At 60.0% G+C, this 112,406-nt stretch carries 113 protein-coding genes and 3 tRNA genes (2 of these 116 only partly in view); 64 read left to right on the top strand and 52 right to left on the bottom strand.

The genetic code is table 11. The features are described 5' to 3' along the window. The 32 genes from HKK53_RS14365 to recX all read left to right on the top strand — a co-directional run. On the top strand, positions 1–40 hold the 3' portion of the coding sequence (locus HKK53_RS14365; protein ID WP_169371367.1) for a phage tail protein. The gene continues 1,127 nt to the left of window position 1, outside the view; only the last 40 of its 1,167 coding nucleotides appear in the window; the start codon falls outside the window, past its left edge; it ends in the stop codon at positions 38–40. Next, positions 40–546: a phage major tail tube protein gene (locus tag HKK53_RS14360; RefSeq protein ID WP_169371366.1), complete on the top strand. Its 507-nt coding sequence runs from the start codon at positions 40–42 to the stop codon at positions 544–546. The genes HKK53_RS14365 and HKK53_RS14360 overlap by 1 nt, the downstream gene beginning before the upstream one ends. Positions 547–729: 183 nt before the next feature. Continuing rightward, entirely contained in the window at positions 730–1,311 is a 582-nt protein-coding gene (locus HKK53_RS14355; RefSeq protein WP_169371365.1) for a phage tail assembly protein, read from the top strand. 128 nt (positions 1,312–1,439) lie between these two features. After that, positions 1,440–3,584, top strand: a complete 2,145-nt coding sequence (locus tag HKK53_RS14350) for a phage tail tape measure protein (protein WP_169371364.1) — start codon at positions 1,440–1,442, stop codon at positions 3,582–3,584. Then, on the top strand, positions 3,584–3,967 hold the full coding sequence (locus HKK53_RS14345; protein ID WP_123511955.1) for a phage tail protein: 384 nt from the start codon (positions 3,584–3,586) through the stop codon (positions 3,965–3,967). Before HKK53_RS14350 ends, HKK53_RS14345 begins: the two co-directional genes overlap by 1 nt. After that, a complete protein-coding gene (locus tag HKK53_RS14340; RefSeq protein WP_169371363.1) occupies positions 3,960–4,172 on the top strand; it encodes a tail protein X in 213 nt (70 codons plus the stop codon). The genes HKK53_RS14345 and HKK53_RS14340 overlap by 8 nt, the downstream gene beginning before the upstream one ends. A gap of 9 nt (positions 4,173–4,181) precedes the next feature. Beyond that, a complete protein-coding gene (locus HKK53_RS14335; protein WP_123511959.1) occupies positions 4,182–5,210 on the top strand; it encodes a phage late control D family protein in 1,029 nt (342 codons plus the stop codon). Between the two features lie 160 nt (positions 5,211–5,370). After that, positions 5,371–5,955 carry a phage tail terminator protein gene (locus HKK53_RS14330; RefSeq protein ID WP_169371362.1) on the top strand — a complete coding sequence of 195 codons (585 nt, stop codon included), beginning with the start codon at positions 5,371–5,373 and terminating at the stop codon, positions 5,953–5,955. Next, positions 5,952–6,134: a DUF2635 domain-containing protein gene (locus tag HKK53_RS14325; protein ID WP_007907211.1), complete on the top strand. Its 183-nt coding sequence runs from the start codon at positions 5,952–5,954 to the stop codon at positions 6,132–6,134. The genes HKK53_RS14330 and HKK53_RS14325 overlap by 4 nt, the downstream gene beginning before the upstream one ends. Beyond that, positions 6,134–7,630 (top strand): phage tail sheath subtilisin-like domain-containing protein, encoded by a 1,497-nt coding sequence (locus HKK53_RS14320; protein ID WP_169371361.1) that lies wholly within the window; start codon positions 6,134–6,136, stop codon positions 7,628–7,630. Before HKK53_RS14325 ends, HKK53_RS14320 begins: the two co-directional genes overlap by 1 nt. A 78-nt stretch (positions 7,631–7,708) precedes the next feature. Continuing rightward, complete coding sequence (locus tag HKK53_RS14315; protein WP_123511965.1) at positions 7,709–8,056, top strand: phage tail tube protein; 348 nt, start codon at positions 7,709–7,711, stop codon at positions 8,054–8,056. Then, the gene (locus HKK53_RS14310; RefSeq protein ID WP_054047093.1) at positions 8,053–8,349 is read left to right on the top strand and encodes a phage tail assembly protein; all 297 of its coding nucleotides are present in this window, start codon (positions 8,053–8,055) and stop codon (positions 8,347–8,349) included. The genes HKK53_RS14315 and HKK53_RS14310 overlap by 4 nt, the downstream gene beginning before the upstream one ends. A gap of 130 nt (positions 8,350–8,479) precedes the next feature. Further along, positions 8,480–10,165 (top strand): phage tail protein, encoded by a 1,686-nt coding sequence (locus HKK53_RS14305; protein WP_169371360.1) that lies wholly within the window; start codon positions 8,480–8,482, stop codon positions 10,163–10,165. Next, the gene (locus HKK53_RS14300) at positions 10,152–11,390 is read left to right on the top strand and encodes a DNA circularization protein (RefSeq protein WP_169371359.1); all 1,239 of its coding nucleotides are present in this window, start codon (positions 10,152–10,154) and stop codon (positions 11,388–11,390) included. Before HKK53_RS14305 ends, HKK53_RS14300 begins: the two co-directional genes overlap by 14 nt. A 3-nt stretch (positions 11,391–11,393) precedes the next feature. Continuing rightward, entirely contained in the window at positions 11,394–12,437 is a 1,044-nt protein-coding gene (locus HKK53_RS14295; protein WP_169371358.1) for a phage baseplate assembly protein, read from the top strand. A 39-nt stretch (positions 12,438–12,476) separates the two neighbouring features. Then, positions 12,477–12,986, top strand: a complete 510-nt coding sequence (locus HKK53_RS14290; RefSeq protein ID WP_169371357.1) for a phage baseplate assembly protein V — start codon at positions 12,477–12,479, stop codon at positions 12,984–12,986. Further along, positions 12,986–13,384 carry a phage GP46 family protein gene (locus HKK53_RS14285; RefSeq protein WP_123719829.1) on the top strand — a complete coding sequence of 133 codons (399 nt, stop codon included), beginning with the start codon at positions 12,986–12,988 and terminating at the stop codon, positions 13,382–13,384. The genes HKK53_RS14290 and HKK53_RS14285 overlap by 1 nt, the downstream gene beginning before the upstream one ends. After that, on the top strand, positions 13,374–14,417 hold the full coding sequence (locus HKK53_RS14280) for a baseplate J/gp47 family protein (RefSeq protein WP_169371356.1): 1,044 nt from the start codon (positions 13,374–13,376) through the stop codon (positions 14,415–14,417). The genes HKK53_RS14285 and HKK53_RS14280 overlap by 11 nt, the downstream gene beginning before the upstream one ends. Beyond that, a complete protein-coding gene (locus HKK53_RS14275; RefSeq protein WP_169371355.1) occupies positions 14,405–15,004 on the top strand; it encodes a YmfQ family protein in 600 nt (199 codons plus the stop codon). The genes HKK53_RS14280 and HKK53_RS14275 overlap by 13 nt, the downstream gene beginning before the upstream one ends. 11 nt (positions 15,005–15,015) lie before the next feature. Next, positions 15,016–15,870, top strand: a complete 855-nt coding sequence (locus HKK53_RS32445) for a glycine-rich domain-containing protein (RefSeq protein WP_178117454.1) — start codon at positions 15,016–15,018, stop codon at positions 15,868–15,870. Positions 15,871–15,874: 4 nt separating this feature from the next. Continuing rightward, positions 15,875–16,525, top strand: coding sequence for a hypothetical protein (locus HKK53_RS14265; RefSeq protein WP_178117453.1), 651 nt, complete (start codon positions 15,875–15,877; stop codon positions 16,523–16,525). Between the two features lie 124 nt (positions 16,526–16,649). Next, entirely contained in the window at positions 16,650–17,729 is a 1,080-nt protein-coding gene (locus tag HKK53_RS14260; protein ID WP_169371354.1) for a phage tail protein, read from the top strand. A 7-nt stretch (positions 17,730–17,736) separates the two neighbouring features. Then, positions 17,737–18,303: a tail fiber assembly protein gene (locus HKK53_RS14255; protein WP_169371353.1), complete on the top strand. Its 567-nt coding sequence runs from the start codon at positions 17,737–17,739 to the stop codon at positions 18,301–18,303. A 33-nt stretch (positions 18,304–18,336) separates the two neighbouring features. Continuing rightward, positions 18,337–19,263 (top strand): glycine-rich domain-containing protein, encoded by a 927-nt coding sequence (locus tag HKK53_RS14250; RefSeq protein ID WP_169371352.1) that lies wholly within the window; start codon positions 18,337–18,339, stop codon positions 19,261–19,263. Beyond that, positions 19,263–19,745: a phage tail assembly chaperone gene (locus HKK53_RS14245; protein WP_169371351.1), complete on the top strand. Its 483-nt coding sequence runs from the start codon at positions 19,263–19,265 to the stop codon at positions 19,743–19,745. The genes HKK53_RS14250 and HKK53_RS14245 overlap by 1 nt, the downstream gene beginning before the upstream one ends. A 17-nt stretch (positions 19,746–19,762) precedes the next feature. Beyond that, positions 19,763–20,500, top strand: a complete 738-nt coding sequence (locus HKK53_RS14240; RefSeq protein ID WP_169371350.1) for a gp53-like domain-containing protein — start codon at positions 19,763–19,765, stop codon at positions 20,498–20,500. Positions 20,501–20,502: 2 nt separating this feature from the next. Further along, on the top strand, positions 20,503–20,934 hold the full coding sequence (locus HKK53_RS14235; protein ID WP_169371349.1) for a hypothetical protein: 432 nt from the start codon (positions 20,503–20,505) through the stop codon (positions 20,932–20,934). 33 nt (positions 20,935–20,967) lie between these two features. Next, positions 20,968–21,531, top strand: coding sequence for a glycoside hydrolase family 19 protein (locus HKK53_RS14230; RefSeq protein ID WP_169371348.1), 564 nt, complete (start codon positions 20,968–20,970; stop codon positions 21,529–21,531). Beyond that, positions 21,513–22,031, top strand: coding sequence for a lysis system i-spanin subunit Rz (locus HKK53_RS14225; RefSeq protein ID WP_169371347.1), 519 nt, complete (start codon positions 21,513–21,515; stop codon positions 22,029–22,031). The genes HKK53_RS14230 and HKK53_RS14225 overlap by 19 nt, the downstream gene beginning before the upstream one ends. Positions 22,032–22,110: 79 nt before the next feature. Next, positions 22,111–22,611 (top strand): CinA family protein, encoded by a 501-nt coding sequence (locus tag HKK53_RS14220; protein WP_169371346.1) that lies wholly within the window; start codon positions 22,111–22,113, stop codon positions 22,609–22,611. Between the two features lie 83 nt (positions 22,612–22,694). Then, on the top strand, positions 22,695–23,747 hold the full coding sequence (gene recA / locus HKK53_RS14215) for a recombinase RecA (RefSeq protein ID WP_007907270.1): 1,053 nt from the start codon (positions 22,695–22,697) through the stop codon (positions 23,745–23,747). 8 nt (positions 23,748–23,755) lie between these two features. Beyond that, a complete protein-coding gene (gene recX / locus HKK53_RS14210) occupies positions 23,756–24,223 on the top strand; it encodes a recombination regulator RecX (protein ID WP_169371345.1) in 468 nt (155 codons plus the stop codon). 50 nt (positions 24,224–24,273) lie between these two features. Here recX and HKK53_RS14205 read toward each other — a convergent pair whose 3' ends face one another. Then, positions 24,274–25,392, bottom strand: coding sequence for a TIGR00730 family Rossman fold protein (locus HKK53_RS14205; RefSeq protein WP_169371344.1), 1,119 nt, complete (start codon positions 25,390–25,392; stop codon positions 24,274–24,276). Between the two features lie 349 nt (positions 25,393–25,741). Between HKK53_RS14205 and HKK53_RS14200 the strand changes: the two genes are divergently transcribed. Next, on the top strand, positions 25,742–25,936 hold the full coding sequence (locus HKK53_RS14200) for a hypothetical protein (protein ID WP_054047053.1): 195 nt from the start codon (positions 25,742–25,744) through the stop codon (positions 25,934–25,936). Here HKK53_RS14200 and HKK53_RS14195 read toward each other — a convergent pair whose 3' ends face one another. Continuing rightward, the gene (locus tag HKK53_RS14195; RefSeq protein WP_169371343.1) at positions 25,937–26,362 is read right to left on the bottom strand and encodes a PA3611 family quorum-sensing-regulated virulence factor; all 426 of its coding nucleotides are present in this window, start codon (positions 26,360–26,362) and stop codon (positions 25,937–25,939) included. Between the two features lie 190 nt (positions 26,363–26,552). Here HKK53_RS14195 and HKK53_RS14190 point away from each other — a divergent pair, with 190 nt between their 5' ends. The 3 genes from HKK53_RS14190 (at position 26,553) to HKK53_RS14180 (ending at position 28,597) form a co-directional block, all read left to right on the top strand. Continuing rightward, entirely contained in the window at positions 26,553–27,311 is a 759-nt protein-coding gene (locus HKK53_RS14190; protein WP_169371342.1) for a tRNA-uridine aminocarboxypropyltransferase, read from the top strand. 197 nt (positions 27,312–27,508) lie between these two features. Further along, entirely contained in the window at positions 27,509–28,159 is a 651-nt protein-coding gene (gene erdR, locus HKK53_RS14185) for a response regulator transcription factor ErdR (protein ID WP_010462704.1), read from the top strand. A gap of 75 nt (positions 28,160–28,234) precedes the next feature. Then, positions 28,235–28,597 (top strand): diacylglycerol kinase, encoded by a 363-nt coding sequence (locus tag HKK53_RS14180; RefSeq protein ID WP_007947182.1) that lies wholly within the window; start codon positions 28,235–28,237, stop codon positions 28,595–28,597. On the opposite strand, the gene HKK53_RS14175 is transcribed toward HKK53_RS14180, so the two are convergent. Further along, positions 28,594–29,520 carry a LysR family transcriptional regulator gene (locus HKK53_RS14175; protein ID WP_169371341.1) on the bottom strand — a complete coding sequence of 309 codons (927 nt, stop codon included), beginning with the start codon at positions 29,518–29,520 and terminating at the stop codon, positions 28,594–28,596. The genes HKK53_RS14180 and HKK53_RS14175 overlap by 4 nt on opposite strands. Positions 29,521–29,658: 138 nt before the next feature. Here HKK53_RS14175 and fpr point away from each other — a divergent pair, with 138 nt between their 5' ends. Next, positions 29,659–30,438: a ferredoxin-NADP reductase gene (gene fpr, locus HKK53_RS14170; RefSeq protein WP_003443014.1), complete on the top strand. Its 780-nt coding sequence runs from the start codon at positions 29,659–29,661 to the stop codon at positions 30,436–30,438. A gap of 111 nt (positions 30,439–30,549) precedes the next feature. On the opposite strand, the gene tsaA is transcribed toward fpr, so the two are convergent. The 6 genes from tsaA to rimO all read right to left on the bottom strand — a co-directional run bounded on the left by tsaA (position 30,550) and on the right by rimO (position 35,617). Continuing rightward, positions 30,550–31,248 (bottom strand): tRNA (N6-threonylcarbamoyladenosine(37)-N6)-methyltransferase TrmO, encoded by a 699-nt coding sequence (gene tsaA, locus HKK53_RS14165; RefSeq protein ID WP_169371340.1) that lies wholly within the window; start codon positions 31,246–31,248, stop codon positions 30,550–30,552. Between the two features lie 169 nt (positions 31,249–31,417). Next, entirely contained in the window at positions 31,418–32,188 is a 771-nt protein-coding gene (locus tag HKK53_RS14160; protein WP_169371339.1) for an SDR family oxidoreductase, read from the bottom strand. Positions 32,189–32,356: 168 nt separating this feature from the next. After that, positions 32,357–32,827, bottom strand: coding sequence for a DUF1456 family protein (locus tag HKK53_RS14155; RefSeq protein WP_054615966.1), 471 nt, complete (start codon positions 32,825–32,827; stop codon positions 32,357–32,359). Between the two features lie 74 nt (positions 32,828–32,901). Then, positions 32,902–33,612, bottom strand: a complete 711-nt coding sequence (locus HKK53_RS14150; RefSeq protein WP_169371338.1) for an rRNA pseudouridine synthase — start codon at positions 33,610–33,612, stop codon at positions 32,902–32,904. 81 nt (positions 33,613–33,693) lie between these two features. Continuing rightward, the gene (locus tag HKK53_RS14145) at positions 33,694–34,167 is read right to left on the bottom strand and encodes a GNAT family N-acetyltransferase (RefSeq protein WP_169371337.1); all 474 of its coding nucleotides are present in this window, start codon (positions 34,165–34,167) and stop codon (positions 33,694–33,696) included. A gap of 112 nt (positions 34,168–34,279) precedes the next feature. After that, positions 34,280–35,617 carry a 30S ribosomal protein S12 methylthiotransferase RimO gene (rimO, locus tag HKK53_RS14140; RefSeq protein ID WP_123512023.1) on the bottom strand — a complete coding sequence of 446 codons (1,338 nt, stop codon included), beginning with the start codon at positions 35,615–35,617 and terminating at the stop codon, positions 34,280–34,282. A gap of 289 nt (positions 35,618–35,906) precedes the next feature. On the opposite strand from rimO, the gene HKK53_RS14135 reads away from it, so the two are divergent. Continuing rightward, a complete protein-coding gene (locus tag HKK53_RS14135) occupies positions 35,907–37,808 on the top strand; it encodes a potassium transporter Kup (RefSeq protein ID WP_169371336.1) in 1,902 nt (633 codons plus the stop codon). Positions 37,809–38,053: 245 nt separating this feature from the next. Here the strand turns inward: HKK53_RS14135 and HKK53_RS14130 are convergent, their stop codons facing one another. The 5 genes from HKK53_RS14130 to HKK53_RS14110 all read right to left on the bottom strand — a co-directional run bounded on the left by HKK53_RS14130 (position 38,054) and on the right by HKK53_RS14110 (position 42,964). Beyond that, the gene (locus tag HKK53_RS14130; protein WP_169371335.1) at positions 38,054–39,352 is read right to left on the bottom strand and encodes a virulence factor family protein; all 1,299 of its coding nucleotides are present in this window, start codon (positions 39,350–39,352) and stop codon (positions 38,054–38,056) included. Next, positions 39,352–41,994 carry a bifunctional lysylphosphatidylglycerol flippase/synthetase MprF gene (gene mprF / locus HKK53_RS14125; RefSeq protein ID WP_169371334.1) on the bottom strand — a complete coding sequence of 881 codons (2,643 nt, stop codon included), beginning with the start codon at positions 41,992–41,994 and terminating at the stop codon, positions 39,352–39,354. The genes HKK53_RS14130 and mprF overlap by 1 nt, the downstream gene beginning before the upstream one ends. Before the next feature lie 277 nt (positions 41,995–42,271). After that, a tRNA-Met gene (locus tag HKK53_RS14120) sits at positions 42,272–42,348 on the bottom strand. 230 nt (positions 42,349–42,578) lie between these two features. Beyond that, a tRNA-Met gene (locus HKK53_RS14115) sits at positions 42,579–42,655 on the bottom strand. A gap of 232 nt (positions 42,656–42,887) precedes the next feature. Then, positions 42,888–42,964 (bottom strand) — tRNA-Met (locus HKK53_RS14110). Between the two features lie 300 nt (positions 42,965–43,264). Here HKK53_RS14110 and dinB point away from each other — a divergent pair. Further along, on the top strand, positions 43,265–44,326 hold the full coding sequence (gene dinB, locus HKK53_RS14105) for a DNA polymerase IV (RefSeq protein ID WP_169371333.1): 1,062 nt from the start codon (positions 43,265–43,267) through the stop codon (positions 44,324–44,326). Positions 44,327–44,432: 106 nt separating this feature from the next. Here dinB and HKK53_RS14100 read toward each other — a convergent pair whose 3' ends face one another. The 4 genes from HKK53_RS14100 to HKK53_RS14085 all read right to left on the bottom strand — a co-directional run bounded on the left by HKK53_RS14100 (position 44,433) and on the right by HKK53_RS14085 (position 49,206). Then, on the bottom strand, positions 44,433–45,386 hold the full coding sequence (locus HKK53_RS14100; RefSeq protein ID WP_169371332.1) for a hypothetical protein: 954 nt from the start codon (positions 45,384–45,386) through the stop codon (positions 44,433–44,435). A 17-nt stretch (positions 45,387–45,403) separates the two neighbouring features. Further along, the gene (locus HKK53_RS14095; RefSeq protein ID WP_169371331.1) at positions 45,404–47,119 is read right to left on the bottom strand and encodes a proline--tRNA ligase; all 1,716 of its coding nucleotides are present in this window, start codon (positions 47,117–47,119) and stop codon (positions 45,404–45,406) included. A 130-nt stretch (positions 47,120–47,249) separates the two neighbouring features. Further along, a complete protein-coding gene (locus HKK53_RS14090) occupies positions 47,250–48,809 on the bottom strand; it encodes an AmpG family muropeptide MFS transporter (protein ID WP_169371330.1) in 1,560 nt (519 codons plus the stop codon). Between the two features lie 43 nt (positions 48,810–48,852). After that, positions 48,853–49,206 carry an MGMT family protein gene (locus HKK53_RS14085; RefSeq protein WP_169371329.1) on the bottom strand — a complete coding sequence of 118 codons (354 nt, stop codon included), beginning with the start codon at positions 49,204–49,206 and terminating at the stop codon, positions 48,853–48,855. A gap of 164 nt (positions 49,207–49,370) precedes the next feature. On the opposite strand from HKK53_RS14085, the gene HKK53_RS14080 reads away from it, so the two are divergent. After that, positions 49,371–50,378, top strand: coding sequence for a DUF481 domain-containing protein (locus HKK53_RS14080; RefSeq protein ID WP_169371328.1), 1,008 nt, complete (start codon positions 49,371–49,373; stop codon positions 50,376–50,378). A gap of 65 nt (positions 50,379–50,443) precedes the next feature. Here HKK53_RS14080 and HKK53_RS14075 read toward each other — a convergent pair whose 3' ends face one another. Together HKK53_RS14075 and HKK53_RS14070 are read right to left on the bottom strand one after the other, a co-directional pair. Continuing rightward, positions 50,444–51,901, bottom strand: coding sequence for a toxin-antitoxin system YwqK family antitoxin (locus HKK53_RS14075; protein WP_169371327.1), 1,458 nt, complete (start codon positions 51,899–51,901; stop codon positions 50,444–50,446). A gap of 131 nt (positions 51,902–52,032) precedes the next feature. Continuing rightward, on the bottom strand, positions 52,033–52,242 hold the full coding sequence (locus HKK53_RS14070) for a cold-shock protein (protein WP_002554837.1): 210 nt from the start codon (positions 52,240–52,242) through the stop codon (positions 52,033–52,035). Positions 52,243–52,597: 355 nt separating this feature from the next. Here HKK53_RS14070 and dcd point away from each other — a divergent pair, with 355 nt between their 5' ends. Together dcd and HKK53_RS14060 are read left to right on the top strand one after the other, a co-directional pair. After that, entirely contained in the window at positions 52,598–53,164 is a 567-nt protein-coding gene (gene dcd / locus HKK53_RS14065; RefSeq protein WP_054047011.1) for a dCTP deaminase, read from the top strand. Between the two features lie 106 nt (positions 53,165–53,270). Continuing rightward, entirely contained in the window at positions 53,271–53,480 is a 210-nt protein-coding gene (locus HKK53_RS14060) for a hypothetical protein (RefSeq protein ID WP_109628267.1), read from the top strand. Positions 53,481–53,531: 51 nt separating this feature from the next. On the opposite strand, the gene pdeM is transcribed toward HKK53_RS14060, so the two are convergent. From pdeM to HKK53_RS14005, 11 genes are all read right to left on the bottom strand, one after another. Further along, the gene (gene pdeM / locus HKK53_RS14055; RefSeq protein WP_169371326.1) at positions 53,532–54,188 is read right to left on the bottom strand and encodes a ligase-associated DNA damage response endonuclease PdeM; all 657 of its coding nucleotides are present in this window, start codon (positions 54,186–54,188) and stop codon (positions 53,532–53,534) included. Continuing rightward, a complete protein-coding gene (locus HKK53_RS14050; protein ID WP_169371325.1) occupies positions 54,188–56,674 on the bottom strand; it encodes a ligase-associated DNA damage response DEXH box helicase in 2,487 nt (828 codons plus the stop codon). The genes pdeM and HKK53_RS14050 overlap by 1 nt, the downstream gene beginning before the upstream one ends. A 157-nt stretch (positions 56,675–56,831) precedes the next feature. Continuing rightward, a complete protein-coding gene (locus HKK53_RS14045) occupies positions 56,832–57,596 on the bottom strand; it encodes an ABC transporter ATP-binding protein (RefSeq protein ID WP_169371324.1) in 765 nt (254 codons plus the stop codon). Between the two features lie 13 nt (positions 57,597–57,609). Then, positions 57,610–58,728: a succinylglutamate desuccinylase/aspartoacylase family protein gene (locus HKK53_RS14040; RefSeq protein WP_169371323.1), complete on the bottom strand. Its 1,119-nt coding sequence runs from the start codon at positions 58,726–58,728 to the stop codon at positions 57,610–57,612. Between the two features lie 12 nt (positions 58,729–58,740). After that, the gene (locus HKK53_RS14035; protein ID WP_123512057.1) at positions 58,741–59,451 is read right to left on the bottom strand and encodes an ABC transporter permease; all 711 of its coding nucleotides are present in this window, start codon (positions 59,449–59,451) and stop codon (positions 58,741–58,743) included. Continuing rightward, complete coding sequence (locus HKK53_RS14030) at positions 59,448–60,176, bottom strand: ABC transporter permease (protein ID WP_169371322.1); 729 nt, start codon at positions 60,174–60,176, stop codon at positions 59,448–59,450. Before HKK53_RS14030 ends, HKK53_RS14035 begins: the two co-directional genes overlap by 4 nt. A 56-nt stretch (positions 60,177–60,232) precedes the next feature. Then, positions 60,233–61,015 (bottom strand): transporter substrate-binding domain-containing protein, encoded by a 783-nt coding sequence (locus tag HKK53_RS14025; protein ID WP_169371321.1) that lies wholly within the window; start codon positions 61,013–61,015, stop codon positions 60,233–60,235. Positions 61,016–61,324: 309 nt separating this feature from the next. Further along, positions 61,325–63,013 (bottom strand): ATP-dependent DNA ligase, encoded by a 1,689-nt coding sequence (locus tag HKK53_RS14020; protein ID WP_169371320.1) that lies wholly within the window; start codon positions 63,011–63,013, stop codon positions 61,325–61,327. After that, positions 63,010–64,044, bottom strand: a complete 1,035-nt coding sequence (locus HKK53_RS14015) for a ligase-associated DNA damage response exonuclease (protein WP_169371319.1) — start codon at positions 64,042–64,044, stop codon at positions 63,010–63,012. Before HKK53_RS14015 ends, HKK53_RS14020 begins: the two co-directional genes overlap by 4 nt. Positions 64,045–64,255: 211 nt before the next feature. Further along, entirely contained in the window at positions 64,256–66,706 is a 2,451-nt protein-coding gene (locus HKK53_RS14010; protein ID WP_169371318.1) for a penicillin acylase family protein, read from the bottom strand. Positions 66,707–66,924: 218 nt separating this feature from the next. Beyond that, entirely contained in the window at positions 66,925–67,569 is a 645-nt protein-coding gene (locus HKK53_RS14005) for a glutathione binding-like protein (RefSeq protein ID WP_169371317.1), read from the bottom strand. Between the two features lie 145 nt (positions 67,570–67,714). Between HKK53_RS14005 and HKK53_RS14000 the strand changes: the two genes are divergently transcribed. Beyond that, positions 67,715–68,263: a cysteine hydrolase family protein gene (locus tag HKK53_RS14000; RefSeq protein ID WP_169374242.1), complete on the top strand. Its 549-nt coding sequence runs from the start codon at positions 67,715–67,717 to the stop codon at positions 68,261–68,263. A gap of 97 nt (positions 68,264–68,360) precedes the next feature. Here HKK53_RS14000 and HKK53_RS13995 read toward each other — a convergent pair whose 3' ends face one another. The 4 genes from HKK53_RS13995 to HKK53_RS13980 all read right to left on the bottom strand — a co-directional run bounded on the left by HKK53_RS13995 (position 68,361) and on the right by HKK53_RS13980 (position 70,179). Then, on the bottom strand, positions 68,361–68,576 hold the full coding sequence (locus HKK53_RS13995) for an SEC-C metal-binding domain-containing protein (protein WP_054046981.1): 216 nt from the start codon (positions 68,574–68,576) through the stop codon (positions 68,361–68,363). Between the two features lie 5 nt (positions 68,577–68,581). Then, positions 68,582–69,067, bottom strand: coding sequence for an LEA type 2 family protein (locus tag HKK53_RS13990; RefSeq protein WP_169371316.1), 486 nt, complete (start codon positions 69,065–69,067; stop codon positions 68,582–68,584). A 133-nt stretch (positions 69,068–69,200) separates the two neighbouring features. Next, complete coding sequence (locus tag HKK53_RS13985; RefSeq protein ID WP_169371315.1) at positions 69,201–69,677, bottom strand: YchJ family protein; 477 nt, start codon at positions 69,675–69,677, stop codon at positions 69,201–69,203. Between the two features lie 4 nt (positions 69,678–69,681). After that, complete coding sequence (locus tag HKK53_RS13980; RefSeq protein ID WP_169371314.1) at positions 69,682–70,179, bottom strand: DUF6231 family protein; 498 nt, start codon at positions 70,177–70,179, stop codon at positions 69,682–69,684. A 190-nt stretch (positions 70,180–70,369) separates the two neighbouring features. Here HKK53_RS13980 and HKK53_RS13975 point away from each other — a divergent pair, with 190 nt between their 5' ends. The 4 genes from HKK53_RS13975 (at position 70,370) to HKK53_RS13960 (ending at position 73,061) form a co-directional block, all read left to right on the top strand. After that, the gene (locus tag HKK53_RS13975; RefSeq protein ID WP_169371313.1) at positions 70,370–71,065 is read left to right on the top strand and encodes an OmpA family protein; all 696 of its coding nucleotides are present in this window, start codon (positions 70,370–70,372) and stop codon (positions 71,063–71,065) included. Positions 71,066–71,158: 93 nt separating this feature from the next. Beyond that, a complete protein-coding gene (locus HKK53_RS13970; RefSeq protein ID WP_169371312.1) occupies positions 71,159–71,881 on the top strand; it encodes an OmpA family protein in 723 nt (240 codons plus the stop codon). A gap of 150 nt (positions 71,882–72,031) precedes the next feature. Then, positions 72,032–72,310, top strand: a complete 279-nt coding sequence (locus tag HKK53_RS13965; protein WP_169371311.1) for a DUF1145 domain-containing protein — start codon at positions 72,032–72,034, stop codon at positions 72,308–72,310. Further along, the gene (locus HKK53_RS13960) at positions 72,303–73,061 is read left to right on the top strand and encodes a collagen-like triple helix repeat-containing protein (protein WP_169371310.1); all 759 of its coding nucleotides are present in this window, start codon (positions 72,303–72,305) and stop codon (positions 73,059–73,061) included. Before HKK53_RS13965 ends, HKK53_RS13960 begins: the two co-directional genes overlap by 8 nt. A gap of 143 nt (positions 73,062–73,204) precedes the next feature. On the opposite strand, the gene HKK53_RS13955 is transcribed toward HKK53_RS13960, so the two are convergent. Further along, positions 73,205–73,669: a CopD family protein gene (locus HKK53_RS13955; protein WP_169371309.1), complete on the bottom strand. Its 465-nt coding sequence runs from the start codon at positions 73,667–73,669 to the stop codon at positions 73,205–73,207. Positions 73,670–73,768: 99 nt separating this feature from the next. Between HKK53_RS13955 and dinG the strand changes: the two genes are divergently transcribed. The 5 genes from dinG (at position 73,769) to pdxH (ending at position 81,815) form a co-directional block, all read left to right on the top strand. Further along, the gene (dinG, locus tag HKK53_RS13950) at positions 73,769–75,913 is read left to right on the top strand and encodes an ATP-dependent DNA helicase DinG (RefSeq protein WP_169371308.1); all 2,145 of its coding nucleotides are present in this window, start codon (positions 73,769–73,771) and stop codon (positions 75,911–75,913) included. Between the two features lie 95 nt (positions 75,914–76,008). After that, positions 76,009–78,498 (top strand): beta-agarase, encoded by a 2,490-nt coding sequence (locus HKK53_RS13945; protein ID WP_169371307.1) that lies wholly within the window; start codon positions 76,009–76,011, stop codon positions 78,496–78,498. Positions 78,499–78,773: 275 nt separating this feature from the next. Continuing rightward, positions 78,774–79,919, top strand: coding sequence for a serine hydrolase domain-containing protein (locus tag HKK53_RS13940; protein ID WP_169371306.1), 1,146 nt, complete (start codon positions 78,774–78,776; stop codon positions 79,917–79,919). 112 nt (positions 79,920–80,031) lie between these two features. Then, positions 80,032–81,144: an OmpA family protein gene (locus HKK53_RS13935; protein WP_169371305.1), complete on the top strand. Its 1,113-nt coding sequence runs from the start codon at positions 80,032–80,034 to the stop codon at positions 81,142–81,144. A gap of 23 nt (positions 81,145–81,167) precedes the next feature. Further along, positions 81,168–81,815, top strand: a complete 648-nt coding sequence (gene pdxH, locus HKK53_RS13930; RefSeq protein ID WP_169371304.1) for a pyridoxamine 5'-phosphate oxidase — start codon at positions 81,168–81,170, stop codon at positions 81,813–81,815. Positions 81,816–81,820: 5 nt separating this feature from the next. On the opposite strand, the gene HKK53_RS13925 is transcribed toward pdxH, so the two are convergent. Next, positions 81,821–82,057: a hypothetical protein gene (locus HKK53_RS13925; RefSeq protein ID WP_169371303.1), complete on the bottom strand. Its 237-nt coding sequence runs from the start codon at positions 82,055–82,057 to the stop codon at positions 81,821–81,823. Positions 82,058–82,224: 167 nt separating this feature from the next. Here HKK53_RS13925 and HKK53_RS13920 point away from each other — a divergent pair, with 167 nt between their 5' ends. Then, entirely contained in the window at positions 82,225–82,689 is a 465-nt protein-coding gene (locus HKK53_RS13920; RefSeq protein WP_133837333.1) for a glycine zipper 2TM domain-containing protein, read from the top strand. A gap of 107 nt (positions 82,690–82,796) precedes the next feature. Here the strand turns inward: HKK53_RS13920 and HKK53_RS13915 are convergent, their stop codons facing one another. From HKK53_RS13915 to nhaA, 3 genes are all read right to left on the bottom strand, one after another. Then, positions 82,797–83,027: a DUF7683 domain-containing protein gene (locus HKK53_RS13915; protein WP_169371302.1), complete on the bottom strand. Its 231-nt coding sequence runs from the start codon at positions 83,025–83,027 to the stop codon at positions 82,797–82,799. Next, positions 83,024–84,199, bottom strand: coding sequence for a colicin E3/pyocin S6 family cytotoxin (locus HKK53_RS13910; RefSeq protein ID WP_169371301.1), 1,176 nt, complete (start codon positions 84,197–84,199; stop codon positions 83,024–83,026). The genes HKK53_RS13915 and HKK53_RS13910 overlap by 4 nt, the downstream gene beginning before the upstream one ends. A 121-nt stretch (positions 84,200–84,320) precedes the next feature. Then, positions 84,321–85,508 (bottom strand): Na+/H+ antiporter NhaA, encoded by a 1,188-nt coding sequence (gene nhaA / locus HKK53_RS13905; RefSeq protein WP_169371300.1) that lies wholly within the window; start codon positions 85,506–85,508, stop codon positions 84,321–84,323. 250 nt (positions 85,509–85,758) lie between these two features. Between nhaA and HKK53_RS13900 the strand changes: the two genes are divergently transcribed. Next, complete coding sequence (locus HKK53_RS13900; RefSeq protein ID WP_169371299.1) at positions 85,759–86,853, top strand: PLP-dependent cysteine synthase family protein; 1,095 nt, start codon at positions 85,759–85,761, stop codon at positions 86,851–86,853. Positions 86,854–86,979: 126 nt separating this feature from the next. Here the strand turns inward: HKK53_RS13900 and HKK53_RS13895 are convergent, their stop codons facing one another. The 3 genes from HKK53_RS13895 to HKK53_RS13885 all read right to left on the bottom strand — a co-directional run bounded on the left by HKK53_RS13895 (position 86,980) and on the right by HKK53_RS13885 (position 90,024). Continuing rightward, a complete protein-coding gene (locus HKK53_RS13895) occupies positions 86,980–88,593 on the bottom strand; it encodes an NAD(P)/FAD-dependent oxidoreductase (protein ID WP_169371298.1) in 1,614 nt (537 codons plus the stop codon). A 94-nt stretch (positions 88,594–88,687) separates the two neighbouring features. Next, positions 88,688–89,341, bottom strand: a complete 654-nt coding sequence (locus HKK53_RS13890) for a COG3650 family protein (RefSeq protein WP_169371297.1) — start codon at positions 89,339–89,341, stop codon at positions 88,688–88,690. A gap of 83 nt (positions 89,342–89,424) precedes the next feature. Then, the gene (locus HKK53_RS13885; RefSeq protein WP_169371296.1) at positions 89,425–90,024 is read right to left on the bottom strand and encodes a short chain dehydrogenase; all 600 of its coding nucleotides are present in this window, start codon (positions 90,022–90,024) and stop codon (positions 89,425–89,427) included. Positions 90,025–90,129: 105 nt separating this feature from the next. On the opposite strand from HKK53_RS13885, the gene HKK53_RS13880 reads away from it, so the two are divergent. The 7 genes from HKK53_RS13880 (at position 90,130) to acpP (ending at position 96,573) form a co-directional block, all read left to right on the top strand. After that, on the top strand, positions 90,130–91,044 hold the full coding sequence (locus HKK53_RS13880; protein WP_169371295.1) for a LysR family transcriptional regulator: 915 nt from the start codon (positions 90,130–90,132) through the stop codon (positions 91,042–91,044). 169 nt (positions 91,045–91,213) lie between these two features. Beyond that, positions 91,214–92,521, top strand: a complete 1,308-nt coding sequence (locus HKK53_RS13875) for an MFS transporter (protein WP_169371294.1) — start codon at positions 91,214–91,216, stop codon at positions 92,519–92,521. A gap of 228 nt (positions 92,522–92,749) precedes the next feature. Then, positions 92,750–92,989, top strand: a complete 240-nt coding sequence (locus tag HKK53_RS13870; protein ID WP_169371293.1) for an acyl carrier protein — start codon at positions 92,750–92,752, stop codon at positions 92,987–92,989. A gap of 175 nt (positions 92,990–93,164) precedes the next feature. Next, positions 93,165–94,562, top strand: a complete 1,398-nt coding sequence (locus HKK53_RS13865; RefSeq protein ID WP_169371292.1) for a DUF2599 domain-containing protein — start codon at positions 93,165–93,167, stop codon at positions 94,560–94,562. Between the two features lie 34 nt (positions 94,563–94,596). Beyond that, positions 94,597–95,835 (top strand): DUF2599 domain-containing protein, encoded by a 1,239-nt coding sequence (locus HKK53_RS13860; protein WP_169371291.1) that lies wholly within the window; start codon positions 94,597–94,599, stop codon positions 95,833–95,835. Positions 95,836–96,070: 235 nt separating this feature from the next. Further along, entirely contained in the window at positions 96,071–96,346 is a 276-nt protein-coding gene (locus HKK53_RS13855; protein WP_169371290.1) for a hypothetical protein, read from the top strand. After that, positions 96,334–96,573: an acyl carrier protein gene (gene acpP / locus HKK53_RS13850; RefSeq protein WP_169371289.1), complete on the top strand. Its 240-nt coding sequence runs from the start codon at positions 96,334–96,336 to the stop codon at positions 96,571–96,573. Before HKK53_RS13855 ends, acpP begins: the two co-directional genes overlap by 13 nt. A gap of 60 nt (positions 96,574–96,633) precedes the next feature. Here acpP and HKK53_RS13845 read toward each other — a convergent pair whose 3' ends face one another. From HKK53_RS13845 to HKK53_RS13825, 5 genes are all read right to left on the bottom strand, one after another. Next, entirely contained in the window at positions 96,634–97,335 is a 702-nt protein-coding gene (locus tag HKK53_RS13845) for an ABC transporter ATP-binding protein (protein WP_059407957.1), read from the bottom strand. Beyond that, positions 97,336–98,103, bottom strand: a complete 768-nt coding sequence (gene livG, locus HKK53_RS13840) for a high-affinity branched-chain amino acid ABC transporter ATP-binding protein LivG (protein WP_169371288.1) — start codon at positions 98,101–98,103, stop codon at positions 97,336–97,338. It abuts the gene before it with no gap. Then, positions 98,100–99,356, bottom strand: a complete 1,257-nt coding sequence (locus tag HKK53_RS13835; protein WP_169371287.1) for a high-affinity branched-chain amino acid ABC transporter permease LivM — start codon at positions 99,354–99,356, stop codon at positions 98,100–98,102. The genes livG and HKK53_RS13835 overlap by 4 nt, the downstream gene beginning before the upstream one ends. Then, positions 99,353–100,276 (bottom strand): high-affinity branched-chain amino acid ABC transporter permease LivH, encoded by a 924-nt coding sequence (gene livH, locus HKK53_RS13830; protein ID WP_169371286.1) that lies wholly within the window; start codon positions 100,274–100,276, stop codon positions 99,353–99,355. Before livH ends, HKK53_RS13835 begins: the two co-directional genes overlap by 4 nt. 232 nt (positions 100,277–100,508) lie before the next feature. Then, complete coding sequence (locus tag HKK53_RS13825) at positions 100,509–101,636, bottom strand: branched-chain amino acid ABC transporter substrate-binding protein (protein WP_169371285.1); 1,128 nt, start codon at positions 101,634–101,636, stop codon at positions 100,509–100,511. A gap of 339 nt (positions 101,637–101,975) precedes the next feature. On the opposite strand from HKK53_RS13825, the gene HKK53_RS13820 reads away from it, so the two are divergent. Further along, on the top strand, positions 101,976–102,281 hold the full coding sequence (locus tag HKK53_RS13820) for a DUF2288 domain-containing protein (RefSeq protein ID WP_133837346.1): 306 nt from the start codon (positions 101,976–101,978) through the stop codon (positions 102,279–102,281). Between the two features lie 352 nt (positions 102,282–102,633). Here HKK53_RS13820 and HKK53_RS13815 read toward each other — a convergent pair whose 3' ends face one another. Then, positions 102,634–104,829 carry a hypothetical protein gene (locus tag HKK53_RS13815; RefSeq protein ID WP_169371284.1) on the bottom strand — a complete coding sequence of 732 codons (2,196 nt, stop codon included), beginning with the start codon at positions 104,827–104,829 and terminating at the stop codon, positions 102,634–102,636. 196 nt (positions 104,830–105,025) lie between these two features. On the opposite strand from HKK53_RS13815, the gene HKK53_RS13810 reads away from it, so the two are divergent. After that, positions 105,026–105,922, top strand: a complete 897-nt coding sequence (locus HKK53_RS13810; RefSeq protein ID WP_169371283.1) for an NAD(P)-dependent oxidoreductase — start codon at positions 105,026–105,028, stop codon at positions 105,920–105,922. Here the strand turns inward: HKK53_RS13810 and HKK53_RS13805 are convergent. Further along, positions 105,813–108,095 (bottom strand): putative bifunctional diguanylate cyclase/phosphodiesterase, encoded by a 2,283-nt coding sequence (locus HKK53_RS13805; protein WP_169374241.1) that lies wholly within the window; start codon positions 108,093–108,095, stop codon positions 105,813–105,815. The genes HKK53_RS13810 and HKK53_RS13805 overlap by 110 nt on opposite strands. Before the next feature lie 149 nt (positions 108,096–108,244). Next, positions 108,245–108,610, bottom strand: coding sequence for a YkgJ family cysteine cluster protein (locus tag HKK53_RS13800; RefSeq protein WP_169371282.1), 366 nt, complete (start codon positions 108,608–108,610; stop codon positions 108,245–108,247). A gap of 361 nt (positions 108,611–108,971) precedes the next feature. Between HKK53_RS13800 and HKK53_RS13795 the strand changes: the two genes are divergently transcribed. Next, positions 108,972–110,318: a spinster family MFS transporter gene (locus HKK53_RS13795; RefSeq protein WP_169371281.1), complete on the top strand. Its 1,347-nt coding sequence runs from the start codon at positions 108,972–108,974 to the stop codon at positions 110,316–110,318. Positions 110,319–110,408: 90 nt separating this feature from the next. Here HKK53_RS13795 and rapA read toward each other — a convergent pair whose 3' ends face one another. Then, positions 110,409–112,406, bottom strand: the 3' portion of a protein-coding gene (rapA, locus tag HKK53_RS13790) for an RNA polymerase-associated protein RapA (RefSeq protein ID WP_169371280.1). The gene runs 849 nt beyond the window's last position; 1,998 of the gene's 2,847 nt are visible here — the last part of the coding sequence; its start codon lies beyond the right edge, outside the window — the gene reads right to left on this strand; it ends in the stop codon at positions 110,409–110,411.

Raw genomic sequence — 112,406 nt, 5'->3', positions numbered from 1 at the left:
CGATGAAATCATCGAGCAGTTCCTGGAGGATGTTCTCTAATGTTTACCAACCGCGTAAGACAGGCCATCGCGGCCACCCTGCAAGGCCTGCCGTTGTCGGCGACTGTGGAGAGTTTCGAGCCGCCGAAGATCGATTTCGCAATGGAAACGATGACGGGTGGGCGCTTTATCGGCGAGGACATGGTCAAAAGCGCATCCGTGCTGACGGCCAAGCTGGCCCTGCAAGGCATGGGCCCGGAAGTCATGCTGGCCCTGGGTGTAAAACTGGGTGACGACATCCTGCTGAACGTGCGCGAAGCCGGTCAGGATCAGGACGGCAATACCTGGTTCACCTACCACACCATTGGCGGCAAGCTGAAGTCCTTGGGCGAGTCGGTGGTCAAGATGGCTGATAAGCCGATTACCACGCTTGAATTCACCTGCCGTACTTACAACCGTCTCGAAAACGGCATCCCGGTGATCGACATCGACGTGCGCACCCAGAAGTTCATGCTCAATGGCGTCGACATCCTCGGTGACGCCCGCCGCGCCGTGTTGATGCCGTAAACACTATCCCTGTGGGAGCGAGCTTGCTCGCGATGAGGCCGGCAGATCCAACACTGTGTTGCGTGACCCTCCGCCATCGCGAGCAAGCTCGCTCCCACAAGGGGCTTTGCAATCCCTTTGATCTGCATTCACCAATCGGCATTTACGCAACACCTCCCCATGATCCACCAAGGAATTCATTTCATGTCCTGGACGCCTCCTGTTCACGTCTTGCTGTCGCCGATCACCGCCGACACTCAGGCGCAGATCGAGCAGATTCAGCTCAAACCCTTGTTCTACGCCGCGCAAAAAGAGGCCCTGGCCCATGCCGGTGATGATGAGGACGATCAGTTTTTCGAACTGGCGAAATTGGCCACCGGGCTGTCGGTCAAGGAACTCGACCAACTCAAACGCCCGGACTACGTGAGCATCGCCCAGTACGTGCACGAAATGTCGACCCGCCCGGCTTCTTACTTTCTGGAACAGGAAGGGCAGGGCGATCCATCGGCAGAACCCGATCAAGTACAACTGCTGCAACCGCTCAACGCCGGGGGCCGCAGCATGACTGCGCTGACCCTGGAAATGCCGGTGCTGCGCGCCACCAAGGCGATGAAGAAACTGAAAACCGCCAAGGAACGCGCCGAGTTCATCACCGCCCATTGCACCGGGCTGATGATCCCCGATCTGGACCTGCTGACCGTGCCCGACTGGACACAGCTTCAGATACGCATCGACGATTTTTTAAACAAACCGGCGGACTTCTTTCGGAGCGCGACATCGAAGTAATCCTCGATGTGGTGCCGCTCATTTACCCGGTAAGTGAGGCGGAAATTCTGGAATGGGACGCCGGCAAGGCATTGCGCCGCTACGACATCGCGATCACTCGCCTTGGCGTGAAACAGGAGTAGAGCGGGATGGCAGAGAGTGATTATTCGCTGCACGGTGCGGACATCAATCGCATCGAGCTGCCGCAACTGGGCAGCGCATCTGAAACGCCGGAGCTTGTCGGTTTCGAAGACCCGCTGTCGGGGCTGAACCAGGCTCTGACCACGGCCAGCCTCGATATCCGTCTGTTGGTGGCGGAGCAGGGAAAGCTTCGCGAAACCCTGGCGTCGTTGACCGGTGCACTGTCGACGCAGCAGTCGTTGCTCAAGGCGAATGCATCGGCGCCAGCGCCAGCCAGTGAGGCAAAATCAAAGCTCAAGGCTGAGGTTGACCAGCGAGCACCGCCAGAGGATTTGAGGCCTGCAATCGCGGCACAATCCGCCTTGGTCGACCTGAATCAAAAATTGCATCTGGACCCGGATGAGCTTCAGGAACTGGGCAATGACACCCAGAAGATAGCGGGTGAAAAACGTACCGCCCCCAGCGGCGCAACAGGTGTGCAGCTGTTGCAGGTCCAACAGGCGGCGGTTGATGCACGGGTTCTCAAAGACGTCGAACCGCAGGACAGGAGACAGACGCTGAGGGATCTTGCACGCGACAGCGCCATCATGGCCTCGGCGTTCAAGATCGATATCAAGGAAGCCGGAGCGCTGATGACCGGCTTGCGCACTACGTTGCACCTGGATCGAGAGAAAAGTCTTGAGTTAGGCAACGCGGCCAACCGCCTTGGCGCCAGTCCCGATTTGAAAGCGACGGCGGCAGACATCGGTTCGGTCGTACTGCGCGGCGGCGAGACAGGTCTGGCCGCCGGTATGGCGCCCGAGCAAACGGCGGCGATCGCAGCGGCCCTGCTGAGCGCTTCCGTGGGCAAAGAAGAAGCTGGCGCCTCGTTGAAAACCCTTGGTACTGCGCTCGGTAAAGGTGACAACGCCACGCCAGAGCAGCGAGCTGCCTGGGTGCAACTTGATATCGAACCCGCAGCCCTCGCCAGCAGAATGCGCAAGGATGCACCGGGGGCGATCAGCGATGTGCTGGCGGCTTTGAAGAGCAAGCCGGCCGAGCAACAGACCTTGTTGATCAAGACGCTGTTTGAGGGCGACGAGGGCATCGGCAAGTTGCTGAAGTCGCCTCAGGATCTGAAGACCGCATTGTCTGTGGCGTCCGACAAGGGTGACGGTGACAAGGACTCGATGGCGCAAACCGCCGAAGCTCGAGGGAATACCTCGCAAGCACGCTGGAATGGGTTGGATGCGAGTTGGACACGTCTTGTTACCGGGGTTGGTAACGCAATTGCTCCAGTGACTGACCTCGCGATGCTGAGCGCCGACATGGCGGTCAGTGGTGTGAGTTCGTTGGTTGAAACGTTGCCGGAAGTCACCGCCGCCGTGACCTTGCTCGGTGTTGCGGCCGCCAGTCCGCTTCGTGGCCCCATCCTGAACAAACTGGCGTCGACTGTGTCCACCACCGCCACAGAACTTTTCAAACCGGACGCTGCTATTCAGCCGCCGGGACGTGATGAAAGCGGTGGCCAGGACAAGAAAAAAGTCAGCGACGGTACGCAGGAGAAGGGTGGTAACCCGAAACAGCCGGGAGCCGCTGACGCCAAACCTCCGCGTCCTACGCTACGTAACCGACTGGTTACTTCCAATGCCAGGGCCAAGACTTTCACAGGTCGGCTAGGCGGGCCGCTGGCACTGGCCTACGCGGGTTACAACGGCGTCAAGGCACTGATGGCCGGCGATTACAAAGGGGCTGCAGGCGCTGTCGGTTCGGGTATTGGCGGAGCGGCCGGAGGTTATGCCGGCGCGGCTACCGGCGCGATGATCGGCAGCTTCGTACCGGTCCTGGGCACTGCGCTTGGCGCTGTGGTGGGTGGCCTGGTCGGTTCCTACTTCGGCGGCAAGGGCGGCGAAGCACTGGGTGAGTCCATTTACACCGGGGCTGATCGCCTCCTGTCACCGGACCAGGTCAGCAAAGACCTGACTAACGCCCAAACCAACAATCAGCAAAACACGGTGAACGCCAACATCTACATCAACGGCCTCGATTCACCCAATACCAACGAATTGGCCAACCTGGTCGTGCAACACCTTTCCAACCAGTTCGCAATGATGACAACGACCAATCAACTCGCCGTGCGACGTGACACGGCCCTGACCGATGGGGTGGCTTGATGAGGCAGCAAATGGCACTCGGTACGTTCATTTTTGGCTTGTCGAGCAACTTTGCCTACGACGGTCTGGTGCGCAAGTCGGACGGTGGCTGGGTGAAGGTGGATATTTTGACCAGCAAGCCCAAATCCAGCCAGACCGGTCAAGGCCTGCAAACCCTGACGATCACTGGCAAGGCAATGTACGCGGTGGCCATGGATCGGCTCGACGAATTGCGTGCCCTGCAGGCGCTGCGCATACCTTTGCCGTTGGTCGATGGCATTGGGCGCAACTGGGGTTTGTGGCGCATCGATGATGTGTTGGAAACCCAAAGCTGCGTGATTGATGACGGCACGGCGATGTTGATCACTTGGTCGATTACCTTGGGGGAATACGTCAATGCGTAAGGTACGAACCATCGCCGGTGACTCGGTGAATCTGTTGCTCTACCGCGAAACCGAGCGCTGTGACGACGGGGCTGAAGAAGCGCTGTGGCGCCTCAATCCGATACTGGCCGAGCAAGGCCCTGTACTGCCAGCAGGCGTCTGGGTGGTGCTGCCGGAGCTTGAAACCAGGCCCGCAGCGAAAACGCCGGCAACGGCTTGGGATTAAGGAGGCTGCATGGCAATCGGGTTTACGCCAGCGATAAAAATCTACGGGGCCAACGCGACCCTGATCAATCAGCGTCTGATCAGTTGGGAGCACATCGATACCGCCGGTATTGAGTCCGATCAACTGACGTTGGTGCTCGATCTGGAAGGTCTTGAAGGGCTGCCGAGCCTGGGTGGCAAAATCGGTTTGTGCGTGGGTTATCTGGAATCCGGGCTGGTGGATAAAGGCCAGTTTGTGGTGGCCCGGCGTACGCCGACACTGTTTCCGTTTCGCGTGTCGCTGGTGGCGACCGCCGCGCCGTTCAGTGCGGCGGACGAGAGCGGATTTCAGCAGCGCCGTTCGGCCAGTCATGGCCCGACGACCCTCGGTGCGTTGTTTCGCCAACTGACGGCCAAATACGGTTTTTCGCCGAGGGTGGATCCGTCAGTGTCGCTGATAAAGATCGCGCATATCGACCAGTCGAATGAAACCGACATGGGCTTCATCTCGCGCTTGGCGACCAAGTATGGCGCCATCGCCAAACCCTTTAATGAGCTGTATGTGCTAGCGCGGCCGGGCCAGCTCAAATCGTTGTCGGGCAAGGTATTGGCGGACGTAAGACTGTCGGTTACGCACAACAATCGCCCCGGCGACCATGCGTTCATCACCGCGACCCTTGATGATTCCGCCAAGGCCAAAACCCAGGGCTGCCAGATCAGTTGGTGGGACGCTGCAGCCGGTTTGCTGCAGATGGTTGAAACCGGGCTCGCGCCGTTCAAGACCCTGCGCCTGAATTGCCAGAACGCAGAAGAAGCGCAGGCGATTGGCGAAGGTGAAGTGCGCAAAATGGGCCGTGAAAAGCTCAAGGTGAAAATCAGCTGTCCGGGCAATCCAGACTTCTCGGCTGAAGGGCTGGTCCTGCTGGACGACACTTGGCCGGACTTTATGCGTGGGCGCTGGTCGATCGACAAAGTCACCGCCAGCGGCGACCGCACCAGCAGCTATCGCTGCATGATCGACGCGACGTGCATCGATCCCGGAGCTGAAGCCATCGTCTGATCAAACCCCACACCAATTCACAGAACCCTGTGGGAGCGAGCCTGCTCGCGAAGACGCCAGCACATTCACCAACAATGCCGCCTGACCCACCGCTTTCGCGAGCAAGCCTGCTCCCACAGTTATCTACCTGGCAATTTCAATAAAACCCTGGAGCGCCCTCATGAAGATCACTCCGATCCTCACGCAACTGCGTGCCCAATGCCCAACCCTTGCCAATCGCATCGCGGCCGGCATCGACCTCACCACCCTGCAAGCCAACACCCCACTCACAACCCCTTGCGCCTACATCGTCCCCCTCGCCGATGTCGCCAGCAAAAGCCTCGCGCAGAACCTGGCGCTGCAACCCATCCGCGACCGCTTCGAAGTGACCCTGGTGCTCGACACCACAGACGCTACAAAAGCGCTGGATCTGTTGCACGACCTGCGCGCCGAACTGTGGCGCGCGCTGGTGGGTTTCAAGCCCGGCACGGACTACGACGCCATCGAATACGACGGCGGTGAATTGCTTTCCATCAACGCCAGCCGCGCGTTGTATCGCCTGCGCTTTTTCGCCGAATTTCAGCTCGGCCGCAATCTGCCCAATCAACCGGCAGAGAGTTGGCACGAGCGTGAACTGGACGGTCTGTCGTCCTTTACCGGGGTCACGGTGCGGGTCGATGCCATCGACCCGGCCGATCCCAATCTGAAACGCCCAGGCCCCGACGGGCGCCTGGAACTGACTTTCTCTGGAGATGTAACCCCATGAGCAAACGCATCACCGTGCTGCCGGCCCCAGGCCGTGTCGTGCCGGACCCGGAAGCGGGCGATCTGTTGCCCCTCGAGGGCCGTGAAGTGCCGGATAACGCCTGGTGGCGTCGACGTCTGGCCGATGGCGATATCACTACCAAAGCCGTGAAAGCGGCCAAACCACAGGGAGCCAAATAATGGCGATCGGATTCAGTAACATCCCCGCGGACATTCGTGTTCCGCTGTTCTACGCCGAGATGGACAACTCGGCCGCCAATAGCGCGTCGTCGGCCATGCGCCGGTTGATCGTCGCTCAGGTCAACGACAACATCGCTCCGGCCGACGTCGGCAAACTGGTGCTGGTGTCCAGCGTCGCGCTGGCCAAAAGCATCGGCGGCCAAGGCTCGATGCTCGCCTCGATGTACGAAACCTGGCGCAAGACCGACCCGATCGGCGAGATCTGGTGCCTGCCGCTGCACAACACCACTGGCAGCATCGCCAAAGGTGTGGTGACCCTGACGGGCGCAGCGACCCAGAGCGGCGTGCTTAACCTGTACGTCGGCGGTGTTCGTGTTCAAGCGTCCGTCGTCAGCGGTTTCACGGCGGCCCAAGCGGCCAGCGCACTGGCGCTGAAAATCAACGCTTCTGCCGATCTGCCGGTGTCCGCGGTTGCGGCCGAAGGCGTCGTGACCCTGAGCGCCAAATGGACCGGCGACAGCGGCAACGACATCAGCCTGCAATTCAATCGCCTGGGCAAGAGCAACGGCGAAGAGACCCCGGCCGGCCTGACCTCGGCTGTGACCGCCATGACTGGCGGCGTCGGTGTACCGGATCAAGTGGCTGCCGTTGCGGCATTGGGTGATGAACCGTTCGAGTTCATCTGCATGCCGTTCTCGGACCTGAGCACCCTCAACACCTGGCAAGCCGTCATGGATGACAGCACCGGTCGTTGGTCGTGGGCCAAGCAATTGTTCGGTCACGTCTACAGCGCCAAGCGCGGCACCATCGGCACGTTGGTTGCCGCTGGCCAGGCGCGCAACGATCAGCACATGACCATCCAGGCGCTGGAACCGGGTGTGCCGCAACCGTTCTGGGTCCAGGCCGCTGCACTGGCCGCGCGCACTTCGGTGTTCATCTCGGCTGACGCCAGCCGCCCGACCCAAAGCGGCAGCCTGCCTGGTCTCGACCCGGCGCCGGCCAGCGAACGCTTCACCCTGACCGAGCGTCAGTCGCTGCTTAACTACGGTATCGCCACCGCGTACTACGAAGGCGGTTACGTGCGCATTCAGCGTTCGATCACCACCTATCAAAAGAACGCTTATGGTCAGGCTGACAACTCCTACCTGGACAGCGAAACCATGCACCAGTCGGCGTTCATCGTGCGTCGCCTGCAAAGCGTGATCACCAGCAAGTACGGTCGCCACAAGTTGGCCTCCGACGGCACCCGTTTCGGCGCCGGCCAGCCGATCGTCACCCCGAGCACCATTCGCGGTGAGCTGATTGCCCAGTACGCCAAGCTCGAACTGGAAGGCCACGTGGAAAACGCCGAGCTGTTCGCCGAGCACCTGATCGTCGAGCGCGACGTGCAGGACCCGAGCCGAGTCAACGTGCTGTTCCCGCCGGATTACATCAACGGCCTGCGTGTGTTCGCACTGCTCAACCAATTCCGTCTGCAGTACGACGACGCCGCTTAAAAGCCTGCTCCTTGAATGTAAGGAACGTGTGATTTCAGCCCACTTTGCGTGGGCTTTTTATTTGAAGGGAGAAACACCATGGGTCAACTGATTGCGGGCACCTGCTACGTCAAAGTGGACGGCGCTCAACTGACCATCAATGGCGGCTGCGAAGCACCACTGATGTCCACCAAACGCGAAACCGTCGTGCCGGGTTTCTACAAGGAAACCGACATCGCACCGTCGTTCAAAGTGACGGCGCTGCACACCCCGGACTTCCCGCTCAAGCAACTGGTGGCGGGCGTGGACATGACCGTCACCTGCGAATTCAGCAACGGCAAAGTCTATGTGCTGGCCGGCGCTTACCTGGTCGATGAGCCGGCGTCCAAGGGGGACGACGCCTCGATCTCGCTGGTCTTCAACGGTGTGAAGGGGACCTGGCAATGAGCGGCGCCGTGAAGCTTCAGGTTGCGATCGAAGCCCACGGCGAGCCTCTGACCGAACTCAACCTGCGCCGTCCGACGGTGCAGGAAGTGCGGGCGATCAAGGCGCTGCCGTACAAGATCGACAAAAGCGAAGAAGTGAGCCTGGACATGGACGTCGCGGCCAAATACATCGCGGTGTGCGCCGGCATTCCACCGTCGTCGGTCAACCAGTTGGACCTGGCTGACCTCAACGCGCTGAGCTGGGCCGTCGCGAGTTTTTTCATGAGTGCGGCGTCGGAGCCATCACCGACCTGATCGCAGTCGCCTATGACCTGGCCTGGTTCTGGAAGGTTGACCCCGAACAGATGATGGCCAGGCCACTGGATGTGCTCCGCGAATCCCTGGAGCACGCGCAACGGATCAATGCGATGCAGCAGGTGCAGTGATGGCAGATGAAGACACGATAAAAAAATCGGTGCTGTTGACCGGCATCGACGACCTGTCCCCCAAGCTCAAAGCCCTTGTTTCAAAGGTCGACAGCTTTAAACAGAATCTTGAACAGGCCGGCCTCGGCAAACTGGATATCAGCGGCCTGTTCAAGGGCGGTAGCGTGATCACGCCGTTCGTGGACGGGATCAAGGCGTCCGATGCGTTCAAGGGGAAATTGGCCGAGGTCAGTGAGGCTGCCAAAGGCGTTGATTTGCCGAGCGCGCCGGTAACCGCGACGCAAACCATGAACGTGTTCAGTCAGTCAATGAGCACGGTTTCCTCCGCGATTGATGCGGCGTTGTTGCCGGCGGTCGCGACCCTGGTGGTCGGCCTTGAACCAATGCTTAACAGCGTGGGAACACTGCTCAATGACAACCCGAAACTGGTTGAAGGGCTGGCGGCCGGTGCCATCGCGTTCTCGGCGATTCAAACCGCAGTAACGGGCGCAACCCAGGTGTTTGACGTGATGAGTCTGGTGATGAAGGCCAACCCCATCATGCTGATCGCCACGGGCATTGCCTTGGCCGCCGGGTTAATCGTAGCCAACTGGAAACCGATCTCGACGTTTTTTGCCGGGCTCTGGCAAAAGATTGCGCCTGTAGTGATGCCGATGGTCGAGTTCTTCAAGACGATGTTCAGCTTCACGCCCATCGGGCAGTTGATCAGCAATTGGGGGCCCGTTACCGCGTTCTTCTCCTCGCTGTGGAAAGGCATCGAGGCTGTAGCGGGGCCCGCGATCGAGCTTTATAAACTCTGGTTTGCCTGGCAACCCCAAGGGCTGATCCTCAGTAATTGGGGGCCAATCAGCTCGATCATTGGGGCGATTTTCGGGCGCCTGAAAGACAACGTGACCTCGGCGTTTACCTTCATCAAGGCGTGCTTCGACTGGACGCCGCAGGGCATGATTCTGAATAACTGGGGGCCGATAACAGGGCTGTTTGCCGCCATTTTTGACTTGCTGGTCGCACTGGTCGTGCCGGTGAAAGATGCGCTTCGCACTCTGTTCAACGACTACTTGCCGATGGATAAGATTGCGGAGCTCTGGGGCGGTGTTCCTGAGTTCTTTGCCGGGATGGAGGAGAGCATTCGGGAGAAGATGGTGGCGCTGGCGGCTGTCTTCGGCATCCCGTTTACTGGTTCGCCCCTGGACCTTTTCACGCAGAACTGGTCACCATTGACCAGCGTCGTCAGCGAATGGGCGGACAAGATTCAGACCCTTATGGCGCCGATCAGGGAGATGTTTGGCGGTAGCTTCGGTGGCTTTATCACTAAGGTGACCGGCAAGATCGAAGGCCTGGCTAATGACCAGAAAAAGACCAACGCCGAAGGCAAAGGTGAATTTGCGCCCGCGTTCTTTGGGGCCAGCACCGAGCCGTCCGCAAACGCATTGGCGGTGCCCGACAATTCGCCGCAAAAACCTTCAATGCAAGCCGGCTCCCTGACGCAAAACTCCAGCGCGCTGATCCAGCAAACCGCTGCCAACAACCGCACGCAACTCGAAGGCGGCCTGACCGTACGCTTCGAAAATGCGCCGGCCGGACTGCGCACCGATCAGCCGCAAACCAATCAACCGGCGCTGGCGCTCAACTCGCGCATCGGCTACCGCTCACTTTCCCTGGGAGGCTCCAATGAGCTGGCGTGACCGTTTATTGCCGGCGTCCTTTCGAGGTGTCGGTTTCTGGGTCGATCAGGCGAAAACCCCGGTCGGCAAAAAGGGTCAGTTGCACGAGTATCCGCAGCGCGACTTGCCGTTTTACGAGAACCTTGGCCAGCAGGCAAAGATTCACGATCTGACGGCGTTTATCGTCGGTGCCGATTGTCTGGAGCAGCGCGACAAGCTGCTCAAGGCGTTGGAGCAGGGCAGTGGTGAACTGGTCCATCCGTGGCTGGGACGTTTGCAGGTCAAGGTCGGCGAATGCGACATGACCCACACCCGCCAGGACGGCGGGCTGGTGACCTTTGCGCTGAAGTTTTACCCCGATGAACCGCTGCCGTTTCCGACGGCGACGGTCAGTACGCAGAAAGTGTTGCTGGTGTCGGCGGACAGTTTTTTAGGTTCGGCGGTGGCACGCTTCGAAGACGCGATGACCTTGATCAAGGCCGCGCGGATCGGCATTGCCGACCTGCGCAACAGCATCAAGGACATCTACGGCGTCATCCAGCAACAGTTGCAGCCGCTGATTGATCAATACAAGCAGATCAGTGAGCTGGTGAAAGCGGTCAAGGAATTGCCCAAGGAAGTGGCGGCTGAATTCAAGGGCTTGATCGGCGACATCAAGGAGCTCAAGGACTTTGCCCGTGACGGTTATCGTGGCGTGATTGCCAACGTCTCCCAGCAGGTCGAAGCCATCCGCAAGGCTGACGCGCCGAAGATCACCACCGGCAAGGACACCACCGCCGCGGCCCAGGCCCTGGCCAATCTGGTGCAGGACACGTTGCTGGTGCAGGCCGCCCAATGGGTCGCCGCGATGCCAGTGGCCTCCAAGGTGGTCAAGCTCGGGTCCACGCCGTCGCTGGAGCAACAAGCCGAACAACCGGTGCAGCGTCAAGCCGTGCCGGTGGCCGATGATGTGCTGGCGTTGCGCGCAGCCCTCAATGAGGCGATCCAGCAAGCGTCGAACAAGGCGGATCCAGCGCACTATCAGGCCATGACCGACCTGCGGCATAAGCTCAATGCGCATCTCACGGCCGTTGCATCGTCGGGTGTCCGGCTGGTCAGCAAGTCGTTCCAGGAGAGTTTTCCGGCCTTGGTCGTCGCCTACAAACAGTTGGGCGATGCGACGCGGGTGGAGGAAGTGATCCAGCGCAACGGCGTGGTCCATCCGGGTTTCACCCCGCCGAATGACCTGAAACTCTCGGGGGAGTAAGCCATGAGTGAACTGGATAACAAGGTCACCATGACCGTTGACGGCCTCGAATATGGTGGCTGGAAAAGCGTGCAGATCACGGCCGATCTGGAGCGTCAGTTCCGCACCTTCAAACTCGATATCACCTGGCAATGGCCAGGGCAAACTCTGGTGCGACGGATTCAACCCGGCGCGCCATGCGAAGTGCGGATCGGCAACGACCTGGTGCTGACCGGGTATGTGTTCAAGGCGCCGATCAGTTATGACGGGCGACAAATCAGCCTGAGCGTCGAAGGCAGTTCGAAAACCCAGGACCTGGTGGATTGTGCGGCGACCAATCGTCCTAACCAATGGCATCAGCAATCATTGCTGAGCATCGTTGAGGCGCTGGCGTCGTCGTATTCGATCTACGTGGCCAGTGAAATTGCGGAAACCGCCCGGCTCGGCAGTCACACCATCGTGCCGGGGGAAACGGTGTTCCAGTCCATCGACCGCTTGCTCACGTTATTCCGGGTGTTTTCCACCGATGATGCCCAGGGCCGGGTGGTCCTGGCCCGACCGGGCAGCGGTGGGCGCGCCAGCGATGTGCTGGAACTGGGCAAGAACATTCTCTCGGCCAACGCGCCGATGGATTACAGCCAGGTGTTCTCCGAATACCGGGTCATTGGCCAGCAGAAAGGCAATGACCAGAAGAGCGGGGCGGCGGTCAGCGAGGTCGAGGCGGTGTCCGCCGATCTGGGCTTCAAGCGCAAGCGGGTTACGGTGATCAATGAAGGCGCGCAGATTACCTCCGAGCTGGCGCTGCAAAGGGCCAACTGGGAAGCCGCCACCCGCGTCGGCAAAGCCTTGACCACCACTTACCAGGTGCAAGGCTGGCGCCAGGCCAATGGCGATTTGTGGCGCCACAACACGCTGGTCAAGGTCAAGGACCCGGTGCTGGAAGTGGACGGCGACATGCTGATTTCCAAAGTCACTTACTCGCTTTCGGCGCAGGGCTCCGTCACCACCTTGCAAGTCGCGCCGCCGCATACCTTCGACGCCAATCCGACGCCGCCCAAGAAGACCTGAGGCGGCGCGCTCACACGCCCGATCTTTGAAGGAAACCCAATGAGCCTACTGACACGCCTCCTGGCGCGCGGCACTGTCGTGCTCGCCAACTCGGCCACCAAGCTGCAATCGCTGCAAATGCGCCTCACCGCCGGTGAAGTGAACGACGACATGGAACACTTCGAACCCTACGGCTTCACCAGCAATCCGCTGGCCGGCGCCGAAGGTATCGCCACATTTCTGGGCGGTGACCGCTCCCACGCCATCGTCCTGGTGGTCGCCGACCGCCGCTATCGCCTTAAGGCGTTGGCCCAGGGCGAAGTGGCGATCTACACCGACGAAGGCGACAAGATCCACTTCAAGCGCGGTCGGATCATCGATATCCAGACCGCGACACTGAACATCCGCGCCAGCAGCGCCGTGAACATCGACACCCCGACCCTGACCCAGACCGGCAAGATCGTCTCCCAGGGCGACCAGGTCGCGGGCGGCATCAGCCAGATCAAACACGTGCACGTCGGCGTGCAGGCGGGCAGTGGCCAGACCGGTGTGCCGGCGGGAGGCCAGTGATGCTCATCAGCCAGAACCTCCACGCCGCGCTGACCCGTTCGGTGCTGATCAGCCTGTTCACCTGGCGCCGTGCCGCCGATGACGATGCCCTCGATGATGAGGAACGCTTCGGCTGGTGGGGCGACACCTTTCCCACCGTCGCCGACGACCGCATCGGCTCGCGGCTGTGGCTGCTGCGTCGGGTCAAGCTGACCCGGCAAACGCAAATGGACGCTGAGTTCTATGCCCGCGAAGCCCTGCAATGGCTGATCGACGACGGCCATTGCAGCGCCATCGACATCATCAGCGAACGCCTCGACGCCCAGCGCCTGAACCTGCGCACGGTCCTGACCCTGGCCGATGGCGAGCGCCTGGACATCAACCCTGATAACAGTTGGCAGGTGATCTATGCCGTTTGAAACCCCTTCGCTGCCGGTGCTGATCAAACGCACCCAAAGCGACCTGGCCAGCGATTCGCTGCGCCAGTCCGATGCGCAAGTGCTGGCCCGTACCCTCGGTGGCGCCGCCTATGGTTTGTATGGCTACCTCGACTGGATCGCCGAGCAGATCCTCCCGGACAAGGCCGACGAATCGACCCTGGAACGCATCGCCGCCCTGCGTCTGAACCAGCCGCGAAAAGCCGCGCAAGCCGCCAGCGGCAGCGTCAGCTTTACCGCCAGCGCGGGTGCCGTGCTGGATGTCGATACGCTGCTGCAATCGAGCGACGGTCGCACCTACAAAGTGACCGCGTCGCGCACCACCAGCAATGGCCTCAACAGCACCACCATCGCCGCGCTCGACGCCGGCAGCCTGGGCAATGCCGATGCCGGCATGACGCTGATCCCGGTCCAACCGATCCTGGGCATTGTCGGCAACAGCTTCACGGTGCTGGCGCCGGGGCTGATCGGCGGGGTTGCCCGGGAAAGCCTGGAATCCCTGCGCTCCCGGGTGATCAGTTCCTACCGCATCATCCCCCACGGCGGCTCGACGCAAGACTATGAAACCTGGGCGCTTGAATGCCCTGGTGTGACCCGGGCCTGGTGTCGCAGCCCCTACGAGAAGCTGGGCATCGTTAACGTGTACATCATGCGTGACGACGATCCGCAACCGGTGCCGAATGCTGCGCAACTGGCCGCTGTCCAGGCCTACATCGAACCGTTGCGACCAGTCACGGCTGAGATGCATGTGCTGCCGCCCGTTCAAGTGCCGGTCACCTACAAATTGACCCTGACCCCCGACACCACCGCTGTGCGCGCTGCGGTCGAAGCGCAATTGCGTGATTTGCATAACCGCGAAGCCGGTCTCGGCGACACCTTGCTGATCAGCCATATCCGCGAAGCGATCAGCAGCGCCACGGGCGAAAGTGACCACACGTTGTCCGCGCCCACCGTCAATGTCGACGCCGACATTAACCAACTGCTGACGTTCGGAGGCTGCATATGGGGGGGCTGAGAACCGCCGCGCAATACCACGCGCAACTGCGCAGCCTACTACCGAGCGGCCCGGCCTGGGACCCCGAGCGAGTACCGGAACTGGAAGAGGTGCTGGACGGCATCGCCCAGGAACTGGCCCGCCTCGACGCCCGCGCCGCCGACCTGCTCAACGAAATGGACCCGGCCGGCGTCAGCGAATTGGTGCCGGATTGGGAGCGGGTGATGAACCTGCCCGACCCATGCCTGGGCGCCACGCCGTTGTTCGACGACCGACGTCTGGCCGTGCGCCGCCGGCTGTTGGCAGTGGGCAGCCAGGCCATCAGTTACTACGTGGAAATCGCCCGCACCCAAGGTTATCCGAACGCCACCATCACCGAACTCGAAGCCCCGCGAATGGGCCGCTCACGGTTTGGCGCGGCGCACTTCGGCACCTGGCAGGCGCAGTTCATGTGGACGCTGAACACCGGCGGCCGCTTGCTGCTGGGACGGCGCTTTGGGGCGAGTTATTGGGGTGAGCGGTTTGGCATGAACCCGGGCTCGGCCCTGGAATGCCTGATCCATCGCAGCGCCCCGGCGCACACCAAGGTGCATATCAATTATGACTAGGGAGTAGAGGGATGGATTATCCGAAAAGTGTGCCCAGCGCTGGGTTGGTCAATGGGAAGTTTGTGGATGAGAACCCGTTGATGGGCACGCCGGGGTCGTTGATTCCGGCGAGCTGGGGCAATGGGGTCACGAGTGAAATTCTTGAAGTGATTACCGCTGCCGGCCTGACACCGAGTGAGTCCAATCTGACTCAGCTTTTGGGAGCAATTCGTAGTGTCAGTCGCTCGTCTGCGGGGCTCGGCATCCAGCGCTTCACTGCAAATGGCAGTTTCACTGTCCCCGCAGGTGTTACGAAGATTTGGCTCAGCGGTTGTGCCGGCGGTGGCGGTGGAGGTGCTTGTCCTGGCGGCACCAGCGCCATTGCTTCAGGAGGTGGCGGCGGTGGTGCCGGTCAACCGATCATCAAACTATTGGTAGCGGTGACGCCTGGTCAGGTGATCCCTATCGTCATCGGCGCTGCGGGAATGGGAGCAACCGCTGGAGTGGCGGCAACGGCGGGCGGCAATACGCTCGTGGGGGCATCAGGGGCTCTGCTTGTGTTGTCCGGCGGCAGTGCAGGCATTGTAGGTGTCAACGCCTCCGGGTTTGTTCCGGGCCCCACTGGAGGGCAGGGCTTTCCTGCCGGCGGTGATGCGACAGACACCGTCGCCAATGTAGCCGCCGGGTACGGGGGATTTGGGGCAAGTGGACCTTTCGGCTCTGGCGGAAGTTCTGCCCGTTCCGGCACGAGTTCAGGGTATGCCGGCAAACCGGCGTATGGTTTCGGCGCTGGCGGCGGTGGTGCGGGAGGCTACTACATTTCGGGTGCAGGCCTGGCCCAGCCAGGTGGTCAGGGAACGCCCGGCCTTATGATCGTCGAATGGTGAAAACATGACAAAACAAGTGCTTTATTGCCGTCACTCAGGTGTGGTCATTGAATGGCAAGACACCGAATTGTTCGCCTATGCAGCGCCCGCGACTGATGCGGCCGTTTTGCAAATTACCGCTGAGCAATGGGTCAGGAAGGAGTTACCGCACCTGGTTTTCAAGGGCGAGCTGACGAACGTCGTAGTACCGCAGCCCTCCCCAAGGCATTGCTGGGACGGTAGTCAGTGGGTATTGGATCTCGCCGATGCGCTGGCGTTGAATGATCTGAACGTTGATCAGCTTTGTGCTCGGGTGGACGAGGCGGCTGACAATGCTCGTCAGATGATCGCTGGCGACCCGCTGCGTGCGATGGAGTACGCCCAAGCCGCCGCTGACGCCCGGGCTTTTATGGAAGAGGGCTATCCGAAAAAAGAAGTACCGCTGTCGGTAGCGGCGTGGGTTGTAAAAGGCCGGACCGCCAAACAGGCTGCCGATCAGATTGTCGCCAAGGCCGCTCAATTCAACGAAAGCCTGCTGACACTTCGAACCCTTCGATTGAAGGCTAAAGCGCAAATCAAAGCTCATATCGCCAAAGGCAAAACAGATCTGGCTAACCAAGTTAGCGAAGAAGCCATTGCGGCGATCCGTAACGTGGTGGGCGAGTTGGTTAGCTAGTTCATTTGAAGTACCCGCTATATCCAACGCCCACTCACCCGTGGGCATTTTTTTTATTCGAACATGAGCTATGTGGCCGTTGTGCCAATGGTCTTGCAGGGCTTTTATTACAGGGAGCAGAACGATGGATTATCCAAAAAGCATCCCCAGTATCGGACTGGTGAATGGGCGGTTTGTCGATGAAGACCCAGTGGCCGGTACGCCTGGATCGTTGATTCCGGCGGTGTGGGGAAATTCGGTTACGCAAGAGATTTTGAGTGTGGTTGCTGGCGCTGGAATGGCGCCATCGGAGGGAGACAACGGCCAGTTGCTGAAGGCGATCCAGGCGATTATTGGTGTGACCAGCCCGATGCGTTCGGTGATTACCCGGCTGGCGGCATCGAAGATGCTGGCGCCAGAAGAGCTCGGTTTGGTGTTGATTGATGCAAGTCCCACTGCCGCCATCGTTACCCTGCCAGCGGCCAACACCGGTTTGGGGGTTCGTGATGTGATCGTGCGACGGGTGGATAACACGGGTCATCGGTTGGTCGTTCGCTGTTCGGAAACCGATTCCATCAAGTTTCACACCCATCTGAGTGCTGGTGGCTATCCGTTTTTGGTGTTGATGGGTGCGGGCGATTGGTGGCACCTGCGCAGTGATGCCTCGGGTAACTGGTGGCCTGTTGGGCGGTATGACGGTACGGCGCTGGGACGGGCAGTTTTTGAGACCTCTACGACGGTGATGCCGGGTGGATATGGTGCGCTCAATGGATCGCTGCTCAATCGTACCGAGTGGCCGTGGCTTTGGGATCACGCTCAACAATCAGACATGTTGCGCTCCGAAGCCGACCGGGGTGGCGCGTGGACAACAGGAGATGGTTCGACGACCTTCCGAACGCCCGAAGCCCGAGGCGAGTTTCTCCGTTTACTTGCCGAGGGACGTGATGTCGATCCGGGGCGCACGCCGGGATCGTGGCAAAAGGGCTCCTTGGTGCAAGGCGATAACGGTGCCGGTGACAATATTCTGTTTGCATCGCATATCAATACCCAAAGAACGTTGTTGGGGCTTGATGGGGCTGTTTATACCGACTACTCGGGGGCAAGCGTCAGATACATCGCATCGCCACCTCCTGTTATGCAACTGCCCGAGTCCGAGTTGATCAACCACGGTGGCGTTACACGTCCTCGCAACATCGCCTATCCCGGCCGTATCAAACTTATCTGAGGTGTCCATGTTTAATTATTTGATTGATAGCGCGGGCGCCTTGTTGGGGCCGGTAGAGTTTTTCGTTACGCCAGGAATCGGTATTCAGCTGCCCAGTAACGCTGTTGAACTTTCCTATGAATTGCCGACCCCGGAACAGGGTCGGACATGGGCGTTGGTCAACAATGTTCCGCGGGAAGTGATTGACCGACGCGGCCTGGTTTATCGCAAAGAGGGTGGTGCGCAGCAGATCTGGAGTGAGCTTGGAGAGTTGCCGGAAAGTTTTACGGCTGAGCCATGGCCGGGTGATTACTACGTTTGGGCGGATAACGCCTGGAAACTTGACGAGGCGGCTCGGTTGTCCGATCTCAAAAATAAAGTCTTGGCCAAGCGCGATGTTTTGCTGCGCGAAGCTGTTCTGCGTATTGCGCCACTTCAATACGCCGAAGACATCGGTGACGCCGCGCATGATGAGCAACTGGCATTGATGGAGTGGAAGCTCTACAGCGTTGAACTCAATCGCATGGAACAACAAGTAGGTTTTCCAAGCGAAATCAATTGGCCGGTCGTTCCTGGTTCCTCCGCGAAACAGTAGACATTCGGTATCGCCTGGTACGGAGAAGCAAAAGTGGATTATCCAAAAAGCATTCCCAGTGTTGGCCTGGTCAACGGCTGGTTTGTTGATGAAAACCCTATCGTCGGTACTCCGGGGTCGCTGATTCCCGCGGTCTGGGGCAACAGCGTTACGCAAGAGATTTTGAGCGTGATCAAGGCGGCCGGGCTAACCCCCGACGAGGCGAAGACCGACCAATTGGCGATGGCCATTGGCGCCTTGGTCGACTTCACCAAAATGAAAAACACTCCGACCACTTTAAGTGGGTATGGGATCACCGATGCAACGGGGCGGCTACTGGCGGTAAAGCAGTTCGAGACGGTAGGCATTACTTTTTATCGTCCCAATCCCAAGGCCAAACGGATTCGCGTGCGGTTGGTTGGTGCTGGTGGTTCCGGAGGTGGTTGCGCGCCTGTCGCGGCGAATTATCAGGCTTTGGGCAGTGGCGGTGGTTCGGGCGCGTATGCCGAGAGCCTCTATGACGTAACGCCGGAAATACTGGCTGGGGTGCCTGTTTCGCTGGGTGCTGGTGGCAGTGCCCGCAACACGACTGGCCTGGCGGGGGGCGGTGCTTCCTTCGGGTCTTACATGAGTGTTGCGGGAGGTTCGGGCGGAGAAGTCCAGTTATTTTCGGTGACAGCAACTTCGTCTGCTTTTATCCAGGGGGGTAATGGTGGGCAAGCTGTCACGGGAGGGAACCTTTCCAGCGCTCGTGGCATAGCCGGACGCTACGGGATGAGTAATGCAAACTGGGGCACTCGCTCTGGTGAGGGTGCCGCTAGCCCATTCGATGGCGGAGGCCCCGCATCAGGTGTGAACGGCAATGGGTATCCAGGAGTGCGAGGATCGGGTGGTGGCGGTTCCTGTTCCAGCAGTACTTCTGCTTCCATTCTCGGCGGGGCTGGCGGTAATGCCTTTTGTGAAATATGGGAGTACGAGTAATGGCTATTTATGCTCGGGTAGAAGACGGCGTTGCGGTTGAACTGATTGATACCGGCGATTATGCGATCACCCAACTCTTTGCACCGTCTTTTATAACGTCAATGGTTCGTGTGCCTGACGGTGTTGTCGTTGAATTGGGGGCGCCGATTGGCAGTGGCAGTCAGACAACTGCGCCTCTACCAAAAGTGGAGAGTGCGCCAGCTATCGACACACTCAATGACATCACTGACGAATCTGTTGGTTTGGTACGTGAATGGCGCCAATCCATTCTTTCGAACAGCCAATGGCTGCTGAACCGGCATCGCGATGAGCAGGAACTTGGTCGTGTGACGAGTCTCACTGCGAAAGAGTACCTGGAGCTGCTGGAGTACCGACAAGCGCTGCGCGATTGGCCGGCCTGCGCAAATTATCCAACAGCTGTATCCCGGCCACAGGCTCCAGACTGTTTGGCAGACGCTTTTGACGCGGATTCCAACTATTAACTGAAAGGACATGGACGATGGATTATCCCAAAAGCGTACCCAGCGCGGGTTTGGTCAATGGAAAGTTCGCAGATGAAAACCCACTGACCGGTGTGCCAGGATCTTTGATTCCGGCCAGTTGGGGCAACGGCGTTACTCAGGAGATTCTGGGGGTTATCAACAGTGCGGGCTCTTCCGCGGATGAAAGTGATAACGGTCAATTGAACGCGGCGATCAATACACTGATTACCAAAAAGCAAAATGAAAGTCTGGCGACTCAAGAAGAAGCCGAGTCAGGTGTCAATGCAACTAAGTTGATGACACCACTGCGGGTGTTTCAAGCGATTGCAAAGAAGGTGCTACAGGCGACAGAGTCCATTGTAGGCACTGCAAAAATTGCCTCTCAGGCCGAAGTCAATGCGGGTGTTAGTGATGCGTCTATCGTGACACCGAAAAAACTCAGACTTGGGTTTATGGTCAGGCTGGGAATTTCTGGCTACATCGTTTTTCCTTCCTGGATGGGCGGGTTGATCCTTCAATGGATCAGCGGCACCGCGAGTCAGGCCGCCAATAGCGGTTATGGCGACATCAACTATTGGCCATTGGCGTTTCCCAATGCGTTGTTTCTTGCGGTCGTCACTCATGAGGGCACGGCGTCAGGAACGTCTATGACGTGGAACAACGCGTCAGTGAGTCGGCTTTCAGGTCTTAACGTGCGTTGCCCGGATTGGCCCTCCGGCTCCATTGCCGCCCGTGTTATCGGAATAGGGTACTGAATATGTATTATTTTTCTCCGACTACTTCTGGTTTTTATCATTCAGAATTGCACGGTGCCAATATCCCTTCGGATGCCTTTGGAATCAGTGATGGTGAATATTGCGCACTGGTGTCAAATGCTCCCAAAGGAACGGTTCTTTCCTTAAACAGCAACGGACGTCCGGAACGGTTTGTAATGGCCGTACAAACCAATGAATCCATTGAAAGGGTCTGGCGAAACAAGACGCTTGAGCTGACTCAATGGTTGGTCGTCCGCGATGGTGAAGAGTTGGAAATGGGCGAAGGCACCACACTGAGTTCTGTGGAGTTCAAAGAGTTGCTGGTTTATCGGCAAAGTCTCCGGGAATGGCCTTCAGCAGAAAATTTCCCTGAAGTGGACTATCGCCCTGTCGAACCGCAATGGCTTGAAGATGCACTTCTGAAAAGTCACTAACCCTCCTTTAACGCTAAGAGTGGATAGATGGAAATGTCTGTCACGAATGACCAACTAATAAGCATCATGCCCAACGCCCGCTCCCAAGCGGGCGTTTTCATTTCCCCCCTCAACACCGCCATGACCCGCCGCAACATCAACACCCCCAAACGCATCGCCGCGTTCCTCGCGCAAGTTGGCCATGAATCGGGCCAATTGCAGTACGTGCGCGAACTGGGCAACAACCAATACCTGAGCAAATACGACACCGGCACTCTGGCCCTGCGTTTGGGTAACACGCCAGAAGCCGATGGCGACGGCCAGAAGTACCGAGGCCGGGGCTTGATTCAGATCACCGGTCACACCAACTACCAACAATGCAGCCTCGGTCTGTTCGGCGATGAACGTCTGTTGTCTCTGCCCGAACTGCTGGAACAACCGCAATGGGCTGCTGAATCGGCCGCGTGGTTCTGGGAGCTGAACGGTCTGAATGAATTGGCCGACCGCGACCAGTTCAACACCATCACTCGCCGGATCAACGGCGGCTTGAACGGCCTCGAGGATCGTTTGCAACTCTGGGCGCGGGCGAGGGCGGTGCTATGTCAGCCTTCGGCCTGATCCCCTGGCGGGTGATGGGCGTCGTTGTGCTGGCCGGGTTTGCGGCAGTGCTGGCCTGGCAGGTTCAGGATTGGCGCTATGGCGGGCAACTGGCGGAACAGGCCCGGTTGCAGGGCGAGACGCAGAATCAGCTGACCCTGACCGCCGCCACGCAACAACAGGCCGAGCAAGACAAGCGCCTGGCCCTGGAGCAACGGTTGTCGGCCAGTGAACAAACCCATTATCGAGCGCTAAGCGATGCCCAACGTGATCAAGGTCGCCTGCGCGATCGTCTTGCCACTGCTGATGTGCGCCTGTCAGTCCTCCTCGATGCCCATGACGTTGCCGCCACCTGTGCAATGCCAGCCGCCGCCGGCACCGGCGGCGTGGATCATGGCGCCCCAAGAGCCCGACTTGACCCGGCGCATGCTCAACGAATTATCGCCATCACCGACGCCGGTGATCGCGGATTGATTGCCTTGCAGGCTTGTCAGGCCTATATCAAGGCCATCGTTCGCTAACATTTTGATCGGTTCTGTATCTTGCAAGCGCGATGTGCTCGTGTACGGTGGTTCCATTCAGCCCGATCAGGAGAGGACCGTGAAAGAAATCACCCAACTGGCCGCTGAACTTGGCAGGCGCTTGCAAGTTCTCAATGCCCACGTCACCACCGCCGAGTCCTGCACCGGCGGCGGGATCGCCGAGGCGATCACCCGCATTCCCGGGAGTTCGGCGTGGTTCGAGGCCGGTTACGTGACGTACTCCAACCGCCAGAAAACCGTGCAACTGAATGTGCCCGAGGGGTTGTTCGAGACGGTGGGGGCGGTCAGTCGCGAAGTGGTCGAGGCCATGGTTCGTGGCGCGCAGGACAAAAGCCACGCGCAGTTTGCCGTCGCGGTCAGCGGAGTGGCAGGTCCGGACGGCGGTTCTGCGAGCAAACCGGTGGGCACCGTCTGGCTGGCCTGGGGCGTCGGGGAGGCCTTGTTCAGTGAGGTTCAGCACTTCCCCGGCAACCGCGACGAGGTCCGCCGACAAACGGTCAAGGCCGCGCTAGAGGGGCTGCTGCGCCATGCCGCTGGAGAAATCTCAAATCAGGGGTAGGCGATCCTTAATCGCTGTGGAATAATACTGGCTACTTATACAGGTGTTGGCCGTCAGGCCTTATTGATTACGTGAGGACTTTAATGGACGACAACAAGAAGAAAGCCTTGGCTGCGGCCCTGGGTCAGATCGAACGTCAATTCGGCAAGGGTGCCGTAATGCGTATGGGCGATCAGGACCGTCAGGCGATCCCGGCTATCTCTACTGGCTCTCTGGGTCTGGACATCGCGCTCGGCATTGGCGGCCTGCCAAAAGGCCGTATCGTTGAAATCTACGGTCCTGAATCCTCCGGTAAAACCACGCTGACATTGTCCGTGATCGCCCAGGCTCAAAAAGCTGGCGCGACCTGCGCATTCGTCGACGCCGAACACGCCCTCGACCCTGAATACGCCGGTAAACTGGGCGTCAACGTCGACGACCTGCTGGTTTCCCAGCCGGACACCGGCGAGCAGGCCCTGGAAATCACCGACATGCTGGTGCGTTCCAACGCGGTTGACGTGATCATCGTCGACTCCGTCGCCGCTCTGGTGCCGAAGGCCGAGATCGAAGGCGAAATGGGTGACATGCACGTAGGCCTGCAAGCCCGTCTGATGTCCCAGGCGCTGCGTAAAATCACCGGTAACATCAAGAACGCCAATTGCCTGGTTATCTTCATCAACCAGATCCGTATGAAAATCGGCGTGATGTTCGGCAGCCCGGAAACCACCACCGGTGGTAACGCGCTGAAGTTCTACGCTTCGGTTCGTCTGGACATCCGTCGTACTGGCGCGGTGAAAGAAGGTGATGAGGTTGTCGGTAGCGAAACCCGCGTCAAGGTTGTGAAGAACAAGGTCGCTTCGCCGTTCCGTCAGGCCGAGTTCCAGATTCTTTACGGCAAAGGCATCTACCTCAACGGCGAGATGATCGACCTGGGTGTGCTGCACGGTTTCGTCGAGAAGTCCGGCGCCTGGTATGCCTATGAAGGCACCAAGATCGGTCAGGGCAAGGCCAACTCGGCCAAGTTCCTGGCAGACAATCCGGAAATCGCCGCGAAGCTCGAGAAGCAACTGCGTGACAAGCTGCTGACTCCGGCGCCGGACGTCAAAGCATCGCCAGTCAAAGAGACTGCTGATGATCTGGCTGACGCGGATATCTGATTGATCCGATGACCGCCGTACTCGATACACTCGTCGCGGTGCGGCGAACCGCCATGGACCTGCTCGCGCGACGCGAGCACGGTCGAGTCGAGCTGACGCGTAAACTGCGTCAGCGCGGCGCTCTCCCTGAAATGATTGACACTGCACTCGACCGATTGACGGAAGAGGGCTTGCTGTCCGAATCCCGTTACCTCGAAAGCTTCGTTTCCTACCGTGCCCGTTCCGGTTACGGCCCTTTGCGCATTCGCGAAGAGTTGAGCCAGCGCGGCCTGCAACGTCCCGACATCGAACTCGCCTTACGCGAGAGTGGTATCAACTGGCAGGAACAACTGGAAGACACCTGGCGCCGCAAGTTTGCCGGGCATCTACCGATAGACATGCGCGAACGTGCCAAACAAGGGCGCTTCCTGGCTTATCGGGGGTTTTCCATGGAGATGATCAACCGCTTGTTCAGCGGTCGAGGGATGGATGATTAAATAAAAACGGCCCGCTATTTCGATAGCGGGCCGTTTTTTTTGCCTGTTGTTTACGTCACCTTGGACGGTTCCCGCGTGCGCTGTTGCGCCTGGGGTTTGGGCTGTGCCCAGTTTTCCGGCAGGTTGATGAAGTCCACCAGCTCCCGCAAACGCCCATGATCACGGGCATTGAAGGTGAAGGCCAGTCGCGCCAGATGGCTGAACTGCGGCTCATCATGCTCCTCGCCGTTATACACATGCTGATGGAAGTGGTCGCTCAGGCACAGGTCGGCGAAAGCCGTCTGCATGTGTTCGAGCGCGCCGTCGCTGAGCGGGTAATTCATGCGAATCACAAACTGATGCTTGAGCCAGCGGCTGGAGTGGAAATTGCTGTAGAACTGGTTGATCTGCGCCACCGCCTCTTCGGCGCTGTAGACCAGGCTCACCAGCTTCATGTCGGTGGGCAGGATGTAACGGTTTTCCTCCAGTTGATGGTGGATGAAGTCCAGCGCGCCCTGCCAGAACGTGCCGCCCGGCGTATCCAGCAGCACCACCGGCACCAATGGGCTTTTGCCGGTCTGGATCAGTGTCAGCACTTCCAGCGCTTCGTCCAGCGTACCGAAACCGCCCGGACAGAGGACCAGCGCGTCGGCTTCCTTGACGAAGAACAGCTTGCGGGTAAAGAAGAAGTGGAAGGACAGCAGGTTGCTGGTGCCCTGGACGGTAGGGTTGGCATGCTGCTCGAAGGGCAGGGTGATATTGAACCCCAGGCTGTGTTCCAGGCCCGCGCCTTCGTGGGCGGCGGCCATGATGCCGCCGCCGGCACCGGTAATGACCATCAGGTCCGAGCGCGCCAATGCGGCGCCGAGTTCCCGGGCCATGCCATACAGCGGATGTTCGATCGGCGTACGGGCTGAGCCGAACACAGTGACTTTGCGCCGGCCCTTGAACTGCTCCAGCACACGGAACGCGTGCTCCAGTTCGCGCAGGGCCTGCAGGGTGATCTTGGCGTTCCAGCGGTTGTGATCTTCTTGGGCCATGCGCAGCACGGTCAGGATCATGTCGCGGTAAATCGGGATGTTGGGGCTGTTGGGTGAAACCAGGTTGAGTTGCTCTTCGACCTTGCTGGTGAGGTCGTGGCCGCTTTCTTCAAAATGACGGCTGAGGAGGTCATTCGGTTGGTAAGGCATTCAACTTCTCCTTGCATGCAGGCTGTGTTTTTTCCAGCGAGTGAAAAAAACCTTCGCAACAACAAACGCATAACGGGCCGCTCCTTTTCGGCCTGACAGTCAATGTGAATACGCTAAATCTAGTACCTCTGGATCAATTGCGCTGGCTTGATCATTGCGCCGCAAAGTCTTTCCTGGCAACCGCTTATTAATGATTTGCAAGGTGGTTTCACCGCTCGTCTGAACGCAGGCCCGCTGGCTGTGGCTCTGATTTACTAAGTTACAGGCGTGACACGACAACTTTGCGTCAAAGGCAGTACGCGAAGTTCATGCGGTTCAGGGATGTGAGTGGGCAGGGAGGCGGGAAATCATGGCCAGATTGATTCTGGAGATCGATGCGCAACTGTATCGATTATTGAAATCGTCAGCCGAGACCAATCATTTGAGTCTTGAAGAGGAGTGCTGCCGGCGTCTGGGCGGTGGCGAGCGCCGTTCGCGTTATTTGCAGGCCCTGCTGGCAGAACTGCGCGCCGAGGATGAACAGCGGCGCGCCAATTCCCGATGATTACTTCTTCTTGGCCGGGGCCGCTTTCGGGCAGTCCGATTCCTGATAACTGGCGGAACCGACCGAGCGGTTAGTCTTCACTTCAGTGAAGTCGTAACGCATGACGGCGCCCTTGGCCATCAGCTTGCGGAACGATGGGTTGGTGCAGACCGAGGCACCCAGCTGGAAATACACGGCTTTCGGATCGGCACGCATCTTGTCGGCGTGGCTGCTTTGCACGCTCAAGTGGTTGATCAGGGTATTGCCTTCGACGGTGTAGCCCTGATCAAGAATGTCCTCGTTGATCGCCCGTGGTGTGCCGACGCTGCTTTGTACGGCGACGTTGCGCAGCTCTCTGTTGAGGTTCTGCTCACTCAAGGAAGCAGCCTGAGCGCTGAAGGACGACGCCAATAGAACGGCAGCGGTGGGAACGATAAGGCGCAGCATGAAACTCTCCTGGTTCAGTGACTGGTTGGTTCGACCCGTCACGTGACTGTGCGTTCAGTGGCGGCGAATTATAGGGGAGCGGGCCCGGACGGTACAGGCTTGCGCCGACCGCTCTGATAAACTGCCGGCACTTTCTGCCTTGCCGAGTGGTTTTTGTGTCGATTTTCTCTATCTGTCGGCGTTGCCTGCGATGAACCTTGAAACCCCACGCTTTGCGGCGAACGCCGTGGCCCGCTTGCGCGACGAGCGCGAAGAGGAAGGCATCAAGCCGATCCAGGCCCGTGGCTGGCGGGCAACCCGTTGCCGTGCCTGCCGAGTGATCGAGAGCCATTGCCTGTGTGCCTGGCGCCCGCAGGTCGAGACGCGTTCCGGCGTGTGCCTGATCATGACCAACAAGGAAGTGTTCAAGCCGAGCAATACCGGTTGGCTGATCGCCGATGTGGTTCGCGATAACCATGCGTTTATCTGGTCGCGCACGGAAACCGATCAAAAACTGCTGGACCTGCTGGCCGACCCGCAATGGCAGCCGTACCTGGTGTTTCCGGGCGAGTATGTCGAGCCTGAGCGCGTGACCAACACCGTCGACATCGAGAGCAGCAAGCGGCCGCTGTTCATTCTGTTGGACGCCACGTGGACCGAAGCCCGGAAGATTTTCCGCAAAAGCCCTTATTTTGACCGGTTGCCAATCCTCAGCCTGCTCCCGGAGAAACTCTCCCGCTACCGTTTGCGCCGCTCGACCCGCAGCGAGCACCTGTGTACCGCTGAAGTAGCAGCGCTGTGCCTGGACCTGGCGGGTGATACCGACGCGGCCTCGGCACTGGACGCTTACTTCGATGTGTTCAGCCAGCATTACCTGGACGCCAAACATCAATTGGATATGAATGTTGAAACGCCGGCCCACGCCGAGTTGATGCCTTTCGTGCAGAACACGGTTCCGGTCATCGGCTGATTGTCGCCCATACTGCAAAGAACTGTACCGGCCAAGCACCTTGACCACCCCGGCTTCGCTGGGCATGCTTGGCGCCGATTGGGGCGCGGCCAGAGTTTGAAACGCCGTTTGATCATGTAGTTGGCGTTGAACGTGCCCTGTTGGTGCAGCTCCGTGGCTGTGCCTTGAGTTGTTTGAAAAACAGGATCATTTGAAAAATGGCCACATACGAAATCCTGATAGCCGATGACCACCCTCTCTTTCGAAGTGCATTACACCAAGCGTTGACCTTGGGCCTGGGCCCGGACGTCCGTCTGGTGGAAGTGGCGAGCATTGCCGAACTGGAAACCCGCCTCGACGAAAAATCCGACTGGGACCTGGTGCTGCTGGACCTGAACATGCCGGGGGCCTACGGATTTTCCGGGCTGGTGCTGTTGCGCGGTCAGTACCCACAGATTCCGGTGGTGATGGTCTCGGCCCAGGAAGAAGCCTCGATCATGGTCAAGTCCCGTGAATTCGGCGCCAGCGGTTTCATTCCCAAGTCGAGCGACCTGAGCGTCATTCAAAAAGCCGTGCGTGCGGTGCTTGATGGTGACGTCTTCTGGCCGCCCCAGGCGTTCGAAGCGGTCAGCGTGTCCGCGGAAGCCAAGGCTGCCAGCGAGGGGCTTGCGAGCTTGACGCCCCAGCAGTTCCGGGTGCTGACTATGGTCTGTGAAGGGTTGCTGAACAAGCAGATCGCCTATGAGCTGAGCGTGTCCGAAGCGACGATCAAGGCGCATGTGACGGCGATCTTCCGCAAGCTGAACGTGCGGACTCGAACCCAGGCGGCGTTGCTCTTGCAACAACTTGAGTCAATTTCCAGCCATTAAAGCGTTACGTATTCACGCTTTTTTGACTTTATTTACTCTAGCTTTCCCATTCCCTTTTGGTCAGTTGCCTACCCTATGTCACCTTTTAAAGGCCAAACCGGCCTAAAACGCATCCTCAACGCCTCCGGCTACTCGCTGGATGGCCTGCGCGCAGCCTTTACCGGTGAAGCGGCGTTTCGGCAACTGGTGTTGCTCAACGTCATTCTGATTCCGATTTCGTTCTTCCTGAACGTCAGCCGGGTCGAGCAGGCGCTGCTGATTGCCGTTTGCCTGCTGGCCTTGATCGTCGAGTTGCTTAATTCGGCGGTAGAAGCGGCCATTGACCGCATTTCCCTTGAGCTGCACCCATTGTCCAAGAACGCCAAGGACATGGGCAGCGCTGCACAGTTCGTGGCGTTGACCATGATTGCGCTGGTGTGGGCGGTGATTCTGCTTTAAGCGATGGTGGGCAGCACGATCTCGTCGCTGCGCTGAACCCCGGCGGTGAAGGCGCGGCACAGGTCGAGGAATTCGCGCATCGCCGGTGTCTGAAATTTCTGTTTGTGCCAGATGAAATAGAACTGCCGCGCCAGATCCAGATCCGGTGTCTCCACCGCCACCAGGCTGCCGCGGCGGAACGCATCACGCAGTGCCAGCCGTGAAATACAGCCAATCCCCAAGCCTGACTCTACCGCGCGTTTGATCGCTTCGGTGTGTTCCAGCTCCAGGCGAATGTTCAGCGCGCTGCGATGATGACGCATGGCCTGGTCGAAGGTCAGCCGCGTGCCAGAGCCCTGTTCACGCAAAATCCACGCCTCTTGGCTCAGCTCTTCCATGCTCGCGATGCCACGTTTGGCCAGCGGATGCTGGGGCGCGCAGAACACCACCAGTTCATCCTCGACCCAACTCTGCACTTCGATGTCCGGGTGGCTGCAGTCGCCTTCGATCAGACCCAGATCAATTTCATAGTGAGCGACTTGTTGCACGATGTTGGCTGTGTTCTGTACGTGCAGCTTCACTTGGCTTTCCGGGTGGCGCTGCATGAAGCTGCCGATCAGCAGCGTCGCCAGGTAATTGCCGATGGTCAGGGTCGCGCCGACGGCCAGGGAGCCGAAACCGGACTTGCCATTGAGCAGGTCCTCGATTTCCTTGGACTGATCGAGCAGCGCCACCGCCTGGGGCAACAGTTGTTTGCCGAGGGCGTTGAGGCTCAGCCGTTTGCCGGCGCGGTCGAACAGCTGACAGCTGGACTGGCGCTCTAGCTCGGTGATCGAGGTGCTGGCCGCCGATTGCGAGAGGTTGAGCAGACCCGCAGCACGGGATACGCTTTCCTGCTGAGCGACGGCGACGAAGACTTGAAGTTGACGTAGAGTAAATCGCATATCTATATAACCGATAACCCTTATCTTAATAATCCAGTTAACAGATATTGTGGCTGCCATTAGAATGCGATGCAATTGCGCACATCGGTTCATTTTTCACGCAGCCGGCGCAGACCAATCTCCAGGAGTCCCACGTACATGAGCAACATGAACCACGAGCGTGTCCTCAGTGTTCACCACTGGAACGACACTCTGTTCAGCTTCAAGTGCACCCGTGATCCGGGCCTGCGCTTCGAGAACGGTCAGTTCGTGATGATCGGCCTGCAACAGCCCAATGGCCGCCCGCTTATGCGCGCTTACTCGATTGCCAGCCCGAACTGGGAAGAGCATCTCGAGTTCTTCAGCATCAAGGTGCCTGATGGCCCGCTGACTTCCCAGTTGCAGCATCTGAAGGAAGGCGACGAGATCATCATCAGCAAGAAGCCTACCGGCACGCTGGTGCTGGATGACTTGAAGCCTGGAAAACATTTGTACCTGCTCAGCACCGGTACCGGTCTGGCGCCCTTCATGAGCGTCATTCAGGACCCGGAAACCTACGAGCGTTTCGAAAAAGTGATCCTGTGCCACGGCGTGCGTTACGTCAACGAAGTCGCCTACCGCGAATTCATCACCGAGCACCTGCCGCAGAACGAGTTCTTCGGCGAGGCCCTGCGTGACAAGTTGATCTACTACCCGACCGTGACCCGCGAGCCGTTCGAGAACGAAGGTCGCCTGACCGACCTGATGCGCAGCGGCAAGCTGTTCAGCGACATCGGCCTGCCACCGATCAACCCGCAAGACGACCGCGCCATGCTGTGCGGCAGCCCGAGCATGCTCGACGAGACCAGCGAAGTGTTGAACAGCTTCGGCCTGAAAGTTTCGCCGCGGATGCGCGAGCCGGGTGATTACCTGATCGAGCGTGCGTTCGTCGAGAAGTAAGCGTTTGTCAGGGTGACGCAGAGCGTCACTGGATGCATTCCCACGCAGAGCGTGGGAACGATCAGCCCGCGTTGCCTGTAAAGGCAGCGCGGGCTTTTTCGTTTCTGGTATTCAGACGTTCGCGGGGATGACTTCAAGGACTCGGATCACACCCGCCTCGGGATAGTGCCAACGCACGTCCAGGTCCCAGAACTGCGCACCGTATTCCCGTTCAGGTGTAGGAACCTGGTACGCCGGACGTGGGTCTTGTGCCAGGCACTGCTCGATCAATTCCACCAACGGCTCTTCGAGGCGCTGAGCATGGTCGTGAGCCTGTTGCAACGCTGAGTCCGTCCACTGCACGGGAATCAACTGCGGCGCGGCGCTAGCGATGCTGTTGGAGGCGCTGTCGATGATGTCGGCGTAAGGCACGTAGGGTTTGATGTCGAGAATCGGCGTGCCGTCCAGCAGGTCGATGCCGGATATCCACAGGCGATTGGCTTCAACCTTGTCTAGCTTCACCACGGATTGGCCGATGCCATTGGGCCGATGGGTCGCACGAGTGGCGAACACGCCCATGGATTTGTTACCGCCCAGACGAGGAGGGCGGACTTTCAGGCGTGGCTTTTCTTCCAGGGCCTGGTGAAACAGGAACAGCAGCCAGACGTGGCTGATCTGCTCCAGTCCCTGCACCGCATCGCCCTGATCGAACGGCGCCACCAGCTCCAGCACACCGCGAGCGGCCGGGGCCAGTTGCGGTTGGCGCGGGATGGCGAATTTCTCCTTGAAGCAGGAGCGCACGAAGCCGATGGGGGAAACGCTGTAGGTCATGGTATTGGGGTCGAAGCGGGATCAGGGCGGGCATGATAACCCACCCCATGATCGTTCCCACGCTCTGCGTGGGAATGCCTCAAATGACGCTCTGCGTCCGCTTTTGGGACGCGGAGCGTCCCGGGCTGCATTCCCACGCGGAGCGTGGGAACGATCATGGGGAGGCGATCTAGAGGCTGAACCCACCATCCAGCGGAATGATGTTTCCCGTCATATACGCCCCGGCCGTACTCGCCAGACTGATCGCCAGCGCCGCCATCTCTTCCTCCCGGCCCCAGCGCTTCATCGGAATCAGCGCCGTATCCTCCGCCAGCGCCTGCTCATCGTTACCAATGTGCTGGGTCATCTTGCTCGGGAAGCGCCCCGGCGCGATCACGTTGACGTTGATGTGCTGGCTCACCAGTTCTCGTGCGAGGATCCGCGACAATTGATGCAGGGCCGCCTTGCTCGGGCCGTAGGCATACGCCTGCTCGCCAAAGGACGAAATCCCCGCCACCGAACCGATGTTGATGATTCGCGCGGGATTGGCTTCGGAACCTGCTTTGCGCAACAGCGGCAAAAACTGCTGGATGCAGTTGAACACCGACGTCACGTTCAACTGCATGACCTTCTCCCAACCCTTGACCGGATAGCTTTCCAGCGGCGCGCCCCAGGTGGTGCCGGCGTTGTTCACCAGGATATCCAGGTGATCGATCTGTTCAGCCAGACGCGTCGCCAATTGCAGCACGCCTTCTTCGGTGGCCAGATTCGCCGCGATCCCGTGGCAGCGCCCGATGTCACTCAGCTCTTCGGCGGTTTGCAGGCAGGCCTCGGCATCCCGGGCGCAGACGTACACGGTCGCGCCGGCCTCGACATAAGCCTTGGCGATCATTTTGCCGATACCACGGGTGCCACCGGTCACCAGGGCGGTGCGGCCTTGCAGGGAAAAGTACGGGTGCATGGCGAATCCTGAGAGCTGAGGGTCAATACACCCTAGTCGTCAGCCGCCGGGAGCGGAGCCACTATTTTTGCGAGGAATGAAGCTCTATTTGTAGGAGCAAAGCTTGCTCGCGATGGCGATTTCGAAAACGCCATCGCGAGCTAGCTTTGTTCCTACGGGGCGATGGACTTACTGCGGACGAACGCGCAGGGTCAGGCCCTTGAGGAAGTTGCGCAGCAACTGGTCGCCACAGGTGCGGTAGTTGGTGTGGCCGAACTTGCGGAACAGCGCGCTCAGCTCAGGCTTGGACACCGGGAACTCGGAAGCCTTGAGGATGGCGTGCATGTCGTCTTCTTTCAGTTCGAAGGCCACGCGCAGTTTCTTCAGGATGATGTTGTTGGTCACCGGGGTTTCGATCGGCTGCGGCGGACGGCTTTCGTCCTTGCCGCGCTTGAAGATCACCAGGCCATCGAGGAAGTGCGCCATGACTTCGTCCGGGCAGCGCACGAAGCCTTCTTCGTCTTCCTCTTTCTTGTCGAGGTAGGTCAGCAGGTCTTCCATGGACACGTCCATGCCGCCGGTCTTGATGATCTCGATGACTTTCTTGTCGCTGATGTCGAGCATGTAGCGCACGCTGCGCAGTACGTCGTTATGAATCATGGTGTGCAATCCTGATATCGGCAGTGGGCGCCGCATAAGCAGCGGCGCCGAAATGTAGGGCGGCGTGAAAAGTCTTAGAACTTCTCTTTGCCGGACAGGTAGCGCCATTGCCCCAGCGGCACTTTGCCGATGGACACGCCGCCGATGCGAATGCGGCGGATGGCGACGACCTTCAGGCCCACGGCCTGGCAGAACAGGGCGATCACGCCCGGTTGTGGGTTCTTCATCGCAAAGCGCAGACGGTTTTCGTTCTGCCAGCTGGCTTTGACCGCCGGCAGTTCCTTACCCTTGTAAGTCAGGCCATGGTTCAGGCGGTTGAGGCCGTGAGCGACCATGTCGCCTTCAACCTCGACCACATACTCCTGCTCGATCTTGGCGGAGTCGGCCGTCAGCTTGCGCAGGATCTTCCAGTCCTGGGTGAACACCAGCAGACCGCTGGCGTTGGCCTGCAGGTCGGTGCTGGCGGTCAGGCGCAGGAAGTGGCCCTTGAGCGGGCGTTTGCTGAAGCGGTGTTCTTCGCTCAGGGTCTCGGCGCTGATGCTCGCCATCGCGGTGTCTGCGTCCATGCCTACGGGCACGTTGAACAGAATGGTCACCGGCTCTGGCGCGGTGGCCTTGGCCTCCGGGTCGAGCTCGACTTTCTGGTTCTCGACCTTGAACTGCGGCTCGTCGATGACTTCGCCGTCCACGGTGACCCAGCCGCCCTCGATGAACAGCTCAGCCTCCCGACGGGAACAGCCGACGAGTTCGATGAGGCGTTTGGAGAGACGAATCGGGTCAGTCATGACAGGGCCGTAACAAAAAGGGGTGGGCATTGTACCTGCTGGACGCCGGTTAATCGCGGGTCCATTTACGCCATGTGGCTTTTAGCCGCGTCGAGCGCGCTGATTCGCCTGTTTCATGCGCATGTGCAGCAGCGGATAAGGCTGACCCATGCCGTCATGCTCGGAACGACCGATCACCTCGAACCCCTGTTTGAAGTAAAACCCCAGCGCCTGCGGGTTCTGTTCGTTGACGTCCAGCTCATCGGCGTGCAGGTGTTCCAGGGCATAGCGCAGCAACTGTTTGCCCAGGCCCTGGCCGCGATGGGCCGGGTCGATAAAGAGCATTTCGATCTTGCCCGCCGCCACGCCGGCAAATCCGGTAATGCGCTGGCGCGGGTCTTTGGTGCAGATCAGCATCACCGCGTCGAGGTAGCGGGTCAGCACCAGGTTCTTTAGCAGGTCGATGTAGCTGTCCGGCAGAAAGTCATGGGTGGCGCGCACCGAAGCCTCCCAGACCCGGGTGAGTTCTTCGTAATCACTCTGTTTCGGTGTGTGGATGACTGAATGGTGGCGCATGCCCGCCTGCCTCTCATGGGGTGAATGATGCGAATCCGTTCTCCACAAAACGATAGACGTAAAAAAGCCCCGCATCTCGTCAAGAGAGCGGGGCTTTTCGTATTTTTTGCGTTTAGATCTGTTCAGCCCACAGGTCGTATTCGTCGGCGTCGGTCACTTTGCACCAGACTTTGTCGCCTGGCTTCAAGTTGCTGCCGTTGTCGATGAATACGTTGCCGTCGATTTCCGGGGCATCGAAGAAGCAGCGGCCAACGGCGCCTTGCTCGTCGACTTCATCGACCAGCACTTCGATTTCACGGCCGACGCGCAGTTGCAGGCGTGCCGAGCTGATGGCTTGCTGGTGCGCCATGAAACGGTCCCAACGGTCTTGCTTGACGTCGTCCGGCACGATGGCCGCGTCCAGCAGGTTGGCCGGTGCGCCTTCAACCGGCGAGTACTGGAAGCAGCCGACGCGATCGAGCTGCGCTTCGGTCAGCCAGTTCAGCAGGTACTGGAAGTCTTCTTCGGTTTCGCCTGGGAAGCCGACGATGAAGGTCGAACGAATGATCAGGTCCGGGCAGATTTCGCGCCAGTTCTTGATCCGCGCCAGGGTCTTGTCTTCGAAAGCCGGGCGTTTCATGGCTTTCAGGACTTTCGGGCTGGCGTGCTGGAACGGGATGTCCAGGTACGGCAGGATCTTGCCGGCGGCCATCAGCGGGATCAGCTCGTCGACGTGCGGGTACGGGTAAACGTAGTGCAGGCGAACCCAGACACCGAGGGAACTCAGGGCTTCGCAGAGTTCGGTCATGCGGGTTTTCACCGGCGCGCCGTTCCAGAAACCGGTGCGGTATTTCACGTCGACGCCGTAGGCGCTGGTGTCTTGCGAGATCACCAACAGCTCTTTGACGCCGGCCTTGACCAGGCGCTGGGCTTCGTCGAGCACGTCACCGACCGGACGGCTGACCAGTTTGCCGCGCATCGACGGGATGATGCAGAAGCTGCAGCTGTGGTTACAGCCTTCGGAAATCTTCAGGTACGCGTAGTGGCGCGGAGTCAGCTTGATGCCTTGCGGCGGCACCAGGTCGATCAGCGGGTTGTGATCCTGGCGCGGCGGCACGGCATCGTGCACGGCGTTGACCACTTGCTCGTACTGCTGCGGACCGGTCACGGCCAGCACGCTCGGGTGCACTTTGCGAATATTGCCTTCTTCGACGCCCATGCAGCCGGTGACGATGACCTTGCCGTTTTCCTTGATGGCTTCGCCGATCACTTCCAAAGATTCAGCCTTGGCCGAGTCGATGAAACCGCAGGTGTTGACCACCACGACATCGGCGTCCTCGTAAGTGGACACAACGTCATAGCCTTCCATGCGCAGCTGGGTAAGGATGCGCTCGGAGTCGACCAGGGCTTTGGGGCAACCCAGGGATACGAAGCCAACCTTTGGATTGGCCGTGGCGGGAGTGGTGGACATGTCTAACCTCGGTATTTGTTGACGCCTCCAGCCGAAGTCGGCAAGGCGACAGACGGGCACTTGGTGTGCCTCTGATCAAAAAGTGCGCAATTCTAGCGACGAGACGCGCACTTGACCAGCTTTATGAGGGAAATGCGACGAGTGCTGCGCTATGCTTCGCGCCGGTACGCTTTACCGATTTTTTACAGTCAACAAATCGTCTGTAACCTGAAGTAAAACAGCGCATGCTGCACGGCAAAGCATAGTGCTTCTTATAAGAAGTCCGGGTCTGAGTAGTAGGAGTTTTTGGATGGGGCAGGCAAGTAGTCAGACGGCGGGCGGCGAGCATTCGGCAGCAAAACCGATCGGCATGCTGGTCGCGGCGGTCGGGGTGGTTTATGGCGATATCGGCACGAGCCCGCTGTACACCCTTAAGGAAGTGTTCTCCGGTGCCTATGGCGTACCGGTTAACCATGACGGCGTGTTGGGCATCCTGGCGCTGATCTTCTGGTCGCTGATTTGGGTTGTCTCGATCAAATACATGATGTTCGTGCTGCGCGCCGACAACCAGGGCGAAGGCGGGATCATGGCCCTGACGGCGCTGGCTCGACGGGCTGCGGCGGGGCATCCGAAGTTGCGGACCATTCTGGTGGTCTGTGGGCTGATCGGTGCGGCGCTGTTCTACGGCGACAGCATGATTACCCCGGCCATTTCCGTACTCTCGGCCATTGAGGGGCTGGGACTGGCATTCGAGGGGATCGACCATTGGGTCGTGCCGCTGTCGCTGGTGGTGCTGGTAGCGCTGTTCCTGATTCAGCGTCACGGCACCGCGCGCATCGGCATTCTGTTCGGGCCAATCATGGTGACCTGGTTTGTCGTGCTCGGTGCCCTGGGCGTCTACGGCATCCTGCAGCACCCGGAAGTGTTGCAAGCGATGAACCCGGTGTGGGGCGTGCGCTTCTTCATCGTGCACCCGGGCATGGGCGTTGCGATCCTTGGTGCGGTGGTGCTGGCGTTGACCGGCGCCGAAGCGCTGTACGCCGACATGGGCCACTTCGGCCGCAAGCCGATTGCCCGTGCCTGGTTCATCCTGGTGCTGCCGGCGCTGGTGCTGAATTACTTCGGCCAGGGTGCCTTGCTGCTGGGGGACCCGGAAGCCGCGCGTAACCCGTTCTACCTGCTGGCGCCGAGCTGGGCGTTGATCCCGCTGGTCGGCTTGTCGACCCTGGCCACGGTGATTGCCTCGCAAGCGGTGATTTCCGGTGCGTTCTCCCTGACCCGTCAGGCGATCCAGCTCGGCTATATTCCGCGGATGCACATCCAGCACACCTCCAGTGCCGAACAGGGCCAGATCTACATTGGCGCGGTGAACTGGTCGCTGATGGTCGGTGTGATTCTGCTGGTGCTGGGCTTCGAATCCTCCGGCGCCCTGGCCTCGGCCTACGGTGTCGCGGTGACGGGCACCATGCTGATGACCACCATTCTGGTGTCGGCGGTGATCCTGCTGCTGTGGAAATGGCCGCCGATCCTTGCGGTGCCGCTGTTGTTCGGTTTCCTGTTGGTAGACGGTCTGTACTTCGCCGCCAACGTGCCGAAGATCATTCAGGGCGGGGCGTTCCCGGTGATCGCCGGCATCGTGCTGTTCGTGCTGATGACCACCTGGAAACGCGGCAAGCAACTGCTGGTCGAACGCCTCGACGAAGGCGGGTTGCCGCTGCCGATCTTCATCAGCAGTATTCGCGTGCAACCGCCGCATCGCGTCCAGGGCACCGCCGTGTTCCTCACCGCGCGCCCGGACGCCGTGCCCCACGCGTTGTTGCACAACCTATTGCATAACCAGGTGCTGCACGAACAAGTGGTGCTGTTGACCGTGGTGTACGAAGACATCCCGCGGGTTCCGGCATCCCGGCGTTTCGAGGTGGATTCCTACGGCGAAGGCTTCTTCCGGGTCATCCTGCACTTCGGCTTCGTCGACGAACCGGACGTGCCGCAAGCGCTGAAGCTGTGTCATCTCGACGACCTGGACTTCAGCCCGATGCGCACCACCTACTTCCTCAGCCGCGAAACCGTCATCGCCTCCAAACTCGAAGGCATGGCCCGCTGGCGCGAGGCGTTGTTTGCGTTCATGTTGCAGAATGCCAACGGTAATTTGCGGTTCTTCAATTTGCCGCTGAACCGGGTGATTGAGTTGGGGACGCAGGTGGAGATGTAACCTGGCGTAATCAAAAAGCCCCCGTTAGCCTTGCGGCTGGCGGGGGCTTTTTTGTGGCCTTCTATTGAGGCTTGAGATGGAGGTCGTGGCATCACCCGCCAAGATCGCAGCCTTCGGCAGCTCCTAAGATGGATCGTGGTACACCTTGTAGGAGCTATCGAAGGATGCGATCTTTTGATCTTGCTCATAAAAAAGCCCCCACAACCATCAGGCTGCGGGGGCTTTTTCGTTCAGCGGGGCTCAGATCACTCCTGCGCCGTCGCCTCTTCCTTGGCCTGGCGCTTGACGATGATGTCCACCAAGCGCTGTGCCAGCGCCGGGTAGTTCTCGTCGAAGTGGTGGCCGCCAGGCAGTTTCATGGCTTCGCCGACAGCGGTCTTGTCGGTGCAACCACTCTCGTCGACTTCTTCTTCGCCGTAGATGCACACCACTTTTTCCGGCGGCAGCTTGGCCATTTCCGGGCCGGTGGCGGCTTCTTTGCCGGCGTTGCCGAGCCAGCCTTCGACTTCGATTTCGAAGCTGCCGGTGCGGGCGAAGGCCAGCAGGATGATGGCGTCGACCCGTTGCTGTTCCGATTCCGCCAAGCGGTTGTAGATCGCTGGCAATACGTCAGCGCCGAACGAGTAACCGGTCAGGATGAAGCGCTTGGTGCCCCATTTCTGGCGGTAGTGTTGCATCAGCTCGGCGAGGTCCAGGGCGCTTTGCTCCGGGCTCTTGTGCTGCCAGTAGTAGCGCAGGGTGTCGATGCCGACCACTGGGTAGCCGATCTTCGCCATCTCGCCCGCCACGTCGCGGTCGAGGTCGCGCCAGCCGCCGTCACCGGAGAGGAATAGGGTCACGGTGTCCTTGGCTTGGCCGGCCGGGACTTCAACCACTGGAATTTGCAGGCCGCCCGCGGCTTTGTCGCCACCGACGAGGATCTTGCGCAGTTCGTTGTTCAGCACTTGCGGCAGGTTGATGTCGTAGTCGCTGATGCTGGTTTCGGCGTTCGGTTGATCACGCACGAAGCCTGCGCTGGCGTCGTCCGGGTTGTCGTTCCAGGCCACCAGCCAGTGGCCGTGGGCGGCGCTTTTTGGCAGCAGGTGAGTGCAGCCGGGTTTTTCCAGGGCCAGGTCTACCGACACGGCCTGAGCCTTGTCGTCCTTCTGCTCGGACAACCAGCGCCAGGCCAGCACGGCGCCAGGGCCGATGCCGCTGACCAGGGTCGCCGGGCCTTTCAGCTCGCGCAGACCCGATTGCAGGGCACGGCTTTGCAACAGGCAGTCTTTGGGCAGGATCACCTGGACGATCTGCGCCGAAGCGCTGCGGCTCAGGGATTTCAGTTGCTGGTCATTGAGTTTCTGTTCGGCAGTGACCGCCACCAGCACCTGAGCCTTTGGCGTCGTGCCGGGAATCACCCGGGTCATGGCGGCGCCATCAGCCGGGGTCAGCAGTTCGAGAGTCGGTTCGGGTGCCGGGCGTTTCATGTACCAGTAGCCGCCACCGACAATCAGGGCCAGCACTACCAGTGTGGCCAGTACGTACCGCAAGGAGCGTTGAATCATCAGCGTTTCACCAATCCAGTCAAGCCGCCCGCAATCAGGGCAGCAGTATCGGCCAGGGCAACCAGCGGATCGAGTCCGGCGGGCACGGCCATATAACGGGGTTCCCAGTCAGGCTGGAATTTGTCTTTGAAGCGGCGCAAGCCTTGGAAGTTGTAGAGCTGCTCACCACGGCGGAAGACCATCGAGCCCAGGCGCTGGGTCAGCGGCGCGCCGCGACGGGGTTGTAGACCCGACAGTGGCACCATGCCCAGGCTGAACTTGGCGTATCCATGATTTTTATAATGTTGAATCAGGCCGACCATCATGAACTCCATGGTCAGCTTCGGGGCGTCCGGGTGCGCGCGCATCAGGTCGAGGCTGGCCAGGTCATGGCCATAGGTCTCGAGCAAGTTGGCGAACGCCACCGGGCGTCCCTCAAAACGAATCACCGCGACGCGGAAATGCTTGAGGTAGTCATCGCTGAAACGGCCGAGGGAGAAGCCTTTCTCGCGCACGTTCTTGCCGGTCAGCCAGGCATCGGAAATCACCTTGAGCTCATCCATCGGCGCGTGGCCCGGCTCGTGGATCTCCAGCGATAGACCGTCACGGGTGCCGCGGTTCCAGGTGTAGCGCAGGTCTTTCATCTCTTTGCCCTTGGCTTCGAGATCAAAGCGATGCAGATCAACCCGGGCTTCTTCGCCGAGCTTGATCGCGGTCAGGCCGATGTCCATGTAATACGGCAGGTTCTCGGCGCGCACTTGATAGAACACGGGGCGGGCGTGGTGGATGTCGCAGAGGTCGCGGAACTGCCAGATCATCTCCGCCCGTTGCTGGGTCGGGCCGATCGGGTCGTACAGCGCCACCAGGCTGCGGCCACGGCGGGCGTACATCAGGAACGCCTCGTCGTTGGGGTGAAACAGCAACGCCTTGTCACCGGTCAGCGCGAGGCCACCGTCCGGTTGGGCCGAAGCCATGAGGATCTTTACCGCGCGATCCAGTTCGTCCGGTGTCGGCAGGTGAATGATCGGGCGCGCGGTGCGCAGCAGCCAGGTCAGCGAAACCACCACCAGCAATACGGCAGCGCCCAGCAGTGAACGCAAGCCACGCGGCGCATCGGCGTCGAGGGTGAACTGCCACCACAGTTGGTGACTGTACGGAACGTCCTGATAGGCAAACAGCAGCAGCCACATCGACGCGGCGAGAACGCACAGGCTGGCGACCAGATACAGCGGCGAGAACGGCAGTTCGGTCAGGCGACTGGCGCGATAGAACGAGCTGCGGAATACCCCGAGCAGGCTCGCCGTCAGGGTCATCAGGCAGGCTTCTTCCCAGTCGAAACCCTTGAGCAGCGAGAGCAGGGCGCCGACCAGCAACAGAATGGTGGTCAGCATCCACGCGGCCGACAGTCGACGACGCAGGCCCTGAGCCAGCAACAGGCACAGCACGCCGATCAGGCTGGCGCCGAAGTGCGAGGCGTCAACCAGGCGATGGGGAATCAGAAAGCCGATGTGCTCCAGGCGCGTATCAATTTCCGGCGTCGCGCCGGAGAACAGCAGCACCACGCCGGACAGGAACACCAGCAGCGCCAGAATCGGCGCTGCCAGACCTGAGGCCGCCCGCAGTGACTGACGGGACTGGAACAGGCGCTGGCCTTCGTTGATCAGCAGGAACACGCAGGCCACCAATAATGGCAGCACCACATAAATCAGACGATACAGCAGCAGGGCCGCGGCCAGTGGCGCGGCGCCGAGGGTGTCGGCGAACGCGGCCAGCAGGATCGCTTCGAATACCCCGACCCCGCCGGGCACATGGCTGAGCACGCCGGCGGCCAGGGCCAACAGATAAATCAGCAGGAAAGCGCCAAAGGGCGGTGCTTCCGGCAGCAACAGATAGAGCACGGTCGCGGCGGCGGCCACGTCCAGGGCGGTGATGACCAGTTGCAGGAACGTCAGGCGTCGGCCCGGCAGGCGCAGCGTGCGGCGTCCGGCCTTGACCAGCAGGTTGTCCGGGTAAGGCTGCTCCGGCAGGCGACGGCGATAGATGCCGATGGCCAGTACCGTGGTGAGCAACAGCACTGCCGCGGCAATCAAGCCCAGCAAGGTCTCGGAGAGGCCCAGTGCGGCGGAGGCGGCGGGCAGGTTGCTCAGGGTCGCCAGTGCCGCCAGCGGGGGCAGGGCGCAGCCGAGCGAAAGGCTGGCGAACAGCGTCATGTGGGCAACGTCTGAAGCGCCCAGGCCATGACGTGCATATAAACGATAGCGAACCGAACCGCCCGACAGCATCGACAGCCCGATAGCGTTGCCGATGGCGAAGGCGGTAAAGCCACCCAGCGCCAGGGTTCGTGGCGCCAGGGTCACGCCGGCATAGCGGCTGGCGGACCATTCGTAGCCCAGCAAGATAATGAAACCGACGACGGTCGCACCGAATGCGCCGATCAATGCCGGTTTTGGCACGTCCAGGATCGAATCGTGGAGCGCATACAGATCGAGTTCGCTTAATAGATGGCGACAGGCAATCAGCGCGATAGCGAACAACAACAAGGTGACCGCAAGACCAAGGGGTTGGCGGTATTTGCTGACCAGATCAAGCAGGCGCAAACGCTCGGCCTTGATAGGTTGTGTCGCTGTTACGGTGTCTTGTGGATCAGACGAGTTGGCGCGCATCAATCACCTCTTGGATTGTGCGCGACAGGATGGAGGTATCGAGCCAAGTTACCAATCCCTGTAGAAAAAAATAATCACAAATATTAACGCTTCTCGCCGGTTCGAGGCGATGGCGCGTCATCGGTCGTACAGGGCCTGCCTGGCACAGAGCATAGTCTGAACTCAGCGTCTGGGTGATCCTGAACGGTTCGCTGCACAGTGACAGATCATTGTTGCGAAAGGACTTTTTCGACAGATACAAAAAAGGCCACTCTTTCGAGCAGCCTTTTTTGATGTTTGGTTGCGGGAGCCGGATTTGAACCGACGACCTTCGGGTTATGAGCCCGACGAGCTACCAGACTGCTCCATCCCGCGTCTGTGTGGCGGCATTCTACAGGCGAACGACAGAGTGTCAACCGTTAATCCTGAATAGGGTCAAATAAGCGTAAGTGAGCGGCGAACGGTTACGGGGGAGGCCTAAGTTTCGGAATAGGAACGATTTCTTGTTTTTGCGTCGTCAGCCGTTACTTGCTCGCTTCTATTCAAATTTATAAAAGAGACGCGCACAAAAAAGGCCACTCTTTCGAGTAGCCTTTCTTGATGTTTGGTTGCGGGAGCCGGATTTGAACCGACGACCTTCGGGTTATGAGCCCGACGAGCTACCAGACTGCTCCATCCCGCGTCTGTGTGGCGGCATTCTACAGGCGAACGCCTGAGTGTCCACCGTTAATCCTGAATAGGGTCAAATAAGTGTAAATTGAGCGGCGAACGGTCGTGAGGGAGACTTAAGTTGTGGAATCGGAACGATTTCTCGTTTCTGCACCGTCAGCCGTTACCCGCTCTTTCCTATCTAGTATTTACAAAAGCGACGCGCACAAAAAAGGCCACTCTTTCGAGTAGCCTTTTTTGATGTTTGGTTGCGGGAGCCGGATTTGAACCGACGACCTTCGGGTTATGAGCCCGACGAGCTACCAGACTGCTCCATCCCGCGTCTGTGTGTCGGCATTCTACAGAGGATCGGCGATCTGTCAACCTTCAACTCAGAGAAAACCTCTTCCCGTTCAATCGCTTAGCTTGAAATTAGAGCTGGGTGATTGGCTGCAAGGTCGGTATGGCAAGGCTTTAAGCTCTATCGGGTGAGGCTTGACGATTGAAAAAATAAATTCAGCTGGTACTTTTCCTACGGGGGAAAAGAACATTCAGAGTACTGGTGCTATATACAGGTGTCAGTGAGATACTGCCGGTCCGGCTCGTCATTACGTCATTTCCTTGCCATGAACACCGCTTCTATATGACCCAACGCAAAATCATCCACGTCGATTGCGACTGTTTCTACGCGGCTATCGAGATGCGTGATGACCCGCGCCTGGCTGGCAAGCCACTGGCAGTGGGTGGGTCGGCGGACCGGCGTGGGGTGATTGCCACCTGTAATTATGAAGCGCGGGCCTACGGCGTGCGTTCGGCGATGTCTTCCGGGCATGCCTTGAAGCTGTGTCCGGACCTGACCATCGTCAAGCCGCGGATGGACGCCTATAGGGAAGCGTCGAAGGAAATTCAGACGATTTTCAGCGATTACACCGACCTGATCGAGCCACTTTCCCTCGATGAGGCCTATCTGGACGTGTCGGACAGCGCGCATTTTGGCGGCAGCGCCACGCGCATTGCCCAGGATATCCGCCGTCGCGTGTCCAATCAGTTGCACATCACGGTCTCGGCGGGTGTGGCGCCGAACAAGTTTCTGGCCAAGATCGCCAGTGACTGGAAGAAGCCCAACGGCTTGTTCGTCATCACCCCGGACCAGGTGGAAGACTTCGTCAGCGGATTGCCGGTGAGCAAGCTGCACGGCGTGGGCAAGGTCACCGCCGACAAGCTCGGCAGGCTCGGCATCGTTGATTGTTCGCAACTGCGCGAGTGGAACAAGTTGGCGCTGGTGCGTGAATTCGGCAGTTTCGGTGAGCGACTCTGGAGCCTGGCCCGTGGGATCGATGAGCGGCTGGTGCACAACGACAACCGTCGGCAATCCATCAGTGTCGAAAATACCTACGACGTCGATCTGCCGGATCTGGTGAGTTGCCTGGATAAACTGCCTGAATTACTGGAAACCCTCGCCGGGCGCATGGCGCGGATCGACAGCAGCTATCGGCCGGGCAAGCCGTTCGTCAAAGTGAAATTCCATGACTTCACTCAAACCACGCTGGAACAGGCCGGGGCCGGGCGGGATCTGGGGAGTTATCAGTTGTTGTTGACCCAGGCGTTCAATCGCGGCGGTAAACCGGTGCGGTTGTTGGGGGTCGGGGTGCGGCTGGAGGATTTGCGGGGCGGGTTTGAGCAGATGGAGTTGTTTGAGCGATAGTCTTGTAGCGAATGTCTGGGCCTCTTCGCGGGCAAGCCTCGCTCCTGCAGGTATCGCGCACGATCTATACCTGTAGGAGCGAGGCTTGCCCGCGAAGCTTTTGCTGTCAATTCGGGTTCGGATCCGCCACCAATCGCCCGGCATCCCTGGTCAACGACTTGAGGAATTCGGTCTGCAACTCAGGATCGTTGCGCGTCAGTTCGATCAGGCTCTGTTCCAGCTCGCTGGCTTCTTCTTCCAGGCCCAGTTCCGACAAGCGTTTGACCCGGTGTACCCACTGGCTCACTTCGTCGTCTTCAAGGTCGTCGTAAATCAGCCCATGGGCTTCGAGCAGCTTGCCACGCAAGCCGCTGCTGACCGCCAGGGACGAGTCGGTGTGCACATCGTCCTGGGCATCTGCGACGGTAATCAACAGCCGGCTCAGATGGTTGATGTCATGTTCGGCGAACGGACTGTCCAACAGGTTCAGGCGCAATACGCCATTCTTGTCGGTGGTCAGCTCGAAGGTTTCCTTGCCGGCCTTGACCTGCACCGGGCGCTCGCTCCAGGGCAGGCTCGAGTATTCCGTGCGTTTGTCGCGCTGGACTTCATCGATGCCGGCCAGGTTTTGCTGGGCGCGACCGTGAGACTGCACGTTCATGAACGGGTTGATCCCGGCGACACCGTAGCTCAGCCAATCCTTGGTCACGCTGTCCGGCAAGTTGCCGAGGGCAAACACGTTGACCACGTTTGCGCCGACACCGGCCACCACGGCCAACATGCCCAGCGGGATTTCGTAGACCTCCCGCCAGGGTTGGTAGGGCGTGTAGCGGTCGTAGTGACGCGTGACTTCGAATTCGGTGACTTCGAAAGTCTTTTGCTCGTGGATTTTCACCCGCCGTTGCGGCAGCTCAAGTACCTTGGGCTCACCGACATCGATCTGCAGGCTGTGATCGAGCAATTTGCGCTCGACCCGTTCCTCGTGCTCGCTACGTTGTGACATCTGATTGGCACAGCCGCTGACCAGCAGGGTGCCGCACAGGGCGGCACCACCGAGGCCTAAGGTGTTTCGCTTGAACATGACTTCTCTATCTGGTGTCAGCGGCGGATACGGGCCTGGAGGAAAGACAGCACGTCAGCGACCGGCAGGGCTTGCGCCTCGGCCTCGGTGCGGCTCTTGTATTCCAGATTGCCATCGGCGAGGCCGCGGTCACTGACCACGATCCGGTGTGGAATGCCGATCAGCTCCATGTCCGCGAACTTGATGCCCGGGCTGGTTTTCTTGTCGCGGTCGTCCAGCAGCACTTCGAAACCGGCCGCGGTCAGTTCTGCGTACAGCTTGTCGGTGGCTTCGCGAACCTGCTCGTTATCGTAGCGCAGCGGTACCAGGGCGATCTGGAATGGCGCGAGAGTGTCGCTCCAGATAATCCCGTTGGCATCGTTGCCCTGCTCGATGGCCGCAGCCACCACGCGGGATACGCCAATGCCATAGCAGCCCATTTCCAAGGTCACCGGCTTGCCGTTCTCGCCCAGCACTTCGCACTTCATCGCTTTGCTGTACTTGTTGCCCAGCTGGAAGATGTGCCCGACTTCGATGCCGCGCTTGATTTCCAGGGTGCCCTTGCCATCCGGGCTTGGGTCGCCGGCCACGACGTTGCGCAGGTCGGCCACGGTCGGAACCGGCAGGTCGCGTTCCCAGTTCACGCCGAAGTAGTGCTTGTCGTCGATGTTGGCGCCAATACCGAAGTCGCTCATCAGCTCGACCGAGCGGTCGATGATGATTGGCAGCGGCAGGTTCAACGGGCCGAGGGAACCGGCACCGGCGCCAATCGCGTCACGCAGTTCGCTTTCCGAAGCCATGACCAGCGGGCTGGCAACGCCTGGCTGTTGGGCGGCCTTGATTTCGTTCAGCTCATGGTCGCCACGGATGATCAGGGCAATCAGCTTGCCTTTCTCTTCAGCGTGAACCACGAGGGTCTTGATGGTTTTTTCGATCGGCAGATTGAAGCCTTCGACCAGTTGCGCGATGGTCTTGGCGTTCGGGGTGTCGACCAGGCGCAGCTCTTCGGCCGGCGCGGCGCGGGAAGTTTCGCGCGGCACGGCTTCGGCTTTCTCGATGTTCGCGGCGTAGTCGGAACCGTTGCTGAACACGATATCGTCTTCGCCGGATTCGGCCAATACGTGGAACTCGTGGGAGCCGGCACCGCCGATGGAGCCGTTGTCGGCTTCAACAGGGCGGAATTTCAGGCCCAGACGGGTGAACACGTTGCAGTACGCCTGGTGCATGCGATCGTAGGTGATCTGCAGCGACGGCTGGTCTGCGTGGAAGGAGTAGGCGTCCTTCATGATGAATTCGCGACCGCGCATCAAACCGAAGCGTGGACGGATTTCGTCACGGAATTTGGTCTGGATCTGATACACGTTGATTGGCAGCTGTTTGTAGCTGCTCAATTCGTTGCGCATCAGGTCGGTGATCACTTCTTCGTGGGTCGGGCCGGCGCAGAAGTCGCGACCGTGACGATCCTTGAAGCGCAGCAATTCGGGGCCGTACTCTTCCCAGCGCCCGGATTCCTGCCACAGCTCAGCCGGTTGAGTGCTCGGCATCAACACTTCAAGCGAGCCGGCGGCGTTCATTTCTTCACGAACGACGGCTTCGACCTTGCGCATTACTCGCAAGCCCATCGGCAGCCAGGTGTACAGGCCCGAGGCGAGTTTGCGGATCATGCCGGCGCGCAGCATCAGCTGATGGCTGATCACGACCGCGTCGGAAGGCGTTTCTTTCTGTGTGGCGAGCAAAAATTGACTGGTGCGCATGGTTGGCCGTTGTCGGTTGCTGATGACGAGAAATGACGGAGCATTGTACGGGCGAGATCTGCTGACGTACAGAAGTGCGGCCGGCGGTGTGGCTCGATGGCGGGAAACCTCCCGCCATTCGGGACGTTTCCTACGACTCTTCCACGGCCGGCGTCTGTAACGGTTCAGGTGTCGGCGTCGGGCCGGCGCGGCGGCTTTCCTGGAACCAGTGCAGCGCGATCAGCAGCAGGGTCGGCACGCCGAGCAGAGCCGTGATAAGGAAGAAGTTGTGATAGCCGAACTTCTCCACCATGACCCCGGAGTAGCCGCCGATCAGGCGCGGCAGCAGGAGCATGATCGAGCTGAGCAGGGCGTATTGGGTGGCGGAAAACTTGAGGTTGGTCAGGCTCGACAGGTAAGCGACAAACGCCGACGTCGCCAGGCCCGAGCTGAAGTTGTCCAGGGAAATGGTCAGGATCAGCATGTTCAGGTTGGCGCCCATGTCGGCGAGCATCAGGAACAGCAGGTTGGTGCCGGCCGATGCGATACCGCCAATCAGCAGGATCGGCAAAATGCCGAAGCGCACGATCAGCAGGCCGCCCATGCCGGCGCCGACCAAGGTCATGATCAGGCCGAAAATCTTGCTGACGCTGGCGATCTGATCCTTGGTGAAGCCCTGGTCGATGTAGAACACGTTGGCCATTACGCCCATGACCGTATCGGACATCCGGTAGGTGGCGATCAATCCGAGCAACAGGAACGCTTGCCAGCGGTACCGCAGAATGAAGTCGTTGACCGGTGTCAGCACTGGCGCCAGGCCGCGGCGGCCCATGGCTGACAGGCACAGCGCGGTCAGCGTGATGTAGAGAATGGCCCGCAGGAATGCGCGATCTTCGAGCAGCAGGTCGAGCAGGCTTTCACCCTGGAACAGCACGGCGGCGAAGTCAGTGTTGTAGAGCTGGGTGAACATGGCCGGCACCGACACCAGCAACACGATCAGGACAAACACCGACGCCAGTTGATGCGCAAAGCTGTAACGCCCGGCCTGTAGTTGAGTGCGCAGCGGCACGGGCGGCTCGCGCATGAACAGGCTGGTCAGTAGCGCAGGAATCATCAATGCGCCGAACAGCACATACGTGCCGGCCCAGGCCGAATGTTGGTAGTTGAAACCGGTGGAACCGAAGCCTTCGGCGAAGAACAGTGCGCCAGCGGTGGCCAGCAGGGCAGCGATGCGATAGCCGGACATGTAGCTGGCGGCCAGTGCAGCTTGGCGACTGTCGTCGGCGATTTCCAGGCGATAGGCGTCGACAGCAATGTCCTGGGTCGCCGAGGCGAAGGCCACGACCACCGCGATGGCGATCAGCCAGGACAAATGCTTTTGCGGGTCGCAGAAACCCATGCCGATCAGGCCGAGTATCACCAGTGACTGGGACAGCACCAGCCAGGAGCGGCGTCGACCCAGTTTGCCAAGGAATGGCAGGCGCCATTGGTCGAGCAGCGGGGACCACACCCATTTAAAGGCGTAGGCCAGGCCTATCAGGCTTGCATAGCCAATGGTTTCGCGGGCCACACCGGCCTCGCGCAACCAGACCGACAGCGTCGAAAACACCAGCATGTAGGGCAGGCCGGCGGCGAAACCAAGCAACAACAGCACAAGCGTTGATGGGCTGGCATAGGCGGCGAGCGCGGCGCGCCAGGTTTTACGGGGCATGGGCTGGAGTCTGCCTCAAGATTACGGAAACAAAGCGCGCACTCTAACCGCTGTGCTCTACCGGGCGCCAGCCATGACGCTGAATATCAACACGATTATTCAGGACACTAATGCCTTCCATGCGTAGACGCGCCCGTTGTTCATCCCCGGAAGGGCTGCCCACCGGCAGGCTGATTCGACCACCGGCGCCGAGCACGCGGTGCCAGGGCAGCTTGGTGTCGCCGGGCAACTGGCTCAGCGTGCGTCCGACCCAGCGCGCAGCGCGCCCCAACCCGGCGAGTTCGGCCAATTGCCCGTAACTCACGACTTTGCCCTCGGGCACTTGAGCCAGGGTCAGGTACAGCGCCGTGCGTCGGATTTGCGCCGGGCTTTCGTTTTCCGTCGTCTCGTCTGTCACGTCCGCAGTTCCTGAAGAAATTCGCTTTGCTGCCATCAGATTAAGTCCAGAAGTGTCAATTGAGAAAGGAACTCAATAGAAATAGTCGGGTCAGTCCTTGCTAGCGCCTTATTCCTTGGGATAATGCCGACTTTTTTTCGCAATCCAGAGCCTTCGATCTGCTTATGTTGTCCAGAACCTTGTTGTGCCTCGCTGTCTTCAGTGCTTCCACGCCTTTGCTCGCCGACACCGTATGGTTGAAAAACGGTGACAAATTGAGCGGCAAGATCACCGTGTTCGATGGCGGCAAACTGCTGATCCAGACCGAATACGCCGGTGCGGTTCCGATCGACTGGAAGCAGGTCAAGACCCTGGAAAGTGATCAGCAATTGCTAGTCAAGCAGGATGCCTACACCGGTGAGAAAGCCAAATCCTTGAAGGCTGCCGAAGATGGCAAGGTGACTCTGGCCAATGGCGAGGCGCCGAAAACCGTCGAGCTGGCGAGCATCCAGCAGATTCTCAAGCCCAAGCCGGTGGTTGAAGACCTGGTGTGGAAGGGCAATGTCGACATGGCCCTGGATTATCAGCGCGCCGAGAAGGACACCGACGACTACGATGTCGGCTTCAAGACCTCGGCCCGTCATGGCCGTTGGCGGCACACGGCCGAGGGCGAGTACAACCGCGAATTCCAGGACGACGTGGTCACCACCGACAACTGGCGTGCCGAGTACTCCCTTGACCGATTCCTCACCGAGCACTGGTACTGGGATGGTCGCGTGAACTACAAGCGCGACAAGGTCGAAGAGCTGTCCCGTCAGCGCGTGGTCGGTACCGGTCCGGGGTATCAGTTCTGGGATAACGAGCTGGGCGCGTTCTCGCTCGGTTCGTTGCTCAACCGTACCGATTACGAATACCGCGATGGCGGCAAGGACAACTTCTATTCCGTGGCCATGAAGTGGGACTACAACCGCTATCTGGTGGGCAAGAAGGTCGAGTTCTTCACCAATGGCGAAGTAGGCAAGCCGCTGTCCGGCGTGGCCGATTACGCGCTCGATGCCGAAGTGGGCTTGCGCTACAAAGTCACCGACTGGGCTTCGCTTAACCTCAAGGCCGAGCGCGACGTCATCAGCGGGACCGATGATGCTGATTTGAACAAGACCCGTTATACCGCAGGGTTTGGCGTGGCCTGGTAACTGTCGTATTGCACAAAAAAAGCCCCGCAACCTTAAGGTTGCGGGGCTTTTTCTTGGGTGGGCGATTAGCTGGCTGTAGGCGCTGGAGATTCGGGTCGGGTGCATTCACCCTGACGGACTCCAGCCTCATATCGGCATTCGCCGTTCGGGCTGCCATCCTGTTTCCACAAGCGCATCACGCCTTGCTCGCGCCCCTCGACGTAATCGACCGACGTATTCATCTGGCCGTTTTCATACCAGGTGATGGCGGGGCCCTGCAGTTTGCCGTCCTTGTAGATTCGGTGATCTTGCAGTTGGCCATTCTCGTACCACTTCTTGAAATCACCCTGTTCGCGGTGTTGTTCATCCCATTGCCATTGCACGGTCTGGATGCCCTGATCGTTCCAGGTGGCGTAGCTGCGCTGTACTTGCTGCTCGAAAAACTGTTTTTCTTCGACTTTGCCGTCGGCGTAATAGCTGATGACCCAGCCCTCCGGGCTGCTATCCACGTTATTGCGTGTGCTACGCACCGCGCCGTTTTCGAAGTATGACGTGCTGGGACCTTGCGCCTTGCCGGCCACGAAGGTGCTGCTGTCCTTGAGTTTGCCGCTGGGGTAGTAGCTCATGGCCGGGCCGTCCGGTACATCGTTGCGATAGCTGATGCGGCCAATCAGTGCGCCGTCTTCGTCGTGCTCCAGGTATTCGCCGTCGACACGCTTGCCCTGATGCCAGTTGTAGGCGTCGGCTTCTTTGCCATTGTCGTGGTAGGTGGTTTGCCAGCCTTCCAGTTCATCGTTCAAGTAGTTCGCGCGTTTGATGACAACCCCGCTTTCGGAATAGGTGATGGCCTCGCCCTGGCGTTGGCCGTTGGCATCGTTCTGATAGCTTTGTCCGAGCTTTCCGCTCGAGTAGTAGGTTTTTGAGGCGAGGACGGGTCTGCCCGAGACGAAATCCTTAGCGTTGACGAAATAGTCACGGCGCAGCGTCTTGGCGTCGACGTAGAAGACTTTTGCTTTCCAGGCCTTGCGATTGCTGTCGTAGGCCATCGGCATTTTCAGGAAGTAAGACGCCTGGCCTTTGCTGGTCGGTGCATAGTCCTCGTCCAGATACAGCTTTCCGTCGACCAGGGATGCGGTCAGCTTGCCGCATTCTTCGGGCGTGCAGGCGCGGACCTTTTCAAAAAACGCGCGTTTGCCGTCGCACGCCGAGAGCGTTATCAGCAGCGGGGTTTCGTCGTCGATCAGTTGCTGGACTTCAGCGAGCAGTTGACCAAACGATTCGTTGGGTACGCCCACCGAGTCCGGCGTGAGGTAGACCTCGTTGCTGCCGCAGGCGTGCGCCGTAGAGAGTTCCAGCAAAGCCGCCGCGCGCAGTTCTGCCTGAGGGACGCCTTGAATGGCTGGGCCCTTGGCAATATAGGTCGCGTGGGTGTCCATGCCGACGATGATGGTCGGGTGGTCGGGACGGGGATTGGCGTGAATCGAGAAGGGGAGTGCGAGTGTGACTAGCGCTGCGCTCAGGGTTTTCCATTGGTTGAACGGCATCCTGCTGCTTCCATGTGATTTCCAGGTGGCGAATCATATAGAAGGACGAGTGGATGGCGTAAGGCAAAAACAGACGCCCACAAAAAAGCCCCGCTTTTAAGGGCGGGGCTTTTTACTAAAGCAAGTACAAGTTAGATAACTTGAACTTCTTCAGCTTGCATGCCTTTCTGACCGCGGGTAGCGATGAAAGAAACCTGTTGGCCTTCTTTCAGGCTTTTGAAGCCGTCGGATTGGATAGCTTTGAAGTGAACGAACAGGTCGTCACCGGATTGTGGAGTGATGAAGCCGAAGCCTTTTTCATCGTTGAACCACTTAACGGTACCAGTTTGGCGATTAGACATGGTGTAACTCCTTGAACAAAGATAACTGCGACGCAGGAAGAACCCTGGCCGAGACTGAGTGCAAAGAGCAGGAAAAATTCTTGTAGATGGTTGGATCGAAATTCAACATATCGTGTAGAGATTCTCAGTGACACAAGCAGCACAGTGGCGCCACCTTAACCCTTTTTCCGGAACGTGCCAATGCTTCCTGCGAAGGTTTCTCTGTTTTCGTGACTGACGGTGCATCGTTTTGGCGGCAAGACCCGGCAATCAGGGGGGATTGGCGAGAATTACGCCTCGCACTTTGAACCCTGGGCGCGCGCCTAGTAAGATGCCGGACAGAATTTTTCCACCTCGCTATTCAGGACACCCCGCCATGAGCATCAAATCGGACAAGTGGATTCGCCGCATGGCGCAAGAGCACGGCATGATCGAACCGTTCGTCGAGCGCCAGATGCGCGGCGAAGGTGCCGAGCGCCTGATTTCCTATGGTGTGTCGAGCTACGGTTATGACGTGCGTTGCGCCGGTGAATTCAAGGTGTTCACCAACATCAACTCGGCCATCGTCGACCCGAAGAACTTCGACGAGAAGAGCTTCGTCGACGTGACCAGCGATGTCTGCATCATCCCGCCGAACTCGTTCGCCCTGGCCCGCACCGTGGAATTCTTCCGTATTCCGCGCAACGTGCTGACCATCTGCCTGGGTAAAAGCACCTACGCCCGTTGCGGCATTATCGTCAACGTGACGCCGCTCGAGCCTGAGTGGGAAGGCCACGTGACCCTGGAATTCTCCAACACCACGACCTTGCCGGCAAAAATCTACGCCAACGAAGGCGTTGCACAGATGCTGTTCTTCGAATCCGACGAAGAGTGTGAAGTGTCCTATAAGGACCGTGGCGGCAAGTATCAGGGCCAGCGCGGCGTCACCTTGCCACGCACCTGATCCGTCCATCTGACAGTTCCCGGGAATTCTTCGGCAGGTAGACACTCTATTGGGTGTACTGCCCGGTTTGCGTACAGCGAACCGGGCCACTGCTCAGGAGTGCTCCATGAAGATCGATCCGCAAATCAGCGCCGAACTGGCCAGGCTTGAGCCCAATCAGATTGGCGTTTTGGCCTGGTCCTTGTTGGCGCATCCGCCAATCAGCATGGCAGGGGGCATCCCCGGTCAGCCTGATCCCGATACCCCCAACGAGCAACCGACCGAACCCGGTGAACCGACCCTGCCAGACGAGCCACCTCCGGCGCCTGTCGCCTGATAAACGTCTGAAGAAAAACGAATGGCCAGTCAGCTGATGTCTGTGAAGACGTCAGCTGACTGGCCATATTTCGTTGTCGCCAATGACAAAGATCCTGCAGCCGTCATTCCGCGCGACCTGATAACCGCCGGTAAACGCGCCGAACGCGGGTAGCAGGCTAATCTCGGTGCCAAGCCTGAAACACGGCAGGCGCAAGCTTTGCCGGCCTTTGCCATTGAGCCGGTAGACCGGATGAACGTGCCCCGCCAGCACATGGCGGCTTGGGTGTGGAACCGGTTCGTGTTGCAGCGCAAACGGTCCCAGTAGCAACGGTTCTGGCACCACCCGGATATCCAGTGATGACGGCGGATCCCCGGCGCGTTTGTCATGGTTGCCGCGAATCAGCGTCATTGGCAGCGCCTGGTGGCGCTCTCGCCATTGTGCCAAGGCCTTCAACGTCTCCTTTGCATGTGAGCCGGGCCCATGGAGAAAGTCGCCAAGGAAAATCAGCTGACGACAGGGCAGGGCGGCGAGCAACCTATCCAGCACCGCGATGTTCTGCCCGGTGGTGCCCCGCGGCACAGGCTGGCCGAGGCTGCGATAAGCCGCAGCCTTGCCGAAATGCACATCGGCGATCAACAGCGCTTGCTGTGCCGGCCAGTACATTGCCTTCTCGGGCAACAACCAGAGTCCTTCGCCGGCCAGGCGTACAGGGTAAGGCGCGCTCATCAGGCTTTCCCGGTTTCAACGGTTTTTTCCAGATCGCCGACCATCCGTCGGATGCGATCGGCCAGCTTCTCGGAACTCATGCTCTCGCGCATCCGTTCCACCAGCAGCGGAAAGCCCAGCGGCGTAGGACGCTTGATCTGATGCAGGTCGAATCTCAAGCGATTGATGCGGGCCAAGGTCTGCTCCAGTCGTCGAATATCCAATTCTTCCCGTAGGACTTCTTCCCCGGCTTGGGCCAGCAACAGGTTGTCGGCGTCGTATTGCTTGAACACTTCGAAGAACAAACCGCTCGATGCCTGAACCTGTCGCGCGCTCTTGGGCGCGCCGGGGTAGCCGGCGAACACCAGTCCGGCAATTCTTGCGATTTCCCGAAACCGGCGCAGCGCCAGTTCCCCGGCATTGAGGCTGGCGAGCACATCAGCCAGCAGATGTTCGGCGCTGAACAAATCGGGATTCAGATGAACAGACCAATCGACATAGGTCGCGCTCAGTAATTCCAGGCCGTAATCATTGACCGCAATCGAAAAGGTCACCGTTTGCCGTTGACTGACCCGCCAGGCCAACAGGCTCGCCAGTCCCAGATGCACCTGGCGCCCGGCGAAGGGATAGAGGAACAAGTGCCAGCCCTCGCGGGATTTAAGGGCTTCGGCCAACAGGCTGGTCTCGGTCGGCAGCCCGGACCAGCGCTGTTGCACTTCCAGCAGTGGACGCAACGCGATCATTTCCGGGCCGACAAACTGACCCGACGCCGCCGCACTGAACCGCGTAACCACTGCCTGGGCCAACTCGCTGGACAGCGGCATACGCCCGCCATTCCAGCGCGGCACCGCGGCTTTTTTCACGTTGCTGCGCCGCACGTACGCGGTCATGTTTTCCACGCGCACCAGTTCCAGCAAACGCCCCGCAAACAGAAACCCGTCACCCGGTTTCAGGCGAGCGATAAACCCTTCCTCGACACTGCCCAATTGCTTGCCACCGCCGCCCTTGCTCCAGAACTTCAACTGAATACTCGCATCACTGACGATGGTGCCGATGCTCATGCGATGCCGGCGCGCCAGTCTCGCATCCGGTACGCGCCAGACGCCCTGTTCATCCGGTTCGACCCGGCGATAATCCGGATAAGCCGTCAGGGAAAGTCCGCCGTGGCGTACGAAAGCCAGCGCCCAGGCCCAATCCGCCATTGTCAGATCCCGATAAGCCCACGCACCACGGACTTCTTCGTACAGCTCATCGGGAAGAAAACCACCACCCAACGCCATGCTGACCAGATGCTGCACCAGCACATCCAGCGGCTTGTAAGGTGACTCGCGAGGTTCAATGCGCCGTTGCGCCACGGCGTCCTGGGCGGCGGCTGCTTCGATCAGTTCCAGGCTGTGGGTCGGCACCAGGGTCACCCGCGAGACGCGCCCGGGCGCATGACCGGAACGCCCGGCCCGCTGCATCAGCTGCGCCACGCCTTTGGCCGAGCCGATTTGCAGCACGCGTTCCACCGGCAGGAAATCCACGCCCAGATCGAGGCTGGAGGTGCAGACCACCGCTTTGAGGTGTCCATCCTTGAGTGCGCGCTCGACCCAGTCGCGGGTGTCCCGTGAGAGTGAGCTGTGATGCAAGGCGATCAACCCGGCCCAATCCGGGCGCGCCTCCAGCAGCGCCTGATACCAGATCTCCGACTGCGCGCGGGTGTTGGTGAACACCAAGGTGCTGGGGCTGGAGTCGAGTTCGGCGATGACCTGCGGCAACATCTTCAGCCCGATGTGCCCGGCCCAGGGGAAACGTTCGATAGACGGCGGCAGCAGCGTATCGACCCGCAACTCCTTGCCGTTTTCGCCCTGAACGCTGATACCGCCGCCTTGTGGGATTAAGACCTGTTCGGCGTGGGCCTGATTACCCAGCGTCGCGGAAACGCCCCACACGATCAATCCGGGATGCCAGCGTCGCAAACGGGCGAGGGCCAGTTGCAGTTGCACGCCACGCTTGTTGCCGAGCAGCTCGTGCCATTCATCGACCACCACCATGCGCAAGGTCGACAACGCAGTTTGCGCATCGGCACGGGCGAGCATCAGGGTCAGGCTTTCAGGCGTGGTGATCAGCGTGGTCGGCAGGCGCCGGCTTTGGCGGGCGCGTTCGCTGCTGCTGGTGTCGCCGGTGCGCAGGCCGACGCTCCACCGAATCTGCAAGTCGTGCAGCGGCAATTCCAATGCTTTAGCCGTGTCGGCCGCCAGCGCACGCATCGGCGTAATCCACAGCACCGCCAGCGGTTCGGCTACCGGTTTGCGTTTGCGGGACGTTTCAACAGGCGCGACAGACGAGGCGAAGCGATTGAGCGCGGCAAACCACACCGCATAAGTTTTACCGGCACCGGTGCTCGCATGGAGCAACCCGGACTCACCGCGTTTGACCGCCGTCCATACCTGTTTCTGAAAGGCGAATGGCTTCCAGCCGCGGGCGGCGAACCATTGCTTTGCGTAGTCGGGGGAGGTGCCCATGCCGGCGGTGCGCGCTCTGAAAGTGTTCTTTCAGTGACCGCGCCAGCAGGCGAAAGGTTTAAAGACGATGCGCGGTCCTGTAGGAGCCAGGCTTGCCGGCGAAGGCGATCTCAAGACCGCCTTCGCCGGCAAGCCTGGCTCCTACAAGGGCAGCGTGTTACTTGAGGTTGCCGCTGAGGAACTGCTTCAACCGCTCACTCTTCGGATTCCCCAACACATCCTCCGGCGCCCCTTCCTCCTCCACCAACCCCTGGTGCAGAAACAACACCTGGCTCGACACTTTGCGGGCGAAGCTCATTTCGTGGGTGACCATGATCATGGTCCGGCCTTCCTCGGCCAGGCCCTGGATCACGCGCAATACTTCGCCCACCAGCTCCGGGTCGAGGGCGGAGGTCGGTTCGTCGAACAGCATGACTTCCGGTTCCATCGCCAACGCGCGGGCAATCGCCACCCGTTGCTGCTGGCCGCCGGACAGAAACGCCGGGTACTGATCAGCTACTCGCGCCGCCAGGCCCACCTTGTCGAGATAACGTCGGGCACGGTCTTCGGCTTCCTCCTTGCTGCACCCCAACACCCGGCGCGGGGCCATGGTGATGTTTTCCAGCACCGTCATGTGGCTCCACAGGTTGAAATGCTGAAACACCATGGCCAGGCGCGTGCGGATCCGTTGCAGTTCATCGGGATCAGCCACGTGCATGCCGTGGCGATCCTTGACCATGCGGATGTCCTTGCCATCCAGGCTCATGGCGCCGTCATTCGGTTGTTCGAGAAAGTTGATGCAGCGCAGGAAGGTACTTTTGCCCGAGCCGCTGGCGCCGATCAGGCTGATGACGTCGCCAGTGTTGGCCTTGAGCGAAACACCTTTGAGCACATGATGGTCGCCATAACTTTTATGCAGGCCGTCGATGGTCAATTTATACATGGGGCATGCATCCTCAAGGCGAAAGTAGGTAGCCGCTGCGATAGGCTTCGGTGCCCGCGACGTGGGCGATCACCATGCCGGCAGTGGCCATGCGGCGCAGCGAACGGGCGTACATCAACCCGGCGGCGGTGCAATGGATAGGGGTGACGCGGTCGAGGATCGGGTCGATGACTTCGGCAATCAGTTGGCCGGCTTCCAGGTATTGCCCCGGCACCGCGGTGAACACCAGCAACCCGCCAACCGGCGTGGCCACCGGTTCGACCCCGGCCAGCGGCGTGGCCGGATAGGGCAGCTCGGGCAGTGGCGCCGCTTCGCCAGCGATGGCGCCAAAGTGAATCAGGTAATTGATCAGCGCCTGGCAATCGGCGCTGGCCAGCGGGTGATATACATCGCCCTGGCCGCGCAATTCGACAGTGACCGAAAAACTGCCCAGCGGGATATCGAAGTGCTCGCCGAAGCGCTCCTTCAACTGCCACCAGAGCAAAGTGAAGCATTCATCGAACGACTGGCCGCCGGAATAGGTGGCCAAGAGGCTGGCCTCGGCACCGATGTAGCGCGCCAGCGGCTCGACCTGCGGCCAGGCCTCCGGCGTGGTGTAAAGGTGCGCGACGGCTTCGAAATCGCAATGCAGGTCCAGCACCATGTCCGCGTCACAGGCCAGCCGTTGCAGGGTCAGGCGCTGGGATTGCAGTTGGGTGCAAGCGGTCTGGCGGGCGAGGGCGTTGCGCAGGCTGCTGCGGATCAGTTCGAGGTTGTGCTGCGGATCGTCGCCGAGCTGGCCTTCGATCTCGTTGCCCACTTCTTCGCTCAAATCGACGAACCAGCGGTTGAAGTTCTGCCCGCTCTCCAGTTCGTAACGGCCCAGGGGCACGTCCATTAACACCTGTTCCAGGCCGACCGGGTTGGCGACGGGCACCAACACGATCTCGCTGCGCAGACGCCCGGCGGCTTCCAGCTCCGCCAGGCGCTGCTTGAGGTGCCAGGCCACCAGCATGCCGGGCATTTCATCGGCGTGCAGGGACGACTGGATGTAGATCTTGCCCGCACCATTGGCCGGGCCGAAGTGAAAGCTGTGGATCTGTCGTGCGGTCCCCGGCAGCGGGGCCAGCAGGTCATGTTTCTGGTGGCGCATTTACGTTAGGTCCTAGTGAGTCGGCCCGAGAAAGGCCAGCCATCGGCGTTCGGCGAGACGGAACAGGCCGACCAGCGCAAAGGTCACGGTCAGGTAGATCAGCGCGGCGATGCCGAACGACTGGAAGGTCAGGAAGGTCGCCGAGTTGGCGTCCCGCGCCACTTTCAGGATGTCGGGGATGGTCGCGGTGAACGCCACGGTGGTCGAGTGCAGCATCAGGATCACTTCGTTGCTGTAATAAGGCAACGAGCGACGCAGGGCCGACGGCATGATCACGTAGGCATACAGCTTCCAGCCGGTCAGGCCATAGGCCTTGGCTGCTTCGACTTCACCGTGGTTCATGCTGCGGATCGCCCCGGCGAAAATCTCCGTGGTGTAGGCACAGGTGTTCAGGGCGAAGGCGAGGATGGTGCAGTTCATCGCATCGCGGAAGAACGCGTCCAGTACCGGTTGTGCACGGATGGCCGCGAGGCTGTAGATGCCGGTGTAGCAGATCAGCAGCTGGATATAGAGCGGCGTACCGCGGAACAGGTAGGTGTAGAACTGCACCGGCAGACGAATGTAGAAGTGCGGCGACACCCGGGCGATGGACAGCGGGATCGACACCAGGAAGCCGATGAAGATCGAGGCGCTGAGCAGCCACATGGTCATGGCCAGGCCGGTGATGTGGTAACCGTCGCTATAGAGGAAGGGTTTCCAGTATTCCTGCAAGAGTTCGATCATCGTACGGCCTCCCGGGAGCCGGCGGCGTAGCGGCGTTCAAGCCAGCGCAGGACGAAGTTGGAGGCGCTGGTGATCAGCAGGTAAATCAGCGCGGCCAGGACCAGGAAATAGAACAATTGATAGGTGCTTTTACCGGCGTCCTGGGCAGCCTTGACCAGATCGGCGAGGCCGATGATCGACACCAGTGCGGTGGCCTTGAGCATCACCATCCAGTTGTTGCCGATGCCCGGCAGGGCGAACCGCATCATTTGCGGGAACACCACGATCCAGAAGCGCTGGCCGCGTTTGAGGCCATAGGCAGTGGCGGCTTCGACCTGGCCCCGTGGCACGGCAAGGATCGCCCCACGGAAAGTTTCGGTGAAGTACGCGCCATAAATGAAGCCCAGGGTAATGACCCCGGCGCTGAACGGGTTGATCTCGATGTATTCCCATTCCATCAAATCGGTAAAGGACGTCAGCCAGGTTTGCAGGCTGTAGAAGATCAGCAGCATCAGCACCAGGTCTGGCACCCCGCGGATCAGCGTGGTGTAGACCTGGGCCGGCACCCGCACCAGTTTGACTTTGGACAGTTTGGCACTGGCGCCCAGCAAGCCGAGTAACACGGCAACCAAGAGCGACAACACCGATAATTTGATGGTCATCCAGGTGCCTTCCATCAGCAAAGGACCGAAGCCCTTGAGGCTGAAGGCTGAGAGCCCCAGGTTTTGTAAGAGGTTTTCGAACATAAATCAGCAACCTGATCGAGTAAAAAAAGCGCCCATCGCGAGATGGGCGCCGGGCATTATTTGCCGCTGTACAGATTCAGATCGCCAAAGTGTTTCTTCTGAATGGTGGCGTAGGTGCCATCGTCGTGTAACGCTTTGATACCTTTATCCAAAAGTGCCTTGAGGTCTTTGTTACCTTTAGAGATACCGATAGCTGTTTTGGCTGGCAGCAATTCGCTGTCGACCGGCTTGCTGATTTCGTAATCGGCGCCATTTGGCGACTTCAGGAAGCCCAGTTCGGCTTGCAACATGTCCTGGATCCCGGCGTCGAGACGACCGGAAGTCAGGTCGGAATACACCTGATCCTGGTTCTGATAGGCCTGGGTTTTCACGCCAGCCTTGTCCAGAACGGCCTTGGCATAGGCTTCCTGAATGGTGCCTTGTTCGTAGCCGACGGTTTTGCCCTTGAGCGAAGCGACGTCTGCCGTGACGCCAGAACCTTTTTTGAATACATACGCGGTTGGGCCGGAGAACAGCTCGCTGGAGAAGTCGATGACTTTTTCGCGGGCCGGGGTGACGGTCATCGAAGAGATCACACCGTCGAATTTATTGGCCTTGAGGCCCGGAATCATGCCGTCGAAGTCGCTTTCGACCCATTTGCACTTGACCTTCAGCTCGGCACAGATTGCGTTGCCCAGATCGATGTCGAAGCCCACCAGGCTGCCATCCGCCGCTTTCGACTCGAACGGTGCATAGGAAGGGTCAACGCCAAAACGCAGTTCTTTGTATTCCTTGGCCAGCGCGGAGCCGGCAGCCATGCACAACGCCAGTGCAGAAAGGGTCAGCAATGCTTTTTTCATTATTCAATCCCTAAGAACCAATATGAGCGCTTGTGGCGCAGAATTATTGTTACTGGAAAGCGTAAGACCTAATGAAAGTAGCAATTTCCGAACCAGAGTCCCGAACAAGCGTTTTAAAAGGTGATTAAAGAGAAGGTTGTGACGCATTTGTGCACGAAAATGGGCGGGACAAATTTCCTGCACCAACTTGGTTCAATGATCCTTCCCACGCTCTGCGTGGGAATGCCTCAATAGACGCTCCGCGTCCGCTCTTGGGACGCGGAACGTCCCTGGCTGCATTCCCACGCAGAGCGTGGGAACGATCGGGTGTCAGCTCAACAAATCCTGCAGTGTGGCCAGGCTATCGGCTTCTTCCACCGACTTGTCCTGGCGCCAGCGCAACATCCGGGGAAACCGCACTGCAATCCCACTCTTGTGCCGCCGGGACAGGGCGATGCCTTCAAACCCCAGCTCAAACACCAGGCTCGGTTTCACGCTGCTCACCGGCCCGAACTTCTCCACCGTGGTTTTGCGCACGATGCCGTCGACCTTACGCATTTCTTCATCGGTCAGCCCTGAGTAAGCCTTGGCGAACGGCACCAGCGTGCGTTCACTCGCCTCGGGCGGGCCATCCCACACCGCGAATGTGTAGTCGCTGTAGAGACTGGCTCGACGGCCATGGCCCCGTTGTGCATAAATCAAAACCGCGTCGACGCTGAACGGGTCGACTTTCCATTTCCACCACACGCCCATGTCCTTGGTCCGGCCCACGCCATACAGCGCATCCCGGGCCTTGAGCATCATGCCTTCGACCCCCAGCCGGCGCGACGCTTCCCGTTGCCGGGCGAGGTCGAACCAGTCTTCGCCGGTCAGGACGGGCGAGGCCAGCAGCACCGGGCTGTTGCAAGTGGCGATGACCTGCTCCAATTGCGTGCGACGTTCAATCTGGGTGTGGTTGCGCCAGTCTTCGCCCTGCCATTCCAACAAATCGTAGGCGAGTAACACCACCGGCACTTCGTCGAGGATTTTCTTGCCCAGGGTTTTGCGGCCGATTCGCTGTTGCAACAGGGCGAAGGGTTGCACCGCCGGTGGCGCCGTGGATTGCGGATCGAAGGCATCTTCCGTGGTGGGATGCGCCGATTTCCAGGCGACGATTTCGCCGTCGATCACCGTACCGTCCGGCAAACCGTTGGTCAGCACCTCCAGTTCGGGAAAACGTTCGCTGACCAATTCTTCGCCCCGGGACCAGATCCACAGCCGCCCCTCACGCTTGACCACTTGGGCGCGGATGCCGTCCCACTTCCATTCCACTTGCCACTGGCTGGCCGGGCCGATCAGGGCTTCGAACTGCTCGACGGGTTGTTGCAGGGCGTGGGCGAGGAAAAACGGATACGGCTGGCCACCGCGCTGGGCGTGTTCGTCGGCGGACTGCGGGGCGATGAGTTTCAGGTAGCTGGCGGCGCTCGGGCGGTTGGACAGGTCGGTGTAACCCACCAGCCGTTGCGCCACGCGTTTGCTGTCGAGCCCAGCCATGGCGGCCAGCGCCCGAGTCACCAGCAGTTTGGAGACGCCGACGCGAAAACTGCCGGTGATCAACTTGATGCACAGCATCAGGCTCGGGCGGTCCAGTTGCGCCCAGAGAGCGGGCAGGCGTCGGTCGAGGAACTCCGGGGTTTCACCGCGCAGGGGTAATAGTTTGTCTTCGATCCAGGTCGCCAGCCCGTCGGTAGAACTGTGGGGTGCTTCGGGTAGCACCAGCGAGATGGTCTCCGCGAGATCGCCGACGGCCTGATAACTCTCTTCGAACAGCCACGGCGAGAGCCCCGAGATCTCCACCGCCAGTTCCCGAAGCGCACGCACCGGCACCAACTGCCGAGGCCGGCCACCGGACAAAAAGTACACCGCCCAGGCGGCATCTTCCGGCGCGGCCTGAGCGAAATAGGCCTGCATCGCCGCCAGTTTGGCGTTGCTCGAAGTGGTGGCGTCGAGCTCGGCGTACAACTCGGCGAAGGCTTTCATGGCAGCACCTCAGCGGGTTCCGGAGTAGCGACTGCCTGATCTTCCTCATCGTCGCCGTACTCGGTGCTGAAACCCTGGGCGTCCAGCCCTTGTTCGCGCAGATGCCGCACCAGCACGCCGACCGAGCCATGGGTGACCATCACGCGTTCGGCGCCAGTCTGTTCGATGACCCACAGCAGCCCGGGCCAGTCGGCGTGATCCGAGAGGACGAAGCCCCGGTCCACCCCGCGCCGCCGCCGTGTGCCGCGCAAACGCATCCAGCCGCTGGCGAAACCGTCGCTGTAGTCGCCGAACCGACGCATCCAAGTGCTGCCTCCCGCCGAGGGCGGCGCGAGGACCAGGGCCTGGCGCATCATTGGATCGCTCTTCTTCACGTCGCCAGCGTAGATCGTCGGCGGCAGATAAATTCCTGCTTCGCGATACACCCGGTTGAGCGGTTCCACGGCGCCATGCACCAGAATGGGGCCGATGCTGGCGTCGATACCGTGCAGGATGCGCTGGGCCTTGCCGAAGGAATAGCAGAACAGCACGCTGGCTTTTTCCGCTGCGATATTGGCCCGCCACCACTGATTGATCTCGGCGAACACCTGCGCCTGGGGCTGCCAGCGGTAAATCGGCAGACCGAAGGTCGACTCGGTGATGAAGGTGTGGCAACGCACCGGTTCGAATGGCGCGCAGGTGCCGTCGGGCTCGATCTTGTAATCCCCGGACGCGACCCAGACTTCGCCGCCGTATTCCAGGCGCACTTGGGCCGAGCCAAGCACGTGGCCGGCCGGGTGAAAACTCAAGGTGACGCCGTGATGCAGCAGGCGTTCGCCGTAGGGCAGGGTTTGCAGGTTGATGTCCTGACCCAGGCGCGCGCGCAGAATCCCTTCGCCGGGCGCGGCCGCCAAGTAATGTTGATTACCGGTGCGGGCATGATCGCCGTGGGCGTGGGTAATCACCGCGCGTTCCACCGGACGCCACGGGTCGATATAGAAATCCCCGGCGGGGCAGTACAAACCTTCGGGGCGCGCGATAACAAGATCCATGTTGTTACCAAAATGGAGGGATTTGTTAGCTATGAGGTTTGCGCGTGGCGAGAAGTTCTATCGAGCTGATCGTTCCCACGCTGATCGTTCCCACGCTGATCGTTCCCACGCTCTGCGTGGGAATGCCTCTAGGGACGCTCCGCGTTCCAATGGGACGCGGAGCGTCCCGGGCTGCATTCCCACGCAGAGCGTGGGAACGATCAATCACGGGTTACTTGCCGGGAGTCAGGGTCAACCGCGCCTTGCCATACGCCTTGTCAAAGTTCTGCGGCTGCATCGGCAGGCTCAGGTACTGGCCCTTGAGCCACGGATCGATGCTGTCGAGGTAGTTCGGGCTGGCCGGGTTGCCGGACTGGCCGCTGCCGTTCTGACCCATCAACGGTTCGGCCTGGCCGAAGTCGACGATAAAGCGCATGGACGGCGCCAGCGTGGTGTTGAAGTCCTGGCCCCAGGCAAATGCCGCCGTGTTCAGCGTGGTGTGATCGCCGCCGGCCGCAAGCGGACCGCGCACGGTCTGGCCACTGGCGTTCTTCCACTCGTAGCGGTGCAGTTTGCCCCACTGCCAGGCCTTGCGGTCGCCACCCAACTGACTGTCGCCGGCACTGATCGCCGCCGCCAGGCTGCGGGCGAGGATCGCCGGCTTGTCTTCTTTCTGCGACGTACGGGCGTCATCCCAGAACGGGCTGTCTTCGCGACCGAGCAAATGATCGGCTTGGGCCGCGTAGGACAACTTGCCGTTGGCGACAAAGGCTTTCCACGCCGGGCTGCTTTCCGGGCCGAGTTCGTCGAGGAAAATCTGTTTGGCGCTTTCTTGCAGGAACAGTTCGTAGATCGCCGCATCGGCAGACGTTGGGCTGAGCTTGCCGTCGAACGCCATCAGCCGCGTCAACGCCTCGCGCGCTTTGCTGCGATCGACTTCAGGCAAGGTGTCGATCGCCTGCTTCAGCGGCTGGGCCATTCCCGGCGCGGCAAACATTTTCTTCAGTTTGGCGGCGAAGGTGGTGGTCTGGTCGTACTGCATGGCGATCAGGCTGCGGCTGTCGTGCTTGCCCGCGCCGGCCAGTTCGGCCAGGCGCTCGCCACGTTCCGGGGCAGACCAGGAATTGGACAGCTGCATGCCGTAGCCATGGGGGATGACCCGCTGGTTGGCGGTGCCGAGCCAGCCTTGGGCCGGGTCCTGGTCGTACGGGTGCAGCATCGGGTCGGCGTAACCGTCCCAATCGTAGCGACCTTCCCAGCCAGGCGACGGCAGCAGGCCTTCGCCTTCGCGACGGTTCGGGTAGCGACCGGTGACTTGCCAGCCAATGTTGCTGGCGTCGGCGAAGACCAGATTCAGGGCGATGGCGCGGATTTCACGGCTGGCGTCCGAGGCTTTCTCGACGGTCTGCGCGCGGGACAGGTCGAAGAACGCGTCCAGGGTCTTGTCGTCGGTGAAGCTCGGGGTTTGCAGCGCCAGGCCAAAACCATTGGCCATGCTCAGGCCCTGGGCGCTGTTGAGGAGCGGCCCGTGGCGGGTTTCGTACACCGCTTCGCGAATCGGCCGCTGGCCTTTGACGAAGTAGGTTTCGTTACGCACCACCACCGGTTGCCATTTGCCGCTGACTTCGTAGGTAAGGCCGTTGCCCTGGCGTTTGATTTTTTCCAGGAACAGGTCCTGGTTGTCGCCCATGACCGTGGTCATGCTCCACGCGACTTTGCCGTTGAAGCCGCCGAGCACCATCGGCAGGCCAGCGATGCTGACGCCCGCCGCCTGGTATTTCGGCGCACGAATCTGCACGTAACTGAACAACGACGGCACGCCCAGCGGCCCGTGGCTGTCACTGGCCAGCAGGCTTTTGCCGCTGCGGCTGCGTTGCGGGCCGATGGCCCAGTTATTCGATGAGGTGGCGCCGAGCAGATTCAGATCGGACAGTTGCCCGGTGGCCTTGGTGATTTCCGTCAGCCCTGGGATCGCGCCGTTAAGCTTGATGCCCTGGAGCTTGTCGGCTTCGCCCAGTGGCAGTTTTTCGTCGGGCGCGGACGGCGTCAGCCACGGCAGCTTGTCGGTGGTGACGGTTTGCGCCAGCACCAGCGAGGAGATTTCTTCCGGCAGGTTGGCCGACTGGCTGAAATTCAACAGGCAGAAAATCAGCGCGGAGTCTTCCGGCTTCCAGTATTCAGGCTTGTAGCCGCTGGCCGCGAGATCCGCCGGCAGTTTGTCGCGGTAGCGGAACAGGTAGGCGTTGACGCCCCGGGCATACACTTCGAAGAAGCGCTTGAGTCGCGGCGACGAAGCTTTGTACAGCTCGCCGGCTCTTTTCTTCAGGTTGACCGCGCGCATGTAGCGGTCGGCGTCGAGCAGGTCCGCGCCGGACATTTCGGACAGACGGCCCTCGGCCAGCAGGCGCATGGTCACCATTTGCGTGAGGCGGTCGCTGGCGTGGACGTAACCGAGGGCGAACAGCGCGTCGTGGAAGCTGTTGCTTTCGATCAACGGCATGCCCATGGCATTGCGTCGCACCGACACGTTCTGCGCCAGGCCCTTGAGCGGTTGCACGCCGGAGGTCGGCGGGAGGGTGTCCTGGGTGTTCCAGGTCTGACAACCGGTCAGGCTCAAAACACCGGCCACTGCTGCGGCAACGCCGAACCGGGGAAGAAAATGTGTGAGGGCTGGCGAGGCCATGGCAAAGCTCCTGCGGGGGTAGTAACGCAATAAAGGCGCTACGTTAGTGAGCAGGAGGGGGCCGCGCAAGCGGCGGCGGGGTTATTTCTTCGGTGATCGTTCCCACGCTCTGCGTGGGAATGCAGCCCGGGACGCTCCGCGTCCCATCCAAAAGCCGAACGCAGAGCGTCCGTTGAGGCATTCCCACGCAGAGCGTGGGAACGATCATCGCGTCGGTCTCAGGATTTCGGTGGATTGACCTTCGCCGCCAAGGCATACGCCTTCACCGTCGCCGGACGGTTCTGGATGTGGGTGAACCAGCGCAGCACGTTGGGGAAGTCTTCGAGGTTCTGGCTCTGCCACTTGTGGGAGACGATCCACGGGTAGATCGCCATGTCGGCAATGCTGTACTCGTGGCCGGCGACGAATTCATTGTTCGCCAGTTGCTTGTCGAGCACGCCGTAGAGGCGGGCGGTTTCGTCGATGTAGCGTTTGATCGCGTAAGGGATTTTTTCCGGGGCGAACTGACTGAAGTGATGATTCTGCCCGGCCATCGGTCCCAAACCGCCCATCTGCCAGAACAGCCATTGCAACGCTTGCTGGCGCCCGCGCAGGTCCTTGGGCAGGAACTTGCCGGTTTTCTCGGCGAGGTACAGCAAAATCGCCCCGGACTCGAACAACGGCAGCGGCTCGCCGCCATCGGCCGGCTCGTGATCGACGATCGCCGGGATTTTGTTGTTCGGGGAAATCTTCAGGAATTCAGGCTTGAACTGATCGTTCTGGCTGATGTTGATCGGGTGCACGTCGTACTTGAGACCGGCCTCCTCGAGGAAAATCGAGATTTTGTGGCCGTTGGGGGTGGTCCAGTAATACAGGTCGATCATGGAGTGCTCCAGAAAATAGACGTCGTTGGGTACGGACAGCAACCGCTCACATCAGGTCGTCCTGTTTGCACCGCAGAGCTTGCCTGTAGGAAGAGGTGATGCTGAACTGCCTGAAATTCAATGACCCGGCATGAGAAAAGTCAGCATGGAGCTCAAGACCAACGCGGCGCTGATCATCATCGATCAACAGAAAGGCATCTTGGAGCCCAGGTTGGGGCGTCGTAACAATCTTCAGGCCGAGGAGCGAATCGTCGAGTTGCTGGCGCACTGGCGACGCACCGCGCGGCCGGTGATTCACGTGCAGCACCTGTCCCGTTCAGCGGATTCAGTGTTCTGGCCGCAGCAATCGGGGGTGGAGTTCCAGGAGCGGTTCCAGCCAATGGCCGGTGAACGACTGATTCAGAAACACGTGCCGGATGCGTTTTGTGCGACGGCGCTGGAGGCGAGCTTGCGTGAGGCGGGGATCGAGCAATTGATCATCGTTGGCGTGGCGACCAACAACTCGGTGGAATCCACGGCGCGAACGGCCGGGAACCTGGGGTTTGAAGCGTGGGTGGTGGAGGATGCGTGCTTTACCTTCGACAAGGCTGATTTTTTCGGCAACCCCCATTCAGCCGAGGAGGTTCATGCCATGTCGCTGGGGAATTTGCACGGCGAGTACGCCACCGTCATCAGCACCGCAGAGATCCTGTAGGAGCGAGGCTTGCCCGCGAATGGGACGCCTCGGTCTTTCAGGCAAGCCGCGTCATCGTTCTTCGCGGGCAAGCCTCGCTCCTACAGGCATCAACGCTTTACGCGCCGTGGCACTTCTTGAATTTTTTGCCGTTGCCACATGGGCAAGGGTCGTTGCGGCCGACGTCTTTCAGGGCGTTGCGCACCGGTTCCTGATGGGCGTGGCCGCAGTTCGGGCCGTGGACATGGCCATGGTCGTGATCATGGTGATCGTGGGCATGATCGTCGTGATCGTGGTTGCAGTCAGGGCCATGGACATGAGGTTGCTGGGTCATCGGGGCTACTCCGGAATTAAATCGGCGGGGATTATCACGCCATTACGCGCCAGGTGCACGTAGTGCGCGATGAATAGACCGGTTTCCAGTTCACCTTCGAGGCGATAGGGGATGGGTTGCTTGGGACTTTTCAGCATTTTCACCAGGTCCCGTACCTTGGGCCACAGGTTGGTGCGGATCGGTACCTTGAAATAGGCGCTGCGCTTGGGGCCGACGGTGAACCAGTGTTCGTGCTCGCCCTCGGTCAGCAACATGTCGCCCAGATGAATGCGGTATTCCAGGCCGCGCACGGTCAGGTCACTGTCGTTGGGGTTGTCGACGCGAAAGTGCAGGATGAATTTCTGTTCCAGCAGTTTGGCCCGTACCACCTCGACCTTGGCCAGATGCACTTGGGGTTCCGGTTCGTCGTCGCTGAACCATGATGCACAGCCGCCCAGGCTCAGGATCGCGAGCAAGGTGAGCAGATGTAAGAAGCGGGGCTGACGGGTCATGGTGATATTTCTCCCTTGAATCCCAGTCTAGCCCCTGTAGGAGCAAGGCTTGCCCGCGATGAACGATAACGCGGACTATCAGAAAGACCGCGTTATCGTTCTTCGCGGGCAAGCCTTGCTTCTACAAAGAGCCTCATGCGCCGAAATACCCCGCACAACACTTCTTGTATTTCTGCCCGCTCGCGCACGGGCAGGCGTCGTTGCGTCCGGCCTTGAGCTGCACGGTCGGGTCGATGAAGTACCAGTGGCCGGTGTTCTGCACGAACGAGGAGCGCTCACGGTGGCTGTGTTCGCCGGCCCCATCGTGCCAGCGTGCGGTGAAGGTCACGAAGGCGTGTTCCGGTTGCCCGCCAAACACCTCGGAGCTTTCTACCTCAAGGCCCAGCCAGGTGCTTTGGGCGCTCCAGTCGCTGATGGACTGACGATCCAGGCCGGCCTGCTGGGCGGGCAGGGTGGTCGCCACCAGATAATCCACCAACCCCAGCACGTAGGCGCTGTAGCGCGAACGCATCAACGCTTCGGCGCAAGGGGCCGGGTGGCCGGCATGGTAATGACCGCAGCAGGCATCGAGCAGCGTGCCGCTGCCGCAAGGGCAAATGGATGTACTCATTGCGTTACCACCAATATTTCCCGAAGTTTTCCGGATTGGCCCAGAACCGCGCGTTGAGCCAGTCGGGCACCTGTTTATAGTCAAGCAGATCATAGGTGAACAAGGTCAGCACCTGTTCGTCGCGCTGGAAGCGTTCGCTGGCTTGCAGGGCCAGGGAGAAAAAGTCGGTTTCCTGCCAACCGCTGGCCGGCAAGTCGGCCAATACCGCGATGCGGCTGGCGTTGAGGTTGCGGATGCCGCCCAGCAAATTCAGGCCATCGCGCTTGGGCAAGTGCTCCAGGCAATCGACCACCAGCGCCAGGTCAAAACGCCGCGCCGCCAGCTCCGCCGGCAATGGCCCGGGCGCGGCATGGGCGACGCAACTGTCCGGGTGCGCGAGCTTGAAAGCCTCCAGCGCCGGGAACTGGCTGGCGCCAATCAGCAACAGGCGCGCGGGGGCGTAGCGGTCAAGCAAAGCGGCCAACGCCTGCTGGGGCGTGCGCGAAGAAATACCTGCAATCATCGAAGATCCTCAATCAGAGCTGCCAAGACTAGCCTGCCCCACCGTTCGGGCCTAGAGCCACTGTGCGGCAAAAGTGCCGATCTGCCGTGAATACGGGGCGAAACGCCAATGGCCTATTGCTGGCGGAGATTAAAACTCCAGTCTTTACTCCCTGAATCGGTTTTAAGCCGATCCCTCAGGAGAAAACTAGATGAGCATAGTTCGGACAGCATTACCCTTGGTTCTGCTAACCAGTGTGTTGACTGGTTGCGCAGGTTTGCAGAAAACCGACTGGCCGACCTGTGCGGCACTCGGTGGTGTCGTCGGTGCGGGGCTGGGTGCGACGGAAAGTGCATCCTGGGCTGGCGGCGGTGCGCTGTTCGTCGGCGGCATGGCGGCGGCCTATTGCTGGGTACACGGTGATGGCGACGAAGACGGCGATGGCGTGCCAGACAGCCGCGACAAGTGCCCGGGTACGCCTAAAGGCGTGCAGGTCGATGCTGACGGCTGCCCACCTCCCGTCCCTGCGCCAGTGGTTGAGGAAGTCGTCGTGGTCAAGGAAGAAACCATCGTGATCCGCGATGTGCACTTCCAGTTCGACAAAGCCACGCTCACGCCTTCCGATAAAGAGGTGCTCGACAAAGTCGCCACCCGCCTGAAACAGGAATCGTCCACCGCACGCCTGACCGTGACCGGCCACACCGACAGCGTGGGCAGCGATGCCTACAACCAGAAACTGTCGGATAAACGTGCGCATTCGGTGGTGGAATACCTGATCCACGATGGCGTGCCACGCAGCAGCTTCGTCTCGGTAACCGGTGCCGGCGAAAGCCAGCCAGTGGCCGATAACAAAACCGCTGACGGTCGCGCGCTGAACCGTCGCACCGAAATCAAAATCGAGCGTTAAAAGCCCCATCCGCTCCGCGGCTTGTGCAGTCGCGGATGCGGGTCTTTACTCCTGTGTAACCGGTATGGGCCGGTAACACAGGAGCATTCACAAATGAGCGTTCTCACAAGGACCGTCTTGCCGGTTCTGCTGCTTGGCAGCCTGTTGACCGGTTGCGCCACTCACAGCGATGGCACTGCCCCCCTGAATCAACGTACCTGGCCGATCTGCAGCGTCATTGGCGGCCTGGTCGGCGGTGGCCTGGGCGCTATCGAAAGTGGCGGTTGGGCGGCCGGTGGTGCGGCGCTCGGTATCTTGACCGGCGGCTTGATCTGCTACGCCCAGGATGGCGACGAAGACAGCGACGGGGTCTTCGACCGCCGCGATCGTTGCCCGGATACACCGGAAAATACCCCGGTCGATCATCGCGGTTGCCCGTTGCCGCAATACCCGGTCAGCGTCAAACCCGTAGAACCGGCACCGGTCTCCGAAGTCATCACCCTGAGCGACGCCGGCAACGTGCTGTTCGCTTTCGACAAATCCGACCTGACGCCAGCCGCCCGCAGCCAACTGGATGCGCTGATGGCGAAGTTGCAGAACGCCGACGTGGTCAGCATCAAGGTGGTGGGCCATACCGACAGCAAAGGTTCGGATGCCTATAACCAGGCTTTGTCGGAACGTCGCGCCAGCAGCGTGGCTGCCTACCTGTTGAGCCAGGGCCTGGCGCCCAACAAACTCACCAGCGAGGGCAAGGGCGAAAGCCAGCCAGTGGCCGATAACGAAACGGAAGAAGGGCGGGCGCAAAACCGACGTGTGGAATTGCACATCAACCGCTGACGCATGACGTAGAGCCTCGATCTAGAGCCGCCGGGTGACCAAAGTCGCGAATCCGGCGGCCGTCTGGATGAATTTTCTCTTGCCCACTGGCGCATCCCTTGCGGAAGCCGTTACTGTGCGCTCAAAGAATAATTCTCAACGGGGGAGCGTATGAAGGTGTTTTGGGGGCTGGGGAAGCTGTTGACCCTGCTGTTCTGGTTGGTGGTGCTGGTCAATCTGCTGATCCCGTTTATCAATCCGCTGCACCTGCTGGTCAACATGGCCGGGGCGCTGCTGGCGGTCATCCATTTTCTGGAAGCTCTGCTGTGCTACCGCAGCCTCAGAGGCCGCGCCCACCCATGGCGTGATCGCTTGAAGATTCTGTTCTTTGGCGTTTTCCACCTGCAAACCATTCCGGCCCCGGCCGTACCAGGGGCTTCCCATGCGTAAACTCTGTCTGCTCGCTACATTCATCAGCCCACTCGCCTGTGCCCAAGTGGTGAGCGTCGAAACCAACTCGCTGATGCGCTTGCCCAACACGGCCAGCTCCTTGCAGCTGGAAAAACTTGAAGTCGCCGATTACGGCACCCTGCTGATTCCCTCGAACGTTACTGAAGTGACGGTCGGCGAATTGCACCTGGGGCGTGACGCGCGGATCGCCATCGTGCCCGGCGAACAGGCGCTGGAATTGAAAGTCAGCCGCGCCGAGTTGTCCGAAGGCAGCCTGATCACCGCGCGCGGTGCACCGGGAACTTACCTCAAGGCTGCGCGCTCCGGGCGTAACCTGAACTTGCAGATCAAAGCGCTGAGCGCACCGACATTGACCGTGGACGCGCGCGGTGGTGCAGGGGCGCCGGGGTTCGTTGGCCTGGATGGCGCCAACGGCGAGGAGCCGGGCTGCACTTGGGGCCAGGCTGGTCGCGGGTTTGACGGCAGCAATGGCAGCGACGGTCAGCCAGGGGCGGCGGGTGCGCTGGTGCGCCTGGAAGTGCCGCGTGATTACCCGGTGGAGCAGATCAAGGTCCAGGTCGCCGGCGGTGCTGGTGGCTTGGCCGGCCCTGGTGGTAAACCGGGCGCGGGCGGCAAGGCCAAGGGTTGCCTGGTGTACAAGGCCGATGGCGGCAAGAGCGGGCGTCCAGGCGTTGATGGTCAGCCAGGGCCTGCCGGCGCGGCGGGGGTGGTGACGGTTCAGCGGTTGTAATGCCGTTACTGATTGTTCCCACGCTCTGCGTGGGAATACAGCCCGTGACGCTCTGCGTCACTGGACGCGGAGCGTCCCTTGAGGCATTCCCACGCAGAGCGTGGGACGATCATCTGTAGGAGCGAGGCTTGCCCGCGAAGCTGTTAGAACATCGGCCGCGCCGCCGCAATCGCCACCAACACCATCCCGACAATCAGATTGATCCCCACCAACTTGCGAATCTTCCCCAGCGCCGCCGCACCTGCCGGCCAATCCTGCGCGTCCACCGCCGTACGCAATTCCGGTAGCAACAACGCCTGAATCCGGATAAACAGCGCGGTCATCACCACGTACAAGCCCATCATCACCTGCACATAACGCGGCGCCATTTCAAACCCGGCGAACTGCAGGTGAATCATGCCTACGCCGCTGATCGGCAAAAGCACCACCGCGACCCAGACCCAGCGGAAAAAACCTTGAAACACTTCTACCCACAGCTTCAACCGGCCAGGGCCTTCCAAGGCCTTCATCGCCGCCGGGCGCAGGACCATCCAGGCGAAAAACATGCCGCCCACCCACACCAGGGCGGACAGGACATGCAGGGTATATAACAGGCTAAACACGGTCATTGAGGTACTCCGTTCTGCGCGGGATTAATTAGCGCGGTATGATAGCCGCCATCCGAAACCACTGAAAATTTATCCAGCGTTTTTTGCGCCCGACAATCCATGATCAGCACCGAACTCAAAACCACGATCCAGGGCGCCTACACGCGTTTTCTTGAAGCCAAGAGCCTCAAGCCGCGTTACGGCCAACGCCTGATGATCGCCGAAATTGCCAAAGTCCTCGGTGACATCGACACCGACGACGAAGGCCGGCGCAGTGGAGACCCCGCGATTGTCGCGGTGGAAGCCGGCACCGGTACCGGTAAAACCGTGGCCTACAGCCTGGCGGCGATTCCGACGGCGAAGGCTGCCGGCAAACGCCTGGTGATCGCCACAGCCACGATCGCCCTGCAAGAGCAGATCGTGTTCAAGGATTTGCCCGACCTGATGCGCAACAGCGGGCTGAATTTCAGCTTCGCCCTGGCCAAGGGCCGTGGACGCTACATGTGCTTGTCCAAGCTCGACATGTTGCTCCAGGAAGGTCACGCACAAACCGCCACCGCGCAGTTGTTCGAAGAAGAAGGCTTCAAGATCGAGGTCGATGAGGCCAGCCAGAAGCTGTTCACCAGCATGATCGAAAAACTCGCCGGCAATAAGTGGGATGGCGACCGCGACAGTTGGTCCACCGCCCTCGAAGACGCCGACTGGGCGCGCCTGACCACCGATCACAGCCAGTGCACCAACCGTCATTGCCCCAACTTTGGCCAGTGCGCCTTCTACAAGGCCCGCGAAGGCATGGGCAAGGTTGACGTGATCGTCACCAACCACGACATGGTCCTGGCCGACCTGGCCCTGGGCGGCGGCGCCGTGCTGCCGGACCCGCGCGACACCATCTACGTGTTCGACGAAGGTCACCACCTGCCGGACAAGGCAATCGGTCACTTCGCCCACTACACGCGCCTGCGTTCCACTGCCGACTGGCTGGAAACCACCGCCAAGAACCTCACCAAACTGCTGGCCCAGCATCCATTGCCGGGCGATCTGGGCAAGTTGATCGAACAGGTGCCGGAGTTGGCCCGCGAGATCAAGACTCAGCAGCAGTTCATGTTCACCGCCTGCGAACAGGTCGCCGATTTCAAGCCCGGCGAAGACGTCGAAGGCCGTGAGCGGCCGCGTCACCGCTTCGTGGCCGGGGTCATCCCCGAGCACATGCGCGAGATGGGCGTCGAGCTCAAGAAGGGCTTTGCCCGCCTGACCGACCTGTTCACCCGCCTCACCGAACTGCTCAAGGAAGGCATGGACGGCGAGGTCAACATCGGCATCGCCAGCAATCAGGCCGAAGAGTGGTATCCATTGTTTGGCAGCCTGTTGTCCCGTTCTTCGGGCAACTGGGAATTGTGGGTCGCATTCACCGCCGAAGACCCGGAAGACAACCCGCCGATGGCCCGTTGGCTGACCCTGGCGGAAAGCGGTTCGCTGTTCGACATCGAGGTCAACGCCAGCCCGATCCTTGCCGCGGAAATGCTTCGCCGCAACCTGTGGAACGTGGCCTATGGCGCGCTGGTGACCTCGGCGACCCTGACCGCACTCGGTACCTTCGACCGCTTCCGCATGCGTGCCGGCCTGCCGAAAAAAGCTGTCACCGCTGTGGTCCCGAGCCCGTTCCATCATGCCGATGCCGGCGTGCTGCGGGTGCCAGACCTGAAGGCCGATCCGCGTGACGCGCCGGCCCACACCGCCGCGATCATTCGTGACCTGCCGTCACTGGTGGAAGGCTCACGGGGCACTTTGGTGCTGTTCTCATCACGCAAACAGATGCAGGACGTGTTCGACGGCCTGGATCGCGACTGGCGCAAGCAAGTGTTCATTCAAGGCAACCTGTCGAAACAGGAAACCCTGAACAAGCACAAGGCGCGGGTCGATGGCGGGGATTCCAGCGTACTGTTCGGCCTGGCGAGTTTCGCCGAAGGCGTCGACTTGCCCGGTGCCTATTGCGAGCACGTGGTGATCGCGAAGATTCCATTCTCGGTGCCGGACGATCCGGTGGAAGCCGCGTTGGCCGAGTGGATCGAAGCCCGGGGCGGCAATCCGTTCATGGAAATCTCCGTGCCGGACGCCTCGCTGAAACTGGTCCAGGCTTGCGGTCGCTTGCTGCGTACCGAAGAGGATCGCGGCACCATCACTTTGCTCGACCGACGGCTGGTGACCCAGCGTTACGGCAAAGCGATCCTCAATGCGTTGCCACCCTTCCGGCGTGAAATTTCCTGATACACCGGTGGGCAGTTTTGCCCACCGCGTTGTCTATCTCTCTGTCATCGCTTTTCCACTGGCCATAGTTGGTCGTTAGGGAGAATTTCGTTCTCATGATTCGTCGTTCGTTGCCTGCTGTATTTGCCCTGTTGTTCGCAACGCCGTTGCTGGCTGCCCCTGCGGGCCAGCAGACGCTGTTCAACTTTGTGCGCCCCGCCGATGTGGTCACGGTGGCGACCCAGGACGCCAGCCTGCCGCAATCCAACGCCGAGCAAACGGCCGAAGGCGAAGTGCTGCGCCGGGTAACCTTCAACCCGGTAGCCCAGCCGACCTTGCGCCTGACCCCGCAAACCGGTGCCTGGGACTGGTCGCAGTCGGGCGTCATGACCTTGCGGGTCCAGAGTGCCATGGACTGGGCCGTGACCCTCTACGTGAAAATCCAGAGCAACGACGGCAAGACCCTGATCAGCCGCGTCGACCTGCCGGCCGGCCCGGCGCAAACACTGCTGGTGCCCTTGGTCGCCAGTTCACCGTTGAGCCAGGGCATGAAAGCCGGGCCGCCGATGCCGATGACCGTCGACGGTCAGCGCGTGTTGCTGTCCAGCAGCAGCGGTGAACTGGATCGCAGCCAGGTGGTGTCGGTGAGTTTGTCGATGGACCAGCCGAAAGTTGCCCAGAGCATCCTGCTGGAACGCTTCGGCGTGCAGGACGGCGAGGACGTGAGCAAAGCCGTGTATGGCGCGCTGGTGGACACTTACGGTCAATCGACTCGGGCCAAATGGCCGGAAAAAGTCAGCAGTGACGAGCAGCTGAAATCCGCCGCCGCCAAAGAACAGCAACAACTGAAAACCTGGCTGGCCGAGCGCGAGAAATCATCCCTGGACAAGTTCGGTGGCTTGAACAAAGGCCCGGCGTTCAAGGCCAGCGGCTTCTTCCGCACCGAGAAGCGCGATGGTCGCTGGTATCTGGTGACGCCGGAAGGGCATCCGTTCTACTCCCTTGGCGTGAATACGGTCGCCCCTGATGTTGATCAAACCTACATCGCCGGTCGTGAGTGGATGTTTGAAAACCTGCCAAAGCCCGACGAACCGCTGGCCAGCCACTATGGCGAAGGCGACAACCGTGGCGGCAACGGTGCCGATCAGGGTCGCGCCTACAACGTTGGTCGCTGGTACGACTTTTATGGCGCCAACCTGCAGCGGCTCTATGGTGAACCGTGTGCGGTGACCAGTGAAACCAAGGCCGGCGTTGCCGAAGCGGCCAAAGCTGACGCGGTGGCACAGACGGCGGAAAAAGCTGCGGAGCAACCTGTCGCGCCGACCACCGCCGAATCCGGTATCGCCGAAGCAGCGAAGACAGGCGCTACCGAAGCCACAGTCGCCAAAGCAGTCGAACCCTGCAAAGCCGTGGTCGATGAACAACGCTGGACCCGCCACACCCTGGATCGCCTGCAAGCCTGGGGCTTCAACACGGTCGGCAACTGGAGCGAGCCGGCGCTGGGCGACGCGGATCGCGTGCCGTACACCTTGCCGCTGTCGATCGTCGGCGATTACGCCAGCATCAGCACCGGTACCGACTGGTGGGGCGGCATGCCTGACCCGTTCGACCCGCGATTCGCCATGGCCACCGAGCGTGCCGTGGCCATTGCGGCTCGGGATCACCGCGACGATCCGTGGTTGATCGGCTACTTCGCCGACAACGAACTGGCCTGGGCCGGCCCCGGCGACGACCCGAAAGCCCGTTACGCCCTGGCCTACGGCACGTTGAAGATGACCACCGACGTGCCGGCCAAACGCGCGTTCCTCAAGCAATTGCGCGACAAGTACCGCAACCAGGCGGGCCTGTCGAAAGCCTGGGGCATTGACCTGCCAGCCTGGGAATTGATGGAGGATCCGGGCTTCGAAGCACCACTGCCAAGCGCCGATCACCCGGAAATCGAAGCCGACTTCAAATACTTCCAGAAGGTCTTCGCCGACACTTACTTCAAGACCATTTCCGATTCGCTGAAATGGCACGCGCCGAACCAGCTGTTGCTGGGTGGCCGTTTCGCTATCAGCACCCCGGAAGCCGTCGAGTCCTGCGCGCAGTATTGCGATGTGTTGAGCTTCAACATGTACACCCTGCAACCCCAGGACGGTTACGACTTCGCCAAACTGCGCAGCCTGGATAAACCGGTGCTGATCACCGAGTTCAACTTCGGCTCGGCGGATCGCGGCCCGTTCTGGGGCGGTGTGACGCAACTGGCGAAGGAAGAAGACCGTGGCCCGGCCTACGCCAACTTCCTCAAACAGGCGATGAGCGAACCGTCGATTGTCGGCGTGCACTGGTTCCAGTACCTCGATCAACCGGTGACCGGGCGCTTGCTGGATGGCGAGAACGGGCACTTTGGCCTGGTAGGCATTACCGATCTGCCGTTCCAGGGCTTTGTCGACAGCGTGCGCAAAAGCAACCTGGCGACTGTCAGTCAACTGGGTAAAGAGGCCGAGAAAGCCAAGGCCGAGGCGGATAAAGCCAGCCACGAAGCCGAGGGCGGCCGCAAAGGCGACGCCGGTAAAGGCCCGGGTGCCGGGCATGCGGGCGGGCATTCGGGTAATGGTCATTAATAGTTGAGACCCCTGTGGCGAGGGAGCTTGCTCCCGCTGGGCTGCGAAGCGGCCCCAAAACCTGCAACGACGGTGTTTCAGACACACCGCATGCAATGGTTTTACGACTGCTTCGCAGCCGAGCGGGAGCAAGCTCCCTCGCCACAGGTACATCACATGTTTTCCGAAAAAATCTATAGGCGGCTACACCGCCCAGCCCGCCCTTGTTCCCAAAACCCTCCAGGGCTGGAACAATGCGGACCACTTTGTAGAGCGTTTATCCGGGGGAGTTGCGTTTGCAGATTCAGGGTCATTACGAGCTTAAGTTCGAAGCGGTGCGCGAGGCCTTTGCCGCACTGTTCGACGATCCCCAGGAACGTGGCGCGGCGTTGTGCATCCAGGTCGGCGGTGAAACCGTCCTCGACCTCTGGGCCGGTACCGCCGATAAGGACGGTCTTGAGGCCTGGCATAGCGATACCATCGCCAACCTGTTCTCCTGCACCAAGACCTTCACCGCCGTCACCGCGCTGCAACTGGTGGCCGAAGGCAAGCTGCAACTCGATGCCCCGGTGGCCCGCTACTGGCCCGAATTTGCCGCTGCCGGCAAAGAATCCGTAACGCTGCGCCAATTGCTCTGCCATCAGGCCGGCCTGCCGGCTCTGCGCGAGTTGCTGGCGCCCGAAGCCTTGTATGACTGGCAAACCATGGTCGACGCGCTGGCCGCCGAACAACCCTGGTGGACGCCGGGACAAGGCCACGGCTATGCCGCGATCACCTACGGCTGGCTGGTCGGCGAATTGCTGCGTCGTGTCGACGGTCGCGGCCCTGGCGAATCCATCGTCGCGCGGGTGGCCAAGCCGTTGGGCCTGGACTTCCACGTCGGCCTGGCGGACGAAGAGTTTCACCGCGTGGCGCACATCGCCCGGGGCAAGGGCAACGTCGGCGATGCCGCGGCCCAGCGCCTGTTGCAAGTGACGATGCGCGAACCGACGGCCATGACCACCCGGGCCTTCACCAACCCGCCGTCGATCATGACCAGCACCAACAAACCGGAATGGCGGCGCATGCAACAACCCGCCGCCAACGGCCACGGCAATGCCCGCAGCCTGGCCGGGTTTTATGCCGGTTTGCTGGACGGCAGCCTGCTGGAAAGCGAAATGCTCGATGAGCTGACCCGCGAACACAGCCTCGGCGACGACAAGACTTTACTGACCCGGACCCGTTTTGGCCTGGGTTGCATGCTCGATCAACCGGAGGTGCCGAATGCCACGTATGGCCTCGGTCCACGGGCGTTCGGCCACCCTGGCGCGGGCGGTTCCATCGGTTTTGCTGACCCAGAGCACGACGTGGCTTTCGGCTTTGTGACAAATACCTTGGGGCCGTACGTCTTGATGGATCCACGCGCGCAGAAGCTCGTACGGGTGCTTGCCACTTGTCTGTAAAGCGTCGTTGAAAGGTTTGGCACCGGAACCTCGTTACCTTTTTCGATTCAAAGCGTCTGTTTATGCGGTCCGATGTGGGCTTGTGTTTATTACTTCATTTTGTGGATATCCAATGTCATCCAATAAAACTCTTGCTCTGGCACTGTGCTTCGCCGTTACCGGTTGCGCGCAAACTCCGCAAAATGACGCCGATGGCACCAGTCACTGGTGGCAGTTCGGTTCTTCCGACAAAGTCGCCGCCAAAGCCCCGGCCCCAGCGGTCGATCCGCTGAAAGCGGAGATCACCGCCCCGGTGGTCAAGGCTGAAAGCAGCAGCCGCTGGTATTGGCCGTTCGGTTCCGATGATGGCGCCGATAAGCCCGTCGCCAAGGCCGACGTCAAACCTGAAGCTAAACCGGCAGAAGTCGCCAAGGCTGACGCCGACGCGGGTGGCAAGTGGTGGTGGCCGTTCGGTGGCAAAGATCAGAGCACCGCCAAAGCCGTGCCGATGCCCGATCCGAAAGTGACCCAGGCCTGGCTCGACGATTACGAACCGCGCCTGCGTGACGCGATCAAGGACAGCAACCTGAAACTGGAGCGCCGTGACAACGTGCTGGTGGTAACGGCGCCGGTGGATGGCTCGTTCAACCCGGATCGCCCGGCCATGCTGCTGCCGGTCACCCTTGGCCCGTTCAGCCGCGTCGCGAAAATCCTTGAAGTCGATCCGAAGACCGCGGTGCTGGTCCTCGGTCACAGCGATACGTCGGGCGCGGCGCCGGCCAACGTCAAATTGAGCCAGGAACGTGCCCAGGCTGTGGCGGCGATCTTCCGTCTCAGCGGTTTGCAGCGCGATCGCCTGATGCTGCGTGGCATGGGCGGCGAAGCCCCGCGTGCCGCCAACGACAGCAATGAAGGCCGTGCCTTGAACCGTCGTGTGGAACTGCTGGTCACTCCGCAAAACACCATGGTGGCGTTGCTGAGCAAGTACAACATGCCAGCGCCGGCACCGGTCAGAATGGTGGCCGCCCAGGACGTCAAGCCAGTAGTCAAACCTGTCACCCCGGCGCCAGCGGCCAAGAAAGCCGCTGCGCCAGCCGCGAAAAAGGCACCCGCCAAGAAAGCCGCAGCCAAGGCTCCAGCCAAGAAAGCTCCGGCCAAAGCCGCGACCCCGGCGAAAAAGCCTGCACCGGCCAAAGCCGCTGCTGACTCGAAGAAAGTCGTCGCTACGGATGCTGCGAAGAACTGATCGTTAACCAGAAGGAATGTGCCATGACCCAGGCCCTGGCTGATATGCGTCGCGACTACACCCGTGATGGCCTGACCGAGGCTCAAGCCCCGGCCGAGCCGTTCGCGCTGTTCCATCAGTGGTTCGCCGATGCGGTGAAAACCGAACAGGTGCCGGTCGAGGCCAATGCAATGACCCTGGCCACCGTCGATCTGGACGGTCGGCCCCATTGCCGCATTCTGCTGCTCAAGGGCCTGGACACTCAGGGCTTCACCTTCTTCACCAACTACGACAGCGCCAAGGGCCAGCATCTGGCGGTGAACCCGTTCGCCGCCATGACCTTCTTCTGGCCGACCCTGGAGCGCCAGGTGCGCATTGAAGGGCGGGTGGTGAAGGTCACGCCCGAAGAGTCCGACGCCTACTTTCAGGTACGCCCCCTGGGCAGCCGTCTCGGTGCCTGGGCTTCGCCCCAGAGCCGGGTGATTGCCGATCGTGGTGAACTCGAAGAATTGCTCAAAATCACCGAGCAGCGCTTCAGCGATACCCAGCCACACTGCCCGGAACACTGGGGCGGTTACCGTTTGCTCCCCGAGCGCATCGAGTTCTGGCAAGGCCGTCCGAGCCGCCTGCACGATCGCCTCAACTACCGCCTGCAAGACGCCGACTGGATTCTTGAACGTCTGGCACCCTAAGCAGTCTACCGACCGGGATAGCCTGCCGCAGCGGCCTCAAGCCATTGCGGCAGGTCCCGACGCTTGATTCTCTGCGCTTGAGCGTTCGCCAGTTGCTGGAGCATGAAGGCTTTTTTATGCTCATCCTTACCAGCCAAGGCTAACGCCAGATCGCGGTCCATCCAGCGTTTGATCCGGACGTACAACCACCCGTGGAAGTACAGACCGGCCACGGTCGTGACGACAATGATGAAGTAATCCATGAAAAATCCTTGGGTCAATGGCGCAGGTTTTGGTAATTGCCGCTACTGTGGTGTGAGTTCAGAGGTGTCTGTACCGGGCCTGAATGAAACCAATTTTATCCGGGCGATGCCGTGACAGGCGTCAAGCTGCGGAGTTTAATGAACACCTGTCCTTTGGAGTTGATGCTATGCGTAAGTCTGTTTTGCTGGTTGCTTCCTTTTCCACGATGGCGATGTTGCTCACCGGCTGCCAATCCAGCCTGACCGGTGACTCCTACTCCCGTGACGAAGCGCGTCGCGTGCAGACGATTCGCATGGGCACCATCGAATCCCTGCGCCCAGTGAAAATCGAAGGCACCAAGACCCCAATCGGCGGTATCGCCGGTGCGGCAGTGGGTGGTGTTGGCGGCAGCGCCATCGGTGGCGGTCGCGGCAGCATCGTTGCTGCGGTCATCGGTGCGGTTGCCGGTGGCCTGATTGGTTCGGCTACCGAAGAAGGCCTGACGCGTGCCCAAGGCGTAGAAATTACCGTGCGTGAAGACGACGGCAGCATGCGCGCCTATGTGCAGCAGGTTCAGGAGAATGAAGTGTTCCGTGTGGGTGAGCGGGTGCGGATTTCCACGGTTGATGGGACTAGCCGCGTTTCGCACTAAGCGGAAGCGCAGGGTAAAAGAAAACCCCGATCAGGTGACTGGTCGGGGTTTTTTATGCGAGTAGAAAAATTACTTTCTTGCATGGCTTACCGCTGGATAGTCTCGATTCATTCTGTGCACACCAGTTGTACGATCTTATTTGCACCCATAAGGGGTTTTCCGGTCCAGTCTTCCAGTACCTTTATTTGTTCTGGAGACAAGTCGTAACCGTCGAATTCGTCGTCCGGTTGTTGCCAGTTCATCAGCGCTCTCAACGCTTCGCTTCGACTGGCGGGGACATCAACGGTAAGAAGCAGATCTTCAGTCCGACTATCGAAAACTTCTATAACATGTTTCATTTTTCTACTCTCCTAGCCGGATCGGCAGGCTTTGTCTGTTCTCCGGTTTCCGGATCGTACTCTCCAAGATGTTTTCCTTGTTTCGTGTACAACTCAACCTTGCCATGTTGTGAGTCCCATTCATAAATTCTCCCTGACAGATCTTTCCAGCGTCTGCGTTTTTTTCCGCCGCCCCGCACGGAGGTTTTCATCGGCGCAGGTTTTACATCTGGAAAAGCTGGTAATGCTGGTGGCGCTGGGTGGTACTGCTTATCTCCCGGAACACTTAGAACAATGTAAACCGGCCGCACCCCCGACCCCACCGGAAACACAAGAATGAAATCCTTGTACTCAGGCGGATAAACCGGGTTCACGATGATGCTATCCGCCGCTTTCGTCGGCGGGTAAACCCAGATGTGCGGGGCTTGTGGTGCGGCTTCGAGCGCGGGAATACCGAGGATGTCGGAACCGTCCACCGCCGGGGTCCAGATCAGCTCAACGCCATCCCCGAGGTCAGCCACTTGCCTGTTATCGCGCAAATCGAATTGCGCGACGTCGACCATTTCCCAATCGCGGTTCTTGCCGGTGTAGAAGGCGTAACCCTTGAGACTGCCATCAGCCTGTTGCTCGATTCTCAGCCGAACACGGGTGCGCGCTTGCTTGAGTGCGCGCAATTGTTCTTCGGTGTAGAGCGCGCTATCGCCCAGGCTCGGCGTCCAGAACAGCGCGGCCAAACCGGCCAATGCGGTAGCACCCGCCACACCGATTGCCGGTATGGCCGGAAAGCGTAACGCGAGTCGCCCGATGTCGAGCGGCTGTGTGTTGCCGCTGATCGTCTCCAGATTCAGCAGCCCGGCTTCATCCACCTCGCGAGCACCCAGCCAGGCGACTTCCCCGTAATCCTTGAGGCTGTCGGTGGGCACCATCCCCGAAGGGTTGGCGTAATCGATGATGGCGTCCGGCAGCTTGCAGGACTTGGCGAAGACGCAGCCCGCGCGAGGGGGTTCGTCTTTGGAGGAGGTGAGCGGAAGATTGCGTTCGAAGGCGTCTTGCCGGGCAAGCATGGCCTCGTAGGCACTTTGCCGAGCGTCCCGCTTGGCCAGTTCGGTGGCGGTCATGAAGCGGTGAGAGACGCGATGCCCATCACCTGATGGCGGGTTTTTAACCCGGGGGATGTCGTTGTTGCCAGCCACTGATCGTCCTTGAAAATTCGTCCATCGACAGCCCCCAAAAGGGGCTGTGCGACGTTAACGAACGTGGCTGATCGTGGCTGTAGGACGAGTCTTCAATGTCCTTAGGAGTGTTCTCTGTTAGTCAGGATTGCAGCACGACACGCTTGCGACTCGCCGCCGCCGTCACCGCATAACCAATCAACGCCGCGAGAATCGAACCGGTCAAGATCCCCATCCGGTCCATCCCGGCGTAGTCACTGGTGCCCGGCACAAACGCCAGGGACCCGACAAACAGGCTCATGGTGAAGCCGATACCGCAGAGGATCGCCACGCCCAGCACCTGGCCCCAATTGGCGCCTTGGGGCAGGGCGGCGATGCCGGCTTTTACCGCCAGCCAGGTCAGGCCGAACACGCCCAGGGTCTTGCCCAGCAGCAGGCCGACGGCGATGCCCATCGGCACGTGGTGGGTGAAGCTTTCCACGGTCACGCCGCTGAGGGACAGGCCGGCGTTGGCGAAGGCGAACAGTGGCAGGATGCCGTAGGCCACCCACGGGTGCAGCGCGTGTTCCAGGGTCATCAGCGGCGACGGTTCGGCATTTTTGGTGCGCAATGGAATGCAGAAGGCCAGGGTTACGCCAGCCAGTGTGGCATGGACACCGCTCTTCAGTACGCACACCCACAGGATCAACCCGATGATCATGTACGGCCCGAGCTTGACCACGCCGAGCCGGTTCATCGCGATCAGCGCGACGATGCAGGCCCCGGCCAGCGCCAGGGACAAGGTCGACAATGTGCCGGAGTAGAAAATCGCGATAACGATGATGGCGCCGAGGTCATCGATGATCGCCAGTGTCATCAGGAACAGCTTCAGCGACACCGGCACCCGCTTGCCGAGCAAGGCCAGCACGCCGAGGGCGAAGGCGATGTCGGTGGCCATCGGGATCGCCCAGCCACCCAGCGCCGACGGATCGTCGCGGTTGATGAACCAGTAGATCAGCGCCGGCACCACCATGCCGCCAATCGCCGCCGCGCCGGGCAGGACGATTTGCGAGGGTTTCGACAGCTGGCCGTCGAGAACTTCGCGCTTCACTTCCAGGCCGATCAGCAGGAAGAACATCGCCATCAGGCCGTCGTTGATCCACAGCAGCAGGGGCTTGGCGATTTTCAGCGCGCCGATCTGGGCCACCACGGGAGTGTCCAGCAAGCCGTTATAGAGCCACGACAACGAGGAGTTGTTGATGATCAGAGCCAGGGCTGCGGCGGCGATCAATAACAGACCGCTGGCAGCTTCCAACTGAAAGAAACGCGTGAACGTGCTACGCAGAGGCAAGGTCGCTCTCCATCGATGAATTCAAAAGGTGGCACACCCTAACCCGTACCGTTAGTTGTTAAAACAAAAGTTATATTCTTTTTTGTTATATGCCGTTACAGCGCGAACGGCTGCAAAGCCCAACGAGGACTGAGCCTAGCAGTTGCCGGACGTATTGGACCTCAGCTGTATCTGTGCGTGGTGTAGGTTTTTTCCTAAGCTTAGGGGCTGAGCCTTGCGACAAGGCCGACTATTCAACGAGATCACCACCATGAGCGACACCCGACAGTGGGCCCGCGAAGCCATCCGGATCATCGAGGCCGACTTCCAGCGCAGCGCCGACACCCACCTGATTCCCTTGCCGCTGCCGGGTCTGCCGGGCATCGAGTTGTACTTCAAGGATGAGTCCAGCCACCCCACCGGCAGCCTGAAACATCGTCTGGCCCGTTCGCTGTTTCTCTATGCGCTGTGTAACGGCTGGCTCAAGCCCGGCGCGCCGGTGATCGAGGCGTCCAGCGGCTCGACGGCGATTTCCGAAGCGTACTTCGCCCGTTTGCTCGGCTTGCCGTTCATTGCTGTGATGCCGGCGACCACGTCCAAAGAGAAGATCGCGCAAATCGCGTTTTACGGCGGCAAGAGTCACTTGGTGGACGATCCGACCCAGATCTACGCCGAGTCCGAGCGCCTGGCCCGGGAAAACGATGGCCATTTCATCGACCAGTTCACATACGCCGAACGCGCCACCGACTGGCGGGCGAACAACAACATCGCCGAATCGATCTTCCAACAGATGCGCTTCGAGCAGCACCCGGAGCCGAGCTGGCTGATTTCCAGCCCCGGCACCGGCGGTACCACCGCAACCCTCGGCCGGTACGTGCGTTATCGCCAGCATTGCACCCGCGTGTTGTGCGCCGATGCCGAGCGTTCGGTGTTCTTCGATTACTACCAGACCGGTGATGCGAGCCTGCGTCTGGACTGCGGTTCGCGGATCGAAGGGATTGGCCGGCCACGGGTGGAAGCGTCGTTCCTGCCCAAGGTGATCGATGCCATGGTCAAGGTGCCGGATGCGCTGTCGCTGGCGGCCATGCATTACCTGGCGCAGCGCCTGGGTCGGCGCGTGGGCGGGTCGAGCGGCACTAATCTGATTGGCGCCTTGATCGCGGCGCAGCAGATGGCGGCGGCGGGGGAGTCGGGGTCGATCGTGGCGATCCTGTGCGACGGCGGCGAACGTTATGCCACCACCTATTACGACCAGGATTGGCTCAAGGGCCAAGGGTATGAATTGAGTGGTTTGATCGATGCCGTGGCGGCGAGTGTCGAACGCGGCGAACCGCTGCCGGCCACCGTACTACGCGCCAACATCTGACCCGATGATCGTTCCCACGCTCCGCGTGGGAATGCCTCACCGGACGCTCTGCGTCCGCTCTCGGGACGCGGAGCGTCCCTGGCTGCATTCCCACGCGGAGCGAGGGAACGATCGCCATCTTAAGGCTTAAGCTTCTAGGCCAAGGATGTCGCGAGCTACCGCTTCCGCAATCCGAATCCCATCGACACCCGCCGACAAAATCCCTCCTGCATAACCCGCGCCTTCACCCGCCGGGAACAGGCCCTTCACATTCAAGCTCTGCATCGACTCGTTACGGGTAATCCGCAGCGGCGACGAGGTGCGCGTCTCGATCCCGGTCAACACCGCGTCGTGCAGCGAGTAGCCCCGAATCTGCTTCTCGAACGCCGGCAAGGCTTCACGAATCGCTTCGATGGCAAACGCCGGCAAGGCCAAGGCCAAATCACCAAAGGAAACACCCGGCTTATAGGACGGTTCGACGCTGCCCACTTCGGTGGACGGCTTGCCGGCGATAAAGTCGCCGACCAGTTGCGCCGGTGCTTCGTAGTTGCTGCCGCCGAGCACAAAGGCGTGGGATTCCAGGCGTTCCTGCAACTCGATACCGGCCAGCGGTCCGCCCGGGTAATCGACTTCCGGGGTAATGCCGACGACGATCCCGGAGTTGGCGTTGCGCTCGTTACGCGAGTACTGGCTCATGCCGTTGGTGACCACGCGACCCGGCTCGGAGGTCGCCGCCACCACGGTGCCGCCCGGGCACATGCAGAAGCTGTAGACCGAACGGCCGTTCTTGGCGTGGTGCACCAGTTTGTAGTCGGCGGCGCCGAGTTTCGGGTGGCCGGCGTATTTGCCCAGGCGCGCGCGGTCGATCAGCGACTGCGGATGTTCGATACGGAACCCCACCGAAAACGGCTTGGCTTCCATGAACACGCCACGGCCGTGGAGCATGCGGAAGGTGTCGCGGGCGCTGTGGCCGAGGGCCAGGATCACGTGTTTGGAATGGATCTGCTCGCCGCCATTCAACTCGACGCCGACCAGTTGGCCGTCCTCGATCAACACGTCGGTAACCCGCTGCTGGAAGCGCACTTCGCCGCCCAGCGCACGAATCTGCTCGCGCATGTTCTCGACGACGCCAGTCAGGCGAAACGTACCGATGTGCGGTTTGCTGACGTAGAGGATTTCTTCCGGCGCGCCGGCCTTCACGAACTCATGCAAGACCTTGCGGCCGATGAATTTCGGGTCCTTGATCTGGCTGTAGAGCTTGCCGTCGGAGAACGTCCCCGCGCCGCCTTCACCGAACTGCACGTTGGATTCGGGGTTGAGCACGCTTTTGCGCCACAGGCCCCAGGTGTCCTTGGTGCGCTGGCGCACTTCGGTACCGCGTTCGAGGATGATCGGCTTGAAGCCCATTTGCGCCAGCAGCAGCCCGGCGAAGATCCCGCACGGGCCGAAACCGACGACGATCGGGCGCTGGGCCAGATCGGCCGGCGCCTGGCCGACCACTTTGTAGCTGACATCCGGCGCCACGTTGACGTTACGGTCATCGGCGAACGTGTGCAGCAACGCCGCCTCATCCTTGGCGGTGAGGTCGATGGTGTAGATGAAGCACAGTTCGGAGGATTTTTTGCGCGCATCGTAGCTGCGCTTGAACAAGGTGAAGTCGAGCAGGTCATCACTGGCGATGCCCAGGCGCTGCACGATGGCAGGGCGCAGGTCTTCTTCGGGATGGTCGATCGGCAACTTGAGTTCGGTGATTCGTAACATGACGGGATCCGTTTCGCGGGGCGCACAACTGCGCCAAGGCGTTTGAAGGCGGCGATTATAAGCCCCAAACGCCGGTCCCGTGAGGCAAAAACGATCAGTCGTTACGTGAGCCGCCGAAATACCCGCAGCCGCGCTGCACCTGGCCGTCGATCCGCAGTTCGGCGCTCATGTGCTGGATGCTGCCGGTGCTGCTGTCGACGCAACGATTGGGCGCGACCCACAGTTCGATGTGCTTGCCGTTGGCTTCGCTGCTGAGGTTGAAACGACCGTCGCCCAGTTGCTCTTCAACATAGGGCACCGCCAATGGCGGCTCGCCGGCACGATCAATCGCCATGCCTTTGCCGCTGACCTTGACGTTCCACTCAGGCCCGTGGCCGGCAGCGCGCAGGATCAGCAGTTTGAAATTGGGATCGTCGCACGCCGTGCCCGAGCGCTCGACGCGGTACAACTGCGCAAGATCGAGGCGGCTGCCATCGATGCGGCCACGCACGTCGGCGAACAACTTGCCCTGGTCATCGGCCAGGCTCGCGGCCTCTTGCAGGACGCTGGTGCCGCCCGTGTCGTTGACCTCCAGGCTGCGCTGTTCATTGCACGGCTGGAACATCAGCTTGCCGTCCGCCGCGGTCAATTGGCCCTGCATGCGGGTCTGGCCGACATGGGAGGCGCTCTGCCGCGGGCCATCGAACAACTGGCACGCGGCAAACAACGGAAGCAGGGCAACGAGGACGAGGGAACGGGCAACACGCATCTTTGGTTCTCCAGACAAGTGCCGCCACGTTACGCAGCCTGACCGTTCATCACAACCCCGCCGATGTGCCAATCGCATCGGGCTTAACCGACGTGAAAGGTCTGACCGGTCTGCAAGCCTTCCACGCTTTTGGCGTAGGCCAACGCCACATCCGCCGCAGGAACCGGCTTGTAGCCACGGAAGTACGGCGCATAGCTGCCCATGGCTTCCAGCAGCACAGTCGGGCTGATCGAGTTCACCCGCAGACCACGAGGCAGTTCGATAGCGGCGGCACGCACAAAGCTGTCCAGTGCGCCGTTGACCAGCGCAGCCGAGGCACCGCTGCGAATCGGGTCGTGGCTTAGCACGCCGGTGGTGAAGGTGAACGAGGCGCCGTCGTTGGCGAATTCGCGGCCGATCAGCAGCAGGTTGACCTGGCCCATCAGCTTGTCTTTCAGGCCCAGGGCAAAGCTGTCGGCGGTCATTTCGTCCAGCGGGGCGAAGGTCACGTTACCGGCGGCGCACACCAGCGCATCGAACTTGCCGGTTTGTTCGAACAGCTTGCGGATCGACGCGCTGTCGCTGATATCCACATTGAAATCGCCGCTGTTACGGCCAATACGGATGACTTCGTGACGTTGCGACAGCTCTTTGTCGACCGCCGAACCAATGGTGCCGCCTGCGCCTATCAAAAGAATCTTCATCGTGCCGTGCCTCGAATGAGTAGAAAGAGAGCTCAGTCTAGAGTGGATTTTCCTAGTGATAAGCGTGCTAATAGGCAACCTTTGGTTTTCTAATGGAAACAATCCGTGAGCGAAATGGATGACCTGGCAGCGTTCGCCGTGTTGATCGAAGCCGGGAGTTTTACCCTCGCGGCCCAGCAATTGGGCTGCAGCAAGGGCCAGCTGTCCAAGCGCATCAGCCTGCTCGAGACGCGGTTTTCCGTGGTCCTGCTGCAACGCACCACTCGCCGCCTGAGTTTGACGGCCGCGGGCGCGGCGCTGTTGCCGCAAGCCCAGGCACTTGTAGTCCAAGTGGAGAGGGCGCGTCAGGCATTGGCGCGATTGAAGGACGACATGGCCGGCCCTGTGCGTATGACGGTGCCGGTGTCGCTGGGGGAAACCTTCTTCGACGGCTTGCTTCTGGAGTTTTCCGGCAAGTACCCCGAGGTGCAGATCGAACTGGACCTGAGCAACAGCTACCGCGATTTGTCCCGCGACGGTTTTGACCTGGCGGTGCGCTCCGAAGTCGGCAATGACGAACGCCTGGTGGCCCGACCGTTGCTGGCCTGGCATGAAATGACCTGCGCCAGCCCGGCCTACCTTGAGCAATATGGCGAACCGACGACGCCACAGGCGCTGACCGAACACCGTTGCCTGCTCAACAGCCATTACAGCGGCCGCGAAGAATGGCTCTATCACCAGCAACACGAGTTGTTGCGGGTGCGTGTCTCGGGGCCGTTCGCCAGCAACCATTACAGCCTGCTGAAGAAAGCCGCACTGGCCGGCGCCGGTATTGCGCGATTGCCGTCGTACCTGCTGCAAGCGGAATTGGCTGACGGCCGATTGCGCTGGCTCCTGCGGGATTATCAGACGCGTCGTATGCCGATGTACCTGGTGCATCCGTATCAGGGCGGATTGCCCAAGCGTACGCAAGTGCTGGCGGACTACCTGGTCGGCTGGTTCAAACGCAGTGGCGAGGCCCTCGACCGACTCCAGCGCTAACGCCCTCACCACCTTGAAATACAAAATCCCCCGTAGGGACGCATTGCCAAGTTGGGTATTGGAGGGCGATCAGTTGTGTTAACAGTGGGGGCTTACGCAACTGCGGTCCTTCAATAAACCGTTCCTCGCGTCTTTCGAACGCGCTTACGCAAATCATGGTGTCTTGGCAGTGAAGAACAAGTTTGCAGATTTTTTCATCGGCAGAAACTTTTCACTGTTGTGGCTGGGGCAAGCCCTGTCTTCCTTTGGCGAATTTGTTTTCGAAAGCACTGTGATTGTCTGGCTGGTCACCGACCTGTTTCGCGACAGTGCGTTTTTACCGAGTGCCGTCGGCCTGGCGGTGGCGGCGTCGGCCGTTCCCCGGGTGCTGGTGGCGCCGCTGGCGGGGGCTTGGGTCGATCGCATGACCCCGCTCTATGTCATGCTCGCGGCGGACGGGATCAGGGTGATCAACTTCCTGATGTTCATCGTGGTCTACGCGCTGTTCGACCTCGATCAGAGGCAGGTGTTCTCGGGCGTGCTGGTCTTGTTGTTGCTGAACAGTGTCGCCGCGCAGTTTTTCAACCCGTCCCGCCAGGCCATCATGCAAATGGTCATCCCGCCGGCCCGTCGAGTCGAAGCCTCCGCCAAGGCGATGTTTTCCCTGACCGGAATCTCGGTCATTTCAGCTTCCTTGGGCCCGACGTTGTTTGTGGTGGTCGGACCGTTGTGGGCACTGCTGATCAATGTGTTGGCCTTCGCCGGTTCGGCGCTGTGCATCGCGTCCACCCGAGGGCTGCGCAACAAGGCAGTGCCGGAGCGTGAGCGGCCTTTATTTTGGGCCGGGTTGTGGGCCGGTCTGAGGTTCTCATGGGGCCACACGTCCATTCGAACCTTGTTGATTGGCGTGGCGTTGTACGGCTTTTCGCTGGGGGTCAATAACGTCGCGTTGTCGTTGTATGCCTTTAAAACATTGGGCCTGAGCGCTTATGAATATGGCCTGATCCTGGCGGCATTTCCCGTCGGCGGATTGATAGCGGCGTTGTTGGTACAGCCGTTGTTGAGGTCGTTGAGCCATCGCCAGGCGTTTACCGTTTCGCTCCTGTGCATGGGCTTGAGTTACATGGGTTACTCGCTTAGTCCACCGTTCTACCTGGCATGGGCGCTCATGTTCAGTTGCGGGTTGTTCTTTTCGGTATTTGCCATTGTCCAGGGGCCGATGCTGCAGGATGCGGTGCCGGCGGGTTATATGGGACGTGTGTCCGCGACCTTGACACCAGTGTTGGCGATTGCATCGCTGACCGGGACGCTGGCTTGCTCCCAGACGCTCAATGTTGCGCAAAAGCTGGAAGGGCATCTCGACGTTCGACTGGATGTCTACGGGGGGTACATCTTTGTGGCGGCGGGTTTGCTGCTGTTGGGAGGAGGGCTGATGTTGATGGGGCAGCGAGCCACCAAACGCCAAATGGCAACGTTTGGAATAAATAAACGTTACTAATCGTGAATAGTTATAACAAACTGATATTTCTGACAGTAGTCAGTCATTGCGCTGGCTACTACCTTTGGACTTGAGTGAGAGTTAGATCAGGAGTAACCCTTCATGCAGCCAGGGATCTGCTGCTTCGTGCACTAATGAGACGCTCTTGTGAAGTGTTAAAAAACGATGTCAATCGGGTGATGTATTTGGCGGTGAGCCAGACTGTACAAATGATCAGGGAGAGACAAGATGGAAAGCGTAGAAGAACGTGTCATAAAAATAATTGCTGCCCAATTGAAAATAAAAGACAAGGCTCGTATTAAAAGAGATGCTGATTTTTACGAACTAGGGGCAAACTCCATTGATATAACTGATATTGCCAACGCATTGGAGGCCGAATTTGGAATGAGCATTTCGGAAACGGAATCCGTTGTAACATGGACCGTCCAGCGAGCGATAGACTATGCAGCCGTCCACAAAAAGGAATAAGCACTGATTGATAGTAGCTGTCCGTCAGTGAGCGCAACTCCCTCAGTGCAGCGAACATTCGTCGTAATCCAGCGCCCACCTGTAATTTCTGACAGTTTTAAATGGGCGGCCAAGGGTGTTCTATAGTCATCGGTACGGCCCATCTCCCAGGCCTCTTTGCCAAGGACGGTATCGCATGACGGACGATCAATCACACGCGATTGTGATGTTGCAGTGGGTTTTAAAGCTTTCATCCTTTGCCCTGGCCTGCACGTTGCCCTTGGTGTTCTGTACGGTTGCCGCCCAGCCGTTGCTTGATCCGCTGGATACGCTTAAACGCATCAACCACAACTACAACACCCTTAAGGACGTGTGCCAGGAGCCCGATACCGGTGCCGCGCGGGGTCTCTACTATTGCAGCGGCGTGACCTTGCGCATGGTCAACGACGGGCCTTTCAACCCTTGGGATTACAGCCCCTACGCGGTCAAGATCGGCGCGACTTCCTACTCCTGGATCCGCAAGGACCTGAGCACGCGGATCCTCATCCACCCGGCAGGTTTGATCCTGCGCAATCCCACCGATGCGGCGGCCCTGAATCTGCCGGTCAAGGAGCAGGGGTTCACCTGCATTTACGCTTTCGATGGCGGGACCGGGCCGGAGCGTAAGTGGTACGGCTGCGGCTTTTTCGACAGCCGCGAGCCGCCGCGAACAGCCCAAGGCGTGGTGAACAACCGCAATAGCGCGTTGGCCTACGGCACCTGCGCGGAAGCCGGGGTGAGCACCGCCGAGCAATGGACCCAGAAATATATCGGGCTGATGAAGGGACCGATCCAATACAGCCAGTGCTCCTGGAACGCGGAAAAACCCAGCGACTGGAACGCCATGATCCGGGTTCACGAGTCCCGGCCGAACACCACCAACAAAGACCCCTTCGCCTTCAGCGGCCAGGTCAACGAGTTCATGTTGAAGAATGCCTCGGCCACCAACGACGGCAGCGACAACATGAAATACATCGATGCCTTCATCTACAACGTCCACAGCACGCAGAACTTCGCCACTCGCGGTGACCAGGCGCCACCCAAACCGGAGAATGGCCTGAACAGCGCGCGCAATTTCCAGAAGAAACTCCAGGCCCAGGGCTACAGCGTGCCGATCCTGCGGCTGGACTTCACCCAGCCTGCGGAGCAGCGGTTCAGCTATGTCGCCGCTGACCAGGCGATCGACCTGACGGTGGTTGGCGGTGCCCAGCCGGTTGCACCTGCTGCACCCAGCTACATCGCTGCCGCCACCTGGATCAAGCGTTACGACCCCGGTACCCGCAAAGATGAATGGAGCTTGAGCATCGTGCCCACGGCGGCGGGGCGCGCCGTGCCCAACGAACAGGTCGGGGTGTTTTATGACCAGTTGTTCGCCCTCAAGGGGGCGGATGGCAACTGGCGAAACAACGAACATTCCGCCGGCAGCATGCGCCAGCAATTGAGCTGCGTGCTGGTCAATTACCGCAACAAGACGCCCTGGAATCTCGAACCTTTCAGGCCTGCGTTATCGGACAGCGACACGCGGGCCGCCGGTTGCAACCCGGTCCCGCGTTGACGGTGTGTTTTGGCTAATCAAGGAGATGCAAGCCATGAAAAAACGTCTGCACAGGATTGCTTCATTACTGATGTTTACGCCGCTCTTGCACACGGCATGGGCCCATGCCGAGTCATGCGAAGAGACGCTGAAGAAGGTTGAAACGTTGTACAGCAACACCGTTGACAGTTGCCGGCAGGATCCCGCGTCGGACTGTTCGGGGTTGTTGATCAGAGGCACGCACCGCGCCGATCCGGCCAAGGGGCAGCAGTGGGATGTCTGGAATCCAAGCCCGAAAGCCAAGGAACTGGGCACTTTTGCCGCGTCCTATATGCGGGCCGACGGCATCAGCTATGAAGACCCGGGCATGAGTACGCAAAACGGCTACATCATTACGCCGAGGGATCTGGTTCGCGATCCCGAGACGCCGGTGCACGTCTACTGTGCGTTTCCCAACGACGCCTGGACCGACTTTCGAGATGACCGGGGCTGTGGCAACAACAAGAACACGGCCCAGACCGAGGGCGTCTGCCAGGCGATGGCGCCGCCGATCCTGAGCCCGAATGCGTGGGTCGCGCACTTCACCAAGTTCAACAACAACGTTAAGCAAGACCAGTTGCAATGCGGCTTCAACATGCGCAATCCCATGAGCAGCAATGATCGGGTGGACGCCTTTCGCAATTTCATGGGGGCTCGGCGCGTCATCAATACCCGCGAGTTTCAAACCCAGACCGAACTGCGCCTGGGTAACCCCAAGGACGACGAACTGCCCATCCTGGCGTTTTTCTACAGCGATCAACGGGGTTTGATCGATGCTCTGGCCAATCAGCGCGACTATAAAAACAAGACTGGCAAGGATCGCAACATTATCAAGATCGACTTCCCCAGGACCCCGGTCAGCAAGGCCACCTTCTCCTGCGTGAAAACCACGCCGCCGCCCGCGCAACAGTTCTGTGACAAGTACATCGAATCAAGCAGATGGGTACAACGTCCCGATCCCAAACTGGGGCCGAACACCTGGTCGCTGTCGGTGGTGCCTACCGCCTGCGGCCGGGGGATCAAGGATGATCAGACCGACAGAATGTTTGCCGAGTTGTACAACAAGCATAAAGACGATGGGCAATGGCGGCAGCACAGCATCAATGGCGGGTCACTGCGCCGGCAGATGGTCTGTCACCTGGCGGCAACCGTTGACGGCAAGCCTGTCAGGAACAAACCCGAGTGGAACCTTGAACCGGCGCGGCCCTACGTCGACCAGGCCACGGCTGTAGCGCAACACTGCAATCCCTACTAACGGCTCGAAAGCCAATGCCAGTCAGTTCGTCTGACTGGCATTTTTTTCGAATGCAAGGCGCTCGACAGACCCCGCCCACAAGGGAATTGGCGAACATATTTGAGGGAAGTGTTTGGAATAAGCCTAGGGTTACTTATCGTGATTAGTTATCCGTACCTGTTATTTCTGCAAGTAGAAAACCGCCCAAACGACTAATACATTAAAAGTCAGGCGGATTACTGAGCAGAGCAAGATCATGAACAAAGTTGATTTGAATGATTATCTGGAAACCATGATCCATGTGAAATCGAAAACCATTGTTGAGCGGAGAATGCTGGATGGCAGCGCGGCCTTGGGCGAGTTGACGATGTATTACTGCCTTCGACGGATTTTGAACAACAAGGCAACCCTTCAAGACCTCGGTGTTCTGCATGCCGTGAATAACTTGATGCAGGTCGCCGGGTTCCTTGGTCCGAATGAGACGCTTGGCTTGAAAAATGATGATCAAGGAGCGAGAAAATGGAAAGTATAGAAGAACGTGTAAGAAAAGTAGTTTGTGAGTGTCTGGGCGTGAACGACAAGGATATGAAGAATTCCAATCGTTTTATTGAAGATCTAGGGGCGGACTCTTTGGATGCAGTTGAACTGGTCATGGCGTTGGAACAAGAGCTTGGTATGGCAATTCCGGATGATGTAGCTGAGAAAATTACGACCGTCCAGCATGTAATAGACTATGCAAAGTCCCATGTTCAGTCATAAATCACATTGTACAAACCAAAAAAACGGCCCGAAGGCCGTTTTTTTATTTACCACCAAACTTCAACCACCCAAATACGCTTCCCGCACTTTCGGATCAGTCAGCAGCGCCTCACCAGTCCCTTGCATCACCACCCGGCCGTTTTCCAACACGTACGCACGGTCAGCAATTTTCAGCGCCTGGTTGGCGTTCTGCTCCACCAGGAACACCGTCACACCGTCCTTGCGCAGTTGTTCGATGATGTCGAAGATCTGCTGGATGATGATTGGCGCCAAGCCGAGAGAAGGCTCGTCGAGCAGCAGCAGCTTGGGCTTGCTCATCAGCGCGCGGCCGATGGCGAGCATTTGCTGTTCGCCGCCGGACATGGTGCCGCCGCGTTGGGCAAAACGCTCTTTCAGGCGTGGGAAAAGTCCGAGAACCTTGTCCATCTGTTCCTGATAGTCGCCCTTGTCGGTGAAGAAGCCGCCCATGGCGAGGTTTTCTTCCACGGTCAGACGGGCAAACACCCGACGACCTTCCGGCACCACGGCAATGCTCTTGCGCATGATCTGCGCCGAGGTCTGCCCCACGAGTTCTTCACCCATGTATTTGATGCTGCCGCTGTGGGCCTGCGGCGAACCGCACAGCGTCATCAGCAGGGTGGATTTACCCGCGCCGTTGGCACCGATCAGGGTGACGATTTCGCCCTGGCGGATTTCCACGTTGACGCTGTGCAGGGCCTGGATCTTGCCGTAGAAGGTGGAAACGTTTTCGAATTGCAGCATTTACGCTTCCCCCAGGTAGGCTTTGATCACTTCAGGATTGTCGCGGATCTGTTCGGGCGAGCCATTGGCCAGGGGGGTGCCCTGGTTGATCACGACGATGTGGTCGGAAATGCTCATGACCAGTTTCATGTCGTGTTCGATCAGCAGCACGGTGACGTTGTGCTCCTCGCGGAGCATGCTGATCAGCGCCTTCAGGTCTTCGGTTTCCTTCGGGTTCAGGCCGGCGGCCGGTTCGTCGAGCATGAGGATCCGCGGACGGGTCATCATGCAGCGAGCGATTTCCAGGCGACGTTGCTGACCGTAGGCCAGGGTGCCGGCCGGACGGTTGGCGAAGGCCGTGAGGTTGACCTTGTCCAGCCAGTACTCGGCAAACTCCATGGCTTCGCGTTCGCTTTTGCGGAACGAAGGGGTCTTGAACAGACCGGCCAGGAAGTTGGTGTTCAGGTGACGGTGCTGGGCGATCAAGAGGTTCTCGACCGCGGTCATGTCCTTGAACAACCGCACGTTCTGGAAGGTCCGTACCACGCCTTTGAGGGCGATCTTGTGGCCGGGCAAACCTTGAATCGGCTCGCCGTCCAGCAGGATGCTGCCGCCGCTCGGTTTGTAGAAGCCGGTCAGGCAGTTGAACACGGTGGTCTTGCCGGCGCCGTTCGGGCCGATCAACGCAACCACCTGTTTTTCGTGCACGGTCAGGGCCACGCCGTTGACCGCCAGCAAGCCGCCGAAGCGCATGCTCAAGTTGTCTACTTTAAGGATCTCGCGGCTCATTTGCGCAGCTCCATGTGAGGACGTTGCATGGGCAGCAGGCCTTGAGGACGCCAGATCATCATCAGCACCATCAAGGCGCCGAACATCAACATGCGGTATTCACTGAATTCACGCATCATTTCCGGCAACAGGATCATCACCACGGCCGCGAGGATCACGCCCAGTTGCGAGCCCATGCCACCCAATACGACGATGGCGAGGATGATCGCCGACTCGATGAAGGTGAAGGATTCCGGGGTCACCAGGCCTTGGCGGGCAGCGAAGAAGCTGCCGGCAAAACCGGCGAAACTGGCACCCAGGGTGAAGGCCGAGAGCTTGATCACCGTAGGGTTGAGACCCAGTGCACGGCAGGCGATTTCGTCTTCGCGCAACGCTTCCCATGCGCGACCGATCGGCATGCGCAGCAGGCGGTTGATCACAAACAGCGCACCCAGGGCCAGCAACAACGCAACCAGGTAGAGGAAAATCACCTTGTTGATCGAGTTGTATGGCAGGCCGAAGTACTCGTGGAAGGTCTGCATCCCTTCGGCCGCTTTACGCTCGAAGGTCAGGCCGAAGAACGTGGGCTTCTCGATGTTGCTGATGCCGTTCGGGCCACCGGTGAGGCTGGTCAGGTTACGCAGGAACAGACGGATGATCTCGCCGAAGCCCAGGGTCACGATCGCCAGGTAGTCACCGCGCAGGCGCAGTACCGGGAAACCGAGCAGGAAGCCGAAAGTGGCCGCCATCAGACCGGCAATCGGCAGGCAGATCCAGAAGCTCAGACCGTAGTAGTGCGACAGCAGCGCATAGCTGTAGGCACCGACGGCGTAGAAGCCGACGTAACCGAGGTCAAGCAGACCGGCCAGGCCGACCACGATGTTCAGGCCCAGGCCCAGCATCACGTAGATCAACACTAGCGTCGCGATATCCACCGCTCCGCGAGAGCCGAAGAACGGCCAGACCAGCGCGCCAGCGATCAACGCAATGATGATCCAGCGCTGGGTGGTCGGCAGGGTCAGGAAGTTGCTGGCCTTGGCCGGAATCAGCGGCATGTTCGGCGAGGAACGCCAGGCCGAGCTGATCTGCTGGTCGAACAGCACGCGCAGGAACATCAGCACCGAGCACACGGCGATGGTGATCAGGGTTGCATCGCTGGTGCCATGGACTTCGAGGTTGATGCCGACGATGGTCAGTTTCAGACCGAGTACCGGGTAGGCCACGGCCCACACCAGCAAGGCGCTGAACAACGCCTGTTTAAGATTCCTAGTCATACTTTCTCAACCTCCGGACGACCCAGCAGGCCGGTTGGCCGGAACAACAACACCAGAACCAGTAGACCGAACGCCACAACGTCCTTGTACTGGTCGCCGAAGATATCGGCACCGAAGGCTTCCGCTACGCCAAGCACCAGTCCGCCGAGCATGGCGCCGGGGATGCTGCCGATCCCGCCCAGTACCGCGGCGGTGAAGGCCTTGAGGCCGACGAGGAAACCGGCGTTCGGGTTGATCACGCCGTATTGCATGCTCAGCAGCACGGCCGCAATGGCCGCCAGCGCAGCACCGATGACGAAGGTCAGGGCGATGATGTTGTTGGTGTTGATACCCAGCAGGTTGGCCATCTTGATGTCTTCGGCACAGGCGCGGCAGGCGCGGCCCAGGCGAGAGCGGGAGATGAACAGCGTCAGGCCGAGCATGGCGACCAGGGTCACCACGAACACCACGATTTGCATGTAGGAAATCAGCACTTCATGTGCGCCACCTGGCCCGATGGAGAAGTTGCCGGGGATCAGGTTGGGGATGGATTTGTCCTTGGAGTCTTGCGCCAGCAGAACCGTGTTCTGCAGGAAGATCGACATGCCGATGGCGGAGATCAGCGGGATCAGACGGTTGCTGCCGCGCAAGGGGCGGTAGGCGATCCGTTCGATGCTGTAACCGTAGGCACTGGTCACGACGATGGTGGCGAGGAAAGCGGCGGTCATCAACAGTGGAACACTGTCGAGTCCCATCATGGACAGGCCCGCGATGGCGATGAACGCCACGTAGGAGCCGATCATGTACACCTCGCCATGGGCGAAGTTGATCATTCCAATGATGCCGTAAACCATCGTATAGCCGATGGCGATCAGGGCATACGTGCTGCCAATGGTCAGACCATTAACCAGCTGTTGGAAGAAGTGATAGATGTCAGGCATTACAGCGCTCCTAAAAACCTGATACGCATTTCACTGGTGGAGTCATTTTCCCGCTCGAGCCCCGTGGATCTGCATCCACTTCGAACGCGAGGTTTGCCAGCGAACCGCTGATGACGGTTTTGAGATTTTCAGGTGGGGAGACTGGCGGATCACGCCAGCGCGGCCCTATACGTTCGTAAAACAAAGCCCACGGCACGCCGTGGGCTTTATTGGCAGTCAGTCAGGCAACGCCTTACTGAGGCGAAACTTCAGTTTTAGGTTTGCCGAAGTGCCACTCGTAAACCACGAACTTGAAGTCTTTCAGGTCGCCCTTGGCGTCGAAGCTCAGGTCGCCGGTAGGGGTTTTGAAAGTGCCGGCGTGGATGGCTTCAGCCACTTTGGCCGAGTCTTCGCTCTTGGCAGCCTTGATACCGTCGGCAATCACGGTCACAGCCGAGTAGGCCGGGAACACGAACGGACCGCTCGGGTCTTCTTTCTTGGCTTTGAACGCGTCAGCCAGGGCGATGTTGGCCGGATCCTGGTCGAAGGATTTCGGCAGGGTCACCAGCAGGCCTTCGGAAGCGTCCTTGGCGATCTGCGAAATGGAGTCGTTACCCACGCCTTCCGGACCCATGAACTTGGCTTTCAGGCCTTTTTCCTGGGATTGACGCAGGATCAGACCCAGCTCCGGGTGGTAGCCGCCGTAGTAGACGAAGTCGACGTTGGCTTGCTTGAGCTTGGCGATGATCGAGGAGAAGTCCTTGTCGCCGGCGTTGATGCCTTCGAACACGGCAACCTTGGTGCCTTTCTTCTCGAGGGTCTGCTTAACGGCAGTCGCGATGCCTTCACCGTATTGCTGTTTGTCGTGCAGAACGGCAACGATTTTCGGTTTGACGTGATCAGCGATGTAGTTACCGGCGGCAGGGCCCTGGGCGCTGTCGAGACCGATGGTACGGAAGATCATTTTGTAACCGCGGGAAGTGATGTCCGGGCTGGTGGCAGCCGGAGTGATCATGATCACGCCTTCGTCTTCGTAAATGTCCGAAGCCGGTTGAGTGGAGCTGGAGCACAGGTGACCGACCACGAACTTGACGCCGTCGTTGACGACTTTGTTCGCTACAGCAACCGCTTGTTTCGGATCACAGGCATCGTCGTATTCAACGGCTTCGAGCTTCTTGCCGTCGACGCCGCCCTTGGCGTTGATCTGTTCAATGGCCATTTTGGCGCCGCTGAACTGCATGTCGCCGTATTGGGCTACCGGGCCGGTCTTGGGGCCGGCGATACCGATCTTGATGGTGTCAGCTGCGAACGAATGGCTGGCAACCCCGGCCAGAACCATAGCGGCAAACAGTTTGGAAATCTGCTTAGTAGCCTTAGTCATAGTGCTCCACTCTTACTGTTGTAGTTTTTATAGTCCTGGCGCCGTAGCAGCAGAACCGGGTCAGATATCTTGGATATCCTCCGGAAAATGCCCCCGGCAACTGTACCGGTACAGTGTAGAGCGCCGATTGTTAGCCTGGGAAGCTGGCGCCAGGGGGCAAAACCTGAGGGTGTCGCTTTTTTGAAAGAAAAATACAGAATTGCGGCGGGGGTTCAGGCTGTATTCACAGCAATCCTTGGCTTTCCTGCGCTTTTCATTCGATGACTCAATTGCTTCCGGGTTTTTCTGCCGGACCACCGACGTTATCATTCGCGTCGATTTCTTTTCCGGACAGGACCCATGACTCAAGAACCTAGCACCCTCTATGCCAAGCTGCTTGGTGAGACCGCATCTATTACCTGGAAGGAACTGGAACCGTTCTTTGCCAAGGGTGCCCTATTGTGGGTCGACCCCAGCCTGGATTTGATCGCCGCCGCCGAAGCCGTGGCCACGGATGAAGGCGAGAAAGTGGCTGCCTGGCTGGCCGCCGACACCCTCGCCAAGCTCTCTGAAACGCGGGCGCTGGATCTTTTCGAGCGCGATCCCGAGCTGTGGGCAGTGGTGGTTTCGCCGTGGATTCTGATCCAGGAAAGGGCGACGAGCTGACGGCTCGCATTAAAAGAGTGCGCAGCTCGGCGGGCTAAAAGTGTGTAGGCGAGTAGCGTGATGGCATGTTGCCGTAGAGAAAGGCCACAGGAGGGTCTTGGCGAGGGTGACGTAAACGTAACGGGAACAGTTTAGTGAGCAGCCTGACGGCTGCTTAATTGTTTCTGGATGTGATCGTTCCCACGGTCTGCGATCGTTCCCACGCTCCGCGTGGGAATGCAGCCCTGGACGCTCCGCGTCCCATCAGAAGCCGAACGCGGAGCGTCCGTGGAGGCATTCCCACGCAGAGCGTGGGAACGATCTGACCTCTGTAGGCACTGCCGAAGGCTGCGATCTTTTCGGGCATTCCCCGTTAAGCGGTTTTACCAGTGTGGTTATTAAGGGAAATAACCTTGGTCTTGCCAATCCGGTGACGGTAAATCTCGCGCAGGTACTTGATCGCTTTCTTCACGCAATCGCGCGACAAACGAATGTCGTTGATCGAGACAAACTTGTCTTTGTCGTTGATCAGCTCGCGGTATTTCTTCTCGTACATCGGCTTGATCGCGTACCAGTTGGTATCGAGGATCTTCGCCGGGTTCTCGAACTCGTTGAGCAAGTCGTCGATCAGGTCTTCGTCAAAGTCTTCATGGATGATGAAGTCGAGGATCGAGTTGTCCAGAGTCTCGTCGAAACGGTACGGGTTCTTCGCGAAGCAGCGCTTGATGAAGGCCACGATCAGGGTCAGGAAGTCGTCCGACAGACACGGGCTCTTGGCGATCAGGGTGGTCAGCGACAAGTTGGCCGAGGCGCCGATCACCAGCGCGTAACGCTTGAGCGTGGTGTTCGGAAACAGGCTGTTGAGGTGGGTCTTCAAGCGGTTGAGGTCCATGTAGGACAGCTTGTAGTCCTTGGGCAACGACACGATCGACACCACCGACGAGCAATTCTTGAAGAAGTGCAGGTCGTGCAACGCGGCCGCGTCATAACCGGAATTCTTGTACTGCTCCAGCGACGCGCGGTAGCGCTTGGACTCGATCGGCAACAGGCTGATGCCTTCGATGGCCTGGGTGACCTTGTTGAAGTGCGGAAGGTCAATGGAGCGGAAGAACAGGTCGTCGATGTTCAGGCGCTGCGGCTCTTTATCGAACACCTTGAATTTGTCGCTGCTCGGCGCTGGTGTTTCCGGCACCACGGACTCGGCGTAGGCAATCGCCACCGGGCCGGCCAGGCTCATGAACAGGTCGTTGGCGTCCAGGCGAATGGTTTCGCCGATGTCGATGCCGGCGCGACGGAAATAGTTCTGGTCGTAGTCAGTCGTGACCGCTTGCGCCGTCAGAATGTTGAAGATCTGCTGCGAGATGTATTGGTTGGCGTGCTTTTCCATCGCATTGACGTCGATGTTCTGGATGTTGCCGTCATCGCTCTCTTCGGCGTAACGCATGATGTCGTTGGAGATCAGCATCATCGCGTTCCATGGGCGAATACGCCCCATGACGCTGGCTTCGCTGCTGTCTTCATTGTCGAAGTTGTACGAAAAGTCCCATTCCTCCGACAGGTATTTGCACAGCAGGCGCCCGGCGTTGATGTGCAGCGCCTCGGACATTTCGCTGCGGTGGTCGGAAATGTTCGGCAGCACGCAAATGCCGCTGGTGAAGATCGGCTCGAAGACAAAGGCGTGGCCGCTTTTGCTGTCGTGCTCGTCCATCGGCTTGGTGTCGAACGTCTTGTTCATGTACGAGTGCTGCTGGGCCAGGCCGAATTCCGAGGCCATGCCCGAACCGGTACCGCCGCCGGCACTGAAGATCGAGAAATACAGGCGCGACTGGTTGGCCTTGATCCCGCAGCTGTCGATCAGGTACGAGTGAATCATCTTCCAATCAGGGCTGGAGAAACGCTGGGTGTCCTTGTTCAGGATGATCTTGGCCAGGTACTGGCCGAGGATCGGCGCGTTACCGGCGCCACCGGCGTGGACTTCCGACAAGTCCATGATTTTCATTTTGCTGTAGTCGCGCAGGAAGCCGCTTTTTTCGCCCTTGCGCGAGAAGCGGATGCGCCCGGCGATGTCCTTGTCCAGGTCGCCGAGCATCACCAATGGTTCGACCAGGAACACCGGTTTGGTGGCCTTGTTCGGCCCCAGGCGCAGGTTGTTACGAATCCACTGGGCCGGGCTGTAGCCTTTTTCGGCGTAGCGTTTGTCCGGCGACAGGCGATCTTCGTTGTTGAATTCGTTGAGGTAGAACTTGCGCGCGTTGTACACCAGTTCGGCGACGTCCAGCGCGATGTTCGAACCACAGCGGCCGAGGCCGATCAGGCACACCGAGGGGAATTCCTGCTCGCTGTGCTGTTCGCTGTCGCCTTCCAGATGCGGTGGGCGCGGGAACACCATGTCGCGCAGGCCGTCGAGGTTATCGAGGATGCGGTCGGTATTGGTTTCGGTGAAGTACAGGTACTGCTGGGTCGCCAGCGGGCGCGACGGGATCAATGGCTTCGACGCTGAAGGGCTGTTGGCCGCCGGGCTCAACGTCAGGTCGGATACCGCAGTGGCCGGGTTGTTTTTAGAGGTCATTGTGCGCCATGTACCTGGACTGGTTGGCTCGACGACAAGGCGTCATCGAACTTCACGGAAGGGGATCTCGCGTCTTTTTTGCGCGCGTATTTTGCCCAAGCGACAGGGTGTTGGCGGTGCGCCGCTCGGGGGAGTCCTTTCCTGATTTATGATGGATCGGCCAGTATTCGGCGATCTTTAATCAAAAGGAGGCAAAATGATGCCATCGTTACCTGCACTCGGATTCGCCGGAATCGGCCTGATGGGCTTGCCGATGTGCCAGCGTCTGTTGGCCGCGGGTTATCCGCTGACCGTGTGGAATCGCAATCCGCACAAGTGCGCACTGCTGGTTGAAGCCGGTGCACGGCAAGTGGCGACGCCGGCTGAACTGTGCGAGCACGCAGACGTGGTGATGCTGTGTCTGGCGGACACGGCGGTGGTGCGCGAAGTGGTGTTTGGCCCGGCAGGCGTTGCCGAGGGTGGGAAAAGTGGACAACTGCTGGTGGATTTTTCCAGCCTGGAGCCCACCGCCACCCGGGAAATGGCGACAGCACTCGCCAGTAAAACCGGCATGCGTTGGCTGGATACGCCGGTGTCGGGCGGGGTGGTCGGCGCGGAGGCGGGCAGCCTGGCGATCATGGTCGGTGGCGATGCCGCGGATCTTGAACGCGTGCGACCGGTCTTGCTGAGTCTGGGCCAACGCGTGACGCACATGGGCGCCGTCGGTGCCGGCCAGGTGACCAAGGCCTGCAATCAGATGATCGTCGCCTGCAATGCCCTGGTGATCGCGGAAGTGGTGGCGTTGGCCGAACGCTCCGGCGTCGATGCCAGCCTGATCGCCGAAGCGCTGGCCGGTGGTTTTGCCGATTCGAAACCGTTGCAGATCCTCGCCCCACAAATGGCCGAAAGCCGCTTCGAACCGGTGAAGTGGCACGTGCGCACGCTGCTCAAGGATCTGGACACGGCGGTGAAGTTTTCTCGCGAACAAGGCTCGGCCACGCCGATCAGCGGATTGGCCGCACAATTGATGCGCCTGCATGGGGGCCAGGGCTTTTTGGAAAAGGATCCGTCAACGTTAGTCCGGCTATACCGCGCGCCAGACTCAGTGGACTGACCGTGTGCGAGTGCTTGCGCTGGTTGATTTCGTTCAGCACCGGGCGCAGCTCTTCCAGCGGCACCGGGCGACTGAGCAGGTAGCCCTGAACGAAATCGCAGCCCAGGCGTTCGAGAAACTCGTATTGCTCGACGGTTTCGACGCCTTCGGTGACCACCTGCAAATGCAGGGTGTGCGCCATGACGATGATCGCCTGGACGATCTCCATGTCCTGGGTCGCCTTGGGAATGTCCTGAATGAATGAACGATCGATTTTCAGCGTGTTCAGCGGCAGGCGCTTGAGGTAGGCCAGGGATGAATAACCGGTGCCGAAGTCATCGATCGACAGCGACACGCCGAGCGCGCGAATCTGCCGCAGCAGCACCAGGGTGTTGGCGATGTTGCCCATCAGCGCATTTTCTGTGACCTCAAGCTCCAGGCGCTGGGGCTCCACTCCGCTCACGTGCAGGGCGTGTTCGATTTCGTCGGCCAACTCCTCGCGCGCCAGGTTCAGCGGCGAGCAGTTCACGGCAATCTTCAAGGCTTCGCAGCCGTGGCGGGACAACTCGCCCAGGTCTTCACAGGCTTTGCACAAGACCCAGTTGTCCAGTTCGGCGATCAGCCCGTTGGCTTCGGCGATGGCGATGAAACGGTCAGGCGTGAGCAGACCGTGAGTCGGGTGTTGCCAGCGAATCAGCGCTTCGAGCTTGGTGACCTGACCGGTCTTCAGCTCATAGATCGGTTGGTAGTACAGCTTCAGCCCGGTGTTTTCGCGCAGGGCGTGGCGCAGTTCCTCTTCCAGCTGCAGTTCCAGGGTGGCCCGGGTCCTGAGGTTCGAACTGAAGAAATTCAGGCTGTTGCGGCCGGCGCCCTTGGACTGATACAGCGCCAGGTCGGCGTTTTTCAGCAGTTCTTCGCAGGTCTTGCCGTCTTCAGGGAACAAGCTGATGCCGATGCTGGTGGTCATGACCATGCGCCGGCCGGACAGCTCGATGGGTTCTTTCATTTTCAGCATGATGCGCTGAGCCATGTGCCGGGCTTCTTCGCGGTCGTGCAGGCCGATGAGGATGCAGAACTCGTCGCCGCCGAAGCGCGCCACCACGTCGTCGTGGCTGCGCACCGAGCCCTTGATGTGGCCGGCCAATACCTTGAGCAATTCATCGCCGGCGTCATGGCCGAGGCTATCGTTGATCCGTTTGAAGTGGTCGATGTCGAGGAACATCACCGCCAGCATGCCGCCCTCGTTGGTCTTCTCGATCAGTTTCTCGGCAAAGATCTGATTAAAGCCGCGGCGGTTGATCAGGTTGGTCAGGGCATCGTAGTGCGCCACCTGTTGCAGCGACATGCGCGCCTGATCCAACTGGCTGAGCAGGGTGTTGACCCGGCGCAGGTCGTGTTCCTTGTTTTGCAGCTTTTTATCGGCCAGCGCCGCGCTGATGCAGCTGCCGATGATCAACAGGGTCATGATCGCCACCGTCAGCCCCAGCTGCAGATGGTTGTTTTCACCGGGCAGCATGGGCAGGGTGCCGACGGGCACCACCAGCGTCAGCGCCGCCATGCCGGTGAAGTGCATGCTGACGATGCCGGCGCCGAGCACCAGGCTGGCGATGAATTTGCGCAGTTGATGATACAAACCGATGCCATCGCGCAGGTGACTGGAAATCAACAGGGCGGCGAGGCTGGCGCCTATCGCGATGACGATGGACAGCGCGAACAGCAAGGGGTTGTAGAAAGCCGTTGCGACCGAACGCATGGCGGCCATGCCCACATAATGCATGGTCGCGATGCCCAGGCCGATCCACACGGCAGCGCGCAGGTATTGCCAGACATTCACGTGAGGGTGGCTGAGCGTGTGCATTGCCAGCCACGAAGCCGTCAGGGCAAATATCAGTGAGAGCAGGGTGATGGGCAGTTGGTAGTGAATTTCCACCGGCGCCTGGAACGCCAGCATGCTGATGAAGTGCATGGCCCAGATGCCACCCGCCAGGCACAAGGCACCGACCCAACGCCAGAGCCGTTGGGTGCCGGATTTTTCCACATGACCGACCCGTTCGGTCATGTCCAGCGTGGCGAAACCGGCCACACAAGCGACCACATACGCCAGCACCACCAGAAAAGGGTTGTGTGTGCAGTTAAGGATGACCTGCCCGCCTTCTGGCAGCTCGGTAATGAACTGCAAACCAAGCCACTCCATAGCACGTCCCATCTCAGAGTCTTCTTGGCCGGCATCATGAATGCCGGCGAATGCTTTGGAGTATAGAGGTCATGTACAGAGCGCAAGGCGTAGTGGCACGGTGACGCTAATGATTTCGGTATTGGCGTTATAACGATTGGCGCTAAGTTTCAGGCGCTCTGCTCATAAGGCATTTCGAATTCGGGTTGCAAGGCCGGCAACCCGAACGCGGCCCGCGCTGCATCGCAATCCACGTTGGCTTCGCCATTGGCCCAGGAGGCGTCGAACTCCCGGCACGTGCTCGAACGCCGATCGTAAATCGAGCACTGCACAGTGCTGCCCACCTCGCCGACCAATGCGGTGCAGCGGGTCGGTTTGCAGTCTGTCCCGAGCATCGCCACCCGACTGGGGTTGATCGGCGCGACCAGTTCGTCGGGCACCGTGCCACCGGCCGAGGTGCATTCACCCCAGAAAAAAGACACGCGAAAATGAGAACAGCAGGCACCGCAATTCAGACACGGACTGGCTTCGGACATGGGCGATAGTCAAAGAGGGATGGGGGCAACGGTGGGGGCGATCAGGCCGCTATTCTAGGCTTCGGCTTGGACTTGGGAAGGGGGGCGCGCAGGTATATTTTTCAACCGGTTTGTCGGCACCGGGCTTGAAATTTCACCGGGCCTGTAGGCGCGAAGCTTGCTTGCGAAAGCGGTCTGTCTGCCAACGATGATGTCGACTGAACGACCGCTTTCGCGAGCAATCTTTGCTCCTGCGGGGGGGCGTGTGTGGCATTAACTGATATCAGGCTGGCGAATGATGACAGACAGGTCACGCGCGCCTGACTAGATTGCAGATTCCGGGGGCAGCGACGCCTTCATAACAATAAAAGAGACGGACCCCATGCAGAACTCGACCCAAGCGGCGAATGCCTGGCGCATTCTGTTCCTGCTGTTCCTGGCGAACCTGTTCAACTTCTTCGACCGCACCATCCCCGCCATTATCATCGAGCCCATTCGCATGGAATGGCACCTCAGCGACTTTCAACTGGGGATCATCGGCACGGCGTTCACCCTCGTTTATGCCATTGCCGGCCTGCCGTTGGGGCGCATGGCTGATACCGGTTCCCGCGCCAAATTGATGGGCTGGGGCCTGGCGGTGTGGAGCGGGCTCACCGCGGTCAACGGGCTGGTGGGCAGTTTCTGGACGTTCCTGCTGGTGCGCATGGGCATCGGCATCGGCGAGGCCAGTTACGCCCCTGCCGCCAATTCGCTGATCGGCGACCTGTTCCCGGCCCACCGCCGCGCACGGGCGATGGGCATTTTCATGCTCGGGCTGCCGCTGGGCCTGCTGCTGGCGTTCTTCACCATCGGCTGGATGGTCAAAACCTTCGACAGTTGGCGCGCACCGTTCTTTATCGCGGCGGTGCCGGGGCTGGTCCTGGCGATCTTCATGTTCTTTATCAAGGAGCCGAAACGCGGCGCGGCGGAAACCGTGCAAGTCTCGCAAGAGCGCGTGGACCGGCCGATCCGTCGAGTGCTGGCGGTGCCGACTTTCCTGTGGCTGGTGCTGGCGGGGCTGTGCTTCAATTTTGCGACCTATGCCTGCAACTCCTTCCTGGTGCCGATGCTGCAGCGCTATTTCCTCATGCCTTTGCACGAAGCAGCGGTCGCGACCGGCGTCATCGTCGGCGTGACCGGGCTGTTCGGCCTGACATTGGGCGGCTTGATCGCGGACAAGATCCACCAACGCGTGGCCAACGGGCGGCTGCTGTTCGCCGCGTTCAGTTTGATCATCTCGACGGTGTGCACCGCTTGGGCGCTGCACGCCGGGCGGATCGAGATTGGCGTGTTTGTCGCGGTGTTCAGCCTGGGCTGGCTGTTTGCCTATAACTTCTACACCTGCGTGTACACGGCGATCCAGGACGTGGTCGAACCGCGCCTGCGGGCCACGGCGATGGCGCTGTTCTTTGCCGGGTTGTATTTACTGGGGGGTGGCTTGGGGCCGGTGGTGGTCGGGGGCTTGTCCGATCACTTCGCGAACACGGCGATGCTGGCGGCGGGTGCCGAGCAGATGACCGAGGCGTTCAAGGCCGTCGGACTGCACGACGCGATGTACCTGATCCCGGTGGCGCTGTTTTTCACCATGGTGTTTCTATTTATGGCGTCGCGCTGTTTTGTGCGCGATGCGAAGCGGATGAAGGACGGGTTGGTGGCGGTTGATCCGCAGATCGAGGCGGTAACGGCATGATCGTTCCCACGCGGAGCGTGGGAACGATCGGCAGACAAAAAAAGGCCCGCATCACTGCGGGCCTTCTTTTTTAGTGGTGGAGCAGGGGGCTTAACCCGCCACCAACACCCGAATCGCTTCCAGTCGCAACGCAGCCTTGTCGAGCATGGCCAGGCCTTGCTCGCGCTGTTTGCGCAGGGCTACCAGTTCGCTGTCGCGTACGGTCGGGTTGACCGCTTGCAACGCGGTCAGGCGCGCCAATTCTTCGTCGGTGTCGGCAGCCAGGCGACGTTGCGCCTCAGCCACACGCTCGGCGTGACGCGGGAAGATCTTCTCTTCGCCGGCGTTGATCCGTGGCGTCAACTGATCGCGCTGAGCCTGGATGAACTTGTTGGCGCTGGCGCGGGGCACGCTTTCCAGTTGATCGTTCAGGGTTTCGAACGACACCCGGCCCGACAGGTCGTTGCCATTGGCATCGAGCAGGCAGCGCAGGGCGGCTGGCGGCAGGTAACGGCCCAATTGCAACGAGCGCGGGGCTACCACTTCGCTGACGTAGAGCAGTTCCAGCAACACGGTGCCAGGTTTCAGCGCCTTGTTCTTGATCAACGCCACGGCGGTGTTGCCCATCGAGCCGGACAACACCAGGTCCATGCCGCCCTGCACCATCGGGTGCTCCCAGGTGATGAACTGCATGTCTTCGCGAGACAGCGCCTGGTTGCGGTCGTAGGTGATGGTCACGCCTTCGTCGTCGCCCAACGGGAAGCTGGCGTCGAGCATTTTTTCGCTCGGTTTGAGGATCAGCGCGTTTTCCGAATGGTCTTCGCTGTCGATGCCGAACGCGTCGAACAGGGTTTCCATGTAGATCGGCAGGGCGAACTGATCGTCTTGCTCAAGGATGTCCTCGACCAACTGATCGCCTTCGCCCGAACCGCCGGAGTTGAGTTCCAGCAAACGGTCGCGACCGGTGTGCAGCTCGGCTTCCAGACGCTCACGCTCGCCGCGGGCCTCGTCGATCAGCGCTTGCCACTCGCCGTCGTCGGCGTTTTCCAGCAGCGGCAGCAGGCGCGAACCGAACTGATGCTGCAAGGCGTTGCCGGTCGGGCAGGTATTGAGGAAGGCGTTCAGCGCTTCGTGGTACCACTGGAACAGGCGCTCTTGCGGGCTGGTTTCCAGGTACGGCACGTGCAGCTCGATGATGTGCTTCTGGCCGATCCGGTCGAGACGACCGATACGCTGCTCCAGCAGGTCCGGATGCGACGGCAGATCGAACAGCACCAAGTGGTGCGAGAACTGGAAGTTGCGACCTTCACTGCCGATTTCCGAGCAGATCAGCACTTGCGCGCCGAATTCTTCGTCGGCGAAGTAGGCGGCGGCGCGGTCACGTTCGAGGATGTTCATGCCCTCGTGGAACACCGTGGCCGGGATGCCGGAACGCACGCGCAAGGCGTCTTCCAGGTCCATGGCGGTTTCGGCGTGGGCGCAGATCACCAGCACTTTGGTGCGCTTGAGCATCTTCAGGGTGTCGATCAGCCACTCGACGCGTGGGTCGAATTTCCACCAGCGTTCTTCTTCGTTGGCGTCCGGCTGGGCCTGGAAGCTGACTTCCGGGTACAGCTCAGCGTGATCGCCCAGCGGCAGTTCGAGGTATTCGTCCGGGCACGGCAGCGGGTACGGGTGCAGCTTGCGCTCCGGGAACCCTTGCACGGCGGCGCGGGTATTACGGAACAGCACGCGGCCGGTGCCGTGGCGGTCGAGCAGCTCGCGCACCAGACGGGCGCTGGCTTCGACATCGCCATCGTTGACGGCGGTGAGCAGGGCTTCGCCTTCGTTGCCGAGGAAACCGTGGATGGTCTTGTGCGCTTCTGGCGACAGGCGACCTTTATCCAGCAACTCCTGAACGGCTTCGGCCACCGGGCGATAGTTTTCGCTCTCGGCGCGGAAGGCGTGCAGGTCATGGAAGCGGTTCGGGTCGAGCAGGCGCAGACGCGCGAAGTGGCTGTCCTGGCCCAGTTGTTCCGGGGTCGCGGTCAGCAGCAGCACGCCGGGAATGACTTCGGCCAGTTGCTCGACCAGCGAGTATTCCGCGCTGGCCTTTTCTTCGTGCCAGAC

The organism is Pseudomonas sp. ADAK7 (assembly GCF_012935675.1).
In the GTDB taxonomy this organism is placed as follows: domain Bacteria; phylum Pseudomonadota; class Gammaproteobacteria; order Pseudomonadales; family Pseudomonadaceae; genus Aquipseudomonas.
Note: the sequence above shows the minus strand (reverse complement) of the source record. Positions and strands in the feature narration are given on the sequence as shown.

Bases quoted from the DNA above. Each gene is read 5' to 3' on its own strand.
- HKK53_RS14360 (WP_169371366.1), top strand. From the start codon at position 40: ATGTTTACCAACCGCGTAAGACAGGCCATCGCGGCCACCCTGCAAGGC.
- HKK53_RS14355 (WP_169371365.1), top strand. From the start codon at position 730: ATGTCCTGGACGCCTCCTGTTCACGTCTTGCTGTCGCCGATCACCGCC.
- HKK53_RS14350 (WP_169371364.1), top strand. From the start codon at position 1,440: ATGGCAGAGAGTGATTATTCGCTGCACGGTGCGGACATCAATCGCATC.
- HKK53_RS14345 (WP_123511955.1), top strand. From the start codon at position 3,584: ATGAGGCAGCAAATGGCACTCGGTACGTTCATTTTTGGCTTGTCGAGC.
- HKK53_RS14340 (WP_169371363.1), top strand. From the start codon at position 3,960: ATGCGTAAGGTACGAACCATCGCCGGTGACTCGGTGAATCTGTTGCTC.
- HKK53_RS14335 (WP_123511959.1), top strand. From the start codon at position 4,182: ATGGCAATCGGGTTTACGCCAGCGATAAAAATCTACGGGGCCAACGCG.
- HKK53_RS14330 (WP_169371362.1), top strand. From the start codon at position 5,371: ATGAAGATCACTCCGATCCTCACGCAACTGCGTGCCCAATGCCCAACC.
- HKK53_RS14325 (WP_007907211.1), top strand. From the start codon at position 5,952: ATGAGCAAACGCATCACCGTGCTGCCGGCCCCAGGCCGTGTCGTGCCG.
- HKK53_RS14320 (WP_169371361.1), top strand. From the start codon at position 6,134: ATGGCGATCGGATTCAGTAACATCCCCGCGGACATTCGTGTTCCGCTG.
- HKK53_RS14315 (WP_123511965.1), top strand. From the start codon at position 7,709: ATGGGTCAACTGATTGCGGGCACCTGCTACGTCAAAGTGGACGGCGCT.
- HKK53_RS14310 (WP_054047093.1), top strand. From the start codon at position 8,053: ATGAGCGGCGCCGTGAAGCTTCAGGTTGCGATCGAAGCCCACGGCGAG.
- HKK53_RS14305 (WP_169371360.1), top strand. From the start codon at position 8,480: ATGGCAGATGAAGACACGATAAAAAAATCGGTGCTGTTGACCGGCATC.
- HKK53_RS14300 (WP_169371359.1), top strand. From the start codon at position 10,152: ATGAGCTGGCGTGACCGTTTATTGCCGGCGTCCTTTCGAGGTGTCGGT.
- HKK53_RS14295 (WP_169371358.1), top strand. From the start codon at position 11,394: ATGAGTGAACTGGATAACAAGGTCACCATGACCGTTGACGGCCTCGAA.
- HKK53_RS14290 (WP_169371357.1), top strand. From the start codon at position 12,477: ATGAGCCTACTGACACGCCTCCTGGCGCGCGGCACTGTCGTGCTCGCC.
- HKK53_RS14285 (WP_123719829.1), top strand. From the start codon at position 12,986: ATGCTCATCAGCCAGAACCTCCACGCCGCGCTGACCCGTTCGGTGCTG.
- HKK53_RS14280 (WP_169371356.1), top strand. From the start codon at position 13,374: ATGCCGTTTGAAACCCCTTCGCTGCCGGTGCTGATCAAACGCACCCAA.
- HKK53_RS14275 (WP_169371355.1), top strand. From the start codon at position 14,405: ATGGGGGGGCTGAGAACCGCCGCGCAATACCACGCGCAACTGCGCAGC.
- HKK53_RS32445 (WP_178117454.1), top strand. From the start codon at position 15,016: ATGGATTATCCGAAAAGTGTGCCCAGCGCTGGGTTGGTCAATGGGAAG.
- HKK53_RS14265 (WP_178117453.1), top strand. From the start codon at position 15,875: ATGACAAAACAAGTGCTTTATTGCCGTCACTCAGGTGTGGTCATTGAA.
- HKK53_RS14260 (WP_169371354.1), top strand. From the start codon at position 16,650: ATGGATTATCCAAAAAGCATCCCCAGTATCGGACTGGTGAATGGGCGG.
- HKK53_RS14255 (WP_169371353.1), top strand. From the start codon at position 17,737: ATGTTTAATTATTTGATTGATAGCGCGGGCGCCTTGTTGGGGCCGGTA.
- HKK53_RS14245 (WP_169371351.1), top strand. From the start codon at position 19,263: ATGGCTATTTATGCTCGGGTAGAAGACGGCGTTGCGGTTGAACTGATT.
- HKK53_RS14240 (WP_169371350.1), top strand. From the start codon at position 19,763: ATGGATTATCCCAAAAGCGTACCCAGCGCGGGTTTGGTCAATGGAAAG.
- HKK53_RS14235 (WP_169371349.1), top strand. From the start codon at position 20,503: ATGTATTATTTTTCTCCGACTACTTCTGGTTTTTATCATTCAGAATTG.
- HKK53_RS14230 (WP_169371348.1), top strand. From the start codon at position 20,968: ATGTCTGTCACGAATGACCAACTAATAAGCATCATGCCCAACGCCCGC.
- HKK53_RS14225 (WP_169371347.1), top strand. From the start codon at position 21,513: ATGTCAGCCTTCGGCCTGATCCCCTGGCGGGTGATGGGCGTCGTTGTG.
- recA (WP_007907270.1), top strand. From the start codon at position 22,695: ATGGACGACAACAAGAAGAAAGCCTTGGCTGCGGCCCTGGGTCAGATC.
- recX (WP_169371345.1), top strand. From the start codon at position 23,756: ATGACCGCCGTACTCGATACACTCGTCGCGGTGCGGCGAACCGCCATG.
- HKK53_RS14205 (WP_169371344.1), bottom strand. From the start codon at position 25,392: ATGCCTTACCAACCGAATGACCTCCTCAGCCGTCATTTTGAAGAAAGC.
- HKK53_RS14200 (WP_054047053.1), top strand. From the start codon at position 25,742: ATGGCCAGATTGATTCTGGAGATCGATGCGCAACTGTATCGATTATTG.
- HKK53_RS14195 (WP_169371343.1), bottom strand. From the start codon at position 26,362: ATGCTGCGCCTTATCGTTCCCACCGCTGCCGTTCTATTGGCGTCGTCC.
- HKK53_RS14190 (WP_169371342.1), top strand. From the start codon at position 26,553: ATGAACCTTGAAACCCCACGCTTTGCGGCGAACGCCGTGGCCCGCTTG.
- erdR (WP_010462704.1), top strand. From the start codon at position 27,509: ATGGCCACATACGAAATCCTGATAGCCGATGACCACCCTCTCTTTCGA.
- HKK53_RS14180 (WP_007947182.1), top strand. From the start codon at position 28,235: ATGTCACCTTTTAAAGGCCAAACCGGCCTAAAACGCATCCTCAACGCC.
- HKK53_RS14175 (WP_169371341.1), bottom strand. From the start codon at position 29,520: ATGCGATTTACTCTACGTCAACTTCAAGTCTTCGTCGCCGTCGCTCAG.
- fpr (WP_003443014.1), top strand. From the start codon at position 29,659: ATGAGCAACATGAACCACGAGCGTGTCCTCAGTGTTCACCACTGGAAC.
- tsaA (WP_169371340.1), bottom strand. From the start codon at position 31,248: ATGACCTACAGCGTTTCCCCCATCGGCTTCGTGCGCTCCTGCTTCAAG.
- HKK53_RS14160 (WP_169371339.1), bottom strand. From the start codon at position 32,188: ATGCACCCGTACTTTTCCCTGCAAGGCCGCACCGCCCTGGTGACCGGT.
- HKK53_RS14155 (WP_054615966.1), bottom strand. From the start codon at position 32,827: ATGATTCATAACGACGTACTGCGCAGCGTGCGCTACATGCTCGACATC.
- HKK53_RS14150 (WP_169371338.1), bottom strand. From the start codon at position 33,612: ATGACTGACCCGATTCGTCTCTCCAAACGCCTCATCGAACTCGTCGGC.
- HKK53_RS14145 (WP_169371337.1), bottom strand. From the start codon at position 34,167: ATGCGCCACCATTCAGTCATCCACACACCGAAACAGAGTGATTACGAA.
- rimO (WP_123512023.1), bottom strand. From the start codon at position 35,617: ATGTCCACCACTCCCGCCACGGCCAATCCAAAGGTTGGCTTCGTATCC.
- HKK53_RS14135 (WP_169371336.1), top strand. From the start codon at position 35,907: ATGGGGCAGGCAAGTAGTCAGACGGCGGGCGGCGAGCATTCGGCAGCA.
- HKK53_RS14130 (WP_169371335.1), bottom strand. From the start codon at position 39,352: ATGATTCAACGCTCCTTGCGGTACGTACTGGCCACACTGGTAGTGCTG.
- mprF (WP_169371334.1), bottom strand. From the start codon at position 41,994: ATGCGCGCCAACTCGTCTGATCCACAAGACACCGTAACAGCGACACAA.
- dinB (WP_169371333.1), top strand. From the start codon at position 43,265: ATGACCCAACGCAAAATCATCCACGTCGATTGCGACTGTTTCTACGCG.
- HKK53_RS14100 (WP_169371332.1), bottom strand. From the start codon at position 45,386: ATGTTCAAGCGAAACACCTTAGGCCTCGGTGGTGCCGCCCTGTGCGGC.
- HKK53_RS14095 (WP_169371331.1), bottom strand. From the start codon at position 47,119: ATGCGCACCAGTCAATTTTTGCTCGCCACACAGAAAGAAACGCCTTCC.
- HKK53_RS14090 (WP_169371330.1), bottom strand. From the start codon at position 48,809: ATGCCCCGTAAAACCTGGCGCGCCGCGCTCGCCGCCTATGCCAGCCCA.
- HKK53_RS14080 (WP_169371328.1), top strand. From the start codon at position 49,371: ATGTTGTCCAGAACCTTGTTGTGCCTCGCTGTCTTCAGTGCTTCCACG.
- HKK53_RS14075 (WP_169371327.1), bottom strand. From the start codon at position 51,901: ATGCCGTTCAACCAATGGAAAACCCTGAGCGCAGCGCTAGTCACACTC.
- HKK53_RS14070 (WP_002554837.1), bottom strand. From the start codon at position 52,242: ATGTCTAATCGCCAAACTGGTACCGTTAAGTGGTTCAACGATGAAAAA.
- dcd (WP_054047011.1), top strand. From the start codon at position 52,598: ATGAGCATCAAATCGGACAAGTGGATTCGCCGCATGGCGCAAGAGCAC.
- HKK53_RS14060 (WP_109628267.1), top strand. From the start codon at position 53,271: ATGAAGATCGATCCGCAAATCAGCGCCGAACTGGCCAGGCTTGAGCCC.
- pdeM (WP_169371326.1), bottom strand. From the start codon at position 54,188: ATGAGCGCGCCTTACCCTGTACGCCTGGCCGGCGAAGGACTCTGGTTG.
- HKK53_RS14050 (WP_169371325.1), bottom strand. From the start codon at position 56,674: ATGGGCACCTCCCCCGACTACGCAAAGCAATGGTTCGCCGCCCGCGGC.
- HKK53_RS14045 (WP_169371324.1), bottom strand. From the start codon at position 57,596: ATGTATAAATTGACCATCGACGGCCTGCATAAAAGTTATGGCGACCAT.
- HKK53_RS14040 (WP_169371323.1), bottom strand. From the start codon at position 58,728: ATGCGCCACCAGAAACATGACCTGCTGGCCCCGCTGCCGGGGACCGCA.
- HKK53_RS14035 (WP_123512057.1), bottom strand. From the start codon at position 59,451: ATGATCGAACTCTTGCAGGAATACTGGAAACCCTTCCTCTATAGCGAC.
- HKK53_RS14030 (WP_169371322.1), bottom strand. From the start codon at position 60,176: ATGTTCGAAAACCTCTTACAAAACCTGGGGCTCTCAGCCTTCAGCCTC.
- HKK53_RS14025 (WP_169371321.1), bottom strand. From the start codon at position 61,015: ATGAAAAAAGCATTGCTGACCCTTTCTGCACTGGCGTTGTGCATGGCT.
- HKK53_RS14020 (WP_169371320.1), bottom strand. From the start codon at position 63,013: ATGAAAGCCTTCGCCGAGTTGTACGCCGAGCTCGACGCCACCACTTCG.
- HKK53_RS14015 (WP_169371319.1), bottom strand. From the start codon at position 64,044: ATGGATCTTGTTATCGCGCGCCCCGAAGGTTTGTACTGCCCCGCCGGG.
- HKK53_RS14010 (WP_169371318.1), bottom strand. From the start codon at position 66,706: ATGGCCTCGCCAGCCCTCACACATTTTCTTCCCCGGTTCGGCGTTGCC.
- HKK53_RS14005 (WP_169371317.1), bottom strand. From the start codon at position 67,569: ATGATCGACCTGTATTACTGGACCACCCCCAACGGCCACAAAATCTCG.
- HKK53_RS14000 (WP_169374242.1), top strand. From the start codon at position 67,715: ATGGAGCTCAAGACCAACGCGGCGCTGATCATCATCGATCAACAGAAA.
- HKK53_RS13995 (WP_054046981.1), bottom strand. From the start codon at position 68,576: ATGACCCAGCAACCTCATGTCCATGGCCCTGACTGCAACCACGATCAC.
- HKK53_RS13990 (WP_169371316.1), bottom strand. From the start codon at position 69,067: ATGACCCGTCAGCCCCGCTTCTTACATCTGCTCACCTTGCTCGCGATC.
- HKK53_RS13985 (WP_169371315.1), bottom strand. From the start codon at position 69,677: ATGAGTACATCCATTTGCCCTTGCGGCAGCGGCACGCTGCTCGATGCC.
- HKK53_RS13980 (WP_169371314.1), bottom strand. From the start codon at position 70,179: ATGATTGCAGGTATTTCTTCGCGCACGCCCCAGCAGGCGTTGGCCGCT.
- HKK53_RS13975 (WP_169371313.1), top strand. From the start codon at position 70,370: ATGAGCATAGTTCGGACAGCATTACCCTTGGTTCTGCTAACCAGTGTG.
- HKK53_RS13970 (WP_169371312.1), top strand. From the start codon at position 71,159: ATGAGCGTTCTCACAAGGACCGTCTTGCCGGTTCTGCTGCTTGGCAGC.
- HKK53_RS13965 (WP_169371311.1), top strand. From the start codon at position 72,032: ATGAAGGTGTTTTGGGGGCTGGGGAAGCTGTTGACCCTGCTGTTCTGG.
- HKK53_RS13960 (WP_169371310.1), top strand. From the start codon at position 72,303: ATGCGTAAACTCTGTCTGCTCGCTACATTCATCAGCCCACTCGCCTGT.
- HKK53_RS13955 (WP_169371309.1), bottom strand. From the start codon at position 73,669: ATGACCGTGTTTAGCCTGTTATATACCCTGCATGTCCTGTCCGCCCTG.
- dinG (WP_169371308.1), top strand. From the start codon at position 73,769: ATGATCAGCACCGAACTCAAAACCACGATCCAGGGCGCCTACACGCGT.
- HKK53_RS13945 (WP_169371307.1), top strand. From the start codon at position 76,009: ATGATTCGTCGTTCGTTGCCTGCTGTATTTGCCCTGTTGTTCGCAACG.
- HKK53_RS13935 (WP_169371305.1), top strand. From the start codon at position 80,032: ATGTCATCCAATAAAACTCTTGCTCTGGCACTGTGCTTCGCCGTTACC.
- pdxH (WP_169371304.1), top strand. From the start codon at position 81,168: ATGACCCAGGCCCTGGCTGATATGCGTCGCGACTACACCCGTGATGGC.
- HKK53_RS13925 (WP_169371303.1), bottom strand. From the start codon at position 82,057: ATGGATTACTTCATCATTGTCGTCACGACCGTGGCCGGTCTGTACTTC.
- HKK53_RS13920 (WP_133837333.1), top strand. From the start codon at position 82,225: ATGCGTAAGTCTGTTTTGCTGGTTGCTTCCTTTTCCACGATGGCGATG.
- HKK53_RS13915 (WP_169371302.1), bottom strand. From the start codon at position 83,027: ATGAAACATGTTATAGAAGTTTTCGATAGTCGGACTGAAGATCTGCTT.
- HKK53_RS13900 (WP_169371299.1), top strand. From the start codon at position 85,759: ATGAGCGACACCCGACAGTGGGCCCGCGAAGCCATCCGGATCATCGAG.
- HKK53_RS13895 (WP_169371298.1), bottom strand. From the start codon at position 88,593: ATGTTACGAATCACCGAACTCAAGTTGCCGATCGACCATCCCGAAGAA.
- HKK53_RS13890 (WP_169371297.1), bottom strand. From the start codon at position 89,341: ATGCGTGTTGCCCGTTCCCTCGTCCTCGTTGCCCTGCTTCCGTTGTTT.
- HKK53_RS13885 (WP_169371296.1), bottom strand. From the start codon at position 90,024: ATGAAGATTCTTTTGATAGGCGCAGGCGGCACCATTGGTTCGGCGGTC.
- HKK53_RS13870 (WP_169371293.1), top strand. From the start codon at position 92,750: ATGGAAAGCGTAGAAGAACGTGTCATAAAAATAATTGCTGCCCAATTG.
- HKK53_RS13865 (WP_169371292.1), top strand. From the start codon at position 93,165: ATGACGGACGATCAATCACACGCGATTGTGATGTTGCAGTGGGTTTTA.
- HKK53_RS13860 (WP_169371291.1), top strand. From the start codon at position 94,597: ATGAAAAAACGTCTGCACAGGATTGCTTCATTACTGATGTTTACGCCG.
- HKK53_RS13855 (WP_169371290.1), top strand. From the start codon at position 96,071: ATGAACAAAGTTGATTTGAATGATTATCTGGAAACCATGATCCATGTG.
- acpP (WP_169371289.1), top strand. From the start codon at position 96,334: ATGGAAAGTATAGAAGAACGTGTAAGAAAAGTAGTTTGTGAGTGTCTG.
- HKK53_RS13845 (WP_059407957.1), bottom strand. From the start codon at position 97,335: ATGCTGCAATTCGAAAACGTTTCCACCTTCTACGGCAAGATCCAGGCC.
- livG (WP_169371288.1), bottom strand. From the start codon at position 98,103: ATGAGCCGCGAGATCCTTAAAGTAGACAACTTGAGCATGCGCTTCGGC.
- HKK53_RS13835 (WP_169371287.1), bottom strand. From the start codon at position 99,356: ATGACTAGGAATCTTAAACAGGCGTTGTTCAGCGCCTTGCTGGTGTGG.
- livH (WP_169371286.1), bottom strand. From the start codon at position 100,276: ATGCCTGACATCTATCACTTCTTCCAACAGCTGGTTAATGGTCTGACC.
- HKK53_RS13825 (WP_169371285.1), bottom strand. From the start codon at position 101,636: ATGACTAAGGCTACTAAGCAGATTTCCAAACTGTTTGCCGCTATGGTT.
- HKK53_RS13820 (WP_133837346.1), top strand. From the start codon at position 101,976: ATGACTCAAGAACCTAGCACCCTCTATGCCAAGCTGCTTGGTGAGACC.
- HKK53_RS13815 (WP_169371284.1), bottom strand. From the start codon at position 104,829: ATGACCTCTAAAAACAACCCGGCCACTGCGGTATCCGACCTGACGTTG.
- HKK53_RS13810 (WP_169371283.1), top strand. From the start codon at position 105,026: ATGATGCCATCGTTACCTGCACTCGGATTCGCCGGAATCGGCCTGATG.
- HKK53_RS13805 (WP_169374241.1), bottom strand. From the start codon at position 108,095: ATGGAGTGGCTTGGTTTGCAGTTCATTACCGAGCTGCCAGAAGGCGGG.
- HKK53_RS13800 (WP_169371282.1), bottom strand. From the start codon at position 108,610: ATGTCCGAAGCCAGTCCGTGTCTGAATTGCGGTGCCTGCTGTTCTCAT.
- HKK53_RS13795 (WP_169371281.1), top strand. From the start codon at position 108,972: ATGCAGAACTCGACCCAAGCGGCGAATGCCTGGCGCATTCTGTTCCTG.